The sequence below is a fragment of the Nocardiopsis sp. CA-288880 genome (assembly GCF_050955985.1).
Taxonomy (GTDB): Bacteria; Actinomycetota; Actinomycetes; order Streptosporangiales; family Streptosporangiaceae; genus Nocardiopsis; species Nocardiopsis tropica.
The window spans coordinates 2396083-2511425 of record NZ_CP192105.1 but is presented as its reverse complement, the minus strand read 5'-3'; the positions used below and the strand labels follow the sequence as shown (position 1 = coordinate 2511425).

Sequence of the window (115343 nt, the reverse complement as noted above, 5' to 3'; positions counted from 1 at the left end):
CTGGACCGCCCCGGCCAGCTGGGCCCCGGGCGCGGTGTGGCCACCCTGTGGGTCGGCGACACCACGGGGGTGGACTGGGGCATCCGGCCGCCGGGGCCGCCCCGGCCCCGGGCCGGTGTCCCCGCCGGCTCCGGGGCCGGCCTGGAATACCTGCTCGCCGCGCTGGGGCAGGTGGAGGTGTTCGACCGCGTCGTGGAGCTGAGCGGCGAGCTGCCCGAGGCCGCCGCCTCGCCCGGCCTGTGCTGGTCCGAACCCGACAGGGGCGGCGGCGCGGCCGATTCCGCGCTGGCCGCGGCCCTGCGGCGGTACGCCGCCGGAGGGGGCGCGTCCGGTCCAGTCCTCGGGGGCGAGACCGGAACGGTCCCGGCCGCCGCGCCCTCCCGGGGAAACCTGCTGGCGGACCTCGTGGCGGGCGCCCGCGGGTCCCGCCCCGTCGACGTCCGCGGCGGCACGGGGGAGCTCGGGGCCCGCGAACGCCACGCCCGGGACGCGGTCGCCGCGGCGGAGGAGGCCCTGGCCTCGCTCTCCGCACCGGGAGGGGCGTTCGCGCGCACCACACCCGAACGCGTGCGACGGGAGGAGCTGCGGACCGCCGGGGAGGCGCTGGACGCCTACCGCGCCCATGTCGACCGGCTCTTCCGCGAGCTCTCCCCCCTGACCGGGAACCGGCTCGCGGCCGCCCTGGGCCGGGCCGGGGTCCGGGGCGCGCCGCCCACCCGTGAGGAGGTCGACGAGGCGCTGGGCGCGCTCGCCCGGCTCCTGGAGGAAGGGGTGCGCGGGGGCGCCCCGCTCGACGGGCTCGCCCGGGATTTGGAGGAGGTCTCCCGGCGCGTCGCCCCCCGTGACGGCGCCGCCCCGCCGCCGGCGGGCCCGGAGGTCCCCGACGACGTGCTGCGGTCCCTGGCGGACCCGCCCCCCTTCCCCCTGCCGGGGCCGCTGTCCCCGCTCCTGCTCCCGGCCTTCCTCCTGCCCGTGCTGCCCGCGCTCGCCGGCGGCCCCGCGGGGCTCGCCGGGGGGATCGCCGCCGCCCTGGCCTGGGTCCTGGCGGTCGCCACGGGCGCGCAGAGGGCCCGTGGCCCGGGCGGCCGGCTGCCGACCGCCGTCGCGCACGCGGTGGCGGCGTTCTCCGGGGTCCTGGCAGGGCTGGGCGCGGGCGGTGTACTGGGGATCGGCCTCGTGGTGCCGCCGCCCGTGTGGCTGTCCCTGGCGGTCCCCGCCTGCGCGGCGGCCGGGGGCGGCGTGCTCCTGTACACGTGGTCCCGGCTCGCCCGCGGGTGGCGGGACCGGATCGCCCCGGAGCGGGCCGACGCGTCCGTCGCCGCCCTGGCGGCGCTGGTCGACCGGCGCGCACGTGAGTCCTGGTACCCCGGGGCCGCGCGGAGCGGGGTGGCCGACGCGGCCCGGTCCGCCCAGGGGGCGGTGCGCGCCGTCGCCGACGCCTTCGCCGGGGCGGCCGCCGCCCTGCCGCCGCCCTCCTCGCACCCGGAGGAGCTGGAGGCGGTGGTGCGCTCGGACCTGGCGGCACTGGCGCGCGCCGCGCTGGAGCCGGTGCTGGCCGGGCTGCGCTCGGGTGCGCCTGTCGGCGACCTCTCCCGGAGGGTGCACGGCACGGCGGCCGACCTGTTGGAGGGGTACCGGGACCACCTGGCCCGCGCGGGCGCCCACGTCCCGCCCCGCTTCGCCGACCCGGACACGCCCCGGCGGGTCCGGGGCGGCCCCGACCTGGACCGGGCGCTGGACACGCTGCGCCTGTCCCCGGAGGACCGCATGCTGCAGCTGTGCGACCCGGGCCACCTGTCCCTGCTGGGCGAGAGCGCCCACGCGGTGCGGGCGGTGCGCTTCGCCCCGTACTCGGCGGGGGTAGCGGCGCACGGGGACCCGGACTCGGCGTTCCCGGACGGTTCGGCCGTGTGGACGCGCGAGGGGGCGCTCACGGGTGTCCTGCGGCTCGTCCCGCTGCGCCGGGGGGTGGTGCGCACCCGGTGGTCCCGGACGGAGCCGTCGGACGACGGGCACGGGGGCGGGGCGGGACGTCCCGCCCCGGGCCGGGCCCCGGAGGAGGACCCGGCGGGCGCGTTCGCCGAGGGCGCGGCCGGGGGACCGGCGGAGCCGCCGGAGGCGCCGTTCGGGGAGGCCCCGGCGGACAGGCCCCGCGGGGGCGCGGACGGCAGGGGGGCCGGGACCGACCGGCCGGAGGAGGACTACCTGCGTTGAACGAGCACAGTGCCGTGGAGGCCGCCTACCTGACGCCCCGCCGGGAGAGCGCGCGGTGCCGCCTGGTCCCGGCCCCGGACCGGACCGTCGACGCGCCGGCGCACCCGCTGCTGGAGCTGGCGGCCGTGCACGACGAGGTGTCCGGGCGCGACCTGCTCAGGCTGTCCGTGCGCCCCCTCGACGGCGAGCGCGTCCAGGACCGGGCCCGGGCCTTCGCCGCCCTGGACAACGAGATCCTCGCGGGGGTCAGGCTGGCCAGGGCCTCGCACGGTCCCCCTCCGGCGGAACTGAGCCGCCTGGTCGGCTACCGCGACGACCCCGCGGAGCCCTTCGCCCTGCTGGAGCCCTACCGGGGCGAACCCCTCGACGCGGTCCTGGGCAGGCGGCTGCTGTTCGAGGAGGAGCGGGCGGCCTTCCGGGAGGGCCTGTTCCGGGCCCTGTTCTGGCTGCAGGCCTGCGAAGTGGTGCACAGGGACATCCGGCCCGGGACCGTCCGCTGGGACGACGGGGGCGGGGGCGTGCAGGTGTGCGGCTTCACCAGCGCGACCGTGGCCGGTGTGGCGCGCGAGTCGGTGGGCGTCGGCCCGTGGGCCTCCCACGAGCAGCGCGCGGCGGTGGGGAGGTGCGACCCCCGTGACGACGTGTGGTCGGCGGGCCTGGTCCTGTTCCAGGCCCTGAGCGGCCACGACGTGTCCGGCGGAGGCATCCTTCCGCTGGACGGGCACCCCGGGCTGGCCGTGCAGCTGGAGGGGGTCTTCGCCGGGGAGGCCGAGGGGCGTCCCGGGGCCGGGGAGCTCCTGGCCCGGGTGTCGGGCGCGGTGCCGCCCCACCGGACCGGGGTCGGCGACCACCTCCGGCAGGGCCGCACGAGGTTCCGGGAGAACAGGGAACGCAAGAGGCTCGCGGCCGGGTGGGCCCCGCCGGACGGACCCGCGCCCGAGGGGCCCGCGCCCCGTGCCCCCGCCGCGCCCGCCCCGGGCGGGCCCCCGCCCCGCGCAGCCGCCCGCGAGGAGGAGCCGGTCGGTGGGACGGGCCGGTCCGGCTACGTCGGCCTCGCGCTCCTGCTCGCGCTGATGGTGGCCGCGTCCGTCGCCCTGTTCCTCCGCTTCGGCTGACCGAGAGGCTGACCACCCATGACCGACGACTCCGCGGACGCCCCCCGGGTCCTCTGCCCCGTGTGCCTGAGCCGGGTCGGACCGGACAGCGGGGAGCTGAGGGAGTGGCGGGACGGCGAGTACCGCCCGCTGTACGTCCCGGACGGGGCCACCGAGCACATGCGGCTCCGGATCATGCGCACCCGGGCCCAGGTGCTGTGCCCCAACAGGGGCAACGAGTACCCCGAGCACCACCTCCCCTACCAGTACGTCGACCAGCGCCGCGATCCGGTGGTGGTCGCCCTCGTCGGGGCGCCGCGGTCGGGCAAGACCCACCTGCTCGCGTCGATGGTCGGCGCGATCCAGGAACAGGGCCTGAACCGGTTCGGCCTGTCGGCCTCCCCCCTGGACGTCAACGCGTACGAGCGGTTCACCAACACCCGGGTCCGTCCCCTCCTGGCCCAGGGCCGGGTCCTGGCGCGCACCAACGACGACGTGTGGGAGTTCGAGGTGGGACTGATGGTCTCCGACGGCTCCGACCAGCGCGCGGTGGCCTTCTTCGACGTCGCGGGAGAGGTCATGGACACCGTCGGCAAGGTCTCCCGGCAGGCGTTCTTCGACAAGGTGGACGGGTTCGTGTTCGTCGTCTCCCCCGACGACCTGGAGGACGACCGCGCCGACACCACCTTCTCCGCGGTCCTGGACGTGGTCGAGGACAAGCAGGACAAGGCGGCCGTCGTGGTGGTGGGCAAGGCGGACGTGTACCGCTACGAGCACCCGGTGGACCGGTGGCTGCGCGACGGGGTGTGCCTGGACGACGCCTCCCGCATCGCGGCCGAGACGGAGGACCTCTACGCGTTCATCGACCGGTACGACAAGGGCGGGAGCTACCTGAGGCCGTGGACCGAGTTCGGCAGGAGCGCGATCCACGCGGTCTCCGCGACGGGGGGAGCCCGGCTCCCGGACAGCCCCAGCTACTCGCGCCCGGTCCGGCCGCAGCGCACCCTCCAGCCCTTCCTCACGCTGATGGCCATGACCGGGGTCGCGACGGCCCCGGGGGCGCGGGGGGTGGGGCTGTGACCGCGGAGCGGGGCGCCGGGGGGACCGGCAGGGAGCCCCTGGAGCGGATCTCGTTCGGCTACCGCAGGCAGGGCCTGCTGGGGACGGGCATCGGACCCGTGGGCACCTCGCTGTCCGACAGCGCCGAGGGCTACATGCGGCTCGTCACGTGGCGGGACCGGCTGGACGGGGTGGTGGCCCCGGAACTGCCTCCCGAGCACACGGCGCCGAGCTACTGGTACCGCAGGTTCCAGGACGGGCAGGGCGTCCTCCTGCGCCGCCTGCCCGAACCCGCCCCGTCCGACCGCCGGGGCAGCCGTGCCCAGGCGGTGGTCGGCGACGACCTGAACGCGCCCCGCGCGCTCCTGGTCGCGCTGGAGGCCGTGCCCGAGCTGAGCGCGTGGCTGTCCGAGCCCTGGGAATCCGAGCGGGGGTGGGCCTGCACGGCGCCGGCCCTCGTCCCCGGGAGCTTCTCCGACCTGCCCGAGCGGCTGGAGCGCGAGGCCGCGGCGCAGGCGGGCCTGGCGCCCCTGGTGGCGAGACTGCTGCAGGCCCCCGGCTCCCCCGTGGACGTCGTCGTCCCGGCGGGCGCCCCCGCCCCGGACGAGAGGACGAGGCTGCTCCTGCTGTGGGGCGCCTACGTGATCCTGAGGGACGTGCTCGGCACCGAGCGCAAGCCCCGGGGCGGGCGGTCCGACTGGTCGTTCTCCACCTACGAGCCCTGGCCGGAACGCGGCACCGTCCCGACACGGCCGAAGATCGCGTTCCGGCCGCCGGGGCCCGCGGCCGGTGCGGGGTCCGTTACCGCGCTCGACGCCCTCTCCGACGGCGATCCCTTCCACCACGACCTCGCCCGCTGGCTCGTCGGGCACCTGGAGGCGGGCACCCTGCCCGAGGCCACCGAAGGGCTGCAGGAGGACCGCGCGTCCGAGCACCCCCGGGTCCTGGAACTCCTGGGCGGGCGCATGCGGCGGTCGTCGGCGCGCCCCGCCCGAAGGGGGACCGCCCCCTGGGGCGACCCGCCCCGGTTCTCGCCCCGGGCCTTGGAGGACGCCCTGCGGCCGACGGGGCCCACGGCCCCGGACGCCTCCGCGGGCCCCGCCGAACCGCCGGAGCGCACCGCCGGTGCCGGGCGCGTCCCGGAGGAGCTTCCCGGGGCCGCGCGACCGGGCGCTCCCCGCGCGGGGGCGGCGGAACGCGGGGGCCGTCCGCCGGAGGACCAGGGGGTCCCCGGCAGCCCCGACCCGGGCGAACCCGACCGCGGCCCCCGCCGGGGCCCGCCGCCCTCCCACCGGGCCGGGCACCGGGCCCCTCCGCTTCCGCGCCCCTCTTCGCGGCCGGAAGGGGCTCCGGACCCGGTTCCCGGTTCCTCGGCGACCGGTGGGCCGCCTGTTCCCCCGGCGGACCGGGGACGGGGACCGGTCCCCCGGCCGGACGCCGACCCGGCGCCCGGGTCCGTCGTGCCCTCCCTCGTGCGCCCCGGCCGGCCGGAACCCGCGGCGACGCCCGCGGACCACGTGCCGGAGGAGCTGCTGCGGCTCCTCGACGAGTTGGGCCGGACCCGGGACCCGGACCGGATCAGCGACCTGGCCACCCGGATCGTCGAGCACCGGCACCCGGGGTTCGGGCGCAGGCTCGTGGTGCGTGGAGCCGCGGCGGGCGGGTGGGAGGTCCGGCCGGAGCTCGTGGCCGCCCTGATCGTGCAGCTCCTCCTCGTGCTGATCGCGGTGGCGGTGTTCACGGGCGGTTAGGATGGCCTTTGTTGGAATCATTCCAGAAAAGTGCTTCAATGGGCCCATGCACCAGACGGAGACGGAGGCTCTCCTCCGGGAGGCCTCGCTACGCGTGACCCGGCCACGGGTGGCGGTCCTGGAGGCTGTCGGGGCTCATCCGCACGCCGATGCCAGCACCGTCCTCCAGGCGGTCCGCGGCCAGCTCGGTGCGGTGTCCACACAAGCGGTGTACGACGTGCTCAGGGCTCTGACAGACGCCGGGCTCGTCAGAAGGATCGAACCGGAGGGGTCGGCGGCGCGCTACGAGCGAAGGGTGGGGGACAACCACCACCACGTGGTCTGCCGCAGTTGCGGCGTGATCGCGGACGTGGACTGCGCCACCGGAGCCGCCCCCTGCATGACGGGTTCGCAGGACCACGGCTTCGCCATAGACGAGGTCGAGGTCACCTACTGGGGCGTATGCCCCGCCTGCCAAGAGGCCTGACACACGACCGGTGCTCCACCGCAGCACCAAGAGATCCCACCTTAGGACCGAGGAACGAATGTCGCACGACAACACCAAGCCGCTGACGACAGCCAACGGCGCCCCCGTCGCGGACAACCAGAACAGCCTGACCGCGGGCCCGCGCGGCCCGATGCTGCTCCAGGACCTGTGGTTCCTGGAGAAGCTCGCCCACTTCGACCGCGAGGTCATCCCCGAGCGCCGGATGCACGCCAAGGGTTCCGGGGCCTTCGGCACCTTCACGGTCACCCACGACATCACCCGGTACAGCAAGGCCGCGATCTTCTCCGAGGTCGGCAAGCAGACCGAGATGTTCGCCCGCTTCTCCACCGTCGCCGGTGAGCGCGGCGCAGCCGACGCCGAGCGCGACATCCGCGGCTTCGCCCTGCGCTTCTACACCGAAGAGGGCAACTGGGACATCGTCGGCAACAACACCCCGGTCTTCTTCTTCCGTGACCCGCTGAAGTTCCCCGACCTGAACCGCGCCGTCAAGCGCGACCCGCGCACCAACATGCGCTCGGCCGAGAACAACTGGGACTTCTGGACCAACCTCCCCGAGGCCCTGCACCAGGTCACCATCGTCATGTCGGACCGCGGCATCCCCGACGGCTACCGCCACATGCACGGCTTCGGCTCGCACACCTTCTCGTTCGTCAACGAGGCCGGCGAGCGCTTCTGGGCCAAGTTCCACTTCCGCACCCAGCAGGGGATCAAGAACCTCACCGACGAGGAGGCCGCCAAGGTCGTCGCCGAGGACCGCGAGTCCTCGCAGCGCGACCTGTTCGAGGCCATCGAGCGGGGCGACAACCCGAAGTGGACGTTCTACGTCCAGATCATGCCCGAGGCCGAGGCCGCGGACTACCGCTTCCACCCCTTCGACCTCACCAAGGTCTGGTCCAAGAAGGACTACCCGCTGATCGAGGTCGGCGAGTTCGAGCTCAACCGCAACCCCGAGAACTACCACGCGGACGTCGAGCAGGCCGCCTTCACCCCGGCCAACATCGTCCCGGGCATCGGCATCTCGCCCGACCGCATGCTCCAGGGCCGCCTGTTCTCCTACGGTGACGCCGCCCGCTACCGCCTGGGCGTCAACCACCACCAGATCCCGGTGAACTACCCGCGCGGCGCCAAGCTGGTCAACACCTACCACCGCGACGGCGCCATGCGCGTGGACGGCAACCAGGGCGGCGTCCCCGGCATCGAGCCCAACTCCTACGGCCGCTGGCAGGAGCAGCCCCAGTACGCCGAGCCGGCGCTGGCCGTGGGCGCGACCGCCGACCGGTTCGACTACCGCGAGGACGACGACAACTACTTCGAGCAGCCCGGCAACCTGTTCCGCCAGATGACGCCGGAGCAGCAGCAGGTCCTGTTCGAGAACACCGCCCGTGCGATCGACGGCGCCTCCCAGGCCACCGTCGAGCGCCACATCGGCAACTGCACCAAGGCCGACGCCGCCTACGGCGAGGGCGTGCGCAAGGCCATCGAGGCCCTGCAGGCGGGCAAGGTCTCCTCGACCGAGCCCAACCCGAACAACGTTCCGGCCTGATCACACGCCTGAACGCCTGAGCACCCGGGTGCCAGGACACCGAGCCGACGCGGTCCCGACCGCGTCGGCTCGGCCCGTTTCCGGGGCGGGCCCGGTGCGGAGGCCGGACACGGCGAGGGTGTCGGCGACCCGGAGGGGCGGGAGCCCGCCCGGCGCCGTCCCGGGTGCGCGCCGTGGCGGGAGGGTCAGGCCTCGACCGGTGTTCCGGGGCCGATGTCGTACGCCTTCCGCACCAGGTCGGGGCGGCGTCCGTCGTTGACCCGCCGGCCCCACTGGGCGTCGACCTGTGCGCGGACCTGCGGCTCCATCTCCGCGGGGAGCAGGTGCCGGTAGCGGCGGTCCTCGCCCAGCAGCACCTCGACGGTCTTCCGGTAGACCGGCTCGGGGTCGTACTGCTCGTGCGGGAAGGCGAGTTCGGCGTAGTCGTAGAGGCGGTCGGCCGGGTCGTCGCGCCACTCCTTCCACGTCTCGAACATGGTGTCGTTGAACCCGGTGAGGAAGGGGCCCGGGTTGATCGTCGCCACCGTGACGCCGAACTCCGCGAGTTCCTGGTCCAGGGCGTCGGCGAACGCCTCCACCGCGTGCTTGGAGCCCGCGTAGGCGCCGGTGAACGGGTCGACGGTGAGGCCGGCGACCGAGGACATGAACACGATGCGCCCGCCGCGTCGGGCCGCCATCTGCCGGGCGATGCCCTGGGTGAGCAGGACGGGGCCGAAGACGTTGACCTCGAACTGGCGGCGCAGCCGCTCCTCGGGGATGTCGGCCGTGGCGCCGCCTTCGGAGACACCGGCGTTGTTGAGGAGGACCTCCACGTTCCAGGTCCAGGCCCTCTCCCGGTCGCCGGGGTCGGTCACGTCGAGCTTCTCGACCCGCAGTCCGAGGCCCCGCTCCCGGGCCTCTGCGCGCAGAACGCCGACCTGGGCGATGATCTCCACGCCCGCGATCACCTCGTGCCCGGCCGCGGCGAGCCGCAGCGCGACCACTTTGCCGAAGCCGCTGCCCGCGCCGGTGATGAGAATCGGTCCCGCCATGTCGTCGCACCTTCCCCTGCCGAGTGTCCGGCCCCTCCGGACGACGGATGCCCCCGGCCCGCCCGTACGCCGACACCGCCGTTCCCGCGGGCGCCGGCGGGATCCGGTCCCCGGGCGGCCCCGCAGGGCCACGTTAGGTCCCCGGCGCGCACGGCCCCCTCGTGGCACACGGGGGCGGAGGAAAAAGCCTTCCTCTTCCCCGGCTGCTCCCACCGGAAGGGCCCCGGTCCGGGGACCCCCGGGGAGGGGTCCGCGGACCGGGGCCCGGAGCCGGGCCCTCGCGGGCGGAGGTCAGGGGCGGTGGCCGTCCCGGATCAGGGCAGCAGGTCGGTGCGGCCGAACATCTCGGCGGCGGCACGGGCGCTCGGCGTGCCCGCGTCGAGGTCGGCCCCGGCCTCGACGAGCGCCGCGACCACACCCTCCTCCCCCTTGAACAGCGCCCCGGCCACCGGCGTCTGGTCCTTGCCGTTGCGCAGGTCCACGTCGGCGCCGCGGTTGACGAGGGACCTGACCGTCCCCTCGTGGCCGTGGTAGGCGGCGAGCATCACCAGGCTGTTGCCCTGCTCGTCCTGGGTGTCCACGGGCAGGCCGTGGTCGAGGAACTCCATGAGCTCCTGCGTCCCGCCCTCCCGGGCGAGGTCCATGGCCAGGGCGATGATCCGCCCGGTCTGCTCGGGTGAGAGTTCGTTCATGGGTTCCATGCTAGAAGCGCCCCTCCACCTCGCCCGACACGTGCTCGCCTCCGGCGCGGTGAGGGCGGCCACGCTTCCGGGGAACACTCCGCGGTCGGCGGTCGGCGGTCGGGGCCGCGTGCGCATCTCCTCCCCGGCGGGGAGGCCGCGCGGTCCCCTCCGGGGCGGTGGCGGCCGGCCGCCTGTGGTGTACTGGCTCGCGACCGGATCGGAAGCGACGGACGGGAGCGGGGCATGCTGCTGAACCCCAGTGCAGGCGAGGGGTCCGCGGTGCGGGTCGGCGAGGCGGGACTCGACCGCGAGGAGCTGTGGGCCGCTGCGGGCGCGGTGGCCCGCCGGATCTCCGGGGCCGGGGCCGTCGCCGTCCACGGGGAGGCCTCCCTGTCCACGGTCGTCGCGGTCGTCGGCGGCCTGCTCGCCGGGGTCCCCGTGGTCCCCGTGCCCGCGGACGCGGGCACCGCCGAACGCCGCCACATCGTGCGCGACTCCGGGGCCGCCCTGTGGCTGGGCGCCCCGCAGGAGGGGGTCGGCCTCCCGGTGGTGCCGGTCGACCCGGCCGAGCGCGCCCCGTTCACGGCCCCCGAGCCCCCGCCCGGGGCCGCGGCGCTGATCATGTACACCTCCGGGACCACCGGCAGGCCCAAGGGCGCCGTCCTGTCGAGGCGGGCCGTCGCCGCCGACGTGGACGCGCTCGCCGACGCCTGGGACTGGACCTCCGACGACGTCCTGGTCCACGGGCTCCCGCTGTTCCACGTGCACGGCCTGGTCCTGGGCGTGCTGGGGGCCCTGCGCGTGGGCAGCTCCCTGCTGCACACCGTCCGCCCCACCCCCGCGGCCTACGCCGCCGCGGCGCGCGGAGACCACACGGGCCCGGCGGCGCCCGCGGGCAGCGGCGCGGGGGGCAAGGGGCGCGGCACCCTGTTCTTCGGGGTGCCGACCGTGTGGTCGCGGATCGTCCGCGACGCGGACTCCGCCCGCGCCATGGCCGGTGCGCGGCTGCTCGTGTCCGGGAGCGCGGCGCTCCCCGACCCGGTGGCCGAGGGCCTGCGGGCCGCCTGCGGCCACAGCCCCGTGGAGCGGTACGGGATGACCGAGACCCTGATCACCCTGGCCGCGCGCGCCGACGCGCCCCGCCGCACCGGCTGGGTGGGGACGGCGCTGCCCGGCGTGGAGTCGCGGTTGCGCGGCGAGCACGGCGAGGAGGTCGCCCCCGACGGGGAGGCCGTCGGCGAGCTCCAGGTCCGGGGCGCCACCCTGTTCGACCGCTACCTCGGCCTGCCGGAGGCCACCGCCGCGGCGTGGACCGACGACGGCTGGTTCCGCACCGGCGACGCCGCGGTGACCGACCGGGACGGCTGGCACCGGGTGGTGGGGCGCATGTCGGTCGACATGATCAAGACCGGCGGCTACCGGGTGGGCGCCGGAGAGGTCGAGTCCGCGCTGCTCGGCCACCCCTCGGTGCGCGAGGCGGCCGTGGTGGGCGAGGCGGACGACGACCTCGGCCAGCGGATCGTCGCCTACCTGGTGGGGGACGGCGTCGACCCCGGGGCCGTCATCGACCACGTCGCCGCCCAACTGTCGGTGCACAAGCGCCCCCGCGAGGTGCGGGTGGTGGACACGCTCCCCCGCAACGCGATGGGCAAGATCCAGAAGAACCTCCTGGGCGGCGCGGCGGGCTGAGCCCCTCCCCCGCCGCCCGGAGTCGGGTGTCCGCGGGGGTGGCGCGGCGGCCGCGGTCCGCCGCGCCACCGTCGCGAGGGGCGGTGTCACAGGTACAGGGGCGCGGGGGTCCGGCGTTCAGCGGGATCCGGGGCGGGCCGTCCCCCGGGAGCGCCTGCCGTGCGGTCCCGCCCCCGCGGACCGGCCTCTCAGCCGCTGACCGCGAGGTTGGAGTTCCCGCTGCTCTGGTACCCCTCCGTCGCGAGGATCATGTAGTAGTTGAAGGCGCCCAGCCCCATGCCCGCGCGGTTCCACGCGTCGAAGTGGTTTCCGCTGGTGATGGTCCCGCCCGTCCTCCTGGACTGCCGCACGCTCCAGTACTGCGGGAACGTCCGGATGCCCTCGACGGAGGGGGCGTTGTAGCGCATCGTGCGGTAGATGTCGTACGTGCCGCCGTCGGTGTTGACCGTGCCCCGGTACTCCCCCGTGGGCCGGTAGTTCCCGTAGTTGTCGACGACGTAGTACTCCACCAGCGGGTTCGACGTCCACCCGTACAGGCACAGGTAGCCGTTGCCGGACGGGTTGAAGCTGCCCGAGTAGTTCACGTTCCTGCGGCTGCCGTTGCCCCAGCCCTTGCCGCAGACGAAGTTGCCCGTGTTCCTCCACGAGGTGCTGTAGCTGCCGCCGGAGCCCAGCGTCATGGAGACCGACCCGCCGCCGTCGGTCCAGAAGGAGTAGTAGAACCCGTTGTGGGTGCCGGTCTGGTTCTCGGTGATGGTCGTCCGGGCCAGGGCGGGTCCGGCCATCAGCCCGGGCGCTGCCACCGCCAGGGCGCCGGCGCCGCCTATGCCGATGAATCTCCTGCGGTCGAACGGGCGGACGGGGTTGTCGGTCATGGTCGCTCTCCTCTTCGTGAGGCCGGCGCGGAGCCGGGCGGCGCGGCACGAACCGGTGGGGATGACGGCGACCGGGGGCGGTCACCGCACGTCGGTGCCGTACGGCGCTGGGGGGACGGCGGATTGCCGTGACCGGCAGTATTCGTCCGCCTCCTCGGGGTTGTCAATGATTTCCGAAATGTTTCGTAAACTCATGCGCACCATGGATTGCCAAAGGTCCAGTTCAGATGGTTGTAGAAAGCGAAATCCGGATCATCCCACCAGCTACCGGCACACCGAGCCGGGACTCAGGCCCGTTTTTTCGAAATATTTCGAAACCACTTGGACTTCCTCGGCCGGGCGGTTCGGGAGAACCGGTGCGCGCGGGATCGGCGGGAACGAACAGGTGGCGACATCTCCTCACCGGGGAGAGAAGCGGCGTCGTGACCGGGGTGCCTCGCGCCGGCAGCGGACAGGGACAGATCCGGCCACGACCCGGGCCCCATGTGAGCGGGTCGTCGATCCCTCGGGCACCGGCCCGGGACAGACCGCTCCGGCCTGTCCCGGCGCAAGTCCCACGGACGGGGCCCTCCGGTCCGCACGGGAAAAGACCGCCGGACGCCCCTGGCGGTCCGGCGGTTACAGCGGCGCAGAGCCGACGCGGGAGCCGTCGGCACGACGTCAGGCCAGGTAGCTCCGCACCACCTCGCGGATCCTGTCCGCGTGGAGGTAGATGTCGTCGATCGACCCGAGCAGGTGGCGCGTCTCGTTCTTGTCCGCGTCGAAGACACCGAGGTACTTCTTCGACCGGGCGTTGAAGTGCAGGCGTGCGATCGGCCTGCGGTTGTTGTCGTCCAGGAGGATGGCGAAGTAGCTCTTGGAGTCGCGGTGGGCGATCCGCTGCGGCTTGACCTCGCTGCACGCGATCGCCTTGACGACCTGGTACCCCTCCAGCTCCTCCAGAGTGGTCTCGATACCGGTGCCGCGCTCCAGGTCCTCGTCGGCGGCCTCCCGGCTGCCGACCGCTTCCTTCTCCGCCTCCGTCTGCGGGCGGGTGGACTCCAACGCCTTCTTCAACCGCATGTTGACCTGGTCGTCGAGAAAGGCGGCAGCGGCCTCCCGGACGAGCGGTGTGAACTGCTCACGAGCCCGCTTGGTGAAGGACTTGTCGTAGACGCGGCTGGCGAAGAACTTCACCCATTCGTCCTCCGGGTCCTGGAACTCCTCGGCCAGGGTGCGCTTGATCGCACCGAGGTACTTGAGCTTCTCCGCGGCGTCGATCACGGAGTTCAGGTCGAAGGTCTCCTTCGTCAGCTTGCGCAGTTCGGGGAGCAGGCTCTCGTCGACATCACTGAAGTCGAGCACCATGAACGGCTTGGAGTCCATGCGGTTGGGCGCTTCGAGGTCGGTGTAGAACTGGTATTCCACACCGTTGGTGAGGACCGCGATCCGGGCGTTGGTAACGGAGAAGTAGCGGTAGAGCTGGGAGGCGTGCTCCACCTTCAGCTCGCCGTTCGCCTTCTTGCACTCGATGAGGATCTGCACCTCGTTGTCGCGCACGATGGCGTAGTCGACCTTCTCGCCCTTCTTCATGCCGACGTCCGCGGTGAATTCGGGAACCACCTCACGCGGGTCGAAGACGTCGTAGCCGAGAATGGTCGCGATGAAGGGCATGACGAAGGCGTTTTTCGCCGCCTCCTCCGTCTGGGTCATGTCACGCTGCTTCTGCACCTTGGAGGCGAGCGCCGACACCTTCTCTTCGAACTGCATGACACACCCTTCGTGAAATCCCGGACAAGGGAAACGACAAGAGAGAACCAGGGACCGCCGCACACGTGCGGCAGCACCTCGTCAGCCGGGAACCGGCGCCGCCGTGTCGTGCCCACCGCTCTCGACGACGGGAACGGCGGACCGTATCCGGGGCGGTTGGGGGTTCTGGTCTTGCCGCAAGCGCCTCTGGGAGAGCACGCGCACCTCCGGGGGGATGAATTGAGGAGGCGCCGTGCCCTCCTGAAGCGGCGGACACGGCACCGCGTCCGAGCCGGAAGGCAGACCCACCGGACGGACGCACACCTCTGCGACGCTCCGGACGACCAGGTGGATTACACGGGCTCGCGTCGGAGGGCCTCGGGCCACCTCGGCGTTTCCCTCCCCGGGGCTGCGCCCCGAGGCGGACGGCGCCGAACTCCCGAGGCCGAGGCAGCACTCCCAGCGCCGTGACCAGCCATAGCGACAACCGTCCGGGGTCGGATCCCGAAGACGGTGGCGGCGCAGCCCCTCGGCCGAGCCGAAGCCAACCGCCCCGAACCGGCCTGTTCCCTTCGACGAGGGCACGGCGTGCCGAAGCCGGCCTCTTCGGCACGGGATCCACACAGGCCAGCACGTTGAGGCACTGGACTGTCACACCCCGTCGCGATGATGTCGGCATGCCGAGGCGCGAAAGCACCCCGCGCCCTCTCACCCTCGATCCACCAACACTCCTTAGAGTCGCCTTGACCAAAACTCGATACAGAGTTAAGGTCCAACTGACCATTTCCTTGAACGGGGAGCCCCATGAGCGCTGTCCAGACCCCACCAGGCCGTGAGGCCTCCGAGACTCCCACTGGCGCAACCCACCACCTGTGCATCGGCACGTACGTCGACGAGGAGTTCCGCGACCTCGTCATCGACGAGGTCTGCACCGCCCCCTACCGCCGCGTCGCCCCCTCCTACGGGTTCGACCTCGTCCCGGTGATGCGCCATGCCTGGTGGGCCACTCACCTGCAGGCTCTACCCCGTCTGGCGATCGCCGCGTGCGTCCTCGTGCCCCTCGTAGGCGGACAGATCGTCTCGGTACTGCTGTCGCTGTGTGCGCTCGCCTCCCTCATACTCCTGAGGCGTGCCTGCCAGCTCTCAGTCGCGATCTCCTTCGACAGGCCGTCGCTGAGCCCGTTGTCCAAGAGGAAGAAGCCCTCCCGTGCACGCCTCTCTCCCGAAGCATGGCGAGGCAAGCGCTGGGAGAAAGCAGCCCTGCAGAAGACAGGGATGGGTCTGCTCACCATCGCGGCGGCCTGGGTCCTGCTCACAGGTTCCTTTCCCGGCCAGGCCCTGCTGTCGGCGCTCCTCTTGCTGACGGTGCCCGTCTCAGCCGTACTTGCGGGGACGCTCAGCCAGATCCGGATCAACAAGGTCAGGGAGAGCGTGGATCTACGTCCCCGATGCATCTCACCCAGGGAAAAGGCAGTTGACGCCCAACAGGACCACGCGTGCGTGGTGTACCAACGTCCGGCGCACGACAACGGCGAGGACGACGAAGAAGCCGTCTTCACGCTCTTCGGCGACGACTCCCCCTTCATCGGGGCCGGCGAACTCATCCACCAGTGGAATCCCCCGATGAGCATCCCCCTTTTGCGCCCCGGAAGCGATGAGCAGCCCCTCCACGAACGCGAGTACGAGACCCCTCCGTTTCGTGCACACGAGCTGGTGGACTACCTGCGCGGCTCCGTCGAACAGTTGCGTTGGGACCAGGAGGACGTGCGCCTTCCTGTAGAGGTGCGCGATCGCGTGTACATCGCGGAAACCGATGTCTCGATCGATCGTGAACTACTGAAGGAGCCGGTGGGCCCCGCGGCCATGCGCCGGATCATCGACGGACAGAGCGCCTCGCGACACCACTTCCTGGAGGTGAGTGTTCCCGAGGCGGGCTCCGAGCTCACCGCCACCGTCCTGCTCCAGGTGAACTTGCAGGGCCGTACGTTGAGCCTGTCCTTCGCCGCGTGCGTACTGACCCGCACACCACGAAAGTTCCAGCAGGTCAACGAATTCGGCCAGTACGGAAAAGGCGCCGTACTCCGTGCTGCACTGCGAGAGCTGATACGGCTACCGCGGTTGGTCGAGTCGTCCCCACGAGTGTTCCGCTACCCCTGGGTGCTGGCGAAGGCCCTGGTACTGCCTTCCGAGCTCACCCACTCCCCCATTCGCAATGTCCTCATCGGTACCCGCTTCAGCGTGCGCGAGCACCCCGCACAGGAGTGGCGCAAGGTGCAGTTCGAGAAGACACGGCTCTTGGGCCAGATCAAGACGATCGAGCGCAGGCTCCTTCGTGCCGCCAGCGACTTTCTCACAGCCTCGGATGTGGACACCTCCGAGTTCAACAACCGGGCGACGCAGATCGTCAACAGCGGAATCCTCAATCTGGGCGGCAACAACGAGATCTCCCACTCGTCGGTCGGCAGTAACGCCCAGACCCACAACACGGCACTCTCACAGCAGCCCCCAGCTGGCTCAACACAGAACGGAAGTGCGGCATGAACCACCACAGCGTCCCGGCGGGAAACCAGGGCATCGTCAATCAAGGCGGCAGCAACCATATGAGCGGTAACGCGGTCGGGCATGGAGCCAGCGTCACCAACACGCTCCCGCCCACCGCGCTCCCCACACCCGCCGAGGAGTCCGGCTCCACCGCGACGGACCGCTGGGACCTGGGTGTGGTGACGATCCTGCCGGTGGAGACACGGGCCGTGGTCGACGCCTTCGCACTCCGCTCGGAACGCGACAGCACGGGCCTCTACTTCCGGACCGGAACGGTGCGGGAGGGCGACCAGACCCTGCGCATCGCCGCCATGCAGACGCACAGCCCCGGACAGCGCTCGGTGATGTCGACCCTGGGACACCTGGGCAGCCGGTTCGCTCCCAAACGGTGGGTCCTGCTGGGGATCGGAGGAGGACTCGACCCCGTGGACGCCCGTATCGGGAACGTCATCGTCTCCACACGTGTCGTCTACTACGACCAGCGCAAGATCACCGAAGGCGAGTCGGTGCAGCACCGCGGGGAGGACAGGGAGGCGCCGGCCGAGATCGTCCACGCGGTCAACGCCTACTTCAGCGACCGGGGCTCTCCGGCTCCCCTGCGGGGTCAGGCGCCCGGCTACGAGACCGAGCCCTACGCGGCCCTCCCCGGGCTGATCGGCTCCGGGGAAGCCGTGATCGCGGCCCGCGACAGCGAGGTCCGCGGATACCTGAAGCACTACAACGACAAGGTCCTGGCCGTGGACATGGAGTCCGGAGGGCTCAGCCAGTACTGGCAGGAGAACTCCGTGGGCGGCAGCACCAATCCGAGCTGGCTCGTGGTCCGGGGGATCTCCGACAACGCCGACCAGAAGAAGAACGACGACAGCCACGACCTGGCCGCACGCAACGCCGCCCACGTCCTCCGTGAGCTGCTCCCCTACCTCTGCTGACCTTCGCTCGGCCCCGGCCCGCCGGGCCGGGGCCGAGAGTGCAAAGCCCTGATGAGCAGGCCGGGGCTCGGCTGCCCGAGATCCGGGTCAGGCCTCGACCAGGGTCGCCGGGGTCGGCGGAACGGTGAGCAGCTCCTCGGGCGCGGTCAGGTACCAGGCCTCCAGGGTGAGCTCGCTGAGCTCGTCCAGGTCGATCCCGTCCAGGTGGACGACCACCCAGCCGAACCCGCCGGCCGTGAACTGCACCTCGAACACCTCGGGCCGCTCGGCCACGAGCGCGGTCTGCTCCAGCAGGGTCTGCTTCAGCCCCACGGTGGCGGTGTCCGGCCACAGGTAGCCGAACGGCTTGCCGCGCACACGGAACGTCGTGTACCGGTCCGACTCCGTGTGCTCGCACCCCGGCAGCGCTCGCACCAACCGCAGAAACCGCTCGATCTCAACACCCATGGGGTGAGACAACCACATCCCACCGACACCGCGCGCCCGGTGGGGGTTGGGGAACGCTCGTCCGCCCGTGCCCTGGTCCACACGGATCGGAATCCCGGCGGGCACGGCCGGCGACACAGCGGAGGCTGTCGTGGAAGGAAGCGTGTCACGGCCCTGACCAGGGGGCACACCGTGATTCTGGGTAGAGAAGTACACAAAAGGGAGGAACTGGGGCACATCCCCCGGCCGGGGCGAGCGGCGGGTACCCGGCGGGCACGGCGGTACGGCGTCCACCGGTGCGGCGAGGAGGCTTCGACATGGAAGCGGTGCAGATCAGCAGTATCGGTACGGCCCTGCCGCCCGCTGCCCTGGACCAGTCGGAGCTGCCCGGTCTGCTGCCCGCCGACCACCCCGGGGAGCGGCTTCTGCGCAGGATCCTGGCGGGTTCGGGGATCCGCAAACGCCATCTGGTGATCGACCCCCGTGTCGAGGACGGCTCACGCTGGTCCACGTCCACCCGGATGCGCCGGTTCCAGGACGAGGGCCTGCCCCTGGCGACGGAAGCGGTCGGGGAAGCGCTCGACCGGGCAGGGGTCCCTGCCGACGAGGTCGGCCTGCTGTGCCTCGTCTCCTCGACCGGCTACGGCACCCCCGGGGTCGACTCCCGGCTGCTCCGCGACCTGGGGATGCGGCCCTCCACCCGGCGGCTCGTGGTCGGCCACATGGGATGCTTCGCCGCGCTTCCCGGCCTGGCCGCGTGCGTCGACTTCGCGAGCTGCCACCCGGAACCCGCGGTGCTCCTCAGCCTCGAACTGTCCTCGCTGCACCTCCAGCCCCCGCCGTGGGACGTGGAGCAGTTCGTCATCAACTCCCTGTTCGGCGACGCGGCCGTAGCCCTGGTCGTCGAGGGGGACGCGGGCCGGCCCGCGGACCACCCCGCGCCGCTCGTGCTGGACCTGGCCTCCCACACCGACCACGGGCACGAGGAGCACATGACGTGGGAGGTGGGGGACCAGGGGTTCAGGATGGGCCTCTCCGCGGCCATCCCCGACCTGATCGCCACCAGCCTGCCCGGCCTGGTCGCCGACCTGCTCTCCCCGCACGGGCTGACCCCCGGGGACGTCGACTGGTGGGCGGTCCACCCCGGCGGCCGGCGCATCATCGAAGCCGCCGAGGAGAGCCTCTCCCTTGGCCCCGCGGCGACCCGGGCCTCCCGGCACGTCCTCCAGGAGTACGGGAACTGCTCCTCCGCCGGGCTCCCGCTCGTCATGGCCGAACTCCAGGACACCACCCCTCTGGCTCCCGGGAAGCACGGGGTCGCCATGACCTTCGGCCCCGGCCTGACCCTGTACACCGCCCTGCTCCAGGGCACGTGAACCGCGTCGCCGCACCGAACTCGGGGAGGGACCGTGCACGAGGAGACCGCGCGCCTGCGCTCGCTGTTCGACCGCTCCGACATCTGCGACCTGCTGGACGAGTTCGTCCGCCGCCTCGACGACCGGGACTTCACCGGCTACGCGGCGCTGTTCACCGAGGACGGGGTCCTCCGCATGCCGGGGAGGGAGCACCGCGGCCGCCTCGGCCTGGCCGAGTACGTGGAGGCCGACCTGGGGCACTACCACCGGACCCACCACCTGAGCGGCAACCACCGGGTGGAGGTCGACGGCGACCGCGCCACGTCCCGCTCCTCCATGCACGCCGTCCACCTGCGCAGCGCGAACGACCCCACGGACTGGTGGTCGGTCGGCGGCTGGTACGACAACACCTACCGGCGTGTGGGCACGGCCTGGCGGTTCCACACGGTGGACATCACCCCGGTCTGGCTCGGTGAGGGACCCTGAGCCCGACCGCTGCCCTCCCCGGCGGGAAGCAGTGAGCGACAGGATCGGGTCAGTGGGGCACTGCCTCGACGAGGCTGTGCGGCGAAGAGGTCGGGACGACGCGTCGGAGTTCCAGATCCGCCCCGGCCAGCAGTTCGGCGAACTGCTCCCCGGTGCGCTCCCGGCCGCCGGAGAGGACGAGCATGGACAGGTCCATGGCCTTCCCCGGGTGGGGAGCGCCGTCCGACGGCAGCACCGACTCGACAAGGAGGAGTTTCGCGTCCTCGCCCATGGCCCTTCGGCAGTTGCGCAGGATGGCGGTCGCGCGCTCGTCGGACCAGTTGTGCAGGACCCACTTCAGCACGTAGAGGTCGCCGCCCGGCGGCACCTCGCGGAAGAAGTCCCCGCCGACCACCGAACACCGGTCGGCCAGGCCCTCGTCCCGGATCCTCTCCCGGGCGGAGTCCGCGACCCCGGGGGTGTCGAAGACGACCCCGCTCGCGCCGGGCTCGCGGTGCAGGACCGCGCTCAGCAGGGCCCCTGATCCGCCCCCGACGTCGACGATGCGGGAGGCGCCCGCGAAGTCGTAGGCGTCGAGCACCGCGGGCACCGCGACCCGGGTCAGTTCCCGCATCGCCTCGTCGAACAGGCGCCCGTGTTCGGGGTGGTGTGCCATGTAGTCGTAGATGTGCTCCCCCGCGACCACGGGGAAGGTGGCCTCGCCGGTGCTCAGGCTGTGCCGGACTCCCCCCAGGACCAGGGGCGCCACCGTTCCGGCCAGTGCCAGGACGGAACGCACGGACGCCGGGTGGTCGGAGCGGAGCGGGCCGCCCGTCTCCGTCAGCTCGAAGACACCGGGCCCGGTCTCGTGGAAGAGGCCGCGGGAGGCCAGCAGCCGCATCATGCGGTGGAGGGCCCCCGGGTCGGAGTCCGTGCGCTCCGCCAGATCCTCGGACGAGCGGGGTCCCGAAGCCAGGAGGTCGGCGATGCCCAGCTCGGCCGCGATCTGCAGCGCCCGGGCGTGGACGATCTCGTCCCCCAGGTCGAGCAGGGCGTAGGCCCGCTCCTGGTCGCTCCTGTCACAGGCCACGCGTTCCCCCTGTCCCGGCCCCTCGGCACACCCGTCGGCCACCTCCGGGCTGCCACCGACTGTAGGTTCCCGCAGGTGGGGGCTCGGGTAGGGCCCGTGCGTGGCGTGTCGGTCCCGATGGGGCCCGGGGCGACCGCCCGTCCACTGCCCCTCCGGCTTCTCCGAGCCGGCGACGCGGCCACAACCGATGGGAGCATCGGCCGATGGGCTCGACCGCGCGGCGGGGGACGTCGCGGGCACAGCAGAACCGGGACCGACGCGGAGCCGCCGGTTCAGGGGACGATCCCGTCATGGGTTATGCCCTATCGGGATCTTCACAACTGTCCGGGGTCAAGTCAGGCCCATAGCGTCTTATTCCCGCCGACACCAGCCCCCTGTTTCCTTGGAAAAACTCGGCCGCATGACCCTTCTCCGGATATCACCAGTTTGGATGCACCGCCGTTCTCCCGCTGTCCGTATGTGGCCAGATCCTTGACCGAAGTTAGGGCCTACCATAATTTTTACTCAATAACCTCAGGGTTGATTTTGGAGGCCGAAGATTTCCACTCATCCCCCCTCGGCGTCTCCCCTGGAAGCCTATGAAGGGCTTGCCAGCCAATATGACGCGACATCGAGAACTTCCGACTACCACCGCTGGATGAATCTTTTCAGTGATCTCCTGAAAGAATTCGGCGCACCGGGAGAGCGACTTGTCGACCTCGGCTGCGGCACCGGAAACAGCTCTGTGGAACTCCACAAGAGCGGATACAGGGTCACCGGAGTCGACCTCTCGCCCGCGATGGTGGCGGCGGCCGAGGGCAAAGAGGAGATGCGGGGGATCGGTTTTCTCGTCGGAGGGCTGACCGACCTCCCCCTCCCGCCTTCGACATTCGATGCCGCGATCTCCGCGGGCGAGGTGTTCCACTACCTCTCGGGGGACGAGGAGCTGGACGCGGCCTTCGCCGAGGCTGCGCGGGTGCTGGTCCCCCACGGCCTCCTGATCGTGGAAGTGAACACCGAGCTGTCCTTCCGCGTGCTCTCCCAGGCTCCCAACATCCGCAGGTCCGACAACGGGTTCATCTCCTTCTCGCCGCTGGCGCCGGCCGAATTCTCCCCCGGCGAGGCCATCGACCTCGAGGTGGACTCCTTCTCGCGGGTGGCGGGCGACCTCTGGGAGCGTTCCGTCACACGGCACCGGCTGCGTCACCTGACGCACGAGCGGATCCTCGCGAGCATCGCCTCCGCCGGCCTGGAGTTCGTCTCCGTCCGCGGTTTCCACGGAGGGGCTCTGGAGGACGGCCTGGACGACGGAAGACACCCCAAGGCTCTGTACGTCGCCCGACGTACAGGTTCCGTGGCTTGACCGCGGAAATCCCCCAGTTGGAACTCCGTTCCAACAGCTAAGGAGAAGGCCATGATCAAGATCGAGCCCGTCGAAGAGCTGACCATCATCATCCAGTTCAGCCCCAGCTAGCACGCGGCCCGAGGAGGTCGGCCCCCCGGCGGGGCCGACCTCCTCCTTTTACAGGGAGCACCACTGTGAAGTACAGGTCGGTAAAACATCTCGAATGCTTCTGGGACGCATCCGGTTTCTTCGTCAAGAATCCTCTGACCAAGGTGAAAATCAGCACCGATCCGATCACCGCGAGCGTTCTCCACAGCTTTTCCGAGTTGCGTTCCGTTTCTGATGTCGCACAGGAACTGGGGCTGGACGAGGACGTCCTGGGCAGTGCGGCGTCCTCCCTTTCCTCCCTGGGATTCCTCGAATCCGAGGAGCAGGACGGGGCCGGAAGCGGCACAGACGGGTTCGACGCCTGGGCGCCCTGGGGGAGGGAGGGCCTCTCGTTCCACTTCTCCACCAGGGACGCCCCCTTCACGGAGAGCACCGACGAGATCCGGGATGAGCTCACCAAGGACCCGTCGCCTCCCCTGTTCAAGGAGTACAAGGACGCGGACAGGATTTTCCTCCCCCGGTACCAGGAAGATCCCGGCCGCTCCTACCGGGAGGTCCTCTACCGGAGGAGGACCCATCGGGACTTCGCCGACGCGCCTGTCGGACGGGAGGTCTTCTCGACCCTCATGGCGATGACCTTCGGGGTGAAGGACTTCATCGACGCCCAGCAGTTCGGCGCCCTCATGCTGCGCACCAGCCCCGCCGGCGGCGCCCGTCACGAACTGGAGGCGTACACGGTCGTCACCGGCGTAGCCGGGATCGCCCCGGGGATATACCACTACAACGTCCGGGAGCACTCCCTGGAACTGCTCAGGGAGGGCGAGTTCCGGGACAGCCTGACCCGTGCGTGCGACTCGCAGTCGGGGGTGGGCGAAGCGCCCTTCTCCGTGGTCCTGACCGCGGTGGTCCCACGCCTGAGCTTCAAGTACCGGCATCCCCGCGCCTACCGGGTCATGCTGATGAACTCCGGGCACCTCGGCCAGACCTTCGTCCTGACGGCGACGGCGCTGGGGCTGGGCTCCTTCCAGACCGCGGCCTTCAACGACTCGGCCGTCGAGGAGCTGCTGGGCGTCGACGGGGTCCGGGAGACCGCGCTGTACGTCCTCTCCGCAGGTGTCCCCGCCGTGGACGCCAACGGGGACGCGGTCCTCTCACACCCGCCGATGAGTCTGGAGGGCTCCCGGAAGGCCAGGTTCGAGTAGGCGCATGGACATCGACTCCTCGCAGACCAGGGGCGATCCGCCGGCGGTGGGGCTGGGGGGAGCCTTCCACCGCTTCTGGGCCGGACACACGTCGGCCAATCTCGGCGACGGCGTCCTCCTGACCCTCTTCCCGCTCATGGCCGCCGCCCTGACCTCCGACCCCCTCGCGGTCTCGATGCTGACCGCGGCGGCCTACACCCCCTGGCTGCTGTTCGGCCTCCACGCCGGGGCGCTGATCGACCGGATCGACAAGCGCCGCGCCATGGTCGTCGGCAACCTCCTGCGCTGCGTGCTGCTCGGGGTGCTCGCGGTGCTCTCCTGGTTCGGCCCGGTCCCCGTCTGGGGGCTGTGCCTCTTCGTCCTCGCCCTGGCGGTCTGCGAGGTCTTCCACGACGGCTCGGCCCGGGCGCTGCTCCCCGCGCTGGTCGCGCGGAACCTCCTGATCAGGGCCAACAGCCGCCTGCAGGGGACGCGTGTGGTGGCCTCGGACTTCCTCGGCGGCCCGATCGCGGGCCTGCTGTTCGCCCTCTCCACGGGGACGGCTCTGCTGTTCAACGCGGGGGCCTACCTGGTGGGGGCGCTGTTCCTGCTCTCCGCGGCCGTCGCGGCCCGTTCCCTCGGCGGGGAGGGGAAGGACGAGGACGAACGGGCCCCGGATGCGCCTCGCGCCTCGCTGACCCGCGAGGCGCTGGACGGGCTCCGGTTCGTCAGGGAGGACCGCGTCCAACGGGGGTTCGCCGTGGCCGCCGCCTTCTCCGGGTTCGCCACCGGCGGGGTGTCGGCCATCCTGGTGCTCTACGTGACCCGGACCCTCGACGTCCCGGAAGCGCTGTTCGGGGTCTACACGATGCTGTCCGCGGTGGGCGCGCTCGCGGCCTCGTTCCTGTGCGCCCCGCTGGGGCGGTGGTGCGGCCACGGGCCCCTGCTCATCGTCGCCCACGTCCTCGGAGGCGGGGTCCTGCTGACCATGGGGCTCTTCCCCCACATTGTCGTGGGAGCCCTCGCACTCGGCGTGTTCGGCCTGGCGGCGACGACGATCTCCGTGAGCGCCGCCTCCATCCTCCAGGCGGTGACGCCGATGCCGATCCTGGGGCGCGCGTCCATGGCCCGCATGCTCCTCGCCCAGGCCTCCGTCCTCCTGGGGGTCTTCACCGGCGGCCTGTTGGGAGGGTTCGGGCTCCACGTGCCGTTCGTCGCCGGAGGGGCCCTGCTCCTGGCGGCGCCCCTGGTGTTCGGCCGCGTGTTCCGGGAGGGGGCGAGGCGCGCCGCAGTGTGACCGGCCCCGGCCGGGGGCCGAGGGGTCTCTCCGCGCCCTGGCCGGTGCTGGATCCGGACGCGGGCCATGACTACCGGGGGTCCACGAATACCCGGACCGGTGCCTGAGCCGTTCCCCCTCTCAGTCGCGGCACACGGAATACTGGCGCCCGCCAACGCCTCCGGCCCTGCTGAGAACGCCGCCATGAGGAAGAACCCTCGACGCGGCCGAACGCGGAGCGTACTCTCCGAACCGGGGAACCTCCGGAACGTCACCGGCCTCGGGCATACTCCTGAACGCTGGTTCCCTCCGTGCCAACGATCCCGAAAGGGTCTTGTGACTTCCCCGAGCACACTCCCCGAACCCGCCGACCAGTTCATCACCGCGATCGAGAACGAGGTCAAGGCGGTCCTCGCCGACAAGGCCTCCGGCAAGGACCATGTGTCCCTCAAAGGAGGGAAGAAAGTCCGATCCGGCGGCGACGGCACCCCGTACGAATACCACTTCACCTGCGACAAGTGGAAGAAGTCCTTGGACTCCGACCACGTGCTGGTCCGCCCGTCCAGGTCCCGGGGCAGCTGGCACCGGGCCTCGGCACGACGACAGCCCCAGAACAAGATCCTCGTCACGACCGATGCCGACCTGGGCGACCACCCCGGAAACGTCATGCTCCGCGAGGACGAGACCCGCTCGCTCAGGTCGCTGGCGGACCGGATCAGTGACAGCGGGCAGAATCCCGGTCCGGTCAACACGACCACGGCCGGGTGGATCGTCGGCCTGGGCGCCCCACGGGTGGCACGTGCAGCCCGCCCCCACACCCTCATCGCCGGATACTCCGATCTGCCCCTGAACCAGGAGCAGCGCCGGGGTGTGGAACAAGCGCTCGGCAGCGACATCACCTTCGTCTGGGGGCCGCCCGGCACGGGAAAGACAGAAGTGGTGTCGCACATCGCCGAGGGTGCCTACCGTCTCGGTGAGCGGGTGCTCTTCCTCGCGCCGACCAAGGTCGCGGTCGACCAGGCCCTGGAACGCATGTGCGAGCTCCTGGAGGGGGAGGAGGACTTCGCGCGGGGCCTGGTCCAGCGAGCCGGGGAGATCGAGGTGGCTTCGCTCCGCGAGCGTTTCGGTTCGGTGATCGATGCCGAGATGATCGCCGGCCGGTTGGGCGAGAAGCTGTCCACCCGGGCGCAGGAGTTGGAGGATCTCCTCGGACTCACCCGCGAGCAGAAGTCGGTCCATGAGCGGGCGGCCCTTGCGAAGTCGGCACTGGCCCACGCCCGTTCAGTGGAGCGGACGGCTACAGGTGAGGCGTCCCGTTTCCATGCGGAGGCGACCCGCGCGCGAGCGGACCTGCGGCAGGTGGACGAGAGTATCCGGCAGCTCGGTACCCCCTCTGGCTTTTTGGCCCGCCGCAAAGCCGCTCAGATCGCTGCTCTGACGGAACGCCGACAGGTTCTGTGCCAGGAGTCGGAGGGGGCCGCACAGGGCTTCGCCACGGCTGAGGCCAGAGCTGAAGAGGCCACCGACAAGGTTCGGGCACTCGACCGTGCCTGGAAATCGGCCGCCGAGGCAGTGCAGGGACTGCCGTCGGCGTCGGAGCTCGACGAGACGATCCAGAGGGCCGGTTCCGAGCTCGACAGTGTCAACAAGGAACGGGCACGGCTCCTCGAAACGATCCGCTCGACGTGTCGGGTGATGGGTACGACGCTTGCCAAGGCCCTGCAGTCGAACCGCCTCCTGGACCAGGTGGACACGGTGATCATCGACGAGGCCGGCATGGTCAACCTGCCCTCGGCCTGGTGTGCCGCCGGGCTCGCCGGCAAGCGGGTGGTGGTGGCCGGGGACTTCCGGCAGCTTCCCGCAATCACGCAGGGAAAGGGTTCCTCCGCGTTGAAGCCCGAGGCGAAGGTCCACGCGGAGCGGTGGATGGACCGGGACGCCTTCCACGCCGCGGGCCTGATCGACTCCGCCGGGACGGTGAAGGAGGACCCGCGCCTGGTCAGCCTAGGGGTCCAGTACCGGATGCGTCCCGGCATCTGCGAGGTCGTCAACGAGGTCGCCTATCCCGACGCCCCGCTGGCCACCGGGCGCCCTGATGACTCCCGCCTGCCGGTCTCCCCCCTCCTGGAACGCTCCGTGGTCCTGGTGGACACGTCGTCCCGCCGGATCCCGCTCCGGGGCTGGAAGAAACACCTGTCGAACCCGGTGCACGAGGCCGTCATCCACGAACTGGTCCGCGGCCTCCAGTTCGACTCGGTACTGCCGGCGCGCAAGAACCAGGAGCCGGGTTCGCCCGCTGAGCTGATGGCGGTGATCTCCCCCTATCGTGACCAGGTCAACCACCTGCGGAGCAGCCTGAAGCTCCGCTTCGGGGAGGAGTACGAAGGGCTGGCCGACACCGTGCACCGGTTCCAGGGCAGCCAGCGCCCCCTCGTCATCCTGGACACCGTGGCCGGTTCAGGGGAGAAGCCCGGCAACTTCTACGAGGGCACAGGCCTGGCCTCGGACACCACCCGCCTGCTCAACGTGGCGTTGAGCCGGGCCCAGGACCACCTGGTGGTGGTGGCCGACGTCGAGTACCTCCGAAAGCACGTGAAGCCCGGCAGCGAGGCCCTGCACATGCTCGCCGTACTGGAGAACACGGCGCAGCGCATCCCGGTCGGCGACCTCATCCCCATCCGCAGCGCCGACGAGCTCGGCGGGCTGAGCGAGGAAGAACTCGGCCGACCGGCGTTCTTCCCCGCCGACGAGGTCGAGAAGGCCGTGGAATGGGACATCCGCGAAGCTTCGAAGAGCATCGAGATCTTCTCCCCCTTCCTCAACGTCCAGCCGGTGAACCGCTGGCTCAAACGCCTGTCCCCACGCGTGGAGCAGGGGGTGCGGGTCATCGTCAGCACACGCCCTCCGAGCGATTCCCGGCAGGACGACGGCGAACGCCAGGAGCGTCTGATCCGCGACCTGCGCGGGAAGGGGTGTGAGATCGCCCTGCGGCCGCGCATGCACGAGAAGGTGATGATCCTCGACGACACCGTCCTCTGGCACGGATCGCTCAACCTGCTCGCCAGCCCCGGCGCCACGGATCTGATGATGCGCCTGACGGACCCCGGGGCGTGCGCGCGCGTCCGAAAGATCGTGGAGGCCGCCCAGCAGGACAAAGAGCTGAAACCGTGGAAGGGCTGGCAGCCCGCAGCCGGCGCAGAGGGGACGTCGTACGGCCCCGTCCCCGAGGTCGGCAAGGTGGTGAACAACCGCTTGTACCTCAACGTGCCCAAGCCGGAGAAGGAGGACGCCAAACGGGCGGTCAAGGCGAGGTGGCACAAGGAGGTCGGCCTCTGGTGGGTCCACCCCGACACCCCTCGGGAGAAGCTCACCCGCTGGCTGTGAACCCGGTTGCGCCCGTACCCCGGCCCGGGTACGGGCGCAACCGGCGGTCCGGGCTGTCTCACACCCCTTCCAGGGGCCCGTCCGGACCCATGAGGTCCTCGAAGTGGGCGACCCGCGCGAGGATGACGGGCCGTCGTCAGGTGGAGCTCCGCCGAGATTGGCCGGATGTGGCCCCGGGTCGGGAAATCGGTACCCGGTGCCGTGAATCCTGTTACGGAGGTGACACGAGTCCCTATCCTGGTGGCACCAACCCCTCCCAAGGACTCCCTCCCCTCCCCTCCCCCATCCCCTGTCCCGGAAAGGCTTCCGTGCCCCAGCTCGCGATCGCCAAGGACTTCCTCAACACGTACGCGGCTCTGGACAAGAAACTCCGCAAAGCCGTCGACGAGGCCTTGGACAAGTTCGCCGACACCTACTATGCCGGCGGCCACCTGGAGAAGGTCACCGACAGCCGCGACCCGCGTTGGCGGACGCTGCGTGTCAACCAGGGCTACCGCGGCGTTGTGCTCGCCCCCGACTCGGGCGACGTCTTCCTCCTGGTCACCGTGCTCCCGCATGACGAGGCCTACCGCTACATCCGCAACCGGCGGCCGTCGGTCAACCGTGCCCTGGGCGTGCTGGAGTTCCGGGACGAGTCGGGGCTCCACACCATGAGCACCGCGCTCGCGCCGGTGGCCGCGGCCTCGGGCGCCACCCTGTTCGACGATGTCCCGGACAAGCACTTCGCCCAGCTCGGCATCGACGAGCACACCATCCGCATCGCGCGGCTGCTGCCGGACGAGAACCATCTCGACGCGCTCGGCCCCATACTGCCCCGGGCCCAACACGACGCCCTGACCGCTCTGGCCTCCGGCATGTCCCCCGACGAGGCCTGGGCGCAGCTGAGCCGGGACCTCGTGGAGGAGGTCGCGGAGCGAGGCGTCGACCCCGACGACCTGGTCTCGGCGATCCGGCGCAGCCCCGACCAGGCGGTGTTCGTGGAGGGGCCCGAGGAACTCCGCGACCTGTTGGCGCACCCCTTCGACGTGTGGCGGACCTTCCTGCACCCCCGGCAGGAGCGCATCGCCCGCCGGGACGGCTACGCGGGACCGGCCATGGTGACCGGTGGCGCGGGGACCGGCAAGACGGTGACCGCGCTCCACCGGGTCTCCCACCTGGCCGGCCGATACGCCCCAGGCGGCACCGGAGAGCAGCTCCCGCTGATCGCCGACGCCCCCGTCCCCCGGCAACCGATCCTGCTCACCACCTTCACCACCACACTCGACGCCGCGCTGCGCAACCAGCTCGAACTGCTGGTCAAGGACACAGCGCGCCGGAACCTGGTCGACGTGCGCAACCTGGACAAGATCGCCCACCAGGTGGTGCGTCAGGTGCACGGGCGACTCGACTTCCCGTCCTTCCGCGACCTCGCCGCCCAGTGGGACACCCACGCCAAGGGCCTCGACGTGTCCGGGCGGTTCCTGCTGGAGGAGTGGGACCACGTCATCCTCGCCCAGGACCTGCGCACCGAACGCGACTACCTGGGGGCCCGCCGACGCGGCCGGGGACGCGGGGGCCGGTTGGGGGTCGAACAGAAACGCCAGGTGTGGAAAGCGGTCCTGGCAGCCACCGAGGAGATGCGCGCCGCCGGCCAGTGGACGTTCACGTGGTTGGCCGCCGAGGCCGCCGACATCCTGAACCGCACCGGGGCGCGGCCCTACCGACACGTCGTGGTCGACGAGTCCCAGGACCTGCACCCGGCCAAGTGGCGGCTGGTCCGCGCGCTGGCCCCCGAAGGGCCGGACGACCTGTTCATCGCGGGCGACCCGCACCAGCGCATCTACGACCACCACGTGTCCATGGCAGCGGTGGGGATCAACGTGCGCGGACGCAGCCACCGGCTGACCGTGAGCTACCGCAGTACCTGGGAAATCCTGTCCTGGGCGGTACGGGTACTCGGCACCGCCCCCGTGGAGGGGTTCGACGGGGTGCGCTCGCACCTGGCCGACTACACGTCGCCGCTGCGCGGCCGCACCCCGGTGCTGCGGGCACATCCCACCGAGGCGGAGGAGTTCGCCGACCTGGCGCGGGTGGTGTCGGAGTGGCTGGAGGCGGGGGTGGAGCCCGGCACGATCGCCGTCGCCGCCCGTACCGACGCCTTGGTACGCCAGGTGAGGGAGAGCCTCGGGACCGCGGGGATCGCCACCTGCGGCCTTGCCCAGGACTCCGGGGTGCGGGTGGGCACCATGCACTCCATGAAGGGGCTGGAGTTCCGGTGCGTGGCCGTGGTCGCCGCCGGGAGGCAGCACCTGCCCCAGGACTCGGCGGTCACCGATGTGTCCGAGGACCCGGTGGCGCACGCCCACGACCTCCAGCGCGAACGCAACCTGTTGTTCGTCGCCTCCACCCGGGCCCGGGACACCCTGCACGTGTCCTACTCCGGTGAGCCCAGCCCGTTCCTCCCCAAGTAAGCCCCGCCCCCTGTCCGCCCGTTCGAGATTGCGGAGATATGCAGGCCAACGAAACCACCTTCCGGAACATGGTCGAGGGCACCAAGCAGTTCCAGGTGCCGCTCTACCAGCGCCCCTACTCCTGGGGCAGGGACGAGCTGGAACGGCTCTGGGACGACCTCACCGAACAGGTCGACCGCGACGGGGAGGCACGCTCGTCCCGTTCGGCCGGACACTTCCTGGGCTCGGTGGTGCTCGCGCCCGGCTCCTCCTCGGCGAGCACGCTGACCCGCTGGCTGGTCATCGACGGCCAGCAGCGACTCACCTCCCTCTCCATCGCGCTCGCGGCCATCCGCGACCGGCTGCGCGAGGTGGAGGAGCTCGAGGAGGGCGACCCCAGTGGCGCGGACCGGATCAACGACGTCTACCTGGTGAACAAGTACAACAAGGGCACCGACAAGTACCGTCTCGCCCCAACCCAGGCCGACCGGGCCTCCTTCGGGGCCATCGTCAACGGCCGCACCGACGCGGGCAGCGACGACAGGGTGGGGTTCGCCTACAACTACTTCTCGCGCAAGGTCGGCCGGTACTCCGAGGAGGAGCTCCTCGGGCTCGAGGAGACCATCGGCCACCGGCTCAGCCTGGTGGACATCCAGGCGGAGGCGGGCGACAACGTCTTCCGGATCTTCGAGTCCCTGAACAACACCGGCAAGGGGCTCAGCCAGACGGACCTGTTGCGCAACTACGTCTTCATGCTGCTTCCGGAGACCGGGGAGGAGGTGTACGACGAGGTATGGCTGCCGATGCAGGAGGAGCTGGGCCCGGAGACCCTGGAGACCCTGGCCTGGCTCGACCTGGTGCTGCGCGGGGACGAGCGGGCCAAGCAGAGCGAGGTGTACCACGGGCAGAAGGAGCGCCTGGAGCAGGTGTCCCACACCGGCGGTGAGACCGCCCTGCGCGGCGAGGTGGAGCACCTGTGGCGGCTGGGGCAGCTGCTCCAGCGCGTCCTCGATCCCGGCTTCGAAGGCGACCCGGAGTTGGCCGAGGTCCTGGCCCGGCTCGAATCCTGGGGGAACAAGATCTACCGCCCGCTGGCGCTGCACCTGATGGTGCTGCGCGACCAGGGGCACACCGACACCGACGAGCTCATCCGGGCGCTCGGCTACGTGGAGAGCTTCCTGGTCCGGCGCATGATCGCCGGGGTCCCGACCCAGGGGCTCAACAGGATCTTCATGTCCTCGCCCAAGGAGATCCAGCCCGGCGGCTCGGTCGCCGACTCCGTGCACCGCTACCTGTCGGACCCCCGGCGGCGCTGGCCGTCCGACAGGGCGCTGCGCGAGGCCGTGGCACAGCGCAACTTCTACTGGTCGGGCCAGGCCCTGCAGCGCACCTTCGTGCTGCGCAGGCTGGAGGAGGCCTTCGAATCGCCCGAGCCGGTGGACTTCAGCAGGGCCAAGGTCAGCATCGAGCACGTCATGCCGCAGAGCATGACCGAGGAGTGGTACGAGGTCCTGCGCAAGCAGACCGACCCAGACGAGACCGAGAACGAGCTGCACGGCCGCCTGCTGCACACCTTGGGCAATCTGACCCTGACCGCGCAGAACTCCAAACTGTCCAACCACATGTTCGAGCGCAAGCAGAAGATCTTCCGGTCCAGCGGCCTGAGCATGAACCGCCGGATCGCGGACGCCCCCAGTTGGGGCAGGCCGGAGATCGAGGAGCGCGCCGCCCTCCTCGGCGACCACGCCTGCGCGCTGTGGCCCGCGCCCTCAGCCTTTGGCGCGCACGAGCCGGAGGAGATCGGCGAGGACCTCGCCCAACAGCTCGAACACGCGCTGGCGATGCTGGCGGCCGATCGCTGGACCACGCACCGTGAACTCGCGGTACTTGTCGGGGCCAAGACGGCGACCGTGGCCCGGCACCTGACCGCGTACCCCGGCACGACCCACGGGGACCGGGTCTTCTCCGACGCGGGAGCGGCTGCGGAGGCCGGTTCGGCGCACGAGGCCTTCGTCCCCGCGGCCGCACTGGCCGAGCTGGTGGGTCTCGAGGTGAACGAGTTCGTCGAGCGGGAGCGACGGTTCCACGCACTGCTCCTGGAGAACCAGCAGCCCGAGGTGGTGCGGGCGACCCAGGCCCTGATGGACGGGTGGGCCGCCGCCGGGGGTGACCTGGTGTGGGGCGTGGGCGTCGAGACCAGCTGCTCCCTGTTCGCCTGGGACGAGAGCGCGAACGCCGACTGGCGCTGGGCCCTCGTTCTGTACCCGGTGTCGGGACGCGGTGAGGTGGTCTTCCAGCACATGGCGCGCCGTCCGCCGTTCGACGACGTGACCCTGCGCAGGGAGCTGCTGCACAGGTTCAACGCGGTCCCCGGCATCGACCTGCCCGAGGACTCACTGAACCGGCGGCCGAGCTTCCCCCTGGAGGTGCTCGTGGACGACGGAAGGCCACAGGTGCACGAGGTACTGCTGTGGTTCCGTGCGCGTTGCCAGGACTGGCTGAACCAGCAGTTGTGAGCCCGGCCGGTCGTCGCACCCCGGGGTAGGTGCGTCGGCCCGCCCGGGCTCGCGGTCAGGCGCCGATCCGGCGCGGGGACCCGTCGACACGATCTGTGCCGACGGGTCTTTTCGTTGGTCCTCGGAGGTTCGTTGGATCCACCACCGCGGCGCCTCGTCGCCGAGCCCGCCGAGGGGTGCCGTCCCGGCTCCGCCGCACCCAAGGGTCCGCGCTCGGGCCGCCGTGGCCCGCCGTCCCGTATCCGGCACCGTGCTCGCCCCCGGCCGGCACCGCCTCTTCCTGTCGGCGGGCGGTGGGCGCCGTGCAGTCGGCCGGTGCGCGCGGCGTCGGCGCCGTGTCGGCGCGCGGAACGCCTACCGTCCGCTGACATGTCTGACCTGCGGTGATCGGCGGCGGGCACACGTGACCCCTCGCGTTTACCCGCTTTACCACCCGTTGAACCATCGACTTCCGACCTCTATCGTGCATGAGTCGTATCAATCGTTCAGTGAACGATTGATCCGTTCGCAGCACACCACGGAGGGGAAGACATGCCGCGTTCACCGGGGGCCGAGGGCGCCCCGCCGCGGATCCCGCGCAGAACTGCTCTGCTGGGGGGAGCCGGGGCACTCGGGGCCGCGGTCCTGCTCCCCGGCTGCGCCGCGTCCGGTCCGCAGGCGGCCCCGGCGCTCCCGGAGGCCGCGGCCACGGGCGCCACCGCCGACGGCGGCGTGCTGCGCATGGCCCGGCCGCCGGCGTCGCAGGCCGAGACCCTGGACCCGGCCAGCTCCCTGTCGGCCTACGAGTACCTCGGCGCCCTGTACAGCCGGCTGGTCCGGATGGACGCGGAGGGGCGGACCGTGCCCGACCTGGCCACCGGGTGGGAGTCCGACGACGCCGGCCTGGTGTGGACCTTCCGGCTGCGCGACGGGGTCCGCTTCCACGACGGCCGCGGCTTCACCTCCGCGGACGCCGCCTACACGCTCCGCCGGATCGTCGACCCCGACCTCGCCTCGCCGCAGGGGACGGTCCTGGGCCCGCTGGTCGACCCGGGCCGTGTGCACACCCCCGAGCCGGGCGTGCTGGTGGTCGAGCTGACCACGCCCAACTTCGAGTTCCCGGCGCTGCTCACCAACTACCACTGCTACGTCGTCCCCGACGGGGACGGCGACACCATCGGCGCGACCGGCATCGGCACCGGGCCCTTCCGCCTCGACTCCTTCTCCCCCGGCGGCCGGGGCCGCATCGTCGCCCACGACGACCACTGGGAGGGACGGCCCGCCCTGGACGCCATCGAGATGTTCTCGATGACCGACATCCAGGCGCGGACCAACGCGCTGCTGGCCGGCCAGGTCGACCTGATCTCGCAGACCAACCTGGACTTCGCCACCGCCCGCGTCGTCGAGGCCTCCGAGCGCGCGACCATCGCGCGCTCGGTCAACGCCCAGTGGTACGTGCTGCCCATGCTCACCACGGCCGAGCCGTTCACCGACGCGCGCGTGCGCCGGGCGATGAAGCTGGCCTACGACCCGCAGCACGTCATCGACGTGGCCCTGCAGGGCACCGGAGTACCGGGCAACGACAACCCGGTCCCGCCCGACACGCCCTACTGGACCGACTACGCGCTCGAACGCGACCCGGACCGGGCCCGCGCCCTGCTCGCCGAGGCCGGGCACGAGGGCCTGAGCCTGGAGCTCTACACCTCCGCCTACGACCCGGTGTTCACCCCGATGGCGCTGGCCTACCGCGACTCCGCGGCCGAGGCCGGGATCGACATCACCGTCCGCAACACCTCGGCGGACTCCTACTACACCCAGATCTGGATGCAGAAGCCGCTGATGGCGACGTACTGGTACACGGGGCGTCCGGCCGACCAGCTGCTCAACCAGGTCTTCCGCAGCGGCTCCTCCTACAACGAGACCGCCTGGTCCGACGGCGCCTTCGACAATCTGCTCGACGCCGCCCGCGCCACGGCCGACGAGGACCGCCGCCGCACCCTGTACCAGGACGCCCAGCGCATGGTCGTGGACGAGGGCGGCGCGATGACCCCGATGTTCGCCGACCGGCTGGTGGGCCTGTCCCGGGACGTCCTCAACTACCACGAGTCCGGTTTCGAGTTCGACTACCTCAACATCGGATTGAGGCCCTGATGATCGTCTACATCTCCAGGCGGCTGCTGTCCGCGGTCGTCACCGTGCTCCTGGCGTCGGTGATCGTGTTCGCCGCCGTGCAGCTGCTCCCGGGCGACGTGGCCACGCAGGTGCTCGGCCAGGACGCCACCCCCGACGCCGTGGCCGCGCTGCGCGAGCAGATGGGCCTGAACCGCCCGGCCGTCCTGCGGTTCCTCGACTGGATCACCGGTGCGGTGCGCGGCGACTTCGGGGTGTCCCTGGTCTCCGGCGAGCCCGTCTCCGCGACCCTGTGGCTGCACCTGCGCAACACCATGCTGATCGCGGTCGCCACCATCGCCGTCGCGGTCACCTCCTCGATCGTGCTGGGCGTCGTCGCCGGCCTGTACCGGGACCGCTGGCCGGACACGGTGATCTCCACCCTGACGCTGATCGGGATGAGCGTGCCGGAGTTCGTCGTGGCGACCCTGCTCGTGCTGGCGCTGTCCATCACCGTGCCGGTCCTGCCCGCCGTGGTCCTGGACGAGGCGTCCGCGCCGGTCGCCGACCTGTTGCCCGCGGTCGTCCTGCCGACCATCGCGCTGTCGGTGGTGATGACCGCCTACATCGTGCGGATGACCAGGACCAGCGTCATCGACGTCATGGAGAGCGAGTTCGTGACCACCGCGCGGCTCAAGGGCCTCGGGACGGGCCGGGTCGTGGTGCGCCACGCCCTGCCCAGCGCGCTGCTGCCCACGCTGAACGTGATCGCGATGAACGTGGCGTGGCTGGTCGGCGGCGTGGCCGTGGTCGAGAACGTCTTCAACTACCCCGGCGTCGGCCGGATGCTGCTGGAGGCCGTGCACAACCGCGACCTGCCGGTCCTGCAGGCCATCGCCGTGGTCAGCGCGGCCGTGTACGTGCTGTGCAACCTCGCCGCCGACCTGGGGGCGATGGCGCTCAACCCGCGCCTGCGCACCGGAGAGAGGAGTGCCCGATGACCGGGTCCCCGCACGGGGCCTCCGGGCCCGCCGAGACGACCGGGTCAACCGGGGCAACGGGATCGGTCCGCGCGACGCTGCGCTCGCTGGCGCGGTCCACGCCCGCCGTGGTCGGCCTGTCCCTGGTCGCCCTGCACGTGCTGCTGGCACTGCTCGCACCGCTGCTCACCTCCTACTCCCCCACCGCCAACGACCCCGGCAGCGCGCTGCTCGGGCCGGGCGCCGACCACTGGGCGGGCACCGACGCCTACGGCCGCGACGTGGTGAGCCGGGTGCTGTACGGCGGCCGCTACGCGCTGACGGTGTCCTTCGCCGCGACCGCCTGCGCGGTGGCGCTCGGCACCGTCGTGGGCTGCGCGGCCGCGCTCAGGGGCGGCCGGCTGGACGACGCGCTGATGCGCGTGCTGGACGCGATCCTGGCCATCCCGCCGATCCTGGCGCTGCTGGTCGTGGTGACCGTGCTGGGGGCGGGCCCGGCGGTGATCGTCCTCGCCGTGACCGTCGTCTACGCGCCCCAGGTGGTGCGCGTGGTGCGCGCCGCGGCACTGGGGGTGGCCCCGCTCGACTACGTGACCGCCGCACGGGCCCGCGGTGAGCGCACCGTCTCCATCCTGGTCCGCGAGGTCCTGCCGAACATCGCCCACGTGGTGTCGGTGGAGTTCGCGATGCGTGCCTCATGGGTCGTGCTGCTGATCAGCTCGCTGTCCTTCCTCGGGTTCGGCGCCAACCCGCCCACCCCGGACTGGGGGCTGATGGTCGCCGAGAACCGCACCGCCATGGTCGTGGTGCCGTGGGCGACGCTCGCCCCGATCATCGCCCTGGCGACCCTGGTCGTCGGGCTGAACCTGTCCGCCGACGGCCTGTCCCGGGCCTGGGGCGTCGACCGCGCGAAGGAGAGCTCATGAGCGGCACCGAGTCCGGCCCCCTGGTGCGGGTCGAGGGGCTGTCCGTGGCCTACCGTTCCGGCGGCGCCGACGTGACCGTGGCCCGCGAGGTGTCCTTCGAGGCGGCGGCCGGGGAGACGGTGGCCGTGGTCGGTGAGTCCGGCAGCGGCAAGTCCACCGTCGCCGGGGCCCTGCTCGGTCACCTGCGGCACGGCTCCCGGGTCACCGGCGGCCGGGTCCTGGTCGACGGCAAGGACGTCCTGTCCCTGGACCGGCGGGGCCTGCGGGAGCTGCGCACCCGCGACATCGCGATGGTGGGGCAGAACGCGGGGCACGCGCTCACGCCGTCGATGCGCGTCGGCGCCCAGATCGGGGAGTCCCTGCTGTCCCAGGGACTGACGCGCGCGCAACGGCGCGAGCGGGTCCGCTCCCTGGTGGAGAAGGTCGGGCTGCCCGATCCCGAGGGGATCGTGCGCCGCTACCCGCACCAGCTCTCCGGCGGGCAGCAGCAGCGGGTGGCGATCGCCATGGCGCTGGCGGCACGGCCCAAGGTGCTGGTGCTGGACGAGCCCACGACCGCCCTGGACGTGGTTACCCAGGCGCGGATCCTGGACCTGGTGGCCGGGCTGGGCGAGGAGTTCGGCCTGACGTCGATCCTGGTCAGCCATGACCTGGGGGTCGTCGCGCGGATGGCCGGACGCGTCGTGGTCATGCGGGAGGGCGAGGTCGTGGAGGCGGCCGGGGCGGCCGAGCTGTTCGACGCGCCGCGGCACCCGTACACGCGCCGCCTGCTCGCGAGCGTGCCCAGGATCGGCGACCGTGGGCTGGCCGAGGTCGCCGAGGACGGGACGCGGACCGTGCGCGAGCGCGTGCCGGTCCCCGACGACGCGCCCGAGGTGGTGTCCCTGCGCGACGTCACGATCGACTACGGCGCGCACCGGGCCGTCGACGGGGTCTCGCTCGGTCTGCGCCGGGGCGAGGTGCTGGCCCTGGTCGGGGAGTCGGGCAGCGGGAAGTCGACGCTGGCCTGGTCCCTGGCGGGCCTGCGCGCACCGTCCTCCGGAACCATGCGGCTGCTCGGCGCGGACACCGGGGGCGGGGACCGCCCCGGGGACGGGAGCCGGGACGGCGACGGCGACCTGGCCGTGCGGGCTCGACTGCGTCCGCCGGGCGTCCGCCGCCGCGTCCAGCTCGTGTTCCAGAACGCCGACACCTCCCTCAACCCGCGGCGGATCGTCCGCGAGGCCGTGCGCCGGCCGCTGCGGTTCTTCGGCCTGGCCGAGCGGTCCCGCGCCGACGACCGGGCGCGCGAGCTGATCGCGGACGTCGCCCTGGACCCGGCGCTGTCGGACCGGCTGCCCGGACAGCTCTCCGGCGGGCAGCGCCAGCGGGTCGGCATCGCCCGCGCCCTGGCCGGGGACCCGCGCGTGGTGGTCGCCGACGAGGTCACCACGGCGCTCGACGTGTCGGTCCAGGCGGCCGTGCTCGCGCTGCTGGACGACCTGCGCACCGAGCGGGACCTGGCGTTCGTGTTCATCAGCCACGACCTGGCGGTGGTGCGCGGGATCGCCGACCGGGTCGCGGTGATGCGCGACGGGCTGGTCGTGGAGGAGGGCCCCGTCGAAGCGGTCTTCTCCGGGCCCAACCACCCCTACACCCGGCGGCTGCTGGACGCGGTCCTGGAACCGCGGCCGGTCGGGACGGGCGGCGGCGCGACCGCGCAGGCGTCCGAGCCGGCCGGGGAGACGGCCGGGGACACGGCCGCCCCGCCCCGGGACCTGGCGGAGGTCCCCGACCCGGAGTGGATCGACCTGGGCGGCGGCCACCGGATCCGCCGGTGGGACGCCGACGGGACCGACCCGCGGTCCTGACACACAGGTCCTGACACACGGTTCCTGGCACACGAACGGTCCCGTCACGCACGGGCCCACACGAGAGACGAACGGGGGAGCATGCGCTACCGAGAGGACTTCGCGCGCGAGGTCGAGGTCCGCGAGGACTGGATCCCGATGGCCGACGGCACACGGCTGCACGCGCGCGTGTGGCTGCCGGCGGACGCCCTGGCGGACCCCGTCCCGGCGCTGCTGGAGTACCTGCCCTACCGCAAGGGCGACTGGACGTCGCCGCGCGACGCCCAGCGCCACCCCTACTACGCGGGCCACGGCTACGCGTCGGTGCGGGTGGACCTGCGGGGGTCCGGCGACTCCGAGGGCGTGATGCTCGACGAGTACGCCGAGCAGGAGACCGCCGACGGGGTCGCGGTCGTGGAGTGGCTGGCCGCGCAGCCCTGGTGCACCGGCCGGGTGGGGATGTTCGGCATCTCTTGGGGCGGGTTCAACTCGCTCCAGATCGCCGCCCGGCGCCCGGAGCCGCTCAAGGCGATCGTCACGGTGTGCTCGGCCGACGACCGCTACGACAACGACGTGCACTACATCGGCGGCTCGGTGCTGGGCATCGACATGGCCGGCTGGTCCGGCACGATGCTGGCGTTCACGTCGCGTCCGCCGGACCCGATCACGGTCGGCGACGCGTGGCTGCCGATGTGGAAGGAGCGACTCGACGCGCTGGAGCCGTTCGTCCACACCTGGCTGGACCACCAGACCAGGGACGACTACTGGCGGCACGGCAGCGTGTGCGAGGACTACTCCGCGATCGACGCCGCGGTGCTGGCCGTCGGCGGCTGGGCCGACCCCTACCGGGACACCGTGCTGCGGCTGGTAGAGCACCTGCCCGGCCCGGTGCGCGGGCTGCTGGGGCCCTGGGCGCACCAGTACCCCGACATCGCGCGGCCGCCCGGCCCGCACATCGGCTTCCTCCAGGAGACCCTGCGCTGGTGGGACCACTGGCTCAAGGGCGCGGACAACGGCGCCATGGACACCCCTCGGCTGCGGTCGTGGGTCCAGGAGCCGGTGCCGCCCGCGACCGCCTACACGGAGCGGCCCGGCCGCTGGGTCACCGACGACGCCTGGCCCTCCCCGGCGACCCAATGGTCCGAACAGGCCCTCGGCGCGGCGGGCGGCGCGCCGGTGACGGTGCACAGCCCCCAGCACACGGGCGTCGACGCGGGCCGCTTCTTCCCCTACGGCAACGCCACCGACCTGCCCCCCGACCAGCGGGAGGAGGACGGCCGGTCGACCTGCTTCGACGGCGAGCCGCTGGCCGAGCGCGTCGAGGTCCTGGGCCGGGCGCGGGTGCGCCTGCGCCTGGACGCCGACAGGCCCCGGGGCACCGTGATCGTGCGCGTGTGCGACGTGGCCCCCGACGGGGCCTCGACCCTCGTCACCCGCGGCGTGCTGAACCTGGGCAGCCGGTACGGGCGGGACCGGTCGGTGCCGTGGGAGCCGGGAAACCCCGAGGACGTGGAGGTGGAGCTCACCGGGACGGGGTACGCGTTCCCCGCCGGGCACCGGATCCGCGTGGCGGTGTCGACCGCGTACTGGCCGTGGGTGTGGCCGCAGCCCGACGACCCGTCCCTGACCGTGTGGCCCGACCGGAGCGCGCTTCTGCTCCCGGTGCGGCCCGCGGGCACGGACGAGGGGCGCGCGCCGGTGGAGTTCGAGAGGCCGGAGCAGGCGCCGCCGCTGGCGGTGGAACTGGGCGCGTCGGAGCCCCGGCCCGAGCGCCTGGTGTCGCACGACGTCGGGACCGGCGAGTGGGTGCTCGACGTCGACCCCAACTACGGCGGGTCGCGCACCTACCCCAACGGTCTCGTGTACACGGAGAAGGCGCGGGAACGGTACCGGATCCGGGTCGACGACCCGTTGTCGGCCATGGCAGGATCCGAGTGGGAGATCACCATGCGCCGGGAGGACTGGGACGTTTCCGTGCGGACGTCGAGCGAGCTGACCGCCACAGCGGACCACTTCGTCGTGCACAGCACGGTGGAGGCCCGCTCCGGCGGCGAGGTCGTCGCCACCCGGCGCTGGGAGCGCGAGATCCCCAGGACCGCGGGATGACCGACCCTGCCGAGGGACCGCCGGCCGCCGGGACGGCGGGGGCCAGGCGCCGCGCGGTCGCGCCGGACAAGCGCACCCGCCAGCCCACCGAAGTGCGGCGGCGGCTCATCCTGGAGGCCGTCGTGCCGCTGGTGATCGAGCACGGGGCGAGCCGGGTGGGCGTGCGCGACATCGCCCGCGCGGCGGGGGTGTCCGTCGGCACGGTCACGTACCACTTCGGCGGTGTGCGGGAGATCCTCAGCGAGGCGGTGTCGATCGAGATCGACGCCTACTACCGCCCGCTCGGCGAGCGGATGCTGGCGTGCCCCACCGCCGTGGAGGGGCTGACCACGCTCATCGAGGGCGTGTTCAGCGCGGAGACCGACCGGCACTGGCGGCTGTGGTTCGACAACTGGGCGGCCGACGCCAGCCTGGAGCCGGACTCGCGCCAGCACCGCCGGTACGAGGAGTGGTCGGACCGGGTGGCCGAGCTGATCGCCCGGGGTCGCGACCGGGGTGAGTTCCGCTGCCCCGACGTCGCCGAGACCACGACCCGCTTCAACGCCCTGGTCGACGGTCTGGCCCTGCGCCGCCTGCGCGGCGCCCCGCCGCTGAGCATCGAGCAGGCCCGCGCCCACCTGCGCCGGTTCCTGACCGGGGAACTGGGCCTGGAGCCCTCCCCGGCCTGAGCCGCACGGGGCCGTCCCTCCCCTCTTCTCGGAGGGGAGGGGGCGGGCCCGGGTCCTGCACCGTCCGAACCGGTTCACGAGGGGGCACTGGCCGTCCGTATCCGGGTCGACCAGCCGGGGCCGGTGGAGCCGACCGCATCGTCCGCGATCCGCTGGGGCTTCGGGAAGCACACGGCGAATGCCGGGGACCGGAGGGCCGCGGGTCAGGTCAGTGCCGCGACCACCACCCGCAGGTCCCCGCACCGGGCGCGGAGTCGCGACCTGCCCCCGGGTTCGGCGTCCAGCACGTGCGGGATCAGCACCTGCCCGCCCCGGGCCGAACCGGCACCGGTGTTCTCCTCGCCGAATTCCCTAGAGACCAGGACCTGCTGGGCCCTGCGTCCCACGACGCGTCCGTCCTCGTGGATCTCCAGCTCCGCCTGTTCCTGCTCGCCCGCCAGGGCCCGCCGGAAGCACGCGAGCGCCACCCCGTCCCGGGTCCCGTCGTAGACCCAGCGCGGCCCGAGGACGGAGTGCTCCAGGGTTCCGACGAGGTCCTCCTCGTGACCGGCGAGGGGCGCGCCCCGGTAGGTCAGCGGCACGTGGAGCAGGCAGCCCCCGCGTCGGACCAGGAACGCCTCCACCCCGACCTCGCCCTCCGGGTCGTCGAACCGGTACGCGCCCAGCACCTCGTCGGGCCCCTGCCCCGCCCACGGACGGCCGTCCAGCCAGGCCCCGATCAGGGCCGGTTTGCTCGGTGTGAGGGTCGCACTGTGAATGATCGCCATGGGCACCAGTATCCGCCGGCGGCTCCGCTGAAGCAGGTCCGGGGCCGCCCGCAACGGCACGGCCCCCTGCGGGCGCTCACCCGGTGTCCGCCCTCCCGGCAGCGGTGCCCGGGACCGCGGGAACGCCGAGCGCGAGCAGCGCGGTGTCGTCGTCGAGCCCCTCACCGAAGCTCCGGAGCAGGTCGCTCAGGGCGTTGATCGCCTTGGAGGGGCTGGAGGGGGCGTGTTCGGCGGCGAAGGCGAGCAGGCCGTCCTCGCCGTACAGGGTGTCGCGCCGGGGTCCCGTGCGGGCCTCGGTGAGGCCGTCGGTGTAGAGCAGGAGGGTGTCGCCGGGGGCCAGGACGGTCTCGGCCGTGGTGAATTCGGCGCCGGGCAGCACGCCGACGAGCATCCCTCCGGGGGTGTCCAGGAGGTCGGCCCTGCCGTCGGCTCGCAGGACCAGGGCCGGCGGGTGGCCGCCCGAGGCCAGGCGGACCCGGGCGGTCCCCCCGTCGCCGCCGGGTTCGAGGGTGCCGAGGACGACGGTGCAGTGGCGGGCCTCCTCGTCGTGGGCCTGGCCCTCCAGGAGGACGGTGTTCAGCGTGCCCAGGGCCTCGGCCGGCTCCGAGGTGTGCAGGGCGGCGGCGCGCAGGGCGTACCGGGCCCGGGAGGTCAGGGTCGCCGCCTCGGGGCCCTTGCCGCGCACGTCGCCGAGGAAGAACACCCAGCGGGTGTCGTCCAGGCGGAGGAGGTCGTAGAAGTCGCCGCCCAGCTGGTCGGGAGAGGCCGGGTGGTAGTAGGAGGCCGCTTCCATGCCCGGCACGGCGGGCAGGCTGTCGGGAAGGAGGGCCTTCTGCAGGACCGTGAGCGCGTCCTTCAGGCGGGCCCGGTCGGTGTCGGCCTGCTCGCGCGCCCGGTCGGCCTCGGCATGGGCCCGTTCGGCCTCCCGGCGGCGGTGCAGCAGCTCTTCCTCGTAGGCGCGGCGTTCGGTGGCGTCGAAGACGTTGGTGTGGATCAGCAGCGGTTCGCCCGCGCTGTCGTGCTTGACGGCGGAGGAGACGAGCACGGGCAGGCGGGCGCCCCCGGCGACCCTCATCTCCAGGGCGATACCGCTGACCTGGCCCCGCATGTACAGCAGCGGCGCGAAGTGCGTCTCGTGGTAGAGCCTGCCGCCCACGGTGAGGAGGTCGCTGAAGCGCATCCGGTCCACCACGGCGTCGCGTTCCAGGCCGAGCCACTCCAGCAGCGTGGCGTTGATCCGGACGATCGTGCCGTCCATGAGCGTCGACAGGTACCCGCAGGGCGCGAACTCGTAGAGCTCCTCCGCCCCCTGCTCCAGCAGTGCGCCGACGGCCGGGTCGGGGCGGCCGCTCCTCCCGGACGGTTCGTGTTCCCCGTTCACGCCGTGCGCCGCAGGGTGTCCAGGAAGCCCAGGATCGCCTCCGCGGTGGCCTGCGGCGCGCTCAGCTGCGGGCAGTGGCCGGTGGCGTCCAGCGTGACCAGCCGGGAGGAGGGGATCGAGTCGTGGACGAAGGCGCCGACCCCGCGGGGCGCGATGAGGTCCTGGGAGCACTCCAGGACCAGGGTCGGGACCTCCACGCCCTTCAGGTCCGCGCGGTTGTCGGACAGGAAGGTGGTGCGGGCGAAGACCCGGGCGATGTCGGGGTCGGTGGCGCAGAAGCTGTCGGTCAGCTCCTGTCCCAGCTCGGGCCGCTCGGGGTTGCCCATGATCATCGGCGCCATGGCCGACGACCAGCCCAGGTAGTTGGACTCCAGGGAGTCCAGCAGTTCGTGGATGTCCTGTGTGCTGAAGCCGCCGCGGTAGTCCCCGTCGTCGATGTAGCGGGGCGAGGGGGTCACCATCACCAGGGCGCCGATGCGCTCCGGCACCGCCTGAGCGGCCAGGACGCCGACCATGGCGCTGACCGAGTGGCCCACGAACACGGCTCCTTCGAGGTCCAGCGCCCGGCTCAGCTCCACCACGTCCTGGGCGTAGCCGTCCAGGGAGGAGTACCTCTCCTCGCTCCAGGAGGCCAGGTCCGACCCGCCGGAGCCGACGTAGTCGAAGAGCACCACCCGGTACCGCTCGGCCAAGGCCGGCGCCACCAGGCGCCACAGGTTCTGGTCGCAGCCGAACCCGTGGGCGAGGACCACCGTGGGCCCCTCGTCCGTCCCGGTGATCGTCACGTTGTTCCTGCGGAGGACGTCCACCCCGGACACCCCTTCACCTGGTCCAGTCCACCGAAAAAGATACCTGACCCCATCACACCATATTCGGTGGCAAACCTCGCGTTTCAGGCTCTCGGGGGTGAGCGGTTCCCCGGGTCGGCGCCGTGCCCGGGGCCGGTGTGCGTCCTGACCGGCTTCGCTCACGGGCCGTTGTCCGTCCGGCGCTGCGGCACCAGCCGCCCGCGTCATCTCCGCCGACCGAGCAGGCCGCGACCACCGGCTTGTTCGGCGCAGGAGTCCGGGTACGGTTCTCGACTTCCGGCCTGTCACGGTCGGCCCGTCGAAAACGCAGAGTCCCGGCGCTCACAGTTCCGTCGAGGCAGCCCTCGATCAGCTGGCAGATGGCCGGTCTGCTGTGAGCTTCCCGCACGCCCTCTGTCCGTACTGCGCCCGAACCGGGCCGTTTCTGCGGTCATGGACCCGAGGCGTGGGACGGCGAGGCCCACTCCCCCACCCCGATCAGCACGGTGCCCACGACATGCCTTCCCCGAGGACATCGGAGCCGTCTTCAGGCTCCGGAGGAGTCACGGGATGATGGAACCACTCTTCGAGATCGCCGGTGTTCTCTCCGACATGGACGACATCGTGAATATTTCCATGGAATTCAAGGGACCGCTTTGAACGACCACGCCTCCACACTGACCGAACGCCTGATCCGCGCCGATTGGCACGGAGGCTTCAACCACACACGGTCCCGAGTCGCCCTGATGAAGGAGCATCTTCGGCGCGCAGCCCTGTGGTCGCACCATCTCCGCGCCAAGCAATGGCCCTTTTTCGATGCGGCCGCACTGGCGAACCCGAATATACGCGCCGACGAGGAATTTGTTTCCACAATCATCGAGAATGAGGAGATAATCCATCAGTTCCCCTTGGTCATGGACACCTGCGTCTGGGCGCTTCATTTCAGCGCACTGCGCGACTCGGGAGAGGCCCTGCCGGTTCTGCCGGACATGTTCGAGCCGCTGGTCATATTCTATGAGCGCGGAGGAGGATTCGGCATCGACACCACCGGGATGATTCAGATAGACTTCGCGGCCATGGAGCGAGGATCTCCCGCAAGCCATTGGGACGACAAAGCAAAGACATCCGTCGATGCAGAAGCATTGGATCTCTTGGACCGGTAGCCCCTGACACCCGACAGTTCCACCCGGAAAAACCCTGCATGACGGTTCCACCCGAGAGCACCGGCGGCCAGGACCCACCCGATGGCACGAAAAACGGTACCGGACCTCCGACGTCAGGGGCGATTTCTGCGTCCGGGCATTCGGAGAACAGACCTGCCTCCATCGACAGGAACCATCCCTTGTGACTGCTTCCAAGAAAGTCCTTCTGTGTCGAGCCAAAGGTCGGACGATCAAAATATGAGCAGCGAAGGAACACAGGAGCACCTACAGAAGATCGGCACCGTTCTCTTCGGCGCGGCACCGGAGGGGTGGACCTCGATCGAAGCCCGCTTGTCAGCGGTCGGGCACGTGGGACAATGCCTGGTCTACGCTTCCCCAGGAGGCCGAGGCGAGACTCGAATCACCACGCCAGCCAAGATATCGGGACACTTCATGCGTCTTCGGGGACTGATGTACCACGAAGGAAAGGGCACATGGTACACAGCGACCTTCACTTTGGAGAACAACGGTTCCTTCAATGTCGATTACGACTACGATAACGAACCGGATTTTCTCCCTCCCGAGCCCGGACCTCACGAATACCGACTCGACCACCAGTGTTTCCCCCGCGACGAGGAGCACATCCCTGAGTGGCTGCTTCGGAAACTCCGGGAAGCGGGACAGGACCGAGAAACCCCCTGACGCATGGCGTGGTCACCCTGCTCGAGAAGGCGTCCATGCTGCGCGGCATGACCAGGGTCCTGGTCCAGGGAGGGCCACCATACCGACGGCGCGGTCGTCCGACCAGTCGGCAGCTGGTCGGTCCGCTGTGAGCTCCCGGTGTGTCCTCCGCCGGTCCTGCGCGCGAACCGAGCTCTCTGTAGCAAACACCCTGTCAGCAGGTCCCTCTTCCGTCTGTATGGCAATGCGGGGATCGGGTGCCTTCGGTGGGTTGCCCGTGCAATGGCGAACGAAGGTGGTCGAGGCCTGCTCCGACAGTTGATCGGCCATGATCGCGCTGGAATGCCCATGCCTTCCGAAGCGCATGGGACCGACACAGTTGGGTCCAGGCGGCCCCTCTCCTGTGCCCTGCCGAAGCAGTACTGGCCGGAATCGGCCACCGATCGTCCGCTTGACCTCTGACGACACGGAAACAGTGATGCACGGGGCGAAACCATGGCAATAGAGTCTGCATCGCCACCAGAAATACCACCCTGCCCCCCACGCCCCGAGACAGAGGGGAGACCCCCGTGTCAGCCTGGAACATCCAGACCGGAGAGGTATTCGGCGTCCTCTCAGGCGTCTCCGGACACATAGGCGACGAAGAGGGAAGCCAAGGGCTCACCTCGCACTTGAATTCGATGGAAACGCATCTGAACGAGGCCAACAGCGCGGCCAACAGCGACCCGATCGGGGTAGCCCTCTCCGAGTTCGCCGAGCACTACTTCGACGAGGTCGGCGGCATGGTCGAAAAGAGCGCCAGTGCGGTCGGGGGCGCCAGCGATGCCACCTTGCACTATGTCAACGGCAACCTGCAGATGGCCGCGGACGCCCAGGCCAACGCGGGAGAGATCGCGTAGGGACGCTCCCCTCCAGGGATCACGTCCGCTCCATGAACGTGCCACCCGAACTCCCCGACGGAGGAAGGGACAGCCTCCACAGCGCCTTCCGGCCCCACGGCACTGCCGCAGGCACTCCTTCTCCGACGACCCGTACCAAGGCCACGAGACCCTTCCTCCGCGGACGCGACGCAAGACGACACACAGACCGGCCTCGCCCCAGCCACCGCTGAAGTGCACCCCCTACACGGATAGCGAATGCTCAGTGAGTGATGACCTGATCGACCCGGATGCGATCCCCGTCCCCATCGTGAACACCGTGCTGCTGGAGAGCGCGGCCGGCGGCCTCAGGACCGACGGCGAGAACATCGCCGAATCAGGACAGAGCATCAAAAGCTCATGGGCCGGACTCCAGGCCGTCTACAGCGCACCCGAGGCCGAGACCCTGTACTCGGCGGTCGACCCCGTCGCCACCACGGGCGACTCGGTGGAAACCGACTTCGGCACGGCGGCCACCGCACTGGAGACCTTCGCCGAGAGGGCGCGTGAGCTGCGCTCCGAGTTGGTCCAGGCCCGCCAGGACGCCAGAGACCTGGTCGCGGAGATCCGGAGCGACGACGACTGGGACGACGGCGGCTTCTTCGGCGGAGAGAGCGACAAGGTCGAGGAGCACAACAACCTGCTCAACCACGTGAACTCGCTCCACCAGCAGTACCAGGAGGCCGAACGGGAGTGCGCCAACGCCATCACCGCGCTGTTCGGCGGCACCACCTTCATCGCGAGCAACGCCGACGGAACCACCCAGCCCGACGCCGGCGAGGCCGTCTACGGCTTCGAGGAGGCGCCCGAGGACGTCGGGACCCCGTGGGGCTCCCCCCAGGGCACCGACCACATGTGGTACGTGGACGCGATCCACGGGGGCGGGGACGTCCTCATGGGCAGCCTGGAGGACATGGGCGGCGCGGTCGGGATCCACGGTTCCGAGGGCTGGTTCACCGGCGGCTGGGGGGACAACTTCACCTCGTACTGGGGCGACTCGATCGCGGGCCTCGGAGCCATGACCGGCTTCTACAACCCCCAGACCGGTGAGATGGTGAACAGCCCCGGCGAGTGGTGGGACACCGCCAGGGGCGCCTGGGGCGACGCGATCCACGGTTTCTTCCCCTGGACCGAACTGGGAGAGCGCCCCGGCTACGTGTTCGGCACCGTTCTGACCAACATCGGCATGATCGCGGGTGGCGCGGCGTTGAGCGCCACAGGTATCGGGGCGGTGGTCGGTGTGCCCATGATCGCCGCCCGGGTATCGCGCATCCTGGGAGGCGCCGGAACCGGCGACGGCCCCATCAGCGGGGACATCGACGCGGGCGGCTCCGAGGGTTCCGACGGCTCCTCCAACACCTCGAACAACGGGTCCAACCCCACTCTCAGGCCTGACGGCACCCACCCGGACGCGCCCACCGCACCGGACCGCATCGAGCCCGACGGAAGCGGCGTCCCCGCAGGTCTCGGGGACATGCACGAGTCTCTGAGCGATCTGGAGGCCCATCAGAACCAGGGGCCGCAAGCGGACCCGGCCCCTGTACCGGACAACAGTCCGGATCCGACGCCGGAGCCCTCCGCACCACCCGCCGAGCCCGTCACCCCGGAGAGCAACCCCCCGGAACGCCCGGAGTCCGACAGGCACGGTGCCGGTTCTCAGGACGCCGACACACCCGGTCAGCGAGCGGACGAGGATGTGCGGCGCGACCCGACGACCGCAGAGGTCGACGCGGCCTTCTCCGAGATCGCGCGGCGCAACGAGGATCTCGCCGATGACATGGACACCGCCGACGGTGGCCGGATGGCCGAACTCGACGGTGAGGCGCCCTGGACCATCGACGCCCTGGAGAACAGCGGCTCCACCGGACGTGGGGACGGGCCCGGCGGCAACGAGAGCTCCCGGGTCCCTGTCACCCCTGACGGCATGGAGATGCACGCCGACGGCACGGTCGACAACAGCGCCGACGGCGACGGGCCCCGGCTCGACGAGGACAGCGATCCGGTCACCGTGCAGGAGGATCAGGCACCGGACCAAGCGGAGCGACCCGCCAGCGGGACATCTGGCGGTGGACCACCTGAGCCGCCTCGGCCATCGGGCCCAGCCGGACCCGACGAGCCGAATCCGCCGGAGCCGAGCATCCCTGCGTCCGAGAATCCGACCGGGCCTATGTTGGACAGCCAGGTGGAGGGTGTCAGAGGCATCCTCGAGTCGAAGGGTCTCAACGGGCAGAAGATCAACGAAATCCTCGCAACCCTCAGGGACGAGGGCACTCCCTTGGGGCAGCAGATCGCGGAGATTATCTTAGAAGGACGCGTGAGTCAGGTTCGGAGGTTTGACGAGTTCGTCTCCGACTTCGCCAACCAGAACATGGTTCCCGCAGCAGGAACAGAACTCCGCTTCATGGACAACCTCCTGCAGAACGGATATTCGCCTGAGCGCCTCGAGTTCGCAGAAAAGAAAGATCAGCAGGCCACCGCAGACAGCTCACAGAACTTCGATATCGATACCCTGATCAAGCCAGAAGGAGGGTCTGACCAGTATGCATACCAGATCAAAAGACTCGAAATCACGGACGGAACCATCCGCGAGAGCGCACTTGTCAATAACACTCAGAAGATCGGCAAGCAGCTCCGCACCCTACCCCAGGGCATGGAAGGTACAAGGACAGTTGGGATCTTGGAGGTGAACGCCCCCATGATCGATATTTCCGAGAAGGCAATGAATCGGATCCTGGCCAACGCTCGCCGCTTTGACACGTCCTTCAGGGTCTACTTCTCGGACGGCGTGATGACCTTCCCAGACGACGCACAGATCTATCCGGAAATCAACGACAACTAGAGGAATCATGTCCCTGTTGATGAGGTCCCCGAAGGCCACAGCCACGTGGACGTGGGTGGTCGAGCACGATGAGGGTTCGAACGCACTGGAGGTGGGCTGCACTGCCGCGATGTCGATAGCACAGGTTCTCCAGGACAGCGATCTGCTGTACCTCGACAGTGTCGACGTGGACTGGTTCCAGTTCGGTACCGGCCACACCGGCTACCGATCCCGGATCCTTCACTGTCGAGAGTTCACCGCCGCCGCTCTGGCAGACAGGGTTCGTGGCTCCCAACCCGTAAGCCGACCGGAGGCCTACCCGGAGACTCTGCTTCTTCTCGGCCCCGGAAACTGGATCACGCCCAACGGAAGCAGGAGAGGCGAACCCGGACTCGTGAGTGTCTCCGTCGACGTCGCTACCGAGGACACCATGGTCGAGCTGAGCGTTCACCACGACATCTGGGCGGAGAACGATTTCTTCGGACGCCCGCACCCCGAGGTCCATGACGGCAATGCCCCCCGACTGGCGCAGGCTCTGAGAGCCCTCGAAACAAGACTCGGAAGCGAGGCCGAAAAGGGAGAACCCACCTATTTCGGCACGGCTTTCCACTACGGTGTGGCCGCACCGCGCGGCGGCTCGAAGATCACAGGACTCGACGTGACCGAGCGTCTCTGACCCGAGGAACCCCATGACACATGACGTGGTCGCCCTGCTCGAGAGGGCACCCACCCTGCGCGGCATGACCAGGGCCCTGGTCCAGGCGGGTCCTGAACTGCAGGTCCGTGCCGTCGCCGGCGGCGCGGTCGTCCAGCTCCGCGACGGATCGGGACGCATGGTCGCGGCCGTCCAAGCGGCACAGAGGCTCGCGCTGTCCTCCGAGGCCGACCGCCTGCTCGCCGAAGGGATCGCCGACGACCTGCCCGCCCAGCCGTGGTGGGTGGAGGCACGCGGAACCGAAACCGGCCCGGGAGGGGTGGACACGGCAGGGGCGGTCCGCGGCTTCGCCGATGCCCTCGTAGCGGAGTTCGGAGGCCTCGTCTGGGAGCCCGAGCGCCGACTCGAACGCGACGATCCCCTGCTGACCGGCGCCACCGACCACCCCGCGATCACTCGCGTCACGGACCGGGTGGCGCTGGCCGTCCAGGACCGCCCGGTGGTCCCGCTCTCCACATGGCTGGTGGACGCTGTCGCCGAGCACGCGAAGGAGGGCCGGGCGTTCCAGCTGGTGACCCCTTCGGGTTCGCGTATCACCCACGCACTGCGTTCGGTTCTGGGCAACCCGATGGCCCGCTGGGTGGCCCGGGCTCCGGACGGCCGGTACTACGACGGCTTCTCCGGGGTTCCCCTGACCTGGAACGAGGAAGCCGGTTTCGTCCGTGACACGACCGCGGCTCCCGAGGACGTGCCGCATTCGGCCTTCCGGGGAGCGGAGGAGGGGCAGGGGGCCCAGATCCTCGTCGATCTGAAGGTCCTGAACCCCGCCGATGCCGGGCTCCGCCTGGGGAGGTCGGTGGAGTTCCTGTCCCAGACCCTGGCCGGCTCCGTACCGGCCCTGTGGGGGACCGGCGAGCCCGCCACCCTGGCCTGGGACCCCGCGGACCTGACCGCGTTGGCCCGCAAACGCGCCCCGGGAAGTTCGTGGTTCCTCTTCACCGGCCCACCGAACGCCCTTCGCACCGAACCGGTCCGGCCGTTCTCCGGGACCCTGCTCGTCACCCGCGTGCCGGAAGGGGTGAAGGAGAGCATCACGCTCGCTGTGGGACACCCGCCTGGCGATGAGCCCGATCTGTCGGTCCTGTCCGCTCTGGTCGAGGAGTTCACCTCACGAGGGGTCCTCCAGACGATCAGCGTGCAGCGTCGTACCGGACGGCCCGACCTGGGCTATGAGGCACGCCGGTCCGGCCCCTCCCTGCCGATCGGTCTGGGCATCGGCGTGGAGGGGGTGGCCTCGATCGGGTCGGAGCGGGCCCTGACCGCCCCGGTGCCCGCGGCCCCGGTCGGGCCGCCCCTGACCCACGCGGTCTGGTACTGGATCGGTGACGGCACCGAAGCCGACTCCCAGGAGCGCTTCCGAGCGCTCATGGCGCACCTCCACCCTGGTGGATTCCCCGCTGCCCGGCAGCGGACCGGCGGCTGATCGCCGTCCCCGGGGTCCATGCACACGGCGGCCTCTGGGGCCGGACCCGAGCGCCGGTCCGCCACCACGACTGTCCCCTGGCCGACGCCGATCCGGTCACCGTTCGCCACTGCCTCTGAGACCCCTCGCGCACCGCCGTGCCCGTGGGCGGGTCACATCACCCCGAAGAAGCCGACACGGGACAACGTAATCCCCGGTGCCGCCCCGACCTGGGCGAGCGCGCAGGCCCTGCACGGAACGCACCGCGTCGCACCCCGTCCCCGAGCGGTCTCCATGCCGGTTACCGTCTGAGCATGGTGATCCCGAACGACGAAGAGATCCGTGCACTGCACGAACGGTACGCCCCCACCCGGGAGGCGTTCGACCTCGTCCACACCCACTGTGAGATCGTCTGCGCCATCGCCGAGCAGCTCATCGACCGCTCGGACCTCGCGCTAGACCGCGACCTGGTGCGGGCCGGATGTCTGCTGCACGACATCGGGGTCCACCGCCTGTACGACTCCTCCGGCCGGCTCGACCACGCGCGCTACGTGAGCCACGGGGTGCTCGGCCACGAGATCCTCGCCCAGGAGGGGTTGCCCGAGGCACTGTGCCGTTTCTGCTCGCACCACACCGGGGTGGGCCTGACCCGCGAGGACATCCGCGACCAGGGGCTGCCCGTCCCGGAGGCGGACTACCTGGCCGAGTCGGTCGAGGAGGAGCTGGTGATGTACGCGGACAAGTTCCACAGCAAGCGGAACCCGCCGGTGTTCTTCTCCGCCGACTCCTACGCCGCGTCCGTCGCCCGCTTCGGCGAGGACAAGGTGACCCGTTTCAAGGAACTGCGGACACGTTTCGGCACACCCGACCTGGCGCCGCTCGTGGCGGCCCACGGCCACGCCCTGTTCTGATCCCCGGCGCTGAGCCGGGCAGCTACAACAGGCAGCTCGCGGCTCGCAGCCCGCGCACCGTCGTACCGGTGCGCGGGTCAGAACAGCGAACCGGTGACCTCGAAGGTGTCGGAGTCGACGACGTGCTTCCCGGACTTGCCGTGTGACCCCCGCACAGGGGGCACACGGCACTCCGGTGTCAGCTCGCCTCGAAACGCAAATCCGGGATCGCGGCAAGGTCGATGCCGTAGCGAGCGTAGACCTTGGTCGTGTTCTCCCCTGTCAGGTCGTTCTCACCGTAACCGAGCAGGGCCGCGACCCGCACCACCTCGGCGCGGCTGTCCGCTTCGATTTCCAGGTAGGCGGGGATGCGCGGCCAGGTGTCGATCTCCAACTGGGCCCCGTCAAGGGTGAAGCTTCGGCGGCGGTTCTCCTGGTAGGCCTTGGGGGTGTAGCCGAGCTTGCCCAGCAGGGCGTTGGCGGTCTCGAAGTCGCCGACCTCGGTCTCGGTCTCGCGGGTGCCGCCGATGGCGTCGGAGTCGATCTCCTTGACCGTGAGCGTGACCTGGCTGCCGGTGTCGCGCAGGCGCACCCACCGCGATGCATCCCCGGGCTCGATGTCGTACACGTAGCGGCGCTGCAACACCTCGCCCAGGTCTTCCCCTCCTTTACCGAGGACGCTCTGGGCCACGTGGTCTACGTCGATGTCCAGGACCTTCGCCTCGTACTCGATCACGCTCATGGCGTCGGGTTTCCTTCCGTGCTGTGTGCCGTGGTGGGAGAAGTGGGGGTATGGCAGGCGGCTTCCAGCCTGTCACGGTCGGTCTGGCGGAAGCGGAGGATCTCGTCCTTGACTGGGGCGCCGAAGAAGTCCTGGATGGGGTGGCACAGGTCCATGCGTTGCAGGCACACACCCACCAGGTAGCGCCCGTAGCGGTCGCGGTACAGGCGTAGGCCGTAGAAGCCTTCCTGACAGTCGGTGTCGTTGTTGAACCGGCATCCCTGGCAAGTGGTGGGCAGAGGTACCGGGCGGATCCACCTGACGTGGATACGGCGTCGCCCGCCGTCGATGCGGTAGGCCGTGCGTGCCACGGAGACTCCGGCAGTGAGGTGGTGGGCCTCGGTGAGGGCACCGCGTTGAAACAGGACCTGGTGGATGGCGTCGATGGATGCCTGGCCATGATCAAGGGAGTTGAGCAGGCGTACGGACAACTCGGGGGCGTAGGTGTCCAGGAGCCGGTGGACACGGTCGGTGTGGGCGTGGTCGAGGACGACGATGTTGGCGCCGGTCCGCACCCCGTGGTCGGCCCGGACCTGGATGGAGGCGTGCAGGGCCTGGATCTTGGTGACGGCCTTGGCCGAGTCCTGGAAGCGGGCGTGCTGGCCCTGGACGCGTTCCTCAGGGGTGGTGCCGAAGACGGGGAAGTTGACGCGCTCGAGCCCGGCCTCGACACAGGCGAGGATCTTCAGGGCGCCGTTCTCGTCGTTGGAGGTCATACACAGCCGATAGCCCCGGCCGGTGGTGAGCCGGACCAGGTCCGAAAGGCGCAGGTGAAGGGTGGGTTCTCCCCCGGTGAGGTGGAGTTCGGTGAAACCCATGCTCCTGCGTACTTTCCCTGGTGGAAGGCAGGCCGGTGGTACTGGGAGTCCACATGGGCGGGCTACCGCTGAAGAACCACAGCTCCGGAAATTGGCAAGTCATCCTGACGTCTGACGAATGAGTCGGTTGTGTAAGTTTTCCTGATAACCGGGCTTATCAGAAAACCAAGCTACAAGTGAGCTTCGTGGTCACTAGAGTGATGGCCATCGCGCTTTTCCGAGCTCCCGCAGTGTCTACGGGAACCGGGCAAAGCGATGACCGCATCCTCTTCGTATGCCGGTTGACCGGCCTGCGCACTTCCCTTGGAGGAACTCACCGTGAACACGCTTCTCATCTTTGTTCTAGTGCCCGTATTCACCGCCCTCGGTTATCTGTTCGCCCGACATCGCGCCGCGTCCGAGAACCGAGATCTGAGGAACGCGCAAAGCCGTCTTCAGACAGATCTGAAGGTCTCCGAGGAACAGCGCAACCAGGCCCGCGCACAGGCGGCGGAACTCCGCCGCGAGCGCGACGAGGCCCAGAAGTCACAGCGCGAACGAGAAGCCGCCGCGATCGGGCAAGGCGCCAAGCTGGAGACCGCGTTCGGACGGATCGGCACGCTGGAGGCCGAGCTCACCACGGCTCGGGATCAGCACCGGCAGTCCGTCGCTGACGTGGAGGGGTTGCGCAAGTCACTCGACGCGAGCCAGCAGCGGGTCCGTGATCTGGAGAGCGACCTGTCCGCCGCCGGAGAACGGAAGGCGGCGCTGGAAGCGGTGACTGCTGACTTGAAGGAACGCAACCACGGTTTCGAGGCAGACCTCGCCACACTGCGCACTGAGCGGGCGGAACTGGAGAAGCGACAGGCTGAGGTGGCCGCGGCCCAGGAGCAGTTCGAGCGGATGCGCGAAGAGCACACACGCCTCCAGACCGAGCAGGTCGAGGCGACCATGGCCAAGATGCTCAAGGCGTCCCAGGAGCAGCTGACCGCAACAGCGGACGAGAAGCTGGGCGGGTCCACCAAAGCGGTCACCGAGAAGCTCCAGGATCTGGGCCTGCACCTGCGCGAGTTCGACGGCAGGCGCACCGCGACCGAGACCCGTCTGGACGAGCAGATCAAGAACCTGGCGCAGGAAAACGCCCGGGGCCGCGCGCAGACCGAGGCTCTGGTCAAGGCGCTGCGCAAGCCACAGGTGCGCGGCCGCTGGGGGGAGCTCCAGCTCAGGAAGGCCGTCGAACTCGCGGACATGCGCGAGCGCTGCGACTTCGACACCCAGGTCACCGTCACGGACGAGGAAGGGACCCAGCGGCCGGACATGGTCGTCAACCTCACCAGCGGCCGCAGGGTCGTAGTGGACGCCAAGGTCTCCCTGGACGCCTTCATGAACGCCCTGGAGGCGGACGGGGACGACGAACACGACCGGTTCATGGACGAGCACGCCGCGCAGGTGCGCAAGCACGTGGATGCGCTCGCGGCGAAGGAGTACTTCGTCAGGGTCGCGGGTAGCCCGGACTTCGTCCTCATGTTCCTGCCGAACGAGTCCCTGTTGCAGGCAGCTCTGGACCGCAAGCCCGACCTGTACGAGCACGCGCTCGCCAAGAAGATCATCATCGCGACCCCCACCGTGCTGATCCCCATGCTGCGCACCATCGCTCTGTCCTGGGACGAGAAGGCGATGCAGGAAAACACAGAGACGATTCACGAGCTGGGCCGAGAGATCTACGAGCGTCTCGCCAAGGTGGGCGAGCACCTGGGGAGGCTGAGGGGGTCCCTTGATAAGTCGGTGGAGCACTACAACGCCACGATCGGCTCGTTGGAGGGGCGGGTGCTCCCGACCGCCCGTGATTTCCCCAAGCTCGGTATCCGGCCGAAGCGGAAACTGGGCGAGCTGCACCCGGTGGAACGCCAGGCACGGGCGCTGACCGCTCCGGAGCTGTTGGAGCCGATCGGGCCCGTGCCCGTCGCGGGCGCCGTAGCGGACACGGGGAGCGCACCAGTCGGCTGAGCACATACACCGAGGCGTGGCGCGGCCCCTCCCGGACGGGTCCGGGAAGGGCCGTTCGCTGCCCGTGCCAGAGGCGGGTGAGCGGGCCGGAGGATCTTCCGGCAGTTCACGAGCCGAAGGCTTCGGCCTGCGCCTCGATTTCGCTCCGGCGCGCCCGTGCCGCCGGCCCGGGAAAGGACGCGAGCAACTCCAGGGCCTCAGCGCGGCGTTCTCGCGCTTCGCCAGGGCTTCCCCCCATCGTGAGCGCCGTGGCGAGGCGGGCCAGTGCGAGGGCCTGGGACCACTGGTCCCCCTTGCCGCGAAAGACCGTGATCGCTTGTCGGTGGAACGCCACGGCGTTCTCTGCCCGCCCGAGCGACAGGTAGGCCTCGCCGGTGGTGTCCCAGGCAGCGGCCTGGAGGTCGAGACGGCCCGCCCGCAGGAACAGGGCGGCGGCCTGCTGGAGGTGACCGAGCGCTTCGCTCTCCTGCTCGCGCGCCAGGAGAATCCGCCCCAGTTCCAGGAGGGCGAGTCCTTCGAACAGCTTTCCGTCGGCCGCCCCCGCGATGGACAGCGCCCGTTCCACAGTCTCCTGAGCCGAGGCGTGGCGCCCAGCCTGTCGGTGGACCGACGCCAGGAGGGTCAGTGCTTCGGCCTGTTCCAAGGGTTCGTTCGTTTCGGCCAGAACGGCGGCCGACCGGTTCAGGAGTTCCTCGGCCCGATCGAGTCCTGCTGGTACTCCGTGTTCGAGGAGCGCCCAACCGAGGTTGCGGGTGAAGGCCCCCACGTAGAGCGGGTCACCGAGTTCGACCGCCTGTTCCAGCGCCTGCTCGAAGCAGGATTCGGCTTCGTGGAACCGGTGCGCGAACAGACGAACGACTCCCAGCCCGTTGGCCGCCCTTGCCTGCCCGAACGTGTTTCCGAGTTCCCGGAAGGCCGCCAACGCGGCGGCGAAGCATGCGTCGGCCTCGGTCAGGCGGTACAGGTGGCGGTAGGCGATCCCGAGGTTGTCGAGGGTGATCGCCTCTGCGTACCGATCACCTGCGGCGCGAGCCGAGTACAGGGCCTGGCGTTGGGCGGGCAGCCACGTGTCCGCCGGTTCCCGGTCGGCGATGAGCATGGTCAAGGTCGCGGGAATCTGCCAGGCGATCCGGTGCATGCCGTGGCTGTCGGCGATACGTACCGAGCTGATGAGGTTGTCGCGTTCGGCTTCGTACCAGGCGATCGCGGCTTTGGCCTCGTCGAACTCCGCCGTCTCGACCTGCTCGTCCAGGGTTTCGGAGGCCAGGGGTTCGAGGTCCAGGGTCATGCCGTAGGCGGCCGAGCCGGCGCGGGCGGCTGCGGCGGCCGAGTGCAAGTACCAACCCAGGACGCGCCGCAGTGCTTCCTTTCGGCCGTCCTCCGATTCCGCTTGCCGGGCTTGGTCGGTGGCGTAGGCACGGAGGAGGTCGTGGAACTGGTAGCGGTCGTGGCCGCACTCCTCCAGAAGATGTGCGCCGGTCAGGACGTCCAGATATCTCCGGGCGCGTACCGGGGTGATGGCCGCCAGTGCCGCAGCGGCTTCGACGGAGAATTCGGGGCCCGGATGCAACCCCAGCAGATGGAACATGCGGGCGACGGGTGGCGAGAGTGCTCGGTAGGACCAGGCGAAGACCGTGCGTACCGCGTCCGCCTCATCGGCCTCGCCCTCTCCGGACACCGACAGCGTGTCCCAGATCCCGGACTCATCACGCAGCTCGGTGATCAGGTCGCGTAGCGGCATGTGCGGTCGTGCGGCGGCCCGCTCGGCCACGATTCTCAGTGCCAGTGGCAGCCGGGCACACAGAAGGGCAACTTCGACCAGTTCGGTCTCATCGTCGTCGGCGCGGTGTCCGGCGATGACGGTGCGCAGCAACCGCACTGATTCTGCTGGTGACAACGTCTCCACACTCACACGGTGCGCCCCTTCTCGTATGACCAGACCAGACATGCGTGTACGGCTCGTGATCGCGACCAGGCAATTCGCGGATCCGGGGAGGAGCGGTCTGACGTCCCCGACGCCGGCGGCGTTGTCTAGGACGACGAGCACGTGCCGGTCGGCCGTCACTGAGCGGAACAGTTCGGCGCGTGGTTCCTCCCCTGTGGGAATACGGTCCAGCGGTACGTCCAGGGCTCGTAGGAATCGGCCGAGTACGTCCGTGACCGCCACCTGTGGTCCCGGATCGTATCCGTGCAGGTTGACGTATAACTGCCCGTCGGGAAAGCGGTTCCTGATCCGATGCGCCCAGTGAACGGCGAGAGACGACTTGCCCACTCCGGGCGTACCCACGACCAGGGCGATCCGTAGAGCACCGCGCCCCTGGGCCGGGGTGGAGGCGTCCTCCAGCAAGGAGTCCAGACGCCGTACCTCGTCGGTGCGGTTGACGAATCCGCGCAGGTCGCCGGGGAGCTGGGCAGGGCGGAGCACGGAAGCCGGTGCCGGGGTGTGGAAATGCACACCGCCGCCGATGTCACGTGCTTGGACCACACCGCTATCGCTCGATCTCGAAATCGTGTTGCGGACTTTCGGTTCGGGCGCCGGATCATGGTCGTGCCGGCTCAGCCCTTGAGTCACATCCGCTCCTGTCCGTCTCCACCGGAACCGCCTGGCAGATCCACCCCGACCACGAAGACCGAATCGGTCAATTCTTCAGGTGCGATCACCATACGCCCCATTACGAGCATCATGTACGAGGGTCACGAAACTTCTTCTCGGCGACCACTCCGACTGCTATCGTCCTTGCAACCGATCGGGCAGTTCCCCCAGGTTCACGATGTTGGGATACATAAGGTACTCATGAGAATCGAGTTCGTCGGCGGCAGCACGGGGCAGGGCGGTTCACCCCGCTTGTACCAGGATGAGGAGAGCGGCGATTTCATCGTCCAGGGGTACGTCGTCAACGATCCGGACGACTTGAAGCAGATGAGAATCCCCCCTGGCGAAACGGTCGTCCGAGTACCGGCCAGCCTGTTCGACCACCTGCCGAAGGACGGTACGAGTGGAGTCTCTTGACGCTGCGGGTTGGGCCCGGTTCTTCAACGAGTGCCAAGAATCCGCCTACCACCTGGAGATGCGCGACCACTACGCGGTGGCGGAGGAACAGGCCGACGTCGAGAGGTGGCGTGTCGGCGACTGGGGCCCGGAGCAGGACGCGCAGAGCAAGGCCGGTTGGCTCGACCTGATGCGGGCCACCGCCGCCCGGGACGTACGCCTGCGCCGGGTGCGGATCGTCTCGGAACCGGTGAGCGAGTACATCCGGTTCGAGCACGAGGGGACTCCCCAGAACCTCGCCGCAGGAGAGGACATTCGCTGGCTGCCGCGCACACGCACCTCCGGCCTGGCCCTGCCCGGCAACGACTGCTGGATCTTCGACAGCGCGAAAGTGCTGTTCAACCATTTCACCGGAGACGGCGGCTGGGTAGGAAACCAGGTCAGCACCGATCCGGACGTGGCGAAGTTGTGCGCCCAGGCATTTGAATCGGCATGGAATTCTGCCGTCCCCCACAATGAGTTCGCCCTGAAGTGACCGCATATCCGATAACCAACTCCTCCAGCCAGGAAGAAACAGGGAGATGTCGATCCCTCTGCGCATTTGCGTGATCTCGTCCGGACCCGACGAGTTCTCCACCATCCACGCGGCCTGCTCGGACTCCGGCCATCTTCCGGTCGCCTACTTCCACGGACGCTCTCTGCGCTCCGGCGGCCCCGACCTCGACGACGCCGGTGAGACGACCGCGGCCATCCTCGGCGCCGTTCCGCGGGGGATGGACCTGTTGCTCCCCGGATCCGTCGAGGGCCTGGCACGAGCGCTGGAAAGCTACCGCCCCGACCTGGTGATCGTCTTCGGTTTCGCGTGGAGGCTTCCCCGTTCCGTGCTGGACATCCCGCGGCACGGCGTGATCAACGTCCACGTGTCGATGCTGCCGGGGTACCGGGGCCCGGCACCGCTGCTCTGGGCCATCCGCAACGGTGACCGCACCGGGGGCGTCACCGTCCACCGGATGGACGAGGACTTCGACACGGGCAACATCCTCGCCCAGAAGGGCGGCATACCCCTGACCGACGACATCACCTGGTCCAGCTACTGCGCCGACGCGATGCCGGTCACCTACGAGTTGCTCCGTACTGCCCTGGCCCGCGTCGCCGCCGGGGACCCCGGCGACCCACAGGAGCACTCCGCGGCCTCCTACGCGGGGTTCATGGAGGAGGATTTCGCCCGCATCCGGTGGTCCGACGAGGCCCGCACGATTCACAACCAGGTCAGAACCCATCGCTTCATGCGCTCACGCGAGCACCCGGTGGCCGAGGTCGACGGGGCTCGACGCGTGGTGAAACGCACCAGTCTGGAGCCCGCCGAGGGGTTGCGGGTCGTGTGCGGGGACGGTGAGCCGCTGTGGATCACCGAGTCCTTCCAGGTACCGGACGTTCCGTGAGGCGGCTGCCCACTGGCGGGCAGCGGGCAGCGGGCAGCGGGCAGATGATCGTGCTGCCACGGCGACAGGACCGGAGGGTGTCGATACCGCCGCCCTCCGCCGACCCGACGGAGGTCGAGGCCGAGAAGGGCCGTGTGACCTCGTTCCAGCTTGGAGCGCCTGCCGACGCCCGGTCGCCTGGCACCCGGTCACGCGCGCACCGGCACGTGCCGGACTTCCTACGGCTCGTTCCCCAGCGCCAGGTCCACCCGTGTTCCCTCCCAGGCTTCGCCGGACCGCCAGATCACCTCGGTGCCGAACACCTCGCTCACCACCGAAGCCGCTTCGGGAGGTTCCGGGGGCTGCGGAAGCACCAGGAAGGCCCAGTCGGCCTTCGTGCCCGTCGCGTACTCGATCTCCATGATCCGAAGGACGCCCTCGCGCATCCGGTCATAGGTGTGGCCGTCCGTGCCCAGGACCTCGTACAGGTAATTGCCGTCCGGCCCTTCGCACTCCACGTCGATGAACTCGGAGTTCTTCGGTGTCCAGTGCCGCTTGTACAGGTCCGCCATGAGCTGGTGCCGCAGGCTCTCGTGGCCGAAATCCACCCTTTCGCGCTGTACCGCCGCACGGATGACGGCAAGGAAGCCGTTCCCAGCGGTCTCACCCGTATCGGACATGCTCTGCTCCATCGTGGTCGATTTTCGTGGTCGGGGAATCCGGTCGGAAGCAAGGTCCGGGGAGGCCTGCGCGGGATCCGTCGGCCCCGCTTCCGAGGCTCCGGGACGGGTCAGGCCGTACCGGGAGGGCACTCCCGCCAGGAACTGGGCGTAGCTCCGCTCCAGGTGGACGGTCTGGTAATCCGTCACGGACCGGGCGTCCGGGCTCAGCACCAGCCGGTATCCCCGGTCGTCGAGCAACCAGGACCCGTCCCTGCGCAGGGCCCAACTGCCGCCCTCCCACAGATGGGTCACCATTGCGCGAAGCTCCACCTGGGCCTCCCACGCGCTGGCCCGATGCCGCGTCGCGAACCGGGCACGCGCCGCGGCGGTGACACGGACCGCTTCGGGACCTTCCTCGTGCCGGACCGGGTCGGCGTCTCGGTCGGTGCCCGCGGGGAAGGGCAGTGTCCCGGGCATTCCCGAACGGGGGACGGGGGTCCCCGTCCGGTATCCCCCGCACTCGTCCTGGCGGCACCAGCGGTCGAGAGCGCTCGTGGTGTTACGGCAGCGGTTTCCGTCGACTCGGAACCGGACGCAGCGCCCGGCCTCGGGCCTTCCCCCTCCAGGTGGGAGTTCGGGATCGACCAGGACGTCGGGCAACGGCCGCGCGTACACGACCGACAGGGACTGGGTGCACCTGGTGAGGGCGACGTAGAGCAGACCTGCCCCGTTGGCGACGGAAGCGGTGATCTCTGCCGGTTCCACCAGGACGACATGGTCGAACTCCAGACCGTTGACCCGGGACACCGGCAGGATCTGAACCACCGAGCCGTCCTTGTCGTTCTCCGGCTCCCCCGGGCCTGCCGTCGCCAGGCGTTCCCTCGCCTTTCCCAACAGGGGCGAGCCGTCGGCGGTGATGACCGCGATCGACCGGCGTTGTCCTCCCGGTTCCCGCAGTTGGTCCACCTGCGCCGCCACCTCCTCCAGGAGGTTGTCGGAGCTGGTCCCGCGCACCATGGCGTTCCCCTCTTCCGGGGGGCGCACCGGGGTGGGGCTGCGCACGGTCGGCGCCACAGCCACGGCCGAGGGAACGGCGACGTGCATGACCTCGTGCGGAATCCGGTATCCGACGGTGAGTTCGTGGAGGTGCCACCCGTTCCGCAGCGTGAGCAGGTCCGTGAAGTCCGACCACCGTTCGTAGCGGTGCTCCCCGGTGGACTGGGCCAGGTCCCCCAGAACGGTGAGCGACCCGTTGGGGCACCGCCGGGCCAGCCCGCGTACCTGCATGGGGGTGAGGTTCTGGGCCTCGTCCACCACGATGTGCTGGTAGCGCTCGGGACTGTCTCCGGTGAGCAGGACACTCAGTTCCTCGAGGCAGACCAGGTCGGCACGGGTCCAGGGTTCCTCGGCTTCGTTAGAGGCCTTGGGACGGATGAGAGCTTGTTGCTCGTCCCGGGCCAGGATTCCCTCGGCCGCGGCGGCCAGCGTTTCGGGGTCGTTCAACAGCCTGCGCAGCAGGCGTTTCTCGGAAAACTGCGGGCAGACCGCCGTGACCAGTTTGTTCACCGTGCGGCTCTGGGCCAGCCGCTTGCGGATCCCTCGGTCACGTCCCAGATGGCCGGGCCTGCTGGCAAGCTCCTTGATCAGAAGGTCAAGGAGGGAGTCGACGAAGTACTGTCGACGGCCGGCGTGGGTGCCGGGGCGCTGCCGGGCCTGCTCGACCATCTGCTCCAGGTCGTCCCCCTCCACCGTGACGTAGCGGCTGTCGTCCTGGAAGACGAGTTGGCCGTCCGTGAGGAGTCCGGTGAGGGCTTCGGGTCGGATCAGAGCGTGAACAGCCCGCTCCAGCACCTCCGCCATCATGGAGTCGGACTTGATCTGGGCCTGCACCGGTGCGTCCTCAGCGCGGGCCCGACCTTCCCACAACCCTTCCAGAGCCCGTGCCCGCACTCCGCGAGTGCCGAGTGAGGGCAGGACCTGGCCGACGTAGGACAGGAATTCCGGGTGCGGCCCGACCACGAGTATCTGGTCGGCCCTGAAGTGATCGTTGTCCAGCAGCCAGGTCACGCGATGCAGCCCGACCGCGGTCTTGCCCGTTCCGGGGCCGCCCTGGATGACCAGGGCGCCCGGGCGCTCGTCGGAGACCAGTTCGAGCTGGTCACGCTGGATGGTCTCGACGATGTCCCGCATCAGGCCCTTGCGGGCACGGTTGAGCTCCTCCAGCAGGAAGGGATCGACCATCTCTTCCTGCTCCTCCACCTTGCGGCGCGTGACCAGGGCCGCGACCTGCGCGGGCGAGGGGCCCGAGTGGTCGCTCGTGTGCTGGTCCGGCTGGCTGATCTCGTCGAAGTAGGAAAGGACCTTGCGGCCATCGCACCTGAGCCTGCGGCGTAGGCGCACCGACCCCGGAGATCCGGCCTTGGCCAACTGCCACTTCTTGGCCAGCGGCGCCGTCCATTTGATGACCAATCGATTCTGTTTGTCATCCTTGACACCCATACGCCCGACATAGAAGGTTTCGTACTCACCTCCTTCCTCCACGTCGGCCCGCATGAACACCAGGGGTTTGCCGCCCAGATGGAAGTTCTCCAGCCGCTGCTCGAACTCCTTCCGCTGGGCGGCGTTGTCCTTCGCACTCGCCCCTGCCGGCCGCTGCGCGAGCCCACGGACCCTGTCCTCTGAACGTTCGAAGTGGTGGTAGGCGCGGTCGACCGCTTGCTGCTCCTGCGCGATGACCGTGTCCCGGTGTCCTTGGTTCACTTTTTCTCCGGCTGTTGTGAGGCAGGGGGTGCACCGTAAGACGGACGCCGTCAGTGGTACGGGTGGTATCTCGGCACGGGAAGGGCCGTGCCTCGACGAAGATGCCGGCTTTTGTCGGAGCCGGCGGGCAGCGAAGGGCGCCATTCGCGGGAAGTGGACAAGCGGGCCACAGCCGGGGGCAACCGGTGATCCGAATGCGGGACACGCTCCTGCTTCGCACACGCACACACACAAAAGGGAGAAGCAGCGGTGCACGGGACAAAACCTCGAAATTCACGACCTCATTGCCCGAGTCAGCCGAAAGAACCCGTCAGTGAGCATGACGCGGAGATTGGCACAGAGGTTGACATAGGGTCCGGGCCCTCGCACTCCCGCTCCTTACTCCTGCGCGGTTCGAGAGTCCACGGGAAGCAGGTGGGGGCTCGCGGATTCCTCCCGCAACCACCCCTGGTCCACCAGGTACCTGATGGCAAGCGCACCCTCCCACCGGTTCCAGCCGAACACCGCTTCCAGCTCACGCCAGGTCGGGCCCCGGCCATGATCGGCGAGGTGCTCCTCCGCGTAGGCCGCCACCCAGGGCTCCATGCCCTGGACCGCACGGAAGGCCCGCCCGGTCTGACCGGTCCGCAGCCGCCGGGAAGGAGTGCCTGTCTCTCCTCCCCCGACACGGTGGGGGGTCGACGACGCGCTCCCGCCGCTCCGGGTCTCATCGGTCCGGGCGAAGCGGCTGTGCCCGGTCTTCGAGGTCAGGTGCCAGCCCTTGCAGGCCGGGCACTCGTAGGCGCGTCGCGGCATCCGCTCCGACTGTGCCCGTCCGTACCGGCGGATGTTGGCGATGGCCAGTTCGGCGCTGATCCGGTCCTTGAACCAGCGCTTGCCGCAGCGACGCGCCTTGGGGTCGCGGGGCGGTCGGGAGGTGCGGGAGGCGTGCTTGCGGGGACGGTCGTGGCGTCGGCTCATCAGGGAGGTACTCCTTACCGGGCTCCGGTCGCAGACCGGATGTCGTGGTGTGGGAGGTGGGCGGCGGGCCGCTCGCACCGTCACGAAGGACGGTAGCCAAAGAACATCTCCAAAATCTATGGACAGCTTGATAACCATGGTTATCAAAAAATCTCGAGCATATTCCCAGATTCTGTTCTAGAGTGGCGGCACGCCCCCAGCACAGAGAGCGAGGAAGCACCGGATGCACCCACCAGCCCCGTTGCTCTCCCTGTCCGACATCGCCGGCCTGGCCCGGGTCCAGCGCCCGGTCGTCTCCACCTGGCGCCGCCGCTACCCCGACTTCCCCACACCCGTGGTGGAGGAGGGCAACCGCACCTGGTTCGACGGCCGCGTCGTGGCCGACTGGCTCACCGCCACCGGACTGGGCAACACCCCGGCCGACGAGATCGCCCCGGAAATCGCCGCCCACGGCCTGATCCGCCTCGCCGAGGAGATCGGAGCACAGCGCCTCGTCTCGATGCTGGGCGCACTGCTGTGCCTGCACCACATGGACGACAAACCCCTCTCCGGTACCACTCAGGACGCGCTACTGGCCCGGGTGGAGCGCATGGATTCCGAAGACGAGTACTTTCTTCGGGAACTGAGGGCGGACCCGGCGCTCTCCTTCCGGCTCGCGCCCTTCGCCGAAGAGCTGATCGAGGCCGCCTACACCCCAGGCGGCGCCCACGAACACCTCATGGCCCAACGGCACCGGCTCGGCCTCACCGGCCCGGACACCGGTTCCCTCTCCCCCGAACTGCGCCGCCTCATCGTGCAGGTCGCCGACCCCCTCGGACACGTCTGCGGCGACGGCACCCTCACCGTCGCCGATCCGCACGCCCTGTGCGGGGACCTGCTCCGCGACATCGTGACCGCCCTCGACGACCCCTCCGACAGCACCGTGCTGGCTGCCGAGAGGCGAGCCGACCTGGCCAGGTTGGTCCGCCGCCGTCTGGTACTGGCGGGGGTGGCCGAGTTCGACCTGGACGTACAGACCGGTACCGAACTGGAAGAACGGATGGCCGACCTCGATCTGGTGGTCACCCTCCTGCCCTACCAGGACGGGGAGAACCGCTCACGGCTCCACGCCCTGGAGAAGATCGAGGCCCTCGGCGACCTGCTCCGGCCGGGGTGCACCGCAGTGATCATCGGTCCCGCCGACGCGCTGGTCGGCGCGCTGGACACGCGCGAGGCGCAGATCCGTTCGAGCCTGCTCCGCGGCGGGCTGGTCGAATCGGTGACCACCCTGCCGGGCGGCGCCGACCCCTACCGGCCCGGGTACGGGAGCGCCCTGTGGACCCTGCACCGGGACCCGGTGACCGCCGCGCGCGGCCGGGTGCTGATCAGCGATATCGGGGCCCGGCCGCTGGACGCCGGTGTCCGCGACACCCTGGCCGAGGACATCCTGCTCTGGCGGGCCGAGGGGCACCACCTGGGCGGCCACGACCCCCGATACGGGTTGCCGGTGGCCGTCAAGGACCTGGAGGAACGGTTCGGGGAGCCCCTCGTGCCGCCGGGACCGCCGATGTCCCGGATCGTGTCCCGTACCGTCCACGACCGTCCCGCCCTCATCGCCGAGGCCGAAGTGCGCCTCTCCGAAGCCGAGGGCAGGGCGCACGCCCGTGCCGGCGAACACGGTCCCCTCCGTGGCGCCCTGGAGCGTCGCGTCGGCCCCGCACCGGAGCGCGTCACCGTCAGTACCCTCGTGCAGCAGGGTCGGGTCGCGCCCGTCAAGGGACACCGAATCGCGCCCGAGCACATCGACCCGGGCGGCCAGGTGGACGTGCTCGGGCCGGACGAGGTCCTGGGCCGGGCTCCGCGCGGAGGTCGCCGGGTCGACCGGTTGGTGCTGGCGGCGGAGTATCCGCATGTGCTTCTGACCGAACCCGGCGACGTGGTGTACACGTCCAGCCCGGAGTTCGGGGTGATGGTCGACCACGGGGGTTCGTCAGTGGTGGCCTTCCCCGCCCGCGTGCTGCGGGTCGACCAGAGCGTACGCCGACCCCTCACCCCCCGGGTACTGGCACTGCTGCTGGAGGGGACCTCCTCCACGCAGCGTCCCGCGGGGGCGGTCCGCGCCGCGCGCGGCGTCGGGGAGGTGGCGGTGCCCGACCTGCACCCGGACGAGGCGGCGCGGCTGGACGCCTTCCTCGCCGAGGTCGACCACAGACGCGCCCTGTTGGACGCCCAGCGCACCGAGCTCGACACCATCCGGCGGCTGAGCGCCGCCGGGTTCAGCGACGGGACCCTGGCCGTCCCCGCCGGCTGACAGACTTTCTCCTACACCTCGCTGTTCCGGCCCCACACCCCCCGTGTGCGCCACCGGACAGCACCACAACCCAGAAAGAACAACACATATGCCGCCACGTAAACGCTCCAGCAGCCAGCAGGGGGAGCTGTTCACCGCCTCCACCCCCGAGGAGATCCGGGCCATCCTGTGGAAGGCCGCCGACCAGCTGCGCGGGTCCATGGACGCCGCCCAGTACAAGGAGTTCGTGCTGGGGCTGGTCTTCCTCAAGTACGTCTCGGACGCCTTCGCCGAGCGGCGGGAGGAGATCGTTGCCGAACTGGAGGAGGACGGCATCTCCGAGCACCGCTGGGACGCCTTCCTGGAGGACCAGGACTCCTACAGCGAGGAGAACGTCTTCTGGGTGCCGACCCGGGCCCGGTGGAACCACATCGCCGAGAACGCGGCCAGCGCCCCCGAGGGCGTCGGCAAGCTCATCGACGACGCGATGGGCGAGATCATGGCGAGCAACAAGGCGCTGACCGGCGTGCTGCCACAGATCTTCAACCGTGACAACGTCGACCAGAAGCGGCTGAAGGGGCTGGTGGACCTCATCAGCGACGCCCGGTTCGCGGGCACCGAGGTCAAGACCGCACAGGACGTGCTCGGCGAGACCTACGAGTACTTCCTGGAGCAGTTCGCGCGGGCCGAGGGCAAGCGGGCCGGTGAGTTCTACACGCCCAAGAGCGTGGTGGAGCTGCTGGTGGAGATCCTGGAGCCGTACGAGGGCCGGGTCTACGACCCGTGCTGCGGGTCCGGCGGCATGTTCGTGCAGGCCCAGAAGTTCGTCGAGAGCCGCAAGGGGCGCGACACCACCCACGACCTCGCGGTCTACGGCCAGGAGGCCAACGAGCGGACGTGGCGGCTGGCCAAGATGAACCTGGCCATCCACGGCATGGACCCCGAGGGCGTGGGCAAGCGGTGGGCGGACACGTTCGGCGAGGACAAGTTGCCCGACCTCAAGGCCGACTTCGTGCTGGCCAACCCGCCGTTCAACCTGCACCCGTGGGAGCGGCGCACGGACGACAACCGGTGGAAGTTCGGCGTGCCCCCGGCGAACAACGCCAACTACGCCTGGTTGCAGCACATCGTCTCCAAGCTGGGCGACCGTGGCAAAGCGGGCGTGGTCCTGGCCAACGGGTCGATGTCCTCGCAGTCCTCGGGTGAGGGCGAGATCCGCAAGGCGATGGTGGACGCGGATCTGGTGGCGTGCATGGTGGCGCTGCCCGGGAACCTGTTCCGGACCACCGCGATCCCGGCGTGCCTGTGGTTCCTGACCAGGGACAAGGGCGTGCAGGGCGCCGAGGCGACCAACGACAGGCGCGGCGAGGTGCTGTTCATCGACGCCCGGGAGATGGGCGAGATGGTCAACCGCACTGAGCGGGTGTTCTCTGCGGAGGACTTGGAGAAGATCGCCGACACCTTCCACGCCTGGCGGGGTACCCCCTCCGCAAGGAAGAAGAAGCTGACCTACGAGGACGTTCCCGGCTTCGCCTACTCGGCCAAGCTCCAGGAGATCGCCAAGCACGACTACGTGCTCACCCCGGGGCGGTATGTGGGTGCGGCCGAGGTCGAGGAGGACCCGGACGCCGAACCGCTGGACGAGAAGATCGCCCGCCTGACGAAGGAGCTCTTCGAGCACTTCGACGAGTCCAAGCGTCTTGAGGGTGTCGTCCGCGAGCAGCTCGGGAACTTGAATGCATAAGAAATATGAAGAAACAGAAATCAAGCATGACAAATATCCCAAAGAATGGAAAATTGAGCCACTGGAAAACCTCCTGAAAGGCGGAAATGTCTCCTATGGCATTGTTCAGCCGGGAAATCACACAACAACAGGAGTCCCCATTGTTCGCGTAAAGGATTTGCGCAACGGCAGCATATTGCAAACAAACCCTTTGCGGGTTTCTCCTGAAATCAGCAACAACTACTCCCGAACCCGCCTTGAAGGCGGCGAGGTTCTTCTGTCACTTGTCGGCTCCGTTGGGGAAACTGCTATCGTTCCACCAGAGATGGAAGGCTGGAACGTCGCACGTGCAATTGCTGTCCTCAAGCCTTCGTCACAAATTTCTTCCCGTTGGATAAGGCTTTGTCTGCAGAGTAGTTTTGCCCAGCATCACATGGGAACCAGGCAGACCACCACCGTCCAAGCCACCCTCAATCTACGCGACGTTCGACAGATTCCCATCGTCATACCTCCTCAGGATGAGAGAAATGCGATCACTGCGGCGATCGGAGCGCTAGACGACAAGATCACAGTCAACGAGCGCATCATCGCCACACAGGAAGAGATCCTCAGCTCCCATTTCGAAAATATCCTCTCCTCCAAAGAAGAAGGAACGCAGACTGTTCAAGCCAGCGATCTAGTCGCCTTCAATCCCAAGACACCGAAACCGACCGAGGATGACGCCATCTATGTGGATATGGCGGCTCTCTCGGTGGAGCGGGCTCCCATCACCACCTGGACCCATAGAACTCCCAAATCTGGCAGCCGTTTCATCAATGGAGACACCCTCCTTGCTCGCATTACCCCCTGCCTGGAGAACGGAAAGACAGGTTTCGTTGACTTCATGAACGAAGGACAGGTCGGAGTAGGGTCGACCGAATTCATCGTGATGCGTTCGCATCCAGGAGTCCCTCCAGAGTTCAGCTACTTCCTTGCTCGTGATCAGCGTTTCAGGAAACACGTGATTCAGAATATGGCTGGCACCTCCGGCCGCCAAAGGGCAAGCGCTGCCGACGCCTCCAAATTCATAATCAACAAGCCGAAAACTGAACAGATCCAGAGGTTCGGGAAGGATGCAGAAAAGGCGTTCTCCCTCGCCAAATCTCTAAATTCCGAATCCCAAACCCTCGCGGAACTGCGTGACACCCTTCTCCCCCAACTGATGTCCGGAAAGCTCCGCGTCAAGGACGCTGAGAAAATTGTGGAGGACAACGTATGACACCCCCCAGACCCGGCGAGGCAGCCCCCTCCGACGTCTCCCCCGACCTCGCGGCCTCCGGCCGGATGACCGAGGCCGACTGGGAGCAGTACGCCCTGGACGAGCTCGGCGAGCTGGCCTGGCGGACCGGCTCCGGCCGGGAGTTCACCCCCGCCCCCGACTGCCAGCGCCGGGTCTGGGACGACCTCCTCCTCCACCATGACCTGCGCGAGGCCGTGGAGCGGCTCAACCCCGACCTTCCCCCCTCGGCTGTGGACCGGGTGATGACGATCGCCGCCACCCCCCAGTCCCGCGACCCGCTCCCCGAGAACCGGCTCGCGCACGGCTACCTCACCTCCGGTATCCGCCTCACCTACACCGACGAGTTCGGAGCCGAGCACTCCCCCACCGTGCGCCTGGTGGACTTCAGGGATCCGGCTGCCAACACCTTCCGCGCGGTCAACCAGGTGCGGCTGCTCGACGACGACCACGAACGCCGCTTCGACGTCGTCCTCTACGTGAACGGCCTCCCTTTGGCGGTAGTGGAGCTCAAGAACGCCTCCGATGCGCGCACCACCCTCGCCGGCGCCCACGCCCAACTGGGCACCTACGCCGAGGAGTTCCCCAAGGCCTTCCGCTACAACGTGCTCTGCCTGGTCTCGGACGGGGTCACCGCCAAGTACGGCACCCCGTTCACCCCCTTCGAGCACTTCGCCCCCTGGAACGTGGACGGTCGGGGCAACCCGGCCGACAGCCCCGACTTCGAGTACTCCGACGCGGAGGCGCCCGACGCGCTGGCGCTGGCCCTGCACGGATTGTTCGCGCAGTCACGGTTCCTGGACCTGGCCCGCAACTTCGTCAACTTCACCAGCAACGGCAGCGGCAGCGGTCAGGGCAAGCGGGTGGCCAAAGCCCACCAGTACTTCGCCGTCACCAAGGCACTCAAGGCTGTCGTGGAGGCCTCGCGCACCAACGGGCAGGCGGGTGTGGTCTGGCACACGCAGGGCTCCGGCAAGTCCGAGGAGATGGTGTGCCTGAGCGGCCTGGTGGCCCGCGAACCGGCGCTGAACAACCCGACCGTCCTGGTCGTCACCGACCGCAACGACCTGGACGACCAGCTCCTGGGCACCTTCCAGGCCAGCCGGGAACTACTGGGCACCGACCCCGTCCGGGCCGACAGCCGCCAGGAGTTGCGCGACGTCCTCACCAACACCACCACCGGCGGGATCGTCTTCACCACCCTGCAGAAGTTCGGCCGCACCAAGGCCGAGCGCGAGTCGGGAGCCGACCATCCGCTGCTGTCCGACCGGCGCAACATCCTCGTCATCGTCGACGAGGCCCACCGCAGCCACTACGACAGCCTCGACGGATACGCCCGCCACCTGCGCGACGCCCTGCCGCACGCCACCCTGCTGGCCTTCACCGGGACCCCTATCTCCAAGGCCGAGGCCAACACCCGCGAGGTGTTCGGCGGGGGCCAGGACTACATCGACGTCTACGACCTGCGCCGGGCCGTGGAGGACGGCGCGACCGTGCGCGTCTACCACGAGCCGCGGCTGATCGAGATCTCCCTGCCCGAGGGGGTGGACCCGACCGAGATCGACGCCCAGGCCGACACGCTCACCGCCGCCATGGACGACGCCGAGCGCCGCAGGGCGCTCAAGGCAGCGCTGAAGATGACCAGCATCTACGGCGCCCCCGACCGGGTGGACAAGCTCGCCCGGGACCTGGTCGAGCACTGGGAGGAGCGCTCGAAGCTGGTGCGCCCCTACCTGGGCGGGCCGGGCAAGGCCATGCTGGTGTGTGCCACCCGTGAGGTGTGCGTGCGGGTGTTCGACGCCCTGGCGGAGCTGCGCCCCGAGTGGGTGGGCGAGGGCCCGGACCGGGGCGTGATGAAGGTGGTCTTCCACAGCGACCCCTCGGACGAGGCCGAGCTCAAGGCGCACGCGATGCGCCCCTCCGAGCACAAGGTCGTCCAGGCCCGTGCCAAGGACCCCGACGACGAGCTGCAGCTGCTCATCGTCCACTCGATGCTGCTGACCGGGTACGACGCGCCGCCGATCCACACCATGTACATGGACCGGCCCATGCGCGGCGCCAACCTGATGCAGGCTCTGGCCCGCGTCAACCGGCGCTTCCGCAACAAGCAGGACGGGCTGTTGGTGGGCTACGCCCCGCTGTCGGACAACCTCCGCAAGGCGCTGGCCGAGTACTCGCCCGGCGACCAGGAGGACAAGACGCTGGGCCGGGGCATCGACCGGGCCATCAGCGAGGTCCGCAACGAGTACGACACCATCTGCGGGCTGCTGTCGGGCATCGACTGGCGCAGGCTGCTCGCCGCGAGCGAGCAGGGTTCGCGCAGGCACGCCCTCCAACTGGTCTCCAACCACCTGGTCTCCCCCGAGGCCCAGCGCCGGCCCGGTGAGGGCGACGAGAAGTCCCTGTCCGAGCGCTTCCGGGAGAGCGCCACCCGGTTGGAGCGCTTCTACCAACTGTGTTCGATGAGTGCGCAGATCAGTGAACGCTTCGGGGACCTGGAGCACTGGCGGCGCGACATCGCCTTCTTCGTGGAGGTGCGCGCCTGGGTGGTCAAGATCGAGGCCGCCAACCGCGAGGCACGGGGGGAGACCTTGCCCGCCGAGATCAGCACCTACCTGTCGCAGTTGGCGGCCTCGGCGGTCGACGCCGAGGGGATCACCGACCTGTACGCCGAGGCGGGCATGGGCCGGTTGGACATCACCCGGCTCAACGAGGCTCAGCTGCACCGCATGCAGGAGTCGAAAACCCCGCACCTGGCGGCCGAGGCGCTGCGCCGCCTGGTCCAGGAGAAGATGCGCGAGGTCACCCGGCACAACGCCATCAGCAGGGAACGCTTCACCGAACGTCTGGAGAAACTCATGATCCGCTACATGCACGAGCAGCTCAGCAGTGCCGAGGCGCTGGCCGCGCTGTTCTCGCTGGCCGAGGAGGTCATGGCCGAGGCCCGGCGGGGCGAGGAGTTCGACCCACCGCTCAACGACGCGGAGCTGGCCTTCTACGACGCCGTGGCCTCGCACGGCACGGCCAAGGACCTGATGGGTGACGACACGTTGGCCGACATCGCCCGTTCCCTGGTCAGGGACATCCGTAAGAACCTGAGCACCGACTGGCTGTCCCGCGAGCCGGTGCGGGCCAAGCTGCGCAACCGGGTGCGCCGCCTGCTGGCCAAGTTCGACTACCCGCCCGACCAGGAGAAGGAAGCGATCGACTCCGTCATCAAGCAGATGGAGACCTTTGCCCACGAGTGGGCCCCCGCCTCCCGGGGCTGAGCGCGGGACGTAACACCGAGGGCCGGGGAACCGAGTAGCGGTTCTCCGGCCCTTCGCGCTGTCCCCGTCTACGGCCCATCCAGCTCGTGCTGGCCCCTGGCCCTGGCACGCGTAGTCCGCCTACCGCAGAGCACTTCGTTCGCATCGAGGGGGTCTGCGCTGCGGGCGTGCGCGTGAGGCTCCCAGTGCGCCGACGCAGTACATACAGACTTTGGCGAGTTCGATAACCCCCCTTGTCAACCTCCCAGCTTCCACAGCGGCATGGGGCGCAGCATGCTGGTCCTACCAGCGCACATCGTCCCCCCTCCGGGCGGACATGCGGTGGACGTCCGGACGCGGCCCTCGCAGGGCCGCCGCTTCCCACCGACGGAGGAGATCCCCCGTGAAGTCTTTCAAGCCCGCCCTCAGCGGCCTCCTGTTCCTGCTCGTGGCCGCCACCGGCTGCGCCGGCGCCCCCGACGAGAACCAGGTCGTGGACCTGGAGCCCGCACAGGAGGCCGCCGGGTCCCCCACCGAGGAGGAGGCGACCGAACCCGACGAGGAGGAGGCCCCCAGCGCGGTCGAGGAGGAGTTCGGCTCCGAATACACCTACGCCGACGGTCTCACGGTCCGTCTGGCGGGCGTCGAGCGCCGTGTCTCCGGTGAGTGGGACATGCCCGAGAGCGCTCCGTACGTGTACTTCGACATCCAGTTCGACAACGGCACCGACGCCCCCGTCGATCTCACCTACCTGGCGGTCTACTGCCAGGTCGGCGAGGAGGGCCGCACCGCCGAGGACGTCTACACCGACGACACCGGCACCGGCTTCACCTCCGCTGTCATGGGCGGCCGCACCGCCACCGCCGGCTACGGCTGTGCCCTGCCCGAAGACGAGTCCTACCTCCAGGTCGAGCTGACGCTCAGCGACTGGGAGGAGGTGGACGACTACGTGCGCGAAACCGTCTACTTCGTCGGCGACGTCGTCTGACACAGCCCCACCCCGCTCGCTCCAGCCGCCCCGCCCCCGCCCGGGGCGGCCCTCGGACCACCGGCAACCGGACACAGCAATGGAAAGGGCACCCGCCGCCATGACCTCCCCTCTGGCCAAACAGCCGCCCACCACCGGTAAGACCTCGCTCTACCGCCTCAGAAGTTCGGACCCGACGTCAGAGAACCTGCGTTCTCTGCTACTGCGCCGCTACCTCGAACGCGAAGGGTTCCATGCCCGCCAGTTCACCAATGGCCCCCTCGAGGGGCTTCTCGTCACCGGTACCGTCGCCCCGGGTACGGCAGGCTGGTGCTCGATGCTGAGCGGACTGACCGGACTCACCGTGGAGGAGGAGAACCGCACGTCCTTCGGCCTCCTGCTGGTCCGAACGGACCGTCATATCTACGCCCTCAGCTACGGCATGGGGCACCTGATGCTCGACCCGAGCAGGATCGATCCCGGCTTCGGGATCGAGTTCGCCGTCCGGTGCTTGGAAAAGGACCGCATCACCAGGGTCCGTCGGCAGGTCATGGATGCCCGCGGGCGGACCGACGAGAACTCCGCCACATCGGGCGAGCACATCCGGGGCTTCGGGATCGAGGAGTTCGGTGAGATCGTCAGCCAGATCTCGGGACAGGTCAGCGGTGTTCCACTGACCTTCACCCGAGATGGATCACGTCCCGCGCACATCACCGGCAACGACCGTTCGATCAAGCTCCACCTCGGCCGGAATCCGGATGCCCTGTTCTCGGATCTTCAGGCCGTTGAAAGGGTGTGCGCCCGTCCCGACCCCCTTCCGGAATTCGAGTTCATCACCCAGGTGCGTCCGCTGCAGGGCAAGTCGGACCTCGCCCGCCGTCTCGATGAGCGCTTGGATTCTCTTCTCGGGTCGGAGGATGTGCGGCAGATGGCGTTGACGGTACCGTCCGAGGCTCGGGAAAGGTTCGACCTCGCCGAGGCCTTCCGCGTGTCCGTGGCGGGGCACCGCGAAACCGTGACCGACCTCGACGCGGAGTCCCTCGTCCGAACCGCGAAGTCTCAGGTCCCGGGGCGCCGTCTGGAGGCCTTACGCAAGGGGCGTGTGACCATGTTCGCCGATACCGACGCGAGTGACCCGATCAGCAGGGCGCTCCCCGCCGACCAGTGGCTGACCGTCCAGATCCCCGACGCGAACGTGCACTACTTCTACTGGCAGGGCCGGTGGTACGAGGTCGGAGCGGAGTATCTCACGATGATCCGGCGGCGGGTGACTGAACTGCTCAGCCGTCCCACAAGTATCACCTTGCCGCCGTGGCCCGCCCGCACGAGCGAGGACAAGTACAACGAGCTCGCCTCCGAACAGGAGGGATACCTCCTGTTCGACAAGAACACCGTCCGCACGAAACGCCTTCGTGGAGGCGGGCTGGAGATCTGTGATCTGCTCGGCCCCGAAGGACAACTCATCCACATCAAGCGAGCCGATGGCAGGAAGGGGACCGCGCCCCTCAACCACCTCTTCGCCCAGGGGCGAATGTCCCTGGAGACCCTGCGCTACGACGCCGCGGCCAAGCGGAGATTCATCGAGAAGATCGATCACACCGCTCCTGACCACCCTGCTGACCGTTCCTTCACCAACCCCACTGTCGTCTTCGGCATCTTCCTCAAGGGCGGAGTACCGATGACCGTGGACTCGCTGTTCGCTTTCGCACAGGTCTCCCTCCTCCACACAGAGACGGCTCTTCGGGGCATGGGCGCCGAGCTGGAGGTGGTCTCCATCCGCAGAGGAGGCAGGGACAGGACCGGCTCATAGGCTCGGCATCCGTGACGCGGAACACCGGATGGGCTCTGGTGAACCCGGGGAGAGAACTACAGAGATCTCTCCCCGGGCACCCTGGAGGAATGGCGGAAGCAGAAGTGCAATAGATGGACCCCCAGCCCTCGTCGGGCGTGGTTATCACCTATGCGCTTGGAGCTTCTGACGTGTCATCTCCACGTCTGCACGGGTGCCCGGCGGCGTGGACGTTCCTTTGTCGGACCGCTCCATCAGGCCGAAGGGGTATGCCAGGGACCACGTGACGCCGAAGGTGGCTCCGAGCCTCTCTTCAGATCCGAGCACAAAGTCCCTGGATTTTCCTGAAGGATTGTGCATGGGCGCCGATCCTCCATCCTTTGTCGGGCCATCCGGGCCGTAGCCTCATCCAGTTGACTGCGGCAGGTGATAGAAAGTCGTCGGATTTCACAGAGAGGACCCTCTTGACCATCGACCCCACCGAAGAACAGCAGGCCGCTCGGGACACCTTCGCCGAAGGCCGGGAACTGGCGCTCATTGCCGGAGCAGGTACCGGCAAGACCTCCACCCTGGCTCTGATGGCCGAGTCCGCCCCGCATCGACGCGGCCTGTACATCGCCTTCAACCGGGGGATCGCCGACGCGGCCCAAAATCTCTTCGGCGGAAGGGTTCAGTGCAGGACCGTTCACCAGCTCGCCTTCCATGCGGTCGGCAGGAAGTACGGCCGACGTCTCAACGCTTCCCGTGTCCCCGCTCGGGAGACTGCCCGGATTCTCGGCATCGATCGCCCCCTGGAGGTCGACGGAAAAGCCATCGACCTCTTCCACCAGGTCCGCCTGGTCCGAGGTATGGTGCGACGCTTCTGCTATTCTGCGGACCCGCACCTCATGGCCCACCACATGGAGCACATCAACGGACTGGACGACACATCGAATGACTTCGTCGCCGTGGCGCTGCTCCCCTTCGCCCTGCGGGTGTGGGAGGACCTCCAACTCCTCGAGGGACGGCTCAGGTTCGAACACGACCACTACCTCAAGATGTGGGCACTGACCGAACCCGACCTGAAGGCGGACTTCGTCCTGCTCGACGAGGCACAGGACACCAATGCCGTGTTCGAGAAGGTCTTCCTGGCCCAGGACTCCCAACGGGTGTGCGTCGGTGATCCTGCTCAACAGATCTACGCCTGGCGCGGGGCCCGTGACATCATGTCCGGATTCCAGGCCGAGCACCTTCACCTCACCCGTTCCTTCCGCTTCGGCCGGCCCATCGCCGATGTCGCCAACCGTTGGCTCGAATACGCCGAATCCCCTATGCGACTGACCGGACACGGACCCGCCCCCACCCGGGTCTCTCCTCTGGCCGAGCCGGACGCGGTGCTGTGCCGGGGCAACGCGGACGCGCTCAAGGAGGTCGTGGGCTACCTGGAACGAGGGGTCCCCGTGGCCCTGGCGGGTGGCGGCCACGCATTGGAGGCCATTGCCGAGGCCGCCGATGCGCTCAGGACAGGACAGCGCACCTACCATCCCGACCTGTTCCTCTTCCGTGCCTGGCAGGAGGTCCAGGACTTCGTCGAATCCGACCCCGATGGCCAGCAGTTGCGGCCGTTGGTGAAGGCCGTCGACACCTTCGGTACCGAGGTGATCCACAGTGCGGTCAAGCAGTTGTCCGACGAACGGGAGGCCCAGGTCACGGTGTCGACCGCCCACAAGGCCAAAGGCCGCCAATGGGACTCGGTCCGCATCGGGGAAGGCTTCACCTGCCCTCCCAAGGACGAGGACGGTGTCCAGTTGCCGATGCTCCCGGCAGAGGCCCGTCTGATCTACGTCGCGGTGACCCGAGCCCGCCACGGCCTCGATATCGGGGCTCTCGACTGGCTTGACGCCTACGAGGCGGCCGTCGCGGGACCTGACCAACACGGATACCTCGGCGGGCGCCCGATGATCGACCTGCCGCTGACCACGCAGTTGAGGTTCAGCGCCTCACCGGTGTCGGAATTCCTCGCACAGCACCTGCCCCACCACGGCAACATCACCCGCGAGTACCAGAAGTACGTCGAAACCCTGCCGCACCCCGTGCAACCCATGAACGTGCGGCGCCCCCACTGGGCGAACCTCGGACGCACCGTCGACTACCGTCTCCGGCTTTCCTTCGGCGGCGACCTGGGCGGTGCAGTCACCCTCGGCATCGACGCCCTGGGCAGTCAGATGCATCTGCCCGGCGCGCCCGGAGCGGAAGGCCGGAAAGCCCTGTATACGGCCGGTCTGCGACTGCTGGAGGTCATCGGGGACCATCTGGCCGGCTGGGCCCGGCTCGATGACGCCGAACTCACCCGCCTCTGTTACGTCGCGGGTTTCTTCGAGGACGTCATGCGCAACGGAGTGGTCAGGCACCAGAGCATGTTCACCTCGGCAGACCCGGGTACGGCTCTCACCGACCTCGTTGACGCTGTGCCCTCCTACGTCGTCGACGACATCGCCGAGCAGCTAGAGCTCTCGCGTGAGCCCCTGTCCCCTTTTCAAGGGCTCAACTACTCCAACGTGTGCGGTCCGGTGTTCGCCGGCAGTTCCGACATCGGCGGGGCTGACGCCGACTTCATCCTGAACGGCCTTCTCCTGGACTGCAAGGCCACGACCCGGCCCCGCCACATGGGCCGCGAAGAGGTCTACCAACTCGCCGGATACCTGCTGCTCGACTACAACGACGCGTACCGCATCGACCGGGTAGGACTGTACCTGTCGCGGCAGGGAGGGCTCATTACCTGGGGTGTCGACGAGTTCCTCCACAGGCTCGGAGCACCGGCACCGCTGCCTCGGCTCCGAGCCGAGTTCCGGAGTCATCTACAGGGCCAACGTCGGATCCTGACCGGTTGAAGGCGCCATGCCTTCTCGCTACGTGGCCAAATCAGGTCAGCGGAGAGCGAGTTGGTATCCCGATCAGCGGCCCCAATCGGTCTCCGGACCACGCGAGCGAACGAGCTCGACGGGCACGATCCGCCCGGATAACAGGAGCACGCCACGGGGACGGTGCTTCTCCAGGTAGCTGATGTGATCGGGCGTGTGGGGCACGACCACATCCATAAGGACGACATAGCGCAGAATTAGGACATAGAGCATACGACCACTGCTTTCCTCGCACCTTCCCCGGAAGAGCCGAACCAGCTGAAATCCAGTTCCCTGTGGTGCACCTACGTGGGTGCACCACAGGCACTGAGGGCGTGCACCCGGAGGATGTTTCGTACCGGTTTTATTGGAATCTCTGCCATGTACCGGGGTATACCGCTACCTGGCCCAGGTGCTCGGCGCGCAAACACGGCAGGTTCTCGACGAAAACCCGAAGGACCTTCAGGACCCCAACCCGTGGTCGTGACTATAGGCACCCCGCGAACGGCTTCTGACTGTCCGAGTTCGGCGAGTGCTACCTGTTGCGCCGACGGTGCGATGCCCTCGATACGTGAACTGGGGATGGCCTCCGAGCGCAGGAGGAAGCGTGCGATGCCGGCCAGGTTCTCCGCGTTCGGACCGTTGAGAGCACGGATGCTGCGCTCGACCGTGTTGACACTTCGCGAGAGGACTCCGTCGACCGCCAGGGCGAAGCCGTCGACACCGTCGGGGACATAGCGCTGGTAGGGCCCGGAGAACCGTGCGGAGCGCGGCATCCCGGAGCCGACACCGGACTCCCAGTACGCCGCTTCCCATGTGGCCATCAGCGTCTTCCTTTCATCGAGCCACCATCTATCAAAGAATAAAAATTAAACTTTGATGGACGGGTGATTCACTCAAGGATTCTCCTGGCCATATCGGCCCCGCTCCCGCAAGGACTACGAGTCCGCTGCCGGGCCCCGGGGCAACCCTCTGGGTTGGTCCCTGTTTCTCTGCACTTTGTCAAGCCGTCTACTGACACATCGGTGCGTCTTCGTGCGAAGAAGGCTGGCTCGTCACGCGGCGCCAGCACCGAAACGAGGTCCATCTCGGGCAAGAGAGAAAACTCGTAGGGGCACCGTGAAGCTGGCTGCCCGAATAACGAAGTAGGTGACCGACTGCGAGCCTGGAAGGCGGTCACCGGAGAATCTACTGGTTTTTATTAGAAGCCCCCATGGAGGCTTTCATCCTTATCTACTGGCATGCCTTGAACCATCGCTCCCTCCCCTTCTGCTGTTCGAACTAGCGAATCATACGTTCGAATTTCTATCCCACTTTGACTGGAATAGCGTTCCCGGATGTCGGTAGCGCTATCTGAAACATCTTCTCTCCCCATGACGATGAGGCCTCTCGCATTCACATTGATCCCTGGAAGCCCCAAACCTCCGTCTTCACGAGGGGCGCGAGCAGACCTGAGATTCGTGGTGAGCCACTTACGCCAGTCCTCGATCTGATCGACGGCGTGTCGGAGGGCGGATGAAGCTCGACCGTTACCCGGATTAGTGAGCCTATGAGTTGGGCTCTCCAGTTCAACGAGGACCCAATAAAGACCTGCCGAGTTGCGAATGGCAACGAGGAAGTCAGCCATGTAGTGGTTGCCGAACTGGACCTGTGGACGAACCCAAATTCCGTGATTTCCGCCAAGGATAATTTTCGAAAAAAGTGATGGGTGTTTCTCCAGGGCAACTTGCATCGGCCGCTCTTTAGTGGCGCCTGCGAGCGCGTCACGGAAAGCTCCTAGATCAGCTAAAGAAGGATCGCGTGTTACTTTCCAGGGCTCAAGCAAGGCCAGTTCACTGTTAGTGACGCGTTCTGGATAACGGTTTCTGGACAACGCTTCTTCGCGCACCTTGCCAACCAGATCGGCATGGTCCTCTTCTCCCACTTTCACGATGCGCTTGACGTGATGAGGGCGTACACGTCCACCCCGGACGCCACGAAAATTTAACCGACCATCGTCACTGATCGAGCTAATTTCCCCGTATCTCCCATCCTTTCCCTTTGCCTTTTCCTCTTCGGAGATAACTGCCACATCTCCCACTTCAGGGCGCAGGCGCTTAAGATGAAATGCGGCCCTATTTGCCCACGCGACATGCAGCCATGCATCCAGGAGATCTCGGTCTTCAATTTTTTTTGGTATGAGCATGCCTGCCTCGGTTGCCACGCGGTCGAGATATTCGTATTCCGCGTCGCTAATCGATCGAGGTTCAAACAAACCAAGCGGACGTGCAAGATGGGCGCGCAGCAGGGCAGCGGCAACACGCTCGGGGGTTTTGGGTTCCAGGTGGGCCGAAGTCGCATCAGCGATTTCGCGTTGCTTTTCTGTTGGCCCAGAGGACATCAGGAGAAGCTTCTCCACAACCTTCTGCCAGTCAGCCTCAGTCATCAGTCTGCACGTCCTCTATTCGGCGCGCTGTGCGCTTGGTCGGTTCATGGGAGCCGCTAGCACCGCCTGCGAGGAAAGGGTCAGGAGGGTGCCAATTTTCCCAAAGGCATTCGAGAGTGAATCACATTATTGCACAATACCATCAGTTGGCATGCTGTTGCTTCGCGTTCGCTCGCGAATCCCGTACCCAGGGAATTCCGAGTTCGACCTCTCCGGTGACCCGGGTGAGTCGATCCGCCTGATCGCGCTTCTCGTTTAGGAAGCGCAAGGTCAGGTCGATGCCTTCTATCTCTCCCAGCCACCCTTCTGCGATGGCGTGCTGGCGTCGTTGAAGGAGGTCGTCTTCCAGCTCTTGGAGTCGGGGCAACATCTTTGGGTTGACATGCAGCATCGGGCAGCGGATACAGGCGTGTTCGTGCTGACAGGGTGTGCCGTAGGGGCGACCACAGGAGCCGAGTTCGACCTTACGCTTGTCGAAGTGTTCCTCGAACTCGTTCATCTCCTCCGTGGTTGCTGCCCGGTACTCCTCGCTGGGGCGAAGGTCCCGCCGCCGAGCGAGGAACTCCTGGTAGTGACGGGTGATGTCCTCGTTGAACACTGCAACGTACCCGCGGGTGGTTTGCAGGTTCATGTGGCCGAGAAGGGCAGCGCCGATGTGGATCGGCAGACCGTTGTTGACCAGGTCCGTGGCGAACAAGCGGCGGAAGTCGTGAGGAGTGAAACTGAGATTGCGGAAGGCCGGATCGGTCTCGCCCAGGGCCTCGCAACGCCGCCGGATCGCGCCCAGCACCGTGCCGGTGCTGGTGACTTTGCGGACTGTGCCGATCTGCCGTTGGAACAGGTAGGGCATCGGTTCGCCCCAGGTACGCTCGTGTCCGTCGTAACGGGGCAGCAGGGCAACCGGTCCATGAACGGTATGGCGGCGCACAATCATGGCAACGACGTGGAAAAGCTCAGCGGACATGGGAATGACCCGCTCACGGTCGCTCTTGGACGGCGCCACAACCAATAGCGCGATGACCTCGCCGTTAGCGCGCTGGTACTGGCGGATGCTCAGGTGCGTGAGCTCGACGAGTTCCTCCACCCGGATGCCGGTCTGTCGGAGAACCTCCACGTAGGCCCATTCCCAGAAGGCCACCTCTTCCTCAACGACCAGGTGGCGAACTTCCTCGGTCTGGAGGTCACGAACGCGGATCGAGGGCCGGAAGGGGTCGTCGTGGTGCCGCCGGTCGTCACGTTTGTCCATGCGCTCGTAGCCACGCCCTTGGTGGGTGAACCGGTCACCGAGAGGGACGGAACGTGCAGCCTCCAACAGATCACGGGCGGCGGTGTACCGCTCCTCAACATGGGCGACCAGCCGGGGCAGCAAAGGCTGTCGTTGCCGAACCCGCTCGGCCATCCGTTCGGTGATCCGACGTCGACGTTCAGCGAACCCCCGCAGATCATGGGGTGGGATTGGGCACGGCGCAGCCCACCTGCGCCAGGGCTCGGCCTCCTCCAGCGCCCAGCTTTGGATGTCCATGTAGAAGGCACGGACGGGGAGCAGGATCTGTGCGCCCTCGTCTTGGCGGAGCTTGCCGTCCTTGCGGTAGCGAATCGCCTATCGCCACTGGTCGTAGACCTCTTGCGGCAGGCGCAGATCCTGCTGCTCGGGAGCGATCTTCTCGATCGTGTGCCAGAAGGACCCGGCGAGCACCCGCGCCAGCCCTTCCCGGGTGTTGTAGTCGGTGTCGGCCTTGCGACGTGTGAGGTAGGTGATCAGGAGGTCCCGCACACCGGGGTGGGACACCTGGTAGAAGTCGACCATTTCCTCGACGGTGCGCTGCCCCTTGTAGATGTAGGTCCGCAGCGTCGGTGCGGTCCCTGGCGGGAAGTGTCCCATGCCGTGCAGCACGTCCCAGGCCATCAGCCCCGGGTAGGTGGTGCCGCTGCCGTTGTCCGCGACCACCGCGCCAAGGCGTCGGCATTCATGCGCGTAGTACAGCAGCGCCTGCGGGGTCAGGGCGGCCAGGGCGATGCCCTGGGTGGTCAGCGCGCACGCCACATCGAAGAGCGCCCTGTACTGATGCTTGCGCTGAGCCGGTAGGCGTGCCACCTGCTCGAAGAACGTATCCAGTAGCGCATCGCCCTGGGCTTCGCGGAAGGCGTGGGGGTACTGGTTGAACTTGTTGGATCGAAACGCCAGCAGGCTCGGCTGGATCACGCGCAGGCACAGCAGCGCCTTCAACCCGTGCGTCATGTTGTAGCCGTGGTACTTGTTGGCGACCAGGGCGCTGACGGGGCGACCACCTTCGTTCAGTCCGCTGGCCTGCCACCGATCCTGCCAGGTCGAGCCCTTGAAGGTGGCCAGGTGCTCCAGCAGACGTCGGGCCCCGGTGCTGCGTTTGTTCCGCGGGGATTTCTCCTGTGATCCGATCTGTTCGGCGACCAGGGCCACGAGGGTGTCGATCGAAGCCCGGTCGAGTACCCCGAACGGTCGGGGCGGTGAGTCCGGTACGGCTGGCGCCGGCACGAGGTCGGCGACCGCAAACCGGGACCGGGGGGTGCGCTTGGGGGCCGCGCGCAGTTCTGGGGAGCGCCGGTTGCGCATGGTGTAGCTGCTATCCACCGAACACCGCCTTAATATCCTCCAGGTCGTAGCCCGGCGTGTAGCTGCGCTGCGGGCGTGGACGCTCGTAGTGTTCGGCGAGCTTGTCGACCAGGTCCTCCAGCCGCACTTTGGTGTACCGCCCGGTCGTCTCGATCCCGGCGTGGCGCAGGATGGTCTGTACCTCCGTCAGCGTCATCTTCGGATCGTTGGCCATCCTCGTGGCGGCGGTATGCCGCAGGTCGTGCAAGGTCCAGTTGGTGCCGAGATGATCGTTGGCCCGCTGCATCACCCGCCGCATCGCCCAGTACGACAGTGCACGCGCCTGGCCGCGCCGTGTCCGCCACAGCGGCTGTCCTGGCGCTGGTGTGCCTTCTTGGTCCAGGTAGGACGCTAGGTAGCGAAACGCCTCTGGGGAAGCAGGGACCGCCTGGCGTGCCCGTGTGCCTTTGGAGATCACATACACACGCATCCCGGCCCAGTCGACGTCCTCGATGCACGCCCCCAGCAGTTCGCTGGCCCGCGCACCGCTGGAGACATAGAACAGCAGCAGGGCGCGGTCCCGGTCACAGGTCATCGCGGCGAACAGCTCGTCCCACAGCTGATCGGGGATGGCCCGCGGAATCGCCTCCGGAACCCGTTGGCGTAGCCGCGCTCGCCGAAACGTCGGCCTGCGCTCGATCGGGCTGCGGTGCGCCAACGCCGCCCGGCGTTCCCTGGAGGAAGGGATCGGGTTGGCCTCCGGGCCTCGGCCGTAGTGCGCGTGGAAGGTGTAGAAGCCGTGGACCACCGTCAGCGTGTGGTTGATCGTGGTCGGTGCGTACCTGGCGGCGAGGGCGGGCTTGCCCGTGCGGATATTCACCGTGCCGGGCGCTGTTTGTCCAGGCCGGGTCCGCCGCCGCTGCGGGTTCCGCGTCGACTTCATCCAGCCGACCAGCACATCGGCTTCGGCGCCCGTCGCCTCCTCCCAACCGATGTCCAGGGCCCACAGAACCCGGAACCAGCGCTGGAGGTCGTAGCCGTAGCTGCGGCAGGTCAGAGGGCTCATGTCGCTGAGGGCAAGGTCCCTCAGGTACTGGGTGATGGGCTCGACCTCGTGGCCTGCGGCGTCCCGGACGAGACAGGGCGGGAACCTGCCCTCCATCTGCACGAGGGTTCCCACGCGGGGGACGTCAGCCTGCCCCTCCATCAGCTGTTGTCGAAGATCTTGCATGCGCCAAGCCTCTCGACCACGGGCAGTTCCTGCCCGGAGAACCATCTACTTGGTGCAGTCAACAGTGCGCATTCGCAGAGGTCCACCGGAGGGGCCCAGGATTAGGCCCCCGGTATGGGCCCCGGCCACGGCTGGGACAAGATCGAGGAGGCGGACGATCCCGAGACGGAACCGGTCATGTTCGCCGGGTTCGCCCTTCCATCCCCCAGGACCAGGTCCCGGTACGGAAGTGCCACCACCGGATGGGACCACAGCCCCAGGAGCCGCTCCGTCTCCTCCAGGCTGAGAACGATCTCTTCCCGGGCTTCTTCGGAGACGATCTCGGTCTCCACGAACGACCCCAGGCCCGTGACTGTGTCCACCATTACCGACAGCTCCGGCCGCTCAGGGGTGCAATAGCAGGTGCGCGCCTTCTCCACACGGGCCAGCAGGACCATGCCCAGCGCCTCCAGTAGGCCGTGGGCGTGCTCGGCCTGAGCCGCGTCCGCCAGCGCCACGTTCGTCTCCTGTTTGGCCGCGACGCCTCCGGGGCCGTGGGTGGTGGCGCTGGATGCGGGTTTGTAGGTGACTTCGCACCCGCTCTCACGCTCTCGGACCCGCAAGCACTCGACTGTCTCCAAGTAATCGACGTCGGGCCGGCTGTAGTAGGTGTCGACCTCCACCACAGGCCCCGTGGTGACAAACCCGAAATCCTCCAAGCACCGCTCCAGGACCTGGCGATTTTCCAGTACCCGCTTGCGCTCAACCTCGATCAGAGCCACCGAAGACCACTCCTTTCCAGAGGCGAGGGCCGCGTACACGCGGGTGAGATTGTGTTTGCCGAACGACTCTCGTACACCGGTCAGCGCCTCGGTCAGCATCACAGAATCCGACATCGGGATGTTACGGAAGAGCACAAGCTGCTTGGCGTCCCACAAGGGGTTGGCGAGCCGTTTGGACAGGTACCGGTTGTAGTAGTGGCGCTGCCGGACCACGATGTCCGTAGCACTGGAAGGCAACAGCACCGTCAGACGGTCGTGGGACGCCTGCCCGGAGGTGACCGCGAACTCGGTGAGCAGCTCGTCGGTCGTCAGGTAGGCGTAGGTCTCTCGCCCCTCACGGATGCTCCATTCGCTCCATACCTGGGAACATCGGGCATCGCCCTCTTCCACAGCGGCCAGGAAAGCGTCCAGGGCCACGTCGGCGCAGGTGTCGAAGATGTCCCCGTCAACGGTACGGTACTCGGCGTAGAGCTCACCGAGCCCGTCCGGCATGTCTCGATGAGGCTTGGGAAGCCACCCTGCGCCGGCAAGCCTGTCGGAGCGGCGTCTGCCCTGTGTCAGCGCACGGAATGCCGACCGTCCGCTGACGCCTCGCCTTCCGAGCCCATGCCGACCTCCCTGACGCGGGCTGAGCTCCCGTACGACCCCGGGTTGAAGTGGTCGCCGTAGCACCGACGCCCAACTCACACGCCCCGATCCGGATCCTCCCTCGCAGCAAGGGCCGCCCCCGCGACACAACCGGTTCACCGCATGACCGAACCCGGCCAACCGGACTCGGCCCCTACCGGACCCGCCGACCCGCTGCTATTCGTTCTCCATGACCTACGATCACCGGTTGGTCCAGACCGCGACTCTCGGCGGGCGCCGTTCCGATGAGCCCGTGTTCCTCCCCATGGAACGACACCTGGCCCTGGGCTTCAGGGACCGGTACCAGGACGCCACTTTCTGGTGCGGCGAGCTGCTCGGCGGTTGCGGTGGTCAAGTGGGGGTCAAGATCTACCGGGAGAAGGTGGCGCACTTCGCGCACCACTCCAGCACCAACCAGTGCACCCGCCAGCACGGTGGGTTCGACAGCGCCGACCACCTCTTCGCCGGCAAACAGGTCAACCGCTGGCTCGACGCCCAGGGCCTGCCCCGGCGGAGAGCGCTCTTCGAGGGCGACTTCGAGAACGGCGGCACCTGTCACCGGCTCACCCTGCCGGCCACCGGCAAAGGTCCGGCGATCCTCTTCGAGTTCACCGAGCGCATCGGCCCCGGTGTCCGACGCCTGCTCGACCAAGGGGCCGACAGGCCACAGGCCTGGTTCGTGCGGGACAACACCGAGCTGGTCCACCGGCTCACCCGGTCCGAGGGGCACGCCCTTCGTTTCCGCATGCGGACCGAGGGCTTCGAGCGGAAGGTCGATGTCGGAACGACCTCCCTCGAAGGCCGGACCTGGTGGCGTCCGATCGAGGAGTGCTCCCTGGAGATGAAGCGGCCCACGGAACCGCCTGCGGTGACACTGCCCGGGAAAACGCAGCAGGCCCAGGCCGTGCCGGCCCCACGGTCCCCTGGGGTGCGCACTCCCGGCGAGGTCCTGCCTCACCCGTTCATCGGCCGTCTGCGCACAGCTCTGGAGCAACGGAAGTGGCGGGACGTCCGCGAGTACAGTACCCGGCTCAGGCAGGTCCTGAACACCAGCGACATCGGCATCACCCGGTACCGACACGAGGCAGACGAGCTGCTGGAGGTGAGCGGGAAGGCTCTGAGAGGTCTGCTGCCCAAAGCCGTCCTGGTCCCGAGGGCGAAGGAGCGAACCACCGCACTGCGCGCACCTCAAGCGCATGAGGCCCCGGTCGGCCCTCAGGTGCAGGATGACCGTGCCCCGTCACGTGTTCCCCTCGTCCCCCGGCAGGGACGGCCGGTTCCTTCGACAGACAAGGCTCCAGGCGAAGCGCGGCGGAGCGGAAAGCGGATCCAGCCGGGGCACCCGACCCCCGCGGTACTCGCACAGCGCTCCGGGGTCGCCTCCACCATTGACGAGAACGCTCTGCGTCAGCTCCAGGAGCGGTTCAACACCCGACGCCTGTGAGGCCTCGGTTCTGTGGACACGGCAGGATCCGCGGCGACGAGTCGGGGAAGACCGTGCAGACAACGGCACCCGGCGATCGGTCCAAGGCCCTCCCCACCATCCACTGGTATCTGCTTCGACGACTTCACACCGTCGGGAGCGGGCGGTGGACAGTTCCGCGCTGCACGGAAGGCGGGCCAGGGACGGCCTCGGCCGGCGCGGACCGGTTACAGCGGCACCTCGGACACGGTCAGGTCCAGGTCTCGGACCATGACCTCGCTGAGCTGACGCAACTGCATCGCGCTCACCTCGGCCCCGCGCAACGACGCCAGCCCCGACAACCCCGACAGGTCGCAGCCCCGCAGGTCCGCGCCGACCAGAGAGGTCCCCTGCAGATCCACGCCGAAAGCACAGTCGTCGAAGACCGCATCCCGCAGATCGCACCCCTCGAACACGGTCTCCTTGAACGAGCAGCCCACGAACGCCACATCGCTCACGACCCGGACCCGGGTCCAGGTGGCGTAGTCGAACTGGCAGCCCTCGAAGACCACATCCCGCAGGGACACCCGCACCAGCGATACCCCCATCAGCCTCGACGCGCGGAACCGGCACCGATCGACGGTCACGTCCACCAAGCGGTGTGAGGACAGGTCCACCGACCGGAAGTCGGTGTTGGCAACCCTCTCCTCCTCCAGCGGGTTCGGATACGTCCACGAGGCCACCGGGGCCTCGTCGTCGCTGGGCAGGAGCACCTTCGCGCCCCGAACTCTGGCGGTCTCCATACTGACTCCCTAGCTGTTTTTCCAGTTGTCCCACGTGGAACGGTTGTCGGGCGCGCTCATTCGCCGGAGCGAGCCGGAGCGGCTGAGCCACCTCGACGTAGGTGCCGATCGGTTCACGACTGATCCGGTCGATGAGGGTGCGGACCGTGGGCATCTCCTCGTGGCCCTCGACAATGGGGGCGATCGTCACCTGCGGCATTCAGTTCCCCTTCAACGGCGGGGAGAGCGGTTCCGGTTCGGGGAGCAGCTGGTCGGCGCGGAGCAGTTCGCCCGGGGTGTAGAGGTGTTCGCGCATCGCCATGGCACCGGCCGTGTCGATCGGTCCGATCCTCGTTTCACCTCCCACGGAACGGACCACGCAGAGCTCTTCGGTCCCGAAGTCGTCCCGGTCCAGCAGGTCCGGGCTGTGGCTGGTGATGATGACCTGCCGTCGTTCGCCGGCGTCGCGCAGGGCGTCCAGAAGAACACCGGCAGCCGCTGGATGCAGAGCGCTCTCAGGTTCCTCGATCCCGATGGTGCTCAGTGTGGGCCCGGTGCCGGCGAAGAGCGCGACGAGGACCCCCAGAGCACGCAAGGTGCCGTCGGAGACGGACCGGGCCGAAAAACGCCACGGGTTGTCAGAGCCTTGGACGTCCTGGGCGGACTCCAGGGTCTCCCAGTTGCCGAGGTCCTTGCGCGACACCCCGCGCATCCCGGGGACGATGTACCGCAAGTAGTCCTCGATACGGCCCTGCGCGGTGTTCTCCAGCCTGTGCAGGACGCTCGCGATGTTGGACCCGTCCCTGCGAAGGAATTCCCCCGAGTCCGGTGTCTGGGGATCTCGCATGGCGTCGGGGTTGAGGCTGAACACGTTGATGCCGGCGAGGCCTTCGAAGACCCGCTCGAAGATGCCGATGCCCGCAGCGGAAACCAGGTACAGCCGCTTCTCACTCGAGGGAGGCATGACAGGCTCCGACTGCTCCGCCAGCTTCCCTCCTCGGATCTTGAAGTATCCGTGTCGGGACTCGCCCTCGCCGGTGGTGTGGACGCGGCACTCCTCGCGAGTGATCCTGGAACCGCCGCCCTGGACAGCGCCGACCTCGAAGCCGTACGAGCCCGAGAAGTCAGATCCCCGGAACTCCAGGTCGATACCGAAGTGGTTCGGATGACCGGTGGAACGGCGACGCACCTCCGCCGTCCCGCCCCGACTGCGCAAGGCCTGGTCGAGCGAAGTCTGGAGAGCTTCGGAGAGCAGTCTCAGCGCGTCGAGGAAGTTGCTCTTGCCCGAGCCGTTGGGGCCCACCAGGAAGAGCAGATCGCCGAGCCTGACGTCGGTCTTCGCAATGCTCCTGTAGTGCTTCAATCGCACCCGGGTGAGCGAGAACCGGTTGTCCTGCATGGGTTCAGTCTTTCAGGATCTTGAGCTCTGGACGCCACCACGACCCGCGAGGCCGGGCAGCGGAAGCCACCCGGCCCGGGGCGTGTCGAGGGTCAGAGGACGAGGGTAGACAGGTGGTGGGCAAGGGCGCCGGCCGCGGTGGCGAGGGTGTAGGCGGTCAGGCGCCAGGCGGCGCGGGCCCGGCGACGCGGCTTGCGGTGGCTGTGCGGTCGGCGGGGCAGGGGCGATCGTGTCCGGCGCGGGGCGGGCACCGGTGACGAAGGTCCGTCGTCGGAGGCGGGGCGTGGGCGCGGCACCGAAAGCACGGCCGGACGGGACGGCGGGGGCGCGGGAACCGCGGGCCTCTGGGCCAGGCGTGCGTCCTGGATCTCCATCCAGGCGGGCAGGACGCCGTGTTCGAGGCGGTAGGCGACGCGGGGGTTGTCGCGCATCTGGGCGAGGAGCCGCTGTTCGCGGGCGCTGCGACCGGTCGGGGCCTCAGAACGTGGATGGGCCGCGGCGGGGTGCGCGGAGCACTGCCCCGGAGGTGTGTCCAGAACCTGGCGGACGCGGATGGAGGGTTCGGCGCTCATCAGCACCCCGCCGCAAGGCCGGAGGAACAGGCGGTGTGGGTGAACTCGGCCCAGACGACCGTGCCCAGCGCGCCGCAGAACGGGAAGTCGACGACGGCGCGTGTTCCCCACGCCGCGGCGAGGTTGGAGACGAGCAGCAGGCCCCGGCCGCACTCGGCGTCCTCCCACTCCTGGGCGGTGCGCTGCACCGGGATGCGGGGAAGCCCGGCGCTGTCGTCAGGAAGGCCGTCGTCGATGACGGACAGGCGCAGGGTGGTCCCGCGGTCGGTGGCGGCGGGGACGGACAGGGTGCGGACGACCCGGCCGTCGGCGCGGCCGGGGCGCGTGTGGTTGACCGCGTTGGCGAACATCTCGCTGCCGCACAGGAGGAGGTCGTCCAGCAGGTCGGGAGCGCTTCCGGCGAGTTCGGCCAGGTCGTGGCGGAGGTCCTCGCGGAAGCGCGCGGTGATGGCGAGGGTACCGGGGTACAGGCGGGCGTTCCAGGACCGCCCCGGGTAGGCGGACGTGGCGGTCTGCGGCACAATGGCCATGTCAGTGTTTCCTTTGTTAGAGGGGTTGACGCTGGCCGTGCTCTGGGGGTGCTTCGACCCACCCGCCAGAGCTCATTCATGCCCGGCCAGGGGCACGTGGGGGATGGAACAGGGGTCCGGGGGGCATAGCGCTCCGGACGTCGGGGGCCCGGACCTGTCAGTGACCGAACACGTGCGCCGGAACGTGTCCCGTGGTCAGCGCCCGGGGCTCGGCTTCCGGGAAGGGCTTGCCGGGGGACGACGGGGAAGGCACGGCCGTGCCGGGGTTCGGAGCCGACGCGGGGGGTGCGAGCCGTTCGACGGCCTTCTCCAGGAGCCGGACCGACTCGTGGGCGGGCAGGGCCACGCCCTGGAGGGTCGCGAAGAGGTCGGAGTAGCCCTTGACCTGGACCGCGTCCGTGACGAGGTGGCCGGGACCGCGCGGGTGCGGGGTGTAGGCGAGCGCGTGCCGGGGCGAGAAGGACAGCGTCCAGAACGCGCCGCGCAGGCCGGGGTGGTGGGTGACGTCCTCGCGGATGACGTGGAGGGCGACGCGTTCGCGTGTGGTGAGCTCATGCAGGTGTTCGAGCTGACGCCGTGTGACTCCGGCGTCGGCAACGACGCGAGTGAGTGCGGCCTCGTCCACCACGAGCCCGAAGTAGGGCGGTCCGGAACCGGTGGTGTAGTGGCTGCCGATGCGGGGACGGTCCTTGAGCCGGCGGTGGTCCTCCAGAGGGCGTTCGATCCGGTCGAGGGCCCCGGAGTAGTCGCCGGTGAGGAAGGGTTCGGGAATCATCAGGGGTGCGTAGGCGCGCAGCTGGAAGACCTGCTCCAGGAGGTCGGCGACGGTCGCGCCCTCCTTGAGCCGCGTGGTGATGTGGGTCTGCGCCCACGCGTCCCAGAGGACTCCCTCGGCGTTGAGCGCCCGGTCCAGGCCCATCGCCGTGCGCAGGTCGGGGATCTGGTCCCCCTCCTCGATCCGGCTGATCTTTCGGTGGTCGGTGACCAGGTCCGAGCCGACCTGCTGGAGGGAGATCCCGGCGCTCTCCCGCGCGGCCCGTACCCGCGCCCCGAACCGGGACCAGAGGTCCGGAGGCGCGCCATCGGTGCCACCACTCGCATGCTTGCGTATCCGCTGTTCAACGGTCATGACAGTGCCCTTCAGGATCACATGAGAACCCAAACGTCACTGAGCTCTGTCGTCTCAGGACGCTGTAGACATCATCATGAAGCCATCAATTGATGAGATCAAGTAGGATTCCTAAATTGACAGGTATGTCTGGTTCACCGGCCGCTAGCATCTCCCCCATGGGAAACAGGCCTTCACCAACCGTGCGGCGCCGCCGCCTGGCCCGCGAACTCCGCAGGCTGCGCGAGGCTACCGGGAAGTCGACCTCGCAGGTCACGAAGGAACTCGGTTGGGCCGCGGGAAGGATCAACCACCTCGAAAGCGGAAGACACGGTACTGATCCCAGCGCCCTCAGGGACCTCATGCGCCTGTACGGAATCGAAGATCCCGTGCGGGTCGAAGCCGTCCTCGCCCTGGGCCGACAAGCTCGCCAGAAGGGCTGGTGGCACAGCTACAACGATGTCCTCGACGTCGACTACCTCGGGTTCGAGGCCGAGGCCTCCACCATCAGCGTCTACCAGCCCGCTGTCATACCCGGTTTGCTGCAAACAGCCGACTATGCGGCGGCTTCTGCCAGGGCGAGTGGCGCGGTCACCGAGGCGGACATCGAACGTGTCGTCTCCGCACGGTTGGAACGTCAAGCGCTCATCAGTGAAGACCTCGACCTCTTGGCCATCGTGGACGAGAGCACCCTGCTCCGGCTCTCCCAGACACCAGAAATAGCAAAACCCCAGATCATGCGACTTATCGAAGCAGGCGAAGCTCTCAACCGGATAACCCTGCAACTACTTCCGCTCAGCGCTGGCCTGCATGCATCGATGGGTTCTGGTTTTGTCATCCTCGATTACTCCGACAGCCGCGATCCCTCCCTCGTCTACCTGGAAGGACGCACAGGCGGGAACTTCTTGGAGAAGGAAGCGGAGCTCACCGACTACCGCCGGGTTTTCGCCTCCCTCACTCGGTCGGCACTCGGTGAGGCTGAGACAATCAAGGCGCTCAAGAAGCTGCTGAAAGAGGTCTGACATGGAGTTCCGCAAATCCTCCTACAGTGCAACCGAAAGTCACTGTGTCGAGGTTGCCGAGCTGAGGGTCGGAGCAGCGATGCGGGACACCAAGAACCGTGAGCTGGGCCTGTTGACCTTCCCCGCCCCCGAGTGGCAGGCCTTCCTCGGCACCGCGCGGAGAGACCTCCCCTGACACTCCCTCGAAGCATTCGACCCCGCCTGCCGTGAGTCAGCAGGCGGGGTTCCGTGCTCCACGGCTCGAACCGGAAGGCGCGCACACGACCCCCACCCGACCAACGGCCCGCTGACGGAGTCGCCCTGTCGGCGGGGGTCGGCCTGTCCGTCGGGTGTTCGTTCCACAGTCGAACAGGCTCACGGCGCTGACAGTGCAGCTCACAGGCCCGAAGGGCGTTCGTGTCAGAACCCCGACTTCTATGCGGTTCCCCCGCATCTTCTCTCACGGCCGGGGCGGGGAGGGGCCTGCCTCCGGCCTCCAGGACCGGTGGAGCTGTGGAGGCGGTCCCCCTCCGCACAGGAAGACCGCCTCCGATGTCAGGCCCCACGGTCACACCGGGTCGTCCCACGGGGTCAGGGCGTACCGGCTGAGCTCGTCGCCGTTGTTGGCGACGATCACCGTGTCACCGGTGATCTCGTACGAGTACGTCTCGTTCCTGGCGATGTACCCGTCCGAGGTCGCTTCCGCGGGCATGAGGATCCCCTCCTCGCCCGACTCCAGCGCCTCCCCGTGGTAGTAGACCTGCCCGCCGGTGTCGCGGCACAGGATGATGCGGTGCCGCTCGGTCTCGTAGGCCTCCACCAGGACCGGCCGTCCGCTGCCGGAGATGCGGTCGGCGATCCGTGAGGGGCACGGCTCCCCCGCCGTCGACGTGTCCTCGTAGGTTCGGTCCCCGACGTCCGCGACGGTGGTGAGGAGCGCCAGGCAGCCCCTGCCGAGGAGGAACAGGACGAAGAGCCCGGCGAGGATCGCGATCCACCTGCCGCATCCGCTCCTGCTCGTCCGAACAGGGGGAGCCGTGTAGCCGGGGGTGCTCCACCCTCCCGGAGGCGCTGCAGGCGGTGGCGGCGGCACGAAGGGCGGGACCGCGGCGGTCCGCGGCGGCGACGGGAACACGGTGGGCGGGAAGAAGATCTCCTCCTCGACCGGTGGCGCCGACACCTTCTCCGGCGGCGGCCGCGGCGGGCTCGGACGGCGGGGCGGTGATGTCGGCTCGGCCGGCGCGGCCGCGGTGGCACGGGCGGACGCCTTCGGGCGCGGGGGCGGCTTCTTCGGGGCCGGCCGCGGGATGTTCGCGGTCACGTCGCGGGCCATGTCGCACAGCTCGCAGGACAGGACCGTTCCGGGGTTGAACGTGTCGCACGCGTGGCAGCGCCACGTGGGTACCGGCGGCGCAGCGGCGGAGGCTTCCTCCTTCACGGCCTCGCCGCACACCTGGCACCGTTTGCGGCTGGTCTCGTTGAACGTCTGGCAGGCGTAGCAGCGCCACGTCTCCTGTGTCACCTGGGGTCCGCTCCCCCGGCGCGGCGGAAGAACTCCTCGTGCAGCTCCCTGGTGCGCAGCCCCGGCACGAATCCCGCCCATTCCTTCGCCGCGTCCGGCCCTCCGGGACCGGTGCGCCCCGGATGCCCGGAGTGCCGGTGGCGGCGCCCACGGGCCGGCGCACGGTCCTCATCCAGAACGAGGAAGTCCGCCGGTGGGGGGCGGTGCTGCGGCCCGTCCTCGCCGAACTGGAGCCGTGCCATCGGGTGCGGGGGCTCCGCACGCCTCCCGATCGGCGCCGCGTCGCCGGGGTGCCACCCTGCTTCCTCGGGCTCGGGAACGGGCTCCTCCGTCGGCCCGGCCGCGCCCGGAAGGTCGTGGCCGTCGGGCTCCGCCGGGGGTCGCAGCCGGGCGAAGCGTCCCACCAGGTGCTCGTAGAGTTCCTTGGCCAGCCTCCTGTCGCTGCTGTCGCGCAGCCCCACCTTGATCAGGACCATGTCGTCGGCGGGATCGTCCCGGTCGTGGAGGGGTCGGTCGAGCCGGAAGCGCAGCGTGAGCCTGCGGGGGGTCTCCCGGGAGGAGTCCCCCAGCATGAGCTGGTCGCACCGCTCCATGTTCAGCGCCGTCTGCTCGCCGTCGCCCCAGTCGAAGTAGATGCGGTTGCCGATGAGGCAGACGCGCACCCCCCTGAATTCTTCGTCGAAGGAGGGCCTGGGAGGGGCCGGGCCGGAGGCGCGGTGCGCGCCTCCGCGTTCGGGGCCGTCCTTGAAGAGCCCGAGGATCCGGTTGTTCATGGTCGTCTCACAGGCTGTTGGCGATGGTGTTGATGATCTCGTCCATCTCGAACTCCTCCAGGCCGTCGCCCGCGCGGGAGGGGAAGTGCATGGTCAGGTTCCACTCCTCGGCGATCTCGGACCACGGCTCCACGTCCGGGGCGAAGAGCACCAGGCGCTTGGCCGAGTTGTCCATGCGGGAGGTTTGGCTGCGGGAGTAGCCCCACTCCTCGAACAGCTCCTCCAGGGAGCGGGGGATGTCGGCCGGGTACCCCTGCACGGAGGTGGCGTCGGGGTCGCCGAGCGGGTGGGCGGAGGCATCCGTGAACAGGACGATGACGTGCCTGCGGCGGTCGAGTCCGGTCTCCCAGGGGGAGCGGATCGCCAGCGCGAGCGTCTCGAGGCCGGACTCGGGGATGTCGCCGCCGCCGACGGGTTCGAGGCCCTGGACGAAGTTCTCGTAGTCGCCCTCCTGCTCCGGGAACGTGAGGAACTCCGTGGACTCGATCGCGTCGTCCGGGTTGTCGGCGAAATCCCTGAAGGCGATGATCCGCAGGCGCAGCTGGCTGATCGCCTTGCTCTTCTGCCCCATGACGGTGCTGAGCCGGGAGTGGAATCCCAGCGCGCTCTTCTTCACCTTTTCCAGGACCGGTCCCATGCTCGCGGTGACGTCGACGCACAACACGATGTCGACCGCGTAGGCGAGGTTTCCGTTGCTCTGGGCATTCATCGGGGGCTCCTTGGGTTGTCGGAACGGGTTTTCCCTGCTGGGATGCGCACCGGGGGTCACGACCAGTTGATGCGCACCCGGGAGGTACGTGCGGAGTCGGAGCGGCGCCTGGGCTCCCCGCCACCGCCGTCGGCGGAGGGCTCGGACCCTCCGATGTTGGTGCGGAGGCGGCTGCGGCCTTCTCCGGCGGGGGGAGCCGCCGGCTCCGGTTCCGTGCGGACGGGCCGCCGCGGGGGCTCGGCTGCCACGGGCCCCAGCTCGCAGGACTCGGGGGTCAGGGCACTGACGAAGGCTCCGACGCCCGGCCGCTCCCCCGGCATGACGGCGCACATCCGGCCGATCAGGACCCGCATGCCGGGCGCCAGGCGGGGGTCGAGCACCAGTGCGGCTCCGGCGTTGACCGCCTCCGCGGGGCTGTCGTGGGCGTCGGGGAAGGCCGGCAGGCCGCCGGTCAGGTAGAGGTGGGTGAGCAGGCCCAGGGCGAAGATGTCGGAGGCGGTGGTCAGGAGCTGCGGTCCGGTCCCCTCCTCGCCCTGGACGTAGCGCAGCCACTCCGGGGCGGCGTAGAGGACGTCGCCCGCGATCTCCTCGCGCCCGGGCGGACTGCCGCTGACGAAGGCGTCGTCGAAGTCGATCAGCTTCGCGGTGTGGAACACGGTCGCCTTCTGCACCAGCACGTTGTCCGGCTTGAGGTCGCCGTGGACGACCTCGATGTCGTGCAGCTGCCGCAGGCTGTGCCCCAGGGTCTTGAGCAGGATCGACTTCTTGCCGGAGCTCAGGGTGTGCGGGCTGTCCAGGTTGGAGGTGTCGATGCGCTCGGTGACCTTGTAGTAGGTGCTGCCCTCGCAGAAGAAGTCCTGTGCGAGCACCAGGTTCCCGCCCCCCGCCTGGTCGGGCTCGAGGGCGGCCATGATGTGGCGGTGCCGGTCGGCGAACTCCTCGCAGGCATGGAGTCGGATCCTGGCGCTCCGGCTCGGCGGACCGGAGGAGTCCTTCGGGCGCTTCGGGTCCAGGAAGCGCTTGATGAAGTACTCCCGGCCGTCCCGTTCGGCGAAGGCCCACATGCACTTCCCGCCGCCGGCGTTGGTCGGCTGGGTGGTGATCCGGTAGCCGTTGATCACGTCGTCGAGCTTCACTCCGCCCACTCCCGTTCGCTCGGCATCAGCGCCTCGTACGCCGGCCGGTAGCGTCGCCACGACGCCTCCTGCCAGGCGCGGTACGTCTCCTGGTCCACTTCGCGGGGCGGCGGGTCGAACTCCCTGTGCAGGGTGTGCAGCCGGTCGCGGAAGCCGTCGCGCATGTCGTCGAAGTCCTCGAACCCGAAGGCGACGACGGCCAGGGAGGCGTCGTCGCCGGTGTAGGAGCGCACCGCCCTCTCCAGCTCACCGCTGAGCTCCTCCTGCCGGGTCACCGCCTCCAAGGACTCCAGGAGCAGCTGCTCGAACAGGTGCGGGGCCTCGACGTAGCCGAAGAACCCGTCCGTGGCGCACACCAGCAGGCACTGCCGCGGCAGCCGGACCCGTGCGGAGTGCAGGCGCCAGTCGTTCGAGGAGTTGAGGATGTTCTCCATCGGCGGGTCCTGGCGCAACTGTTCCAGCGCGTCCTGCTCCTCCGTGTGGTCGCGGGTCAGCGCCCGGAGGCCTTCGACGGGGTCGAGGGCGTAGACCCGGGAGTCTCCCGCCCACAGGACCCTGGCCTCGACCTCGCCGCCGACCAGCTCGTAGGTCGCCGCCGCCATCGTGGTGGGCATGGAGCGGACCATGCTGCCGACCAGACGGGTGCGCTCCTTGGGCCGCATCAGCTTCAGCGCGTCACCGATACGGTCCTCGAGCTCCTCGACCTCGGCCCGGTGGACGGGTCCGGGCCGTGACACGATGCCGCGGAACCACTCCCTGGTGGCCAGGGCGGCCACACGGGAGGCGACCCACGCACTGGTGACCTTCCTTCCGAAGCGGTCGGCGTCCGCGGCCGCGTGCCCGGCCCCGCCCGCCCCGTCGAAGACCCCGACGACCCCGCGCCACGTGGGCCTGTGGTGTTCCAGCAGGGGCTCCGCGTCCTCCCCGCACTCCGGAATCTTCTCCGCCCACACACCCCAGGCGCGTACTCCGGGCTCCTCCATCAGCCAACGCGTGGTCCCGGCGGAGGAGACGGCCGCTACCGGATCCGGCTCGCCGTTCACCCGCGGCCCCCGCCCTCGGGCCGGAGTCCGCGCACGCGGCTGGTGCGGGGACGGCCGTCACCGCGGTCCGTGCCCGCGCGCGGGGATCCCCCCGGACCGCGCGGCCGTGCGGGAGGTTCCTCCTCCGGTGGCGTACCGGCCGCGGGAAGGGGCTCGTCCTCCGGCGGCCCGGAGGGGGCGGGGCCCTCGAACTCGGCCCGCACGGTGCGTTCCGGCTCATCCGGGGCCCCTCCCAGCTCACGGGGGCGGACAGGCTCCGGGAGCGCGGCTCCACCCCTGGTCCCCCTCACACGGCCGATGCCGCCCGTGGTCCTGGAGCGGCTGTCGACCAGCCTGTCGACGATGGTCCGCTCGATCTCCGCGGTGTCGAAGGGTTCGCGCTCGCCCTCGTTGTGCTCCATGACCACCTCCAGCGCGCGCATGAGTTCGGCACGGTCGGCGGTCTCCTCCGAGCGGATCCACTCGAGTACCGCCCGGTCCCCCTCCTTCTCCAGCATCCCGGCGATCAGCGCCTCGGGGCCCTCCTCCCGCAGGAGCCTGAGGTTGTAGGAGCGCCCCATGGAGTCCAGCCGCTGCTCCCGGAGCTTGTCCCGGTAGGCGCGACCGCCCGTGGTGATCTCGTCCTCGTCGAGCTGGAGCTCCACGACGATCCGGCGCAGCCTGATGGCGGAGTCCCCGTGGAAGGAGCCGACGGCCTCGTTGAGCGCCTGCTCGCCCTCGTGGAACTCGGAGATGTCGTAGCGGCGCGAGACCTCCCGCAGCATGCCGCGCAGCGGCCCCCTGAGTGTGGGGGCCATGTCCCGGATACCGCGTTGGACGACGGCCACGGGGTCGGCGACCCGGCACGAGAGGGTGACCGCGGCCCGGAACCCGAACGACGGGTCCCGGCTGACCAGGGTCACCGCGAACGCCAGCCGGTGCTCGGTCGTGTCGACCAGGGACATCCTCTGGTAGACGCCGAAGCGGGCGTCCGGCACGGGCTCCCCCGGCCGTACCAGGAGCGCGTCGCCGCGCTGCGGCTCCAGTACCATCGCGGTCCCGTGCTCCGGCGGTTGGATCGGCTTGAACAGCCGGAAGGGCTGGATCTCCTCCTGCCGCAGTACCGGGTCGTAGCTGAACTGCTCCATGTCGCTCCCTCCTGCTGGGGCCTGGCAGCCCTCGGACGTCTTCAGACCGCGCGCCGCAGGTCCGCGGCCGCGTCTGCTCCCTCTCCGCTGCCCGCCGCCCACTGGCCGAGCCAGTAGTGGATCCGGTCCCGGTGGCGTCGCCCCCCGGAGGCGACGCCCTTCAGCAGCCGGAGAACGGACTCGTGGCCCCGGGGGGAGCGTTCGGCGTGGCCGACCCACTCCCTCAGCACGTCGAGGGCGACCTCCTGGACGGGTTTGCGGGCCAGGGCGCGCCGCCAGAGCTCGGTCAGGGCCGCGAGGTGCTGGTCGGACTGCTCGAGGAGCAGCGGTGGCGCGGCGGGGTTGCGCCTCCCGCGGCCCCGCCCCGCGCGTTCGGGGCCGGGGTCCGCCGCGGTACCGGCCACGTAGCAGAAGGCCAGGAGCGACTTGAGCACGAGGGCGGAGTCGTCCTGGGGCCGGGACCAGTCCAGGAGGGCGCCCAGCACGTGTCCGGCCCGGTCGCGTCCGGCCAGGGAGGCCATCGCCTCGGCGACGTGGGTCAGCGCGTCCCAGGACCCCTCGTCCCCCAGGGCCGCGAGGAGGACCTCCATCGCCGCCTCCGGGTCCCTCCGTCCCGGAGGGCCCCCCGCCACCAGGGCCGAGGTCGCGGCCATGCGCCGTTCCACCGCGGTGCCGGGACGGTCCGCCCACGTGTAGAGCAGGTCCCACACCTGATCGGTCAGGTCCGGGTCCTCGCTCACCACGCCGAGGACGGTGGCCGCAGCGCGCCTGGAGCGTGCGGAGGTGTGGCCGGCCCAGCCGTCGAGGAACCGGTGCAGGGCGTGGTCCAGGTCCTGGGCGGCGATGACGGCGGTGGCGACGCATGCCCGGGCCTGCACGTCCACGTCCTGGTGGGTGACCAGCTGCCGCAGCCAGCGCACCAGGCTGGAGCGCTGACCGTCCAGGTGGTTCCAGGCGTGTACCAGCACAGCCTGCTGCGTACGGGGCTCGCGGAACCTGACCCTGGGGTGTCCCGGGCTCCCGTCCTCGGGTTCAGCGAGAACGATCCAGGGGTGCGCGGTGGGCAGCGTCTCCTGGAAGCGCAAGGGGGGCGGGCCTTCCCGCTCCTCCGCGAGCAGGTGGTACAGGGCGACCGCCGCGTCGGAGACGATCAGGTACCGGGCATCGTGCAGGACGGCCGCCGACAGCGCGAAGCCGACCGCCTCCGGGGAGCGGTGGGTCGCGAACCATTCGTGGACACGGGTCGAGGGGTCGCCGAGTCGGCGGACGAGTTCCGCCAGGTCCTGCCCCTCGCGCGCCGCGGCGGCCAGGCTGACCGCGGTACGGGGGCGGGGGTTGCGCTCCAGGAGGTCGAGAGCCCCCGCGGCCCGGAGCCCGGCGGTCAGTTCACGCACCTGTTCGGCCCCCGGGGACTCCCCGAGGGCCCACCTCCGCACGATGGCGACCGGGTCGATCCCGCTCTCCCCCGCCACGACGACCTCGGTGTGGGCCGCGGTGTTCAGGAGGGTCCCCTGCGGGGGCCCTGTGACCACCACCAGGTAGGAGTCGGCCTCCTGCAGCGCTTCCCGGACCCGTTCGACCCATTCCGTGTCGATGTCCCCGGCGGCCCCGGCCGCGCCGTCACCACGGGCGCCGCTCTGCACCCTGTGGAGGAGGCCGCAGCCCTTCCCCGGCGGCTTCCAGGCGGTGCTCCCCGGCTCCTCGGCCGGACCGAGCTGGAGGATGCGTCCCTGGCCGACCGTGCCGTGCAGCGCCATCGCCTCCGCGAGGAGGTTGACCGCCACCGCCTCGCGTCCGCTTCCGTCCGGGCGGGCCAGGACGACCACCCTGTTGCGGAGGAGGACCTGCAAGAGCCTGTCGAAGTCGGAGGGCCTGACGAAGTGGTCGATGTGGTTGTCGATCCGGTCCGGCGAGAGGTCGAGGGATCCTCCCCCCGCATCACCTCGGAGGGAGGGCTCGGCGGCGCCCGCCGTGTGGAATCCGCCGCCGAAGCGGACGCTGTCGTTGAACAGCGCCAGGGTGCCGATCCTCAGCCCCCCGTCCTCTCCCTGCAGTCGCTCCAGGAGGCGGTCGGTGATGGCCGACATACGGGCCGACTCGGCGTGGCCCCGCGAGGAGGAGGCGTCGCGCCGGAGCGCGTGGAACGCGTCCTCCTGCGACAGCGGGGCGTCGTCCCCGTCCGATGGCGATGCCTCCCCGCCGGAGGCGGGCCGCTCGACCTTCTCGGGGGGCTCGGCGTCGGGCACAGGGGTCTCGGAGTCGCCTCCGTGGCGACGGTCGTCGGGCCGCGGCATGAAAACCCTTCAACGGCTCGCAGACGCTCTGGCGTGCGAGGAGGGGGATGGTGTGTCGACCACCCGTGCACGGCGCTCGGACCGGTCAACGGGAGGTGAGCGTCCGCAGGAACGCCTCTGACGGCCTCGGCCCCGCGGGGGCCTACGGCCACTGGGCAGCAGACGAAAAGCCGTTCCCGGCGGCGTACGGTCCCTTCGGGACCGGCCCCGGAACACAGTCCCGGGCGGGTGGATCAGCTGTTCCGGCCGCTACTGGCTGTTCCAGTCCCCGGAGATCTCGACCTTCTCGTTGAAGACGTTCGCATTCTTGATCACGGAGGCGCTGATCCCCGTCCCGCCTGCCGGTTTCTCGGCCGCCCGTTCGACCAATTCCACCAGTTCGTCACAGAACTGCTGGTCACGCAACATGTAGGAGGCGAGAACCCGTTGAAGGGATTCCTGGGCCTGGCCTTCCTCTGGGCGGGTCTCCACCGCCGCGAGCACCTCCTCCGCCTCCTGGTCTCCTCTGAAGCGCATCCGGATCCGCTCTACCACGGACTTCGCCACCCCCCAGGAGGCGTTCCCCGACTTTTCGCCGATGGTCTTGACCGCGGTCTGCACCAAGAGGGCGACTGCGGCGGAGGCGGCAGCGAAAACCAGTTCCATAATGTCCTTCGGGGGGAGGGGGAGCGATCTCGGAAACCGCCGACGGGCGCATCCGGGTGACCATCATAGGGGAACACGAGAGGGGACGCCAAAAGAAATGGAAGGACAGAGACCTGCCTCCTTGACCAGGTGTTTTCTTTATATGCGAAAAAAATCATCGATCCGTCGCAAAGGTGCACGAGCGCGGCACAACACCCGGCTCGTGCATCGTTCTGCACCGGGAGGGCGGCGGAGCCCGGGGACGGACCGGGCGGAAGCGGTTCGGGCACGACTTCCTGGACAGTGGAGGGCCGACGTCCGGAGGTCGGGGCGTTCGGAGCGGTGGAGCCGGTCCCCCGCCGAACGCGGTGGCCGGTCACCGCGGCGCACACGCCCCCTGCCCGGCCAACGGCCAGCTGACGGAGTCGCCCTGTCAGCGGGGTGTCTGCCTGTCCGTCGGGTGTTCGTTCCACAGTCGAACAGGCTCACGGCGCTGACAGTGCAGCTCACAGGACCGAAGGGTGTTCGTGTCAGAACCCCGACTTCTCTACGGTGCCCCGCACCTTCTCTCACGGCCGGGGGCCGACGTCGGGGGTTCGGGGCGGGCGGAACGGTGGAACCGGCCCCCGCCGAACACGGTGGCCGGTCGCCGCCGGCACACGCGCGGCCCCTGCCGGCAGGGCGGCGCGGCAGAGCTGGAGGGCATGTATGCGGCCGGGGCCCGCCCTCTGGCGGCGGGCGACCCGGGCGGGGCCGACTTCACCGAGCCGGCGCCCTGCTTCGCCGCGGACGTGGTGCCGACGCGGGTGCGCGCAGCCGGGCGGCGGACCGGCTTCCCGATGCTTCCGACGGTCGTCGTGGAGGACGGGCCCATCACGGAGGTGCGCCCCTCCCACCAGGGCACCGCCGCCGTCGCCGACGCCTGCGCTGTCCCGGGGCAGTAGGTCTGAGGGCGCTTCGTCGGCGCACCGTGACACCCCCTGGGGCCGACGCCCGGGTCCGCCACGGCCCCGGGCGCCGGCGTCTGGGTGGGGGTCAGTCGAAGTGGCAGCGGGGGTGCGGGACCCGGCCCAGGGGGCGCTTGGGGGGCCGGGGACAGCGGGTGAGCGCGCGGACGCGGTCGTGTCCGCCGCGGGCCCGGCGGCGGGCGGCCGTCTCACGTTCGTCGACGGGTGCGGGGGCGGGGACGGGGGCCGGGGCGGCGGTCTGCGTGGGAGGCGCGCAGGGGGCGAGGAGCACGTGCGGGTTTCCCAGGGCTGCGGTGAGGGCGAGCGCGAGGAACCCGGAGCAGGGGATGAAGAGCGGACGTCGTTGCTCAGGCATACATGAAGCCTGACAACAATCACGCTGGGTCGTGCGCCGATCACAGGAAGAGCCGTGTCCGGTTCAGGCCATGGGGAGGACACATGAACCCCGTCCCACACGGGTAGCGCTTCGACACCGAAGGCGACGGAACGGTCCCCCTGGTCGTTTTCGACCCCCCATGACACCCGGAGCGCCCTCCTTCCGGACCACCCGGACGCACACGCGCAACCCAGGTTGACAGCAAGAGTCGCGCAACCTAGGTTGACACCATGGACGCAGTAGAACTGGCAGCCGTCGCATCGGACACGTCGACCCCCGTACAGGGTCTGCGCGCCGTCGCCTCGTTGCGCGCGGTGGTCGACTCCCTGGAACTGCGGCAAGTCGAGGAGGCCTTGCGATCGGGCGAGTCGTGGTCCTCCATCGCCGCCGCGCTCGGGGTGACCCGTCAGGCCGTCCACAAGAAGTACGGGAAACGGCTGCGTCATATCGAAGCGACCGAAAGAGGACAAGGATGACGAACCCGTCGCCGAAGCAGGGTCTGCTCAGCAGGAGTTACGACCGGGCCGTGATCGACGAGGCCGCGAGCCGTGAGGCGGCGCGCGCGGGCCGGTACGAGGTGGGCTTCGAGCACCTGCTCCTGGGGATACTCGTCAACGGCGGCCCGGGCGCCCGTCTGCTCATGAACGCCGGGGTGAACCTGTCCGAGGGACGCTCGGCGATCGACGGGATCCTCCGTGAGGATCTCGCCCTGCTCGGGATCGACGTGCCCGTGCCGCCCCCCTCCGGCGGTGGGCGGCCGGGGCTCCTCCCGCTCAACCCCCGCCTGGAGGAGATCGAGCTCGACTGCCCGTGGAGCGGGGGCGACGCAGCCCTGCTCGCGGCACTGATCGACGACGAGGGCGGCCGGGTGCGCAGGCTGCTGGACCAGCTGGGCGTGGACACCGACAAGTTCCGGCGCGACCTCGATGAGCCGGTGGAGGCCCTGGAGACCCCCGAGCCGTCCTCGGCGGACGGCTCCCACGCCGACGGGCAGCCGACCGAGGGGTGGGCGTGCACGACCTACGACCTCGAGGTGCCCGTGTCGGCGGAACGGGTCTGGGAGCTGGTCAGCGACCCGGGGCGCCGGGGCGAGTGGGATCCGTCCGACGTGCCGTCCCGGCAGCTCGGCGGCGGGGTCGTGGAGCTGTACAGCATGTTGGGGAAGCCGGAGCGCGAGGCGATCACGCACAGCGTCCCCGGCCGCGAGGTGACCTGGACGCGGAACCCGGAGTCCGAGACCCCCCGCAGGGTGCGGATCGTCATCGAGCCGGTCGGCGGCCACGCCAGGCTGCACCTGCGTATGGACTGGCCCAGCGCCGTGCGGGGTCGGATCGCCGGCCGCATGCTCGGGTGGATCAGCCGGAACATGCTGCGGAGCAGCGCCCAGGGCATCGCCCACGCCGCCGCGTCGTAGCGGGGCTGCCGGGCGGAGGCCCCGGCCGGTACCCGGAGGTCCGGCCACCGGAGGGAGCGCATCGGCTCCGGTGTCCGGCCCACCGCACGGGTGTGGGCCCTGCGGAGGGCCGGCGCCCGGGAGGACCTCCGCCCTGTGACAGCGCCGTCCCTCCGTGCCGCTGCGGGTCAGTCCCGGGGCGACGCGTCCGTGGAGGCAGCCTCCTCCTCCGTGCCTGTCGCGTCGCGGGGCGCGCGCCGGGCCCAGTAGGTCGCGACGAGCGCGCCCGACAGGTTGTGCCACACGGAGAAGAGCGCGGCGGGCAGCGCCGCGAGCGGGGCGAAGTGCGCGGTCGCGAGGGCGGCGGCGAGGCCGGAGTTCTGCATGCCCACCTCGACGCTGACCGCGCGCCGGGCGCTCTCGGGCATCCCGCCGACCACGCCGACCAGGTATCCCAGGCCCAGGCCGAGGGAGTTGTGCAGCACCACGGCCAGGGCGACGAGGAGTCCGGTGGACAGCACCGCGTCGGCGTTGGCGCCGACCACCGCGGCGACGACGAGGACGATGCCCACGACCGACACCAGCGGCAGGACCGGCAGGATCCTCTCCACGAACCGCTTCGCCGCCATGCGCAGCAGCAGTCCGGCGACGACCGGGAAGAGGACCACCTGGAGGATCGACAGGAAGAGGTCGGAGGCCGAGACGGGCAGGGAGGACCCTGCCAGGCCCAGCACGAGGAGCGGGGTCACGAACGGGGCGAGCATGGTGGAGATGGAGGTCATCGCCACCGAGAGGGCCACGTCGCCGCGGGCGAGGTAGACGATGACGTTGGAGGCGGTTCCCCCGGGTGCGGAGCCCACCAGGACCATGCCGACGACCAGCAGGGGCGGCAGGCCGAGCGCGTGGGCGATGCCCCAGCCCAGGAGCGGCATGACCGTGTACTGGGCGAGGACGCCGAGGACCACGGCCTTGGGGTGCCTGGCGACGATCGCGAAGTCGACCGGGCGCATCGTCAGGCCCATGCCGAACATGATGACGCCGAGGAGCAGGGAGACGTGCGGGGCGACGAGCGCGGCCTGGTCGGGGATCGCGAGGCCCACGGCCGCTCCGGCCAGGACCAGCAGGGCGAACCACCGGCCGACGAAGTCGGCGATGTTCTTGATGACCGTCATCGGACTACTTCCTTGTGTGCCCCGGGGGCGGTGGGTACTGTCCCCGGACGGTTGCCGCCGTTGCCGGTCGACACCGCGCGGCCATGGTAGTCCGCCGGTTACGCCTGTGTTTCGTCCGGGGTGCCCGCGGACCAGGGACGAAGGCCCCGGACCGCCCCGTCGCGCAGCGCCCGGCTCCGTGGGAACCGCCACAGGGCCGCGGCCCGGATCCCCGTGAGGAACGGCGTTCCCGGGGAAGGGGTCCGGCAGAGGACCCTGCCCCCGGGAGGAACGTGGACGTCGGAACGAGGGAACGGCGGTTCGTGTGGAGGCACCGGCACGGCGCCGTGCTCGCCGCGGTGGTGGCGCTCATGGTCGGCGCGTGGGTGGCCCAGAGCGCCCCGCGGCCCCTGCTGTGGGTCGCGGCGGCGGTGGCGGTGGCCGCCCTGTCCTGGTGGGCCGTGGGCCGTGTGCGCAGGACCCGGGAGAGGCGGGCGCTCGCGCGGACCGACCTGTCGGAGCTGGACCTGATGTCCGGCACGGAGTTCGAGGAGTACGTCGCGGGCCTGATGCGGGTGCACGGCTACACGGCGGTCATCGTGGTCGGCGGGGCCGACGACGGCGGGGCGGACATCACCGCGCGCTCCCCCGGCGGGAGCGAGGTGGTGGTCCAGTGCAAGCGGTGGCGCCACCCCGTGCCCCCGAACGACGTCCGCGCCTTCATCGGGATCCTGAACAGCAGCTTCGCGGGCTACCAGGGGATCTTCGTGGCCTCCAACGGGTTCACCGGGGCCGCGGCCCGCGAGGGCGCGGAGCACATGGTCCTGGTGGACCGGGACGGGCTGGCGCGGTGGATGGGCGGCGTCGAGGTGCCGGAGCCACCGCAGGCCTGAGCGGCGCGGCCCCCGGACCTGAGCACCGCAGCGCCCGCCGTCCGCCGGGCGCCGGGGCCCGGCGGACGGCCCGGCTCAGGAGGGGGAGAGCGCGCGCAGGCGTCCGTCCAGCTCGCGCCGGTAGAAGTCGACGAACCCGTCGGGGTCGGGCCCCGCGTTCTGCATGACCAGGCGGTCGAAGCCCGCGTCGACGTACGTGCGGGCGGCCTCGACGTAGCGCTCGGGGTCGGGCCCGCAGGCGAAGTGCGCCAGGACGTCCTCCTCCCGGACCGTGGTGGTGGCGGCCGCGAAGTTGACCGGGTTGGGCAGTTCGCTCATGACCTTCCACCCGGTCAGGGCCCAGCGGGAGGTCTCCAGGGCGGCCTGCGCGGCGGTGTGCTCGTCCTGCGCCCAGGCCATGGGCACCTCGGCGTAGCCCGGTCCGTCGCCGCCGGCGTCGCGGTAGTCGCGCACGATCTCGCCCTTGGCCTCGGTGGCGAAGAGCCCGTCGCCGAACTCGGCCGCGAGCCTGGCCGACACCCCTCCGCTGGCCGCCACGGCGATCAGCGGCAGGGTGTCGGGCAGGTCGAAGACGCGGGCGTCCTCCAGGCGCAGGTAGTCGCCCTCGTAGGACTGGTAGCCGCCGCTCCAGAGCAGGCGGATGATCTCCAGGGCCTCGCGCAGCATGTCGTGGCGCACGTGGACCGAGTCGGGGAACTCCTGGCCGACGACGTGCTCGTTGAGCCGCTCCCCGGAGCCGACGCCGAGGACGAAGCGCCCCCCGGAGACTAGGGCCAGGGTCGCGGCGGCCTGGGCGATGATCGCCGGGTGGTAGCGCACCGTCGGGCAGGTCACCCCGGTCACCAGCCCGATCCGCTCGGTCCTGGCCGCGATGGCGCCGAGCACGGTCCAGGTGAACGGCGAGTGGCCCTGGTTGTCCAGCCAGGGGTGGTAGTGGTCGCTGATCTCCACGAAGTCGAACCCGGCGCGCTCGGCCAGCACCGCCTGCCGGATGAGCTCCTCGGGCCCGAAGGCCTCGGTCGCCAGCTTGTACCCGATCTGCATGCGTCCCCCTGCTCGGTGGTGGTCCCGGGCGCCCGGCCGCACTCCCCCGGCCCGGCCCCGTTCACGTACGGGTCGGCGGACGGGCGCCCCGGCCCCGTCCCCTCTCCCCGAGCACCCATACAACTACCGCGCGGGGCGCGGGCGGCGCTCCGACACACAGTGGGTCCCGGTCCCGGGCACCGGACCCGTCCGGCCTCGTTCGGGCAGGTCAACGGTGTCAGGACGTGCCCGGGAGGGGTCGCGACGACCGCGGGCGGGAAGGTGTCCCGGACGGCCGCGCCCACGGGGCCGCGCGGCCCCGACCCGGCGGCGGTCGGGCCCGGCCGGGCGGCGGTCGGGCCCGGCCGGGCGGCGGTCGGGCCCGGCCGGGCGGCGGTCGGGCCCGGCCGGGCGGCGCGGGACCGGAGGCCGGCCCCGAGGAGTTCGCGGAGCTCACCCGGGCCGCGGCCCGGTCGCACGCGCAGATGCTGCGCACGGCGCGCAGGCTGGGCGGGCCGGCGGCCGGGCGGGGCGGTCCCCGCTCGATCGTCACCGACCCGGTCCTCCAGGCGCCGGGGATGACGGTCACCGTCCTGTCGGAGGACAACCTCGTCCTGGCGGGACCGGGGGCGGCCGCGGCCCAGGCCCCGCTGGTGGCGCGCCTGGTGTTCCGCGACCGGTTCTCGCCCGCCGCGAGGAGCCTGTCCCACAGCATCACGTTTCCGACCATGCGGCTGGGGAACGCCAAGAGCGACCTCGACGACATCGTCCGTCTGTTCAGGGAGGACCGCGGCCGGGTCCACGCCGACGACCGTGTCGTCGTCCGCCCCTCCGACCGGCAGGTCGACGACGAGGAGTGACCCCTGGACGGGACCGACCGTGGGAGACCCGTGGACCCCTACACCGCGTTGCGCGCCTCCCGCCCGGAGGAGTTCGCCAACCCCTCCGGGGGGATCGAGATCCTCACCGACCCGGAGGACGTGGCCAAGGCGCGGGAGCACGCGGGCGGGTGCGTCGGCGTCGTCTACGCGGACGAGTACGTGACGGTGGTGCGGGACGCCGTGCGCTTCCCGGACGGCCGTCTGGGCGCCTACGTGCGCGTGCTGGGCTCGGACCGGGAGCCCGGCGTCGTCGTCCTCCCCCTGCTGGGCGACTCCGTGGTGCTGGTCGAGCACTTCCGGCACGCCACCCGGGCCTGGCACGTGGAGGCCCCGCGCGGGTTCGGCGAGGACGGGGAGCCCGGCGAGGCGGGTGTGCGCCGCGAGCTCCGCGAGGAGCTCGGCACGGAGGCCTCGGAGCTGTTCGACCTGGGCTCCTTGCACCCGGACTCGGGGCTGTTCGGCGGGCACGCCCGGCTGTGGGCCGCCCGGGTGGCGTCGCTGGGCCCGCTCGACGTCGGGGAGGGACTCCGCCGGTCCCTGGCGGTGTCCCCAGGCGAGGCCGAGGAGATGGTCCGCGACGGGCGGATCACCGACGCCTTCACCATCGCGGTCCTGACACGTGCCCGGATGCACGGGCTCCTGGACTGACTCCGGCGTCGGAGGGTCCCGGCTGCGGCGGTAGCCGCTCCCGGCGAGGGCCCGGACGAGCGCTCCCCCGGGAGCCCGGGCCGACCCGGCGGCGGCCCGGCCGGGCGGCGCTGGCCCAGAGCGGGCTCCGGCGCGGCCTGGCAGCCGGGCAGCCGGGCTGGGCCGCCGGGCGGGACCGCGCCCCGCGGAAAACGGGTTGCCGACGCGGAGCGGGGCGTGGAAGCCTTCCGGGACGCGCCGGGCGACCCCGCGCGTTCCGACAGAACCCCACGTGGAGAGCGGTCTTGGGCTACATCGACGTCAACCAGGTCAGTCACACCCTTCCCGACGGGCGGGTCCTGCTGGACGCGGTGTCCTTCCGGGTGGGCGAGGGTTCCAAGACGGCGCTGGTGGGGGCCAACGGCGCGGGCAAGAGCACCCTGCTGCGGATCGTGCGCGGCGATCAGCGCCCCGGGGAGGGAGCGGTCACCCTGGACGGAGAGCTGGGGGTGATGCCGCAGTTCATCGGGCACGTGCGCGACGAGACCACCGTGCACGAGCTCCTGGTGTCGGTGTCACCGGCGGCGGTGCGCGAGGCGCACGCCGACGTGGAGGCGGCCGAGGCGGCGATGATGGTCGACGACGGCGAGAAGACGCAGATGCGCTACGCCGGGGCGATCGCCCGCTACGGGGACGCCGGGGGCTACGAGGCCGAGGTGGTGTGGGACCAGTGCTGCACGGCCGCGCTGGGCGTCCCCTACGAGCGCTGCCGGTGGCGCGAGGTGCGCACCCTGTCGGGCGGTGAGCAGAAGCGCCTGGTCATCGAGGCCCTCCTGCGGGGGCCGTCGCCGCTCCTGCTGCTGGACGAGCCGGACAACTACCTGGACGTGCCCGGCAAGCGGTGGCTGGAGGAGGCCCTGCTGGCCTCCCCCAAGACCGTGCTGTTCGTCTCCCACGACCGCGAGCTGCTGAGCCGGGTCCCCGACCGCATCGTCACGGTCGAGCTGGGCGCCGCGGGCAACACCGCGTGGACGCACGGGGGCGCCTTCGACACCTACCACGCGGCGCGCCGGGAGCGGTTCGAGCGCCTGGACGAGCTGCGGCGGCGCTGGGACGAGGAGCACGCCAAGCTGAGGGCGCTGGTGGCCACCTACAAGCAGAAGGCGTCCTACAACTCGGACATGGCCTCGCGGTACCAGTCGGCCCGGACCCGCCTGCGCCGGTTCGAGGACGCGGGGCCGCCGGAGAACCTGCCCCGGGAGCAGAACCTGCGGATGCGCCTGCGCGGCGGGCGCACCGGCAAGCGGGCCCTGGTGTGCGAGGGGCTGGAGCTGACGGGGCTGATGCGACCGTTCGACCTGGAGGTCTGGTTCGGCGAGCGGGTGGCCGTGCTGGGCTCGAACGGGTCGGGGAAGTCGCACTTCCTGCGGCTGCTGGCCGGGGGCGGCAGCGACCCGGAGTCGACCCCGCTGTCGGAGGAGGAGCGGGCGCGTGTGCCCTCCGTGGAGCACTCCGGGACGGCCCGGCTGGGCGCGCGCGTGCTGCCCGGGTGGTTCGCGCAGACCCACGAGCACCCGGAGTTCGCGGGCCGCACGCTCCTGGACATCCTGCACCGGGGCGAGGGGTCCCGGCGGGGGATCCCGCGGGAGGAGTCGGGGCGGGCGCTGGACCGCTACGAGCTGGCGCCGGCCGCGGAGCAGGCGTTCGACACGCTGTCCGGTGGCCAGCAGGCGCGGTTCCAGGTGCTGCTGCTGGAGCTGTCGGGGACGACCATGCTGCTGCTGGACGAGCCGACGGACAACCTGGACGTGGTGTCGGCGGAGGCGCTGGAGTCGGCGCTGGAGGCCTACCGGGGCACGATCCTGGCGGTCACGCACGACCGGTGGTTCGCGCGGGGGTTCGACAGGTTCGTGGTGTTCGGCGCGGACGGGGGCGTGTACGAGGCCCCCGAGCCGGTGTGGGACGAGGCGCGGGTGCGCCGCGCGAGGTAGGGCGGTCGCGTCCCGGGCCCGGGCGGGGGGGTATCCTCCTGGGAATCCCCCGGATCCACCGGAGAACCCCCATGCCGCATCCCCCACGGCCCGTACGCCCCCTGCCCCCGGCGTCCTCCGCGCCCGCCCCCGCGGGCGGGCGGAGGAGACCCGGGACGCGGGCGGTGCGGGCGCTCCTCCCCGTCCCCCTCGCCGCGCTGTGCGCCCTCGGAGCGACGCCCCCGGCCGCGGCCGGGGACTGGAGCTACGAGGAGATGGCCACGGTCCGGGCCGCAGCCCTGTCCGAGGACCCCCTCTACGTCGGCCCCCTGCACGCCGGCGACCTGGCGGAGCAGGACGCGGAGGCCCTGCGCGCACGCCTGGCCCGGGCGGACGTCCCCGTGTACGTCGTCCTCATCGGCCGGGACGCCGGTCTGGACGACTACGTCGCCGACCTGGCCCTGCACTCCGACGCCGGGGGCCACTTCTTCGTCGTGGGCCGGGACGGGGAGACGCTGCACGGCCTGTACTCGGGAACGGACGGGGCGCCGGGCCCGGAGGAGGACCCGGCCCGGCTGACGGCGGAGACGGTCAACTCCGACCGGGACCTCGTCGGCGCCCCGCTGGACGAACGCCTCGGCCGTGCGGTCGACCTCGTGGAGCGGGGCGGTCCGGCCGGAGCCCCCGGCGGTGCTCCCGTCCTCACCGCGGCGGCCTCCGTCCTCGTGGGCGTGCTGCTCTGCGCGGGGGCCTGGCGGTTGGTGCTGCACTGGTCGCACAGGCCGGTCCGTGTGGCTCCGCTGACCGAGGAGGTCGTGCGGACCGTCGACCGGGCCCAGCAGGACGAGTACCGGGAGCGGCTCGCCGAGCGCCTCACCGGGTGCGGGCAGCGCGTGGCGTCCCACACCGCCGGCCCGGGGCGGGTGGGGGAAGCGCTGGAGGCCTACGGCGCCGCCGCGAAGGTCCTCGACACCGCCGACGACATGTCCGACCTGGTCGGAGCGCACGTCCTCCTCGACATCTGCGACGCGGCCCTCGACGGCGGGCCCCCTCCCCCGCACTGCTTCTTCGACCCGCGGCACCACGGCGGGACCGCCCACGTCCGGTGGCGCGCCCCCGCCTCGTTCGACTCGGTCAGGGTCCTGGCCTGCCGCGCGTGCCGCAAGGAGGTCCGGGCACACCGGACACCCGCCGCCGTGCCGGACTCCAGCGGTGCGCGCCCCCTGCCCTACTACGCGGTGCCGCCCGAGGAGAGCGTATGGGCGGCGACCGGATACGGGACCCTCGGCTCCGACCTGCCGGGGCGCGTCATGCGAGGCGGGCACCGCGGCAAGCGGCGCGGCGCCTGACCGCACGGTACGCGCGGGGCCCGGGCGGGGCGGCCCCTGCGCGGACGAGGTGGAGCCCCGCCCCGAGCCGAAAGACCGCACATGATCCCTCCCCCGCTCCCGACGGCCCTCGCCCTGGCGGCCCTGTCGGCCGTCCTCGTCGCGGCGCCCGCCCCCGCGCACGCCGACCCCGTGGGCGACTTCTACGCCCTCATGCTGGAGGAGCACGACGGCGTGTTCGTGGACGAGGAGCTCGCCGGGGTCCTCGACCGGGAGGAGACCGCCGACGGCCTCCGCGCCCTCGCCGACGGCTACGATGTCCGGCTCAGCCTGCTGGTGGTCTCGGGGGTGTCCGACCTCGGCACCCTCGACCGGATCGCGCGGATCTCCACCGAGGAGAGCTCCGACCCGGTCCTCGTCCTCTCCCTCGACACGGCGATGATCGGCCGGGCCAACCTCGACGCGTCGGGGATCCCCGGCGCCGCGGTGGACCACGCCTCGTACACGGGGGTCTGGCCGGAGCACCCCGCCGACAAGCTGAACCACGTCCTGCGGGTGGCGGACCACCCCGACGTGGAGGAGATGGCCCTGTCGGCCGAGGCGGAGTACCACGCGGCGTCCGACGGGCACGGGGACGGCCCGCAACCGGACGCCGCCCCCCGGCCCGTGTGGCCGGGGGCGGCGGGGGTGTCGGCCGGGCTCGTCGCCGGGTGGGGCCTGGTCGCCGCCTGCGCGGCCGGACGGCGCGCGGCCGGGCGGTGGAAGCGGTGAACCGCGTCCCCTGTGCGCCGCGCCCCGGCCTGCGGAGCCTGCTGTCGGCGGTCCTCCTCACGTCCTGCCTCCTGGCTGCGTGGACGGCGGCCGTCCCGGGGGCGGCCGCGGACACGGGCCCCCCGACGACCGTCGGGGAGGTCGAGGACCTGGCACGCGTGGAGCGTGTGGCCGCCGAACTGGAGCGGGCGCCCCTCTACGTCCACCACGGAACCGTCGGCCACTGGTCGGAGGAGGACCTGGAACGGATCGGAGCGCGGCTCGGCTCGCCTCCCCTGGCGGACCACCCGGTCCACGTGGTCGTGTACCCCTCCGTGCCCTCCGACGAGACCGGGGGGCAGCCGTCGCTGTTCCTGCACGCGCTGCACGAGGTGTCGGGGCGCGACGGGGTGTACGTGGCCCTGACCGTCGACAGCCGGATCGCGGTGGAGGCCTTCGGCAGCACTCTGCGGCCCCCGGAGGTCGTACCCGAGCTGCTCGACCCCTCCGAGGGCCTGGTGGGCAGGGCCGACCAGGTCCTGGA

Annotated in this window: 89 protein-coding genes (2 of these 89 only partly in view); 54 read left to right on the top strand and 35 right to left on the bottom strand. The window is 69.9% G+C overall.

Annotated elements, in window-relative coordinates; translation table 11 throughout:
- The 6 genes in view from ACQPYD_RS10825 to ACQPYD_RS10800 are tightly spaced (at most 58 nt apart) and all read left to right on the top strand, a layout consistent with a single transcriptional unit that may run on beyond the window.
- Positions 1-2214, top strand: the 3' portion of a protein-coding gene (locus ACQPYD_RS10825; RefSeq protein WP_433700852.1) for a hypothetical protein. 240 nt of this gene lie to the left of the window's left edge; 2214 of the gene's 2454 nt are visible here — the last part of the coding sequence; its start codon lies beyond the left edge, outside the window; the stop codon is at positions 2212-2214.
- Complete coding sequence (locus ACQPYD_RS10820; RefSeq protein WP_433700851.1) at positions 2211-3329, top strand: hypothetical protein; 1119 nt, start codon at positions 2211-2213, stop codon at positions 3327-3329. The genes ACQPYD_RS10825 and ACQPYD_RS10820 overlap by 4 nt, the downstream gene beginning before the upstream one ends.
- Before the next feature lie 18 nt (positions 3330-3347).
- The gene (locus ACQPYD_RS10815; RefSeq protein ID WP_433700850.1) at positions 3348-4388 is read left to right on the top strand and encodes a TRAFAC clade GTPase domain-containing protein; all 1041 of its coding nucleotides are present in this window, start codon (positions 3348-3350) and stop codon (positions 4386-4388) included.
- On the top strand, positions 4385-6118 hold the full coding sequence (locus ACQPYD_RS10810) for a hypothetical protein (RefSeq protein ID WP_433700849.1): 1734 nt from the start codon (positions 4385-4387) through the stop codon (positions 6116-6118). The genes ACQPYD_RS10815 and ACQPYD_RS10810 overlap by 4 nt, the downstream gene beginning before the upstream one ends.
- 46 nt (positions 6119-6164) lie before the next feature.
- Positions 6165-6584: a Fur family transcriptional regulator gene (locus ACQPYD_RS10805; protein ID WP_267949320.1), complete on the top strand. Its 420-nt coding sequence runs from the start codon at positions 6165-6167 to the stop codon at positions 6582-6584.
- A 58-nt stretch (positions 6585-6642) separates the two neighbouring features.
- The gene (locus tag ACQPYD_RS10800) at positions 6643-8148 is read left to right on the top strand and encodes a catalase (protein WP_433700848.1); all 1506 of its coding nucleotides are present in this window, start codon (positions 6643-6645) and stop codon (positions 8146-8148) included.
- A 185-nt stretch (positions 8149-8333) separates the two neighbouring features.
- Here ACQPYD_RS10800 and ACQPYD_RS10795 read toward each other — a convergent pair whose 3' ends face one another.
- A complete protein-coding gene (locus ACQPYD_RS10795; RefSeq protein WP_433700847.1) occupies positions 8334-9179 on the bottom strand; it encodes an SDR family oxidoreductase in 846 nt (281 codons plus the stop codon).
- Positions 9180-9493: 314 nt separating this feature from the next.
- Positions 9494-9871 carry an ankyrin repeat domain-containing protein gene (locus tag ACQPYD_RS10790; protein WP_267949317.1) on the bottom strand — a complete coding sequence of 126 codons (378 nt, stop codon included), beginning with the start codon at positions 9869-9871 and terminating at the stop codon, positions 9494-9496.
- Between the two features lie 234 nt (positions 9872-10105).
- Between ACQPYD_RS10790 and ACQPYD_RS10785 the strand changes: the two genes are divergently transcribed.
- Positions 10106-11551 carry an acyl-CoA synthetase gene (locus ACQPYD_RS10785; protein WP_433700846.1) on the top strand — a complete coding sequence of 482 codons (1446 nt, stop codon included), beginning with the start codon at positions 10106-10108 and terminating at the stop codon, positions 11549-11551.
- A gap of 188 nt (positions 11552-11739) precedes the next feature.
- Here the strand turns inward: ACQPYD_RS10785 and ACQPYD_RS10780 are convergent, their stop codons facing one another.
- Positions 11740-12426, bottom strand: a complete 687-nt coding sequence (locus ACQPYD_RS10780) for a glycoside hydrolase family 11 protein (RefSeq protein WP_433700845.1) — start codon at positions 12424-12426, stop codon at positions 11740-11742.
- Between the two features lie 660 nt (positions 12427-13086).
- Entirely contained in the window at positions 13087-14175 is a 1089-nt protein-coding gene (locus ACQPYD_RS10775) for a type I restriction endonuclease (RefSeq protein WP_433700844.1), read from the bottom strand.
- Positions 14176-14958: 783 nt separating this feature from the next.
- Here ACQPYD_RS10775 and ACQPYD_RS10770 point away from each other — a divergent pair.
- Together ACQPYD_RS10770 and ACQPYD_RS10765 are read left to right on the top strand one after the other, a co-directional pair.
- Positions 14959-16695: a hypothetical protein gene (locus tag ACQPYD_RS10770; RefSeq protein ID WP_433700843.1), complete on the top strand. Its 1737-nt coding sequence runs from the start codon at positions 14959-14961 to the stop codon at positions 16693-16695.
- A complete protein-coding gene (locus ACQPYD_RS10765; protein WP_433700842.1) occupies positions 16692-17624 on the top strand; it encodes a hypothetical protein in 933 nt (310 codons plus the stop codon). Before ACQPYD_RS10770 ends, ACQPYD_RS10765 begins: the two co-directional genes overlap by 4 nt.
- Positions 17625-17711: 87 nt before the next feature.
- On the opposite strand, the gene ACQPYD_RS10760 is transcribed toward ACQPYD_RS10765, so the two are convergent.
- On the bottom strand, positions 17712-18071 hold the full coding sequence (locus ACQPYD_RS10760; RefSeq protein WP_433700841.1) for an MmcQ/YjbR family DNA-binding protein: 360 nt from the start codon (positions 18069-18071) through the stop codon (positions 17712-17714).
- Between the two features lie 296 nt (positions 18072-18367).
- On the opposite strand from ACQPYD_RS10760, the gene ACQPYD_RS10755 reads away from it, so the two are divergent.
- Both ACQPYD_RS10755 and ACQPYD_RS10750 read left to right on the top strand, forming a co-directional pair.
- Positions 18368-19426 carry a type III polyketide synthase gene (locus ACQPYD_RS10755; protein ID WP_433700840.1) on the top strand — a complete coding sequence of 353 codons (1059 nt, stop codon included), beginning with the start codon at positions 18368-18370 and terminating at the stop codon, positions 19424-19426.
- Between the two features lie 33 nt (positions 19427-19459).
- Positions 19460-19891 (top strand): nuclear transport factor 2 family protein, encoded by a 432-nt coding sequence (locus ACQPYD_RS10750; protein ID WP_433700839.1) that lies wholly within the window; start codon positions 19460-19462, stop codon positions 19889-19891.
- A 49-nt stretch (positions 19892-19940) separates the two neighbouring features.
- On the opposite strand, the gene ACQPYD_RS10745 is transcribed toward ACQPYD_RS10750, so the two are convergent.
- Complete coding sequence (locus tag ACQPYD_RS10745; protein ID WP_433700838.1) at positions 19941-20960, bottom strand: methyltransferase; 1020 nt, start codon at positions 20958-20960, stop codon at positions 19941-19943.
- 637 nt (positions 20961-21597) lie between these two features.
- On the opposite strand from ACQPYD_RS10745, the gene ACQPYD_RS10740 reads away from it, so the two are divergent.
- The 12 genes from ACQPYD_RS10740 (at position 21598) to ACQPYD_RS10685 (ending at position 41775) form a co-directional block, all read left to right on the top strand.
- Positions 21598-22302: a class I SAM-dependent DNA methyltransferase gene (locus ACQPYD_RS10740; RefSeq protein ID WP_433700837.1), complete on the top strand. Its 705-nt coding sequence runs from the start codon at positions 21598-21600 to the stop codon at positions 22300-22302.
- Positions 22303-22556: 254 nt separating this feature from the next.
- Positions 22557-23594, top strand: coding sequence for a SagB/ThcOx family dehydrogenase (locus ACQPYD_RS10735; RefSeq protein ID WP_433700836.1), 1038 nt, complete (start codon positions 22557-22559; stop codon positions 23592-23594).
- 4 nt (positions 23595-23598) lie between these two features.
- Positions 23599-24870 carry an MFS transporter gene (locus ACQPYD_RS10730; protein WP_433700835.1) on the top strand — a complete coding sequence of 424 codons (1272 nt, stop codon included), beginning with the start codon at positions 23599-23601 and terminating at the stop codon, positions 24868-24870.
- Between the two features lie 315 nt (positions 24871-25185).
- Positions 25186-28233 carry an AAA domain-containing protein gene (locus ACQPYD_RS10725; RefSeq protein ID WP_433700834.1) on the top strand — a complete coding sequence of 1016 codons (3048 nt, stop codon included), beginning with the start codon at positions 25186-25188 and terminating at the stop codon, positions 28231-28233.
- A gap of 308 nt (positions 28234-28541) precedes the next feature.
- Positions 28542-30683: a UvrD-helicase domain-containing protein gene (locus ACQPYD_RS10720; protein ID WP_433700833.1), complete on the top strand. Its 2142-nt coding sequence runs from the start codon at positions 28542-28544 to the stop codon at positions 30681-30683.
- Between the two features lie 38 nt (positions 30684-30721).
- Entirely contained in the window at positions 30722-33178 is a 2457-nt protein-coding gene (locus tag ACQPYD_RS10715) for a DUF262 domain-containing protein (protein WP_433700832.1), read from the top strand.
- 531 nt (positions 33179-33709) lie between these two features.
- Positions 33710-35308 (top strand): ABC transporter substrate-binding protein, encoded by a 1599-nt coding sequence (locus ACQPYD_RS10710; protein WP_433700831.1) that lies wholly within the window; start codon positions 33710-33712, stop codon positions 35306-35308.
- The gene (locus ACQPYD_RS10705; RefSeq protein ID WP_330156226.1) at positions 35308-36267 is read left to right on the top strand and encodes an ABC transporter permease; all 960 of its coding nucleotides are present in this window, start codon (positions 35308-35310) and stop codon (positions 36265-36267) included. Before ACQPYD_RS10710 ends, ACQPYD_RS10705 begins: the two co-directional genes overlap by 1 nt.
- Positions 36264-37172, top strand: a complete 909-nt coding sequence (locus tag ACQPYD_RS10700; RefSeq protein ID WP_433700830.1) for an ABC transporter permease — start codon at positions 36264-36266, stop codon at positions 37170-37172. The genes ACQPYD_RS10705 and ACQPYD_RS10700 overlap by 4 nt, the downstream gene beginning before the upstream one ends.
- Complete coding sequence (locus tag ACQPYD_RS10695; RefSeq protein WP_433700829.1) at positions 37169-39022, top strand: dipeptide ABC transporter ATP-binding protein; 1854 nt, start codon at positions 37169-37171, stop codon at positions 39020-39022. Before ACQPYD_RS10700 ends, ACQPYD_RS10695 begins: the two co-directional genes overlap by 4 nt.
- A gap of 81 nt (positions 39023-39103) precedes the next feature.
- Positions 39104-41107, top strand: a complete 2004-nt coding sequence (locus tag ACQPYD_RS10690; RefSeq protein WP_433700828.1) for a CocE/NonD family hydrolase — start codon at positions 39104-39106, stop codon at positions 41105-41107.
- Positions 41104-41775: a TetR/AcrR family transcriptional regulator gene (locus tag ACQPYD_RS10685; RefSeq protein WP_433700827.1), complete on the top strand. Its 672-nt coding sequence runs from the start codon at positions 41104-41106 to the stop codon at positions 41773-41775. The genes ACQPYD_RS10690 and ACQPYD_RS10685 overlap by 4 nt, the downstream gene beginning before the upstream one ends.
- A gap of 203 nt (positions 41776-41978) precedes the next feature.
- Here the strand turns inward: ACQPYD_RS10685 and ACQPYD_RS10680 are convergent, their stop codons facing one another.
- From ACQPYD_RS10680 to ACQPYD_RS10670, 3 genes are all read right to left on the bottom strand, one after another.
- Entirely contained in the window at positions 41979-42542 is a 564-nt protein-coding gene (locus ACQPYD_RS10680) for a maltokinase N-terminal cap-like domain-containing protein (RefSeq protein WP_433700826.1), read from the bottom strand.
- 76 nt (positions 42543-42618) lie between these two features.
- Positions 42619-43923, bottom strand: coding sequence for a PP2C family protein-serine/threonine phosphatase (locus ACQPYD_RS10675; protein WP_433700825.1), 1305 nt, complete (start codon positions 43921-43923; stop codon positions 42619-42621).
- Positions 43920-44732 carry an alpha/beta fold hydrolase gene (locus ACQPYD_RS10670; RefSeq protein ID WP_433700824.1) on the bottom strand — a complete coding sequence of 271 codons (813 nt, stop codon included), beginning with the start codon at positions 44730-44732 and terminating at the stop codon, positions 43920-43922. Before ACQPYD_RS10670 ends, ACQPYD_RS10675 begins: the two co-directional genes overlap by 4 nt.
- Before the next feature lie 635 nt (positions 44733-45367).
- Here ACQPYD_RS10670 and ACQPYD_RS10665 point away from each other — a divergent pair.
- The 7 genes from ACQPYD_RS10665 (at position 45368) to ACQPYD_RS10635 (ending at position 53297) form a co-directional block, all read left to right on the top strand.
- A complete protein-coding gene (locus ACQPYD_RS10665; RefSeq protein WP_433700823.1) occupies positions 45368-45874 on the top strand; it encodes a hypothetical protein in 507 nt (168 codons plus the stop codon).
- Positions 45875-46111: 237 nt separating this feature from the next.
- Complete coding sequence (locus ACQPYD_RS10660) at positions 46112-46555, top strand: immunity protein YezG family protein (protein WP_433700822.1); 444 nt, start codon at positions 46112-46114, stop codon at positions 46553-46555.
- A 548-nt stretch (positions 46556-47103) separates the two neighbouring features.
- The gene (locus ACQPYD_RS10655; protein WP_267949293.1) at positions 47104-47433 is read left to right on the top strand and encodes a DUF6507 family protein; all 330 of its coding nucleotides are present in this window, start codon (positions 47104-47106) and stop codon (positions 47431-47433) included.
- Positions 47434-47677: 244 nt separating this feature from the next.
- Entirely contained in the window at positions 47678-50290 is a 2613-nt protein-coding gene (locus ACQPYD_RS10650) for a hypothetical protein (RefSeq protein ID WP_433700821.1), read from the top strand.
- Positions 50291-50297: 7 nt separating this feature from the next.
- Complete coding sequence (locus tag ACQPYD_RS10645) at positions 50298-50945, top strand: hypothetical protein (RefSeq protein ID WP_433700820.1); 648 nt, start codon at positions 50298-50300, stop codon at positions 50943-50945.
- A 13-nt stretch (positions 50946-50958) separates the two neighbouring features.
- A complete protein-coding gene (locus ACQPYD_RS10640) occupies positions 50959-52407 on the top strand; it encodes a DUF6177 family protein (protein ID WP_433700819.1) in 1449 nt (482 codons plus the stop codon).
- Between the two features lie 293 nt (positions 52408-52700).
- The gene (locus ACQPYD_RS10635) at positions 52701-53297 is read left to right on the top strand and encodes an HD domain-containing protein (protein ID WP_433700818.1); all 597 of its coding nucleotides are present in this window, start codon (positions 52701-52703) and stop codon (positions 53295-53297) included.
- Between the two features lie 178 nt (positions 53298-53475).
- Here ACQPYD_RS10635 and ACQPYD_RS10630 read toward each other — a convergent pair whose 3' ends face one another.
- Positions 53476-54018: a class IV adenylate cyclase gene (locus tag ACQPYD_RS10630; RefSeq protein WP_433700817.1), complete on the bottom strand. Its 543-nt coding sequence runs from the start codon at positions 54016-54018 to the stop codon at positions 53476-53478.
- A complete protein-coding gene (locus ACQPYD_RS10625) occupies positions 54015-54773 on the bottom strand; it encodes a hypothetical protein (protein WP_433700816.1) in 759 nt (252 codons plus the stop codon). Before ACQPYD_RS10625 ends, ACQPYD_RS10630 begins: the two co-directional genes overlap by 4 nt.
- Before the next feature lie 765 nt (positions 54774-55538).
- Here ACQPYD_RS10625 and rmuC point away from each other — a divergent pair.
- Positions 55539-56861: a DNA recombination protein RmuC gene (gene rmuC, locus ACQPYD_RS10620; RefSeq protein ID WP_433700815.1), complete on the top strand. Its 1323-nt coding sequence runs from the start codon at positions 55539-55541 to the stop codon at positions 56859-56861.
- A 106-nt stretch (positions 56862-56967) separates the two neighbouring features.
- Here the strand turns inward: rmuC and ACQPYD_RS10615 are convergent, their stop codons facing one another.
- Complete coding sequence (locus ACQPYD_RS10615) at positions 56968-59433, bottom strand: ATP-binding protein (RefSeq protein ID WP_433700814.1); 2466 nt, start codon at positions 59431-59433, stop codon at positions 56968-56970.
- 222 nt (positions 59434-59655) lie between these two features.
- Between ACQPYD_RS10615 and ACQPYD_RS10610 the strand changes: the two genes are divergently transcribed.
- Genes ACQPYD_RS10610 through ACQPYD_RS10600 form a run of 3 tightly spaced genes read left to right on the top strand, consistent with a single transcriptional unit; the run spans position 59656 to position 61292 of the window.
- Positions 59656-59871: a hypothetical protein gene (locus tag ACQPYD_RS10610; RefSeq protein WP_433700813.1), complete on the top strand. Its 216-nt coding sequence runs from the start codon at positions 59656-59658 to the stop codon at positions 59869-59871.
- A complete protein-coding gene (locus ACQPYD_RS10605; protein WP_433700812.1) occupies positions 59858-60385 on the top strand; it encodes a DUF6879 family protein in 528 nt (175 codons plus the stop codon). The genes ACQPYD_RS10610 and ACQPYD_RS10605 overlap by 14 nt, the downstream gene beginning before the upstream one ends.
- 46 nt (positions 60386-60431) lie before the next feature.
- Positions 60432-61292: a methionyl-tRNA formyltransferase gene (locus tag ACQPYD_RS10600; RefSeq protein WP_433700811.1), complete on the top strand. Its 861-nt coding sequence runs from the start codon at positions 60432-60434 to the stop codon at positions 61290-61292.
- A 218-nt stretch (positions 61293-61510) separates the two neighbouring features.
- Here ACQPYD_RS10600 and ACQPYD_RS10595 read toward each other — a convergent pair whose 3' ends face one another.
- Both ACQPYD_RS10595 and ACQPYD_RS10590 read right to left on the bottom strand, forming a co-directional pair.
- On the bottom strand, positions 61511-64693 hold the full coding sequence (locus ACQPYD_RS10595; RefSeq protein WP_433700810.1) for a HelD family protein: 3183 nt from the start codon (positions 64691-64693) through the stop codon (positions 61511-61513).
- Between the two features lie 378 nt (positions 64694-65071).
- Positions 65072-65653 carry a hypothetical protein gene (locus ACQPYD_RS10590; RefSeq protein ID WP_433700809.1) on the bottom strand — a complete coding sequence of 194 codons (582 nt, stop codon included), beginning with the start codon at positions 65651-65653 and terminating at the stop codon, positions 65072-65074.
- A 223-nt stretch (positions 65654-65876) separates the two neighbouring features.
- On the opposite strand from ACQPYD_RS10590, the gene ACQPYD_RS10585 reads away from it, so the two are divergent.
- The 7 genes from ACQPYD_RS10585 (at position 65877) to ACQPYD_RS10555 (ending at position 79795) form a co-directional block, all read left to right on the top strand.
- A complete protein-coding gene (locus ACQPYD_RS10585) occupies positions 65877-67943 on the top strand; it encodes a hypothetical protein (RefSeq protein ID WP_433700808.1) in 2067 nt (688 codons plus the stop codon).
- 88 nt (positions 67944-68031) lie between these two features.
- Positions 68032-69666, top strand: coding sequence for a type I restriction-modification system subunit M (locus ACQPYD_RS10580; protein ID WP_433700807.1), 1635 nt, complete (start codon positions 68032-68034; stop codon positions 69664-69666).
- Positions 69659-70903, top strand: a complete 1245-nt coding sequence (locus tag ACQPYD_RS10575; protein ID WP_433700806.1) for a restriction endonuclease subunit S — start codon at positions 69659-69661, stop codon at positions 70901-70903. The genes ACQPYD_RS10580 and ACQPYD_RS10575 overlap by 8 nt, the downstream gene beginning before the upstream one ends.
- On the top strand, positions 70900-74190 hold the full coding sequence (locus ACQPYD_RS10570; protein WP_433700805.1) for a type I restriction endonuclease subunit R: 3291 nt from the start codon (positions 70900-70902) through the stop codon (positions 74188-74190). The genes ACQPYD_RS10575 and ACQPYD_RS10570 overlap by 4 nt, the downstream gene beginning before the upstream one ends.
- A 382-nt stretch (positions 74191-74572) precedes the next feature.
- The gene (locus ACQPYD_RS10565) at positions 74573-75157 is read left to right on the top strand and encodes a hypothetical protein (protein WP_433700804.1); all 585 of its coding nucleotides are present in this window, start codon (positions 74573-74575) and stop codon (positions 75155-75157) included.
- A 100-nt stretch (positions 75158-75257) separates the two neighbouring features.
- Positions 75258-76946, top strand: coding sequence for a DUF6119 family protein (locus ACQPYD_RS10560; RefSeq protein WP_433700803.1), 1689 nt, complete (start codon positions 75258-75260; stop codon positions 76944-76946).
- Positions 76947-77389: 443 nt separating this feature from the next.
- Positions 77390-79795, top strand: a complete 2406-nt coding sequence (locus ACQPYD_RS10555; RefSeq protein WP_433700802.1) for a UvrD-helicase domain-containing protein — start codon at positions 77390-77392, stop codon at positions 79793-79795.
- 1210 nt (positions 79796-81005) lie between these two features.
- Here ACQPYD_RS10555 and ACQPYD_RS10550 read toward each other — a convergent pair.
- The 5 genes from ACQPYD_RS10550 to cyaB all read right to left on the bottom strand — a co-directional run bounded on the left by ACQPYD_RS10550 (position 81006) and on the right by cyaB (position 87282).
- Positions 81006-82229, bottom strand: coding sequence for a Shedu anti-phage system protein SduA domain-containing protein (locus ACQPYD_RS10550; RefSeq protein WP_433700801.1), 1224 nt, complete (start codon positions 82227-82229; stop codon positions 81006-81008).
- A gap of 142 nt (positions 82230-82371) precedes the next feature.
- On the bottom strand, positions 82372-83751 hold the full coding sequence (locus ACQPYD_RS10545) for a tyrosine-type recombinase/integrase (protein ID WP_433700800.1): 1380 nt from the start codon (positions 83749-83751) through the stop codon (positions 82372-82374).
- Positions 83752-83829: 78 nt separating this feature from the next.
- The gene (locus tag ACQPYD_RS10540; protein ID WP_433700799.1) at positions 83830-84837 is read right to left on the bottom strand and encodes a hypothetical protein; all 1008 of its coding nucleotides are present in this window, start codon (positions 84835-84837) and stop codon (positions 83830-83832) included.
- Positions 84830-86029, bottom strand: coding sequence for a tyrosine-type recombinase/integrase (locus tag ACQPYD_RS10535; RefSeq protein ID WP_433700798.1), 1200 nt, complete (start codon positions 86027-86029; stop codon positions 84830-84832). Before ACQPYD_RS10535 ends, ACQPYD_RS10540 begins: the two co-directional genes overlap by 8 nt.
- Positions 86030-86130: 101 nt before the next feature.
- A complete protein-coding gene (gene cyaB, locus ACQPYD_RS10530) occupies positions 86131-87282 on the bottom strand; it encodes a class IV adenylate cyclase (RefSeq protein ID WP_433700797.1) in 1152 nt (383 codons plus the stop codon).
- A 325-nt stretch (positions 87283-87607) separates the two neighbouring features.
- On the opposite strand from cyaB, the gene ACQPYD_RS10525 reads away from it, so the two are divergent.
- Positions 87608-88861, top strand: a complete 1254-nt coding sequence (locus tag ACQPYD_RS10525; RefSeq protein ID WP_433700796.1) for a competence protein CoiA family protein — start codon at positions 87608-87610, stop codon at positions 88859-88861.
- A gap of 206 nt (positions 88862-89067) precedes the next feature.
- On the opposite strand, the gene ACQPYD_RS10520 is transcribed toward ACQPYD_RS10525, so the two are convergent.
- The 5 genes from ACQPYD_RS10520 to ACQPYD_RS10500 form a co-directional block, all read right to left on the bottom strand.
- The gene (locus ACQPYD_RS10520; protein ID WP_433700795.1) at positions 89068-89622 is read right to left on the bottom strand and encodes a pentapeptide repeat-containing protein; all 555 of its coding nucleotides are present in this window, start codon (positions 89620-89622) and stop codon (positions 89068-89070) included.
- Between the two features lie 199 nt (positions 89623-89821).
- A complete protein-coding gene (locus ACQPYD_RS10515; RefSeq protein ID WP_433700794.1) occupies positions 89822-91000 on the bottom strand; it encodes an AAA family ATPase in 1179 nt (392 codons plus the stop codon).
- A gap of 92 nt (positions 91001-91092) precedes the next feature.
- Positions 91093-91572, bottom strand: a complete 480-nt coding sequence (locus tag ACQPYD_RS10510; protein ID WP_433700793.1) for a hypothetical protein — start codon at positions 91570-91572, stop codon at positions 91093-91095.
- A complete protein-coding gene (locus tag ACQPYD_RS10505; protein WP_433700792.1) occupies positions 91572-92102 on the bottom strand; it encodes an ATP-binding protein in 531 nt (176 codons plus the stop codon). The genes ACQPYD_RS10510 and ACQPYD_RS10505 overlap by 1 nt, the downstream gene beginning before the upstream one ends.
- A gap of 157 nt (positions 92103-92259) precedes the next feature.
- A complete protein-coding gene (locus tag ACQPYD_RS10500; RefSeq protein WP_433700791.1) occupies positions 92260-93231 on the bottom strand; it encodes a helix-turn-helix domain-containing protein in 972 nt (323 codons plus the stop codon).
- Positions 93232-93389: 158 nt separating this feature from the next.
- On the opposite strand from ACQPYD_RS10500, the gene ACQPYD_RS10495 reads away from it, so the two are divergent.
- Positions 93390-94232, top strand: a complete 843-nt coding sequence (locus ACQPYD_RS10495; protein ID WP_433700790.1) for a DUF5753 domain-containing protein — start codon at positions 93390-93392, stop codon at positions 94230-94232.
- A gap of 1 nt (position 94233) precedes the next feature.
- Entirely contained in the window at positions 94234-94407 is a 174-nt protein-coding gene (locus tag ACQPYD_RS10490) for a DUF397 domain-containing protein (RefSeq protein WP_433700789.1), read from the top strand.
- A gap of 372 nt (positions 94408-94779) precedes the next feature.
- On the opposite strand, the gene ACQPYD_RS10485 is transcribed toward ACQPYD_RS10490, so the two are convergent.
- From ACQPYD_RS10485 to ACQPYD_RS10450, 8 genes are all read right to left on the bottom strand, one after another.
- A complete protein-coding gene (locus tag ACQPYD_RS10485; RefSeq protein WP_433700788.1) occupies positions 94780-95733 on the bottom strand; it encodes a hypothetical protein in 954 nt (317 codons plus the stop codon).
- The gene (locus ACQPYD_RS10480; protein WP_433700787.1) at positions 95730-96506 is read right to left on the bottom strand and encodes a hypothetical protein; all 777 of its coding nucleotides are present in this window, start codon (positions 96504-96506) and stop codon (positions 95730-95732) included. The genes ACQPYD_RS10485 and ACQPYD_RS10480 overlap by 4 nt, the downstream gene beginning before the upstream one ends.
- Before the next feature lie 7 nt (positions 96507-96513).
- Positions 96514-97215, bottom strand: a complete 702-nt coding sequence (locus ACQPYD_RS10475; protein WP_433700786.1) for a vWA domain-containing protein — start codon at positions 97213-97215, stop codon at positions 96514-96516.
- Positions 97216-97271: 56 nt separating this feature from the next.
- Positions 97272-98351: a protein kinase domain-containing protein gene (locus tag ACQPYD_RS10470; RefSeq protein WP_433700785.1), complete on the bottom strand. Its 1080-nt coding sequence runs from the start codon at positions 98349-98351 to the stop codon at positions 97272-97274.
- Entirely contained in the window at positions 98348-99334 is a 987-nt protein-coding gene (locus ACQPYD_RS10465; RefSeq protein ID WP_433700784.1) for a protein phosphatase 2C domain-containing protein, read from the bottom strand. The genes ACQPYD_RS10470 and ACQPYD_RS10465 overlap by 4 nt, the downstream gene beginning before the upstream one ends.
- Before the next feature lie 56 nt (positions 99335-99390).
- Entirely contained in the window at positions 99391-100521 is a 1131-nt protein-coding gene (locus ACQPYD_RS10460; RefSeq protein ID WP_433700783.1) for an SPFH domain-containing protein, read from the bottom strand.
- A 41-nt stretch (positions 100522-100562) separates the two neighbouring features.
- Positions 100563-102815, bottom strand: a complete 2253-nt coding sequence (locus ACQPYD_RS10455) for a hypothetical protein (RefSeq protein WP_433700782.1) — start codon at positions 102813-102815, stop codon at positions 100563-100565.
- A gap of 249 nt (positions 102816-103064) precedes the next feature.
- Positions 103065-103460: a hypothetical protein gene (locus ACQPYD_RS10450; RefSeq protein ID WP_433700781.1), complete on the bottom strand. Its 396-nt coding sequence runs from the start codon at positions 103458-103460 to the stop codon at positions 103065-103067.
- A gap of 617 nt (positions 103461-104077) precedes the next feature.
- Here ACQPYD_RS10450 and ACQPYD_RS10445 point away from each other — a divergent pair.
- Positions 104078-104383, top strand: coding sequence for a hypothetical protein (locus tag ACQPYD_RS10445; protein ID WP_433700780.1), 306 nt, complete (start codon positions 104078-104080; stop codon positions 104381-104383).
- A 91-nt stretch (positions 104384-104474) separates the two neighbouring features.
- Here the strand turns inward: ACQPYD_RS10445 and ACQPYD_RS10440 are convergent, their stop codons facing one another.
- Positions 104475-104762 carry a hypothetical protein gene (locus tag ACQPYD_RS10440; RefSeq protein WP_433700779.1) on the bottom strand — a complete coding sequence of 96 codons (288 nt, stop codon included), beginning with the start codon at positions 104760-104762 and terminating at the stop codon, positions 104475-104477.
- Positions 104763-105013: 251 nt separating this feature from the next.
- On the opposite strand from ACQPYD_RS10440, the gene ACQPYD_RS10435 reads away from it, so the two are divergent.
- Together ACQPYD_RS10435 and ACQPYD_RS10430 are read left to right on the top strand one after the other, a co-directional pair.
- Entirely contained in the window at positions 105014-105259 is a 246-nt protein-coding gene (locus tag ACQPYD_RS10435) for a hypothetical protein (protein WP_267949257.1), read from the top strand.
- Complete coding sequence (locus ACQPYD_RS10430) at positions 105256-106197, top strand: Clp protease N-terminal domain-containing protein (protein WP_433700778.1); 942 nt, start codon at positions 105256-105258, stop codon at positions 106195-106197. Before ACQPYD_RS10435 ends, ACQPYD_RS10430 begins: the two co-directional genes overlap by 4 nt.
- A 167-nt stretch (positions 106198-106364) precedes the next feature.
- On the opposite strand, the gene ACQPYD_RS10425 is transcribed toward ACQPYD_RS10430, so the two are convergent.
- Positions 106365-107348: a bile acid:sodium symporter family protein gene (locus ACQPYD_RS10425; protein WP_433700777.1), complete on the bottom strand. Its 984-nt coding sequence runs from the start codon at positions 107346-107348 to the stop codon at positions 106365-106367.
- 350 nt (positions 107349-107698) lie between these two features.
- Between ACQPYD_RS10425 and ACQPYD_RS10420 the strand changes: the two genes are divergently transcribed.
- Entirely contained in the window at positions 107699-108220 is a 522-nt protein-coding gene (locus ACQPYD_RS10420) for a restriction endonuclease (protein ID WP_433702016.1), read from the top strand.
- A 75-nt stretch (positions 108221-108295) separates the two neighbouring features.
- Here ACQPYD_RS10420 and ACQPYD_RS10415 read toward each other — a convergent pair whose 3' ends face one another.
- Positions 108296-109264, bottom strand: a complete 969-nt coding sequence (locus tag ACQPYD_RS10415; RefSeq protein WP_433700776.1) for a TIGR03557 family F420-dependent LLM class oxidoreductase — start codon at positions 109262-109264, stop codon at positions 108296-108298.
- Between the two features lie 464 nt (positions 109265-109728).
- Here ACQPYD_RS10415 and ACQPYD_RS10410 point away from each other — a divergent pair, with 464 nt between their 5' ends.
- The 6 genes from ACQPYD_RS10410 to ACQPYD_RS10385 all read left to right on the top strand — a co-directional run.
- The gene (locus ACQPYD_RS10410) at positions 109729-110103 is read left to right on the top strand and encodes a hypothetical protein (protein WP_433700775.1); all 375 of its coding nucleotides are present in this window, start codon (positions 109729-109731) and stop codon (positions 110101-110103) included.
- Positions 110104-110133: 30 nt separating this feature from the next.
- Entirely contained in the window at positions 110134-110772 is a 639-nt protein-coding gene (locus ACQPYD_RS10405; RefSeq protein WP_433700774.1) for an NUDIX hydrolase, read from the top strand.
- A gap of 284 nt (positions 110773-111056) precedes the next feature.
- Entirely contained in the window at positions 111057-112742 is a 1686-nt protein-coding gene (locus ACQPYD_RS10400) for an ABC-F family ATP-binding cassette domain-containing protein (RefSeq protein ID WP_433700773.1), read from the top strand.
- Positions 112743-112813: 71 nt separating this feature from the next.
- Positions 112814-114070 (top strand): hypothetical protein, encoded by a 1257-nt coding sequence (locus ACQPYD_RS10395; RefSeq protein ID WP_433700772.1) that lies wholly within the window; start codon positions 112814-112816, stop codon positions 114068-114070.
- Positions 114071-114151: 81 nt separating this feature from the next.
- On the top strand, positions 114152-114820 hold the full coding sequence (locus ACQPYD_RS10390) for a hypothetical protein (protein ID WP_433700771.1): 669 nt from the start codon (positions 114152-114154) through the stop codon (positions 114818-114820).
- A protein-coding gene (locus tag ACQPYD_RS10385; protein WP_433700770.1) for a hypothetical protein crosses the window boundary here: on the top strand, positions 114817-115343 show its beginning. 823 nt of this gene lie beyond the right edge of the window; only the first 527 of its 1350 coding nucleotides appear in the window; it begins with the start codon at positions 114817-114819; its stop codon lies beyond the right edge, outside the window. The genes ACQPYD_RS10390 and ACQPYD_RS10385 overlap by 4 nt, the downstream gene beginning before the upstream one ends.

Coding starts and splice junctions, on each gene's coding strand:
- ACQPYD_RS10695 (WP_433700829.1), top strand. CDS start 37,169: ATGAGCGGCACCGAGTCCGGCCCCCTGGTGCGGGTCGAGGGGCTGTCC.
- ACQPYD_RS10545 (WP_433700800.1), bottom strand. CDS start 83,751: ATGGACATCCAAAGCTGGGCGCTGGAGGAGGCCGAGCCCTGGCGCAGG.
- ACQPYD_RS10600 (WP_433700811.1), top strand. CDS start 60,432: ATGTCGATCCCTCTGCGCATTTGCGTGATCTCGTCCGGACCCGACGAG.
- ACQPYD_RS10465 (WP_433700784.1), bottom strand. CDS start 99,334: ATGGAGGAGCCCGGAGTACGCGCCTGGGGTGTGTGGGCGGAGAAGATT.
- ACQPYD_RS10790 (WP_267949317.1), bottom strand. CDS start 9,871: ATGAACGAACTCTCACCCGAGCAGACCGGGCGGATCATCGCCCTGGCC.
- ACQPYD_RS10550 (WP_433700801.1), bottom strand. CDS start 82,229: ATGACTGAGGCTGACTGGCAGAAGGTTGTGGAGAAGCTTCTCCTGATG.
- ACQPYD_RS10690 (WP_433700828.1), top strand. CDS start 39,104: ATGCGCTACCGAGAGGACTTCGCGCGCGAGGTCGAGGTCCGCGAGGAC.
- ACQPYD_RS10520 (WP_433700795.1), bottom strand. CDS start 89,622: ATGGAGACCGCCAGAGTTCGGGGCGCGAAGGTGCTCCTGCCCAGCGAC.
- ACQPYD_RS10625 (WP_433700816.1), bottom strand. CDS start 54,773: ATGACCTCCAACGACGAGAACGGCGCCCTGAAGATCCTCGCCTGTGTC.
- ACQPYD_RS10760 (WP_433700841.1), bottom strand. CDS start 18,071: ATGGGTGTTGAGATCGAGCGGTTTCTGCGGTTGGTGCGAGCGCTGCCG.
- ACQPYD_RS10515 (WP_433700794.1), bottom strand. CDS start 91,000: ATGCAGGACAACCGGTTCTCGCTCACCCGGGTGCGATTGAAGCACTAC.
- ACQPYD_RS10785 (WP_433700846.1), top strand. CDS start 10,106: ATGCTGCTGAACCCCAGTGCAGGCGAGGGGTCCGCGGTGCGGGTCGGC.
- ACQPYD_RS10430 (WP_433700778.1), top strand. CDS start 105,256: ATGACGAACCCGTCGCCGAAGCAGGGTCTGCTCAGCAGGAGTTACGAC.
- ACQPYD_RS10580 (WP_433700807.1), top strand. CDS start 68,032: ATGCCGCCACGTAAACGCTCCAGCAGCCAGCAGGGGGAGCTGTTCACC.
- ACQPYD_RS10645 (WP_433700820.1), top strand. CDS start 50,298: ATGTCCCTGTTGATGAGGTCCCCGAAGGCCACAGCCACGTGGACGTGG.
- ACQPYD_RS10395 (WP_433700772.1), top strand. CDS start 112,814: ATGCCGCATCCCCCACGGCCCGTACGCCCCCTGCCCCCGGCGTCCTCC.
- ACQPYD_RS10495 (WP_433700790.1), top strand. CDS start 93,390: ATGGGAAACAGGCCTTCACCAACCGTGCGGCGCCGCCGCCTGGCCCGC.
- ACQPYD_RS10765 (WP_433700842.1), top strand. CDS start 16,692: ATGAACCACCACAGCGTCCCGGCGGGAAACCAGGGCATCGTCAATCAA.
- ACQPYD_RS10480 (WP_433700787.1), bottom strand. CDS start 96,506: ATGAACAACCGGATCCTCGGGCTCTTCAAGGACGGCCCCGAACGCGGA.
- ACQPYD_RS10510 (WP_433700793.1), bottom strand. CDS start 91,572: ATGAGCGCCGAACCCTCCATCCGCGTCCGCCAGGTTCTGGACACACCT.
- ACQPYD_RS10715 (WP_433700832.1), top strand. CDS start 30,722: ATGCAGGCCAACGAAACCACCTTCCGGAACATGGTCGAGGGCACCAAG.
- ACQPYD_RS10700 (WP_433700830.1), top strand. CDS start 36,264: ATGACCGGGTCCCCGCACGGGGCCTCCGGGCCCGCCGAGACGACCGGG.
- ACQPYD_RS10685 (WP_433700827.1), top strand. CDS start 41,104: ATGACCGACCCTGCCGAGGGACCGCCGGCCGCCGGGACGGCGGGGGCC.
- ACQPYD_RS10560 (WP_433700803.1), top strand. CDS start 75,258: ATGACCTCCCCTCTGGCCAAACAGCCGCCCACCACCGGTAAGACCTCG.
- ACQPYD_RS10770 (WP_433700843.1), top strand. CDS start 14,959: ATGAGCGCTGTCCAGACCCCACCAGGCCGTGAGGCCTCCGAGACTCCC.
- ACQPYD_RS10415 (WP_433700776.1), bottom strand. CDS start 109,264: ATGCAGATCGGGTACAAGCTGGCGACCGAGGCCTTCGGGCCCGAGGAG.
- ACQPYD_RS10455 (WP_433700782.1), bottom strand. CDS start 102,815: ATGCCGCGGCCCGACGACCGTCGCCACGGAGGCGACTCCGAGACCCCT.
- ACQPYD_RS10630 (WP_433700817.1), bottom strand. CDS start 54,018: ATGAGCGTGATCGAGTACGAGGCGAAGGTCCTGGACATCGACGTAGAC.
- ACQPYD_RS10780 (WP_433700845.1), bottom strand. CDS start 12,426: ATGACCGACAACCCCGTCCGCCCGTTCGACCGCAGGAGATTCATCGGC.
- ACQPYD_RS10710 (WP_433700831.1), top strand. CDS start 33,710: ATGCCGCGTTCACCGGGGGCCGAGGGCGCCCCGCCGCGGATCCCGCGC.
- ACQPYD_RS10435 (WP_267949257.1), top strand. CDS start 105,014: ATGGACGCAGTAGAACTGGCAGCCGTCGCATCGGACACGTCGACCCCC.
- ACQPYD_RS10805 (WP_267949320.1), top strand. CDS start 6,165: ATGCACCAGACGGAGACGGAGGCTCTCCTCCGGGAGGCCTCGCTACGC.
- ACQPYD_RS10740 (WP_433700837.1), top strand. CDS start 21,598: ATGAATCTTTTCAGTGATCTCCTGAAAGAATTCGGCGCACCGGGAGAG.
- ACQPYD_RS10610 (WP_433700813.1), top strand. CDS start 59,656: ATGAGAATCGAGTTCGTCGGCGGCAGCACGGGGCAGGGCGGTTCACCC.
- ACQPYD_RS10640 (WP_433700819.1), top strand. CDS start 50,959: ATGACACATGACGTGGTCGCCCTGCTCGAGAGGGCACCCACCCTGCGC.
- ACQPYD_RS10635 (WP_433700818.1), top strand. CDS start 52,701: ATGGTGATCCCGAACGACGAAGAGATCCGTGCACTGCACGAACGGTAC.
- ACQPYD_RS10775 (WP_433700844.1), bottom strand. CDS start 14,175: ATGCAGTTCGAAGAGAAGGTGTCGGCGCTCGCCTCCAAGGTGCAGAAG.
- ACQPYD_RS10585 (WP_433700808.1), top strand. CDS start 65,877: ATGCACCCACCAGCCCCGTTGCTCTCCCTGTCCGACATCGCCGGCCTG.
- ACQPYD_RS10755 (WP_433700840.1), top strand. CDS start 18,368: ATGGAAGCGGTGCAGATCAGCAGTATCGGTACGGCCCTGCCGCCCGCT.
- ACQPYD_RS10660 (WP_433700822.1), top strand. CDS start 46,112: ATGAGCAGCGAAGGAACACAGGAGCACCTACAGAAGATCGGCACCGTT.
- ACQPYD_RS10535 (WP_433700798.1), bottom strand. CDS start 86,029: ATGCAAGATCTTCGACAACAGCTGATGGAGGGGCAGGCTGACGTCCCC.
- ACQPYD_RS10570 (WP_433700805.1), top strand. CDS start 70,900: ATGACACCCCCCAGACCCGGCGAGGCAGCCCCCTCCGACGTCTCCCCC.
- ACQPYD_RS10680 (WP_433700826.1), bottom strand. CDS start 42,542: ATGGCGATCATTCACAGTGCGACCCTCACACCGAGCAAACCGGCCCTG.
- ACQPYD_RS10590 (WP_433700809.1), bottom strand. CDS start 65,653: ATGAGCCGACGCCACGACCGTCCCCGCAAGCACGCCTCCCGCACCTCC.
- ACQPYD_RS10795 (WP_433700847.1), bottom strand. CDS start 9,179: ATGGCGGGACCGATTCTCATCACCGGCGCGGGCAGCGGCTTCGGCAAA.
- ACQPYD_RS10490 (WP_433700789.1), top strand. CDS start 94,234: ATGGAGTTCCGCAAATCCTCCTACAGTGCAACCGAAAGTCACTGTGTC.
- ACQPYD_RS10425 (WP_433700777.1), bottom strand. CDS start 107,348: ATGACGGTCATCAAGAACATCGCCGACTTCGTCGGCCGGTGGTTCGCC.
- ACQPYD_RS10705 (WP_330156226.1), top strand. CDS start 35,308: ATGATCGTCTACATCTCCAGGCGGCTGCTGTCCGCGGTCGTCACCGTG.
- ACQPYD_RS10815 (WP_433700850.1), top strand. CDS start 3,348: ATGACCGACGACTCCGCGGACGCCCCCCGGGTCCTCTGCCCCGTGTGC.
- ACQPYD_RS10440 (WP_433700779.1), bottom strand. CDS start 104,762: ATGCCTGAGCAACGACGTCCGCTCTTCATCCCCTGCTCCGGGTTCCTC.
- ACQPYD_RS10420 (WP_433702016.1), top strand. CDS start 107,699: ATGGTCGGCGCGTGGGTGGCCCAGAGCGCCCCGCGGCCCCTGCTGTGG.
- ACQPYD_RS10505 (WP_433700792.1), bottom strand. CDS start 92,102: ATGGCCATTGTGCCGCAGACCGCCACGTCCGCCTACCCGGGGCGGTCC.
- ACQPYD_RS10800 (WP_433700848.1), top strand. CDS start 6,643: ATGTCGCACGACAACACCAAGCCGCTGACGACAGCCAACGGCGCCCCC.
- ACQPYD_RS10410 (WP_433700775.1), top strand. CDS start 109,729: ATGCTGCGCACGGCGCGCAGGCTGGGCGGGCCGGCGGCCGGGCGGGGC.
- ACQPYD_RS10460 (WP_433700783.1), bottom strand. CDS start 100,521: ATGGAGCAGTTCAGCTACGACCCGGTACTGCGGCAGGAGGAGATCCAG.
- ACQPYD_RS10500 (WP_433700791.1), bottom strand. CDS start 93,231: ATGACCGTTGAACAGCGGATACGCAAGCATGCGAGTGGTGGCACCGAT.
- ACQPYD_RS10390 (WP_433700771.1), top strand. CDS start 114,152: ATGATCCCTCCCCCGCTCCCGACGGCCCTCGCCCTGGCGGCCCTGTCG.
- ACQPYD_RS10730 (WP_433700835.1), top strand. CDS start 23,599: ATGGACATCGACTCCTCGCAGACCAGGGGCGATCCGCCGGCGGTGGGG.
- ACQPYD_RS10450 (WP_433700781.1), bottom strand. CDS start 103,460: ATGGAACTGGTTTTCGCTGCCGCCTCCGCCGCAGTCGCCCTCTTGGTG.
- cyaB (WP_433700797.1), bottom strand. CDS start 87,282: ATGCCGGACGGGCTCGGTGAGCTCTACGCCGAGTACCGTACCGTTGAC.
- ACQPYD_RS10575 (WP_433700806.1), top strand. CDS start 69,659: ATGCATAAGAAATATGAAGAAACAGAAATCAAGCATGACAAATATCCC.
- ACQPYD_RS10525 (WP_433700796.1), top strand. CDS start 87,608: ATGACCTACGATCACCGGTTGGTCCAGACCGCGACTCTCGGCGGGCGC.
- ACQPYD_RS10475 (WP_433700786.1), bottom strand. CDS start 97,215: ATGAATGCCCAGAGCAACGGAAACCTCGCCTACGCGGTCGACATCGTG.